Source organism: Kitasatospora sp. NPDC048407 (genome assembly GCF_043200475.1).
In the GTDB taxonomy this organism is placed as follows: Bacteria; Actinomycetota; Actinomycetes; order Streptomycetales; family Streptomycetaceae; genus Kitasatospora.
Window position 1 is genome coordinate 57672 of record NZ_JBICXW010000014.1, and the last position, 111030, is coordinate 168701.

110 protein-coding genes, 2 pseudogenes and 1 riboswitch (2 of these 113 running past the window's edge) are annotated in these 111030 nt (G+C 72.2%); of the genes and pseudogenes, 62 read left to right on the forward strand and 50 right to left on the reverse strand.

The features are described from left to right. From ACGFWJ_RS24225 to ACGFWJ_RS24235, 3 genes are all read right to left on the reverse strand, one after another. Positions 1-1410: the 5' portion of an FAD-dependent monooxygenase gene (locus ACGFWJ_RS24225; protein ID WP_392953043.1), read on the reverse strand. It extends 66 nt beyond the left edge of the window; the window shows 1410 of its 1476 coding nt (coding positions 1-1410); it begins with the start codon at positions 1408-1410; the stop codon falls past the left edge of the window. A gap of 191 nt (positions 1411-1601) precedes the next feature. Further along, positions 1602-3293, reverse strand: a complete 1692-nt coding sequence (gene paaN / locus ACGFWJ_RS24230; protein ID WP_387860247.1) for a phenylacetic acid degradation protein PaaN — start codon at positions 3291-3293, stop codon at positions 1602-1604. A gap of 173 nt (positions 3294-3466) precedes the next feature. Next, positions 3467-4765, reverse strand: a complete 1299-nt coding sequence (locus tag ACGFWJ_RS24235; RefSeq protein ID WP_392953046.1) for a hypothetical protein — start codon at positions 4763-4765, stop codon at positions 3467-3469. 367 nt (positions 4766-5132) lie between these two features. On the opposite strand from ACGFWJ_RS24235, the gene ACGFWJ_RS24240 reads away from it, so the two are divergent. Next, positions 5133-5717, forward strand: coding sequence for a TetR/AcrR family transcriptional regulator (locus tag ACGFWJ_RS24240; protein WP_387860243.1), 585 nt, complete (start codon positions 5133-5135; stop codon positions 5715-5717). 6 nt (positions 5718-5723) lie between these two features. On the opposite strand, the gene ACGFWJ_RS24245 is transcribed toward ACGFWJ_RS24240, so the two are convergent. Next, complete coding sequence (locus ACGFWJ_RS24245; protein ID WP_387909754.1) at positions 5724-6176, reverse strand: Lrp/AsnC family transcriptional regulator; 453 nt, start codon at positions 6174-6176, stop codon at positions 5724-5726. A 162-nt stretch (positions 6177-6338) separates the two neighbouring features. Here ACGFWJ_RS24245 and pdhA point away from each other — a divergent pair, with 162 nt between their 5' ends. From pdhA to ACGFWJ_RS24265, 4 genes are all read left to right on the forward strand, one after another. Next, entirely contained in the window at positions 6339-7490 is a 1152-nt protein-coding gene (gene pdhA / locus ACGFWJ_RS24250) for a pyruvate dehydrogenase (acetyl-transferring) E1 component subunit alpha (RefSeq protein WP_392953050.1), read from the forward strand. Next, the gene (locus tag ACGFWJ_RS24255) at positions 7487-8494 is read left to right on the forward strand and encodes an alpha-ketoacid dehydrogenase subunit beta (RefSeq protein WP_387640150.1); all 1008 of its coding nucleotides are present in this window, start codon (positions 7487-7489) and stop codon (positions 8492-8494) included. Before pdhA ends, ACGFWJ_RS24255 begins: the two co-directional genes overlap by 4 nt. 5 nt (positions 8495-8499) lie before the next feature. Then, entirely contained in the window at positions 8500-9825 is a 1326-nt protein-coding gene (locus ACGFWJ_RS24260) for a dihydrolipoamide acetyltransferase family protein (protein WP_392953307.1), read from the forward strand. 180 nt (positions 9826-10005) lie between these two features. After that, the gene (locus ACGFWJ_RS24265; protein WP_392953054.1) at positions 10006-11388 is read left to right on the forward strand and encodes a globin domain-containing protein; all 1383 of its coding nucleotides are present in this window, start codon (positions 10006-10008) and stop codon (positions 11386-11388) included. A 3-nt stretch (positions 11389-11391) separates the two neighbouring features. Here ACGFWJ_RS24265 and ACGFWJ_RS24270 read toward each other — a convergent pair whose 3' ends face one another. After that, a complete protein-coding gene (locus ACGFWJ_RS24270) occupies positions 11392-11919 on the reverse strand; it encodes an NUDIX domain-containing protein (protein ID WP_392953057.1) in 528 nt (175 codons plus the stop codon). A gap of 386 nt (positions 11920-12305) precedes the next feature. Between ACGFWJ_RS24270 and ACGFWJ_RS24275 the strand changes: the two genes are divergently transcribed. Then, positions 12306-12734 (forward strand): SsgA family sporulation/cell division regulator, encoded by a 429-nt coding sequence (locus ACGFWJ_RS24275; protein ID WP_392953060.1) that lies wholly within the window; start codon positions 12306-12308, stop codon positions 12732-12734. Positions 12735-12877: 143 nt separating this feature from the next. Here ACGFWJ_RS24275 and ACGFWJ_RS24280 read toward each other — a convergent pair whose 3' ends face one another. Then, positions 12878-13255 (reverse strand): phage holin family protein, encoded by a 378-nt coding sequence (locus ACGFWJ_RS24280; RefSeq protein ID WP_387640162.1) that lies wholly within the window; start codon positions 13253-13255, stop codon positions 12878-12880. A gap of 104 nt (positions 13256-13359) precedes the next feature. On the opposite strand from ACGFWJ_RS24280, the gene ACGFWJ_RS24285 reads away from it, so the two are divergent. The 3 genes from ACGFWJ_RS24285 to ACGFWJ_RS24295 all read left to right on the forward strand — a co-directional run bounded on the left by ACGFWJ_RS24285 (position 13360) and on the right by ACGFWJ_RS24295 (position 14761). Further along, positions 13360-13677 carry a cupin domain-containing protein gene (locus tag ACGFWJ_RS24285; RefSeq protein ID WP_387640164.1) on the forward strand — a complete coding sequence of 106 codons (318 nt, stop codon included), beginning with the start codon at positions 13360-13362 and terminating at the stop codon, positions 13675-13677. Between the two features lie 33 nt (positions 13678-13710). Next, positions 13711-14373 (forward strand): thiaminase II, encoded by a 663-nt coding sequence (gene tenA, locus ACGFWJ_RS24290; RefSeq protein WP_387640167.1) that lies wholly within the window; start codon positions 13711-13713, stop codon positions 14371-14373. A gap of 187 nt (positions 14374-14560) precedes the next feature. Further along, complete coding sequence (locus ACGFWJ_RS24295; protein WP_392953065.1) at positions 14561-14761, forward strand: hypothetical protein; 201 nt, start codon at positions 14561-14563, stop codon at positions 14759-14761. Here the strand turns inward: ACGFWJ_RS24295 and ACGFWJ_RS24300 are convergent. The 7 genes from ACGFWJ_RS24300 to ACGFWJ_RS24330 form a co-directional block, all read right to left on the reverse strand. After that, positions 14758-15645, reverse strand: a complete 888-nt coding sequence (locus tag ACGFWJ_RS24300; protein ID WP_392953310.1) for an NAD-dependent epimerase/dehydratase family protein — start codon at positions 15643-15645, stop codon at positions 14758-14760. The two genes, ACGFWJ_RS24295 and ACGFWJ_RS24300, sit on opposite strands and share 4 nt — an antisense overlap. A 28-nt stretch (positions 15646-15673) precedes the next feature. Further along, positions 15674-16735 carry a cytochrome P450 gene (locus ACGFWJ_RS24305; RefSeq protein WP_392953067.1) on the reverse strand — a complete coding sequence of 354 codons (1062 nt, stop codon included), beginning with the start codon at positions 16733-16735 and terminating at the stop codon, positions 15674-15676. A 14-nt stretch (positions 16736-16749) separates the two neighbouring features. Then, entirely contained in the window at positions 16750-18225 is a 1476-nt protein-coding gene (locus tag ACGFWJ_RS24310; protein WP_392953070.1) for a class I adenylate-forming enzyme family protein, read from the reverse strand. Between the two features lie 23 nt (positions 18226-18248). Continuing rightward, positions 18249-18989 carry a glycosyltransferase family A protein gene (locus ACGFWJ_RS24315; RefSeq protein ID WP_392953073.1) on the reverse strand — a complete coding sequence of 247 codons (741 nt, stop codon included), beginning with the start codon at positions 18987-18989 and terminating at the stop codon, positions 18249-18251. Further along, the gene (locus ACGFWJ_RS24320) at positions 18986-19993 is read right to left on the reverse strand and encodes a 3-oxoacyl-ACP synthase III family protein (RefSeq protein ID WP_392953076.1); all 1008 of its coding nucleotides are present in this window, start codon (positions 19991-19993) and stop codon (positions 18986-18988) included. The genes ACGFWJ_RS24315 and ACGFWJ_RS24320 overlap by 4 nt, the downstream gene beginning before the upstream one ends. Before the next feature lie 141 nt (positions 19994-20134). Next, complete coding sequence (locus ACGFWJ_RS24325; RefSeq protein WP_392953079.1) at positions 20135-21631, reverse strand: flotillin family protein; 1497 nt, start codon at positions 21629-21631, stop codon at positions 20135-20137. Between the two features lie 184 nt (positions 21632-21815). Then, positions 21816-22016, reverse strand: a complete 201-nt coding sequence (locus ACGFWJ_RS24330; protein ID WP_387640186.1) for a hypothetical protein — start codon at positions 22014-22016, stop codon at positions 21816-21818. Positions 22017-22164: 148 nt separating this feature from the next. Beyond that, positions 22165-22298, forward strand: a riboswitch (TPP riboswitch). Here ACGFWJ_RS24330 and thiC point away from each other — a divergent pair. Both thiC and ACGFWJ_RS24340 read left to right on the forward strand, forming a co-directional pair. Beyond that, complete coding sequence (thiC, locus tag ACGFWJ_RS24335) at positions 22294-24090, forward strand: phosphomethylpyrimidine synthase ThiC (RefSeq protein WP_392953082.1); 1797 nt, start codon at positions 22294-22296, stop codon at positions 24088-24090. Its footprint overlaps the riboswitch before it by 5 nt. Positions 24091-24411: 321 nt before the next feature. Then, the gene (locus ACGFWJ_RS24340; RefSeq protein WP_392953084.1) at positions 24412-24945 is read left to right on the forward strand and encodes an NUDIX hydrolase; all 534 of its coding nucleotides are present in this window, start codon (positions 24412-24414) and stop codon (positions 24943-24945) included. A 2-nt stretch (positions 24946-24947) separates the two neighbouring features. Here the strand turns inward: ACGFWJ_RS24340 and ACGFWJ_RS24345 are convergent, their stop codons facing one another. Further along, positions 24948-26267: a hypothetical protein gene (locus tag ACGFWJ_RS24345; RefSeq protein WP_392953313.1), complete on the reverse strand. Its 1320-nt coding sequence runs from the start codon at positions 26265-26267 to the stop codon at positions 24948-24950. A gap of 178 nt (positions 26268-26445) precedes the next feature. Here ACGFWJ_RS24345 and ACGFWJ_RS24350 point away from each other — a divergent pair, with 178 nt between their 5' ends. The 8 genes and pseudogenes from ACGFWJ_RS24350 to ACGFWJ_RS24385 all read left to right on the forward strand — a co-directional run bounded on the left by ACGFWJ_RS24350 (position 26446) and on the right by ACGFWJ_RS24385 (position 32518). Then, positions 26446-26931 (forward strand): ATP-binding protein, encoded by a 486-nt coding sequence (locus ACGFWJ_RS24350; RefSeq protein ID WP_392953086.1) that lies wholly within the window; start codon positions 26446-26448, stop codon positions 26929-26931. 84 nt (positions 26932-27015) lie between these two features. After that, entirely contained in the window at positions 27016-27150 is a 135-nt protein-coding gene (locus ACGFWJ_RS24355; RefSeq protein ID WP_350530026.1) for a hypothetical protein, read from the forward strand. 14 nt (positions 27151-27164) lie between these two features. Further along, positions 27165-28354: pseudogene (locus ACGFWJ_RS24360) on the forward strand (cupin domain-containing protein). Next, positions 28351-29256, forward strand: a complete 906-nt coding sequence (locus ACGFWJ_RS24365) for an aldo/keto reductase (RefSeq protein WP_392953088.1) — start codon at positions 28351-28353, stop codon at positions 29254-29256. The pseudogene ACGFWJ_RS24360 and the gene ACGFWJ_RS24365 overlap by 4 nt, the downstream one beginning before the upstream one ends. A 16-nt stretch (positions 29257-29272) precedes the next feature. Beyond that, positions 29273-30088: a hypothetical protein gene (locus ACGFWJ_RS24370; RefSeq protein ID WP_392953091.1), complete on the forward strand. Its 816-nt coding sequence runs from the start codon at positions 29273-29275 to the stop codon at positions 30086-30088. Positions 30089-30360: 272 nt separating this feature from the next. Then, positions 30361-30891 carry an RNA polymerase sigma factor gene (locus ACGFWJ_RS24375; RefSeq protein ID WP_392953094.1) on the forward strand — a complete coding sequence of 177 codons (531 nt, stop codon included), beginning with the start codon at positions 30361-30363 and terminating at the stop codon, positions 30889-30891. Further along, positions 30882-31919 carry a CU044_5270 family protein gene (locus ACGFWJ_RS24380; protein WP_392953096.1) on the forward strand — a complete coding sequence of 346 codons (1038 nt, stop codon included), beginning with the start codon at positions 30882-30884 and terminating at the stop codon, positions 31917-31919. Before ACGFWJ_RS24375 ends, ACGFWJ_RS24380 begins: the two co-directional genes overlap by 10 nt. 80 nt (positions 31920-31999) lie before the next feature. After that, positions 32000-32518, forward strand: coding sequence for a ferredoxin (locus ACGFWJ_RS24385; protein WP_392953099.1), 519 nt, complete (start codon positions 32000-32002; stop codon positions 32516-32518). Between the two features lie 24 nt (positions 32519-32542). Here ACGFWJ_RS24385 and ACGFWJ_RS24390 read toward each other — a convergent pair whose 3' ends face one another. Next, on the reverse strand, positions 32543-32968 hold the full coding sequence (locus tag ACGFWJ_RS24390) for a nuclear transport factor 2 family protein (RefSeq protein ID WP_392953102.1): 426 nt from the start codon (positions 32966-32968) through the stop codon (positions 32543-32545). A gap of 110 nt (positions 32969-33078) precedes the next feature. Between ACGFWJ_RS24390 and ACGFWJ_RS24395 the strand changes: the two genes are divergently transcribed. The 4 genes from ACGFWJ_RS24395 (at position 33079) to ACGFWJ_RS24410 (ending at position 34907) form a co-directional block, all read left to right on the forward strand. Then, positions 33079-33585: a hypothetical protein gene (locus ACGFWJ_RS24395; RefSeq protein ID WP_392953104.1), complete on the forward strand. Its 507-nt coding sequence runs from the start codon at positions 33079-33081 to the stop codon at positions 33583-33585. Positions 33586-33678: 93 nt separating this feature from the next. After that, positions 33679-34224 (forward strand): Uma2 family endonuclease, encoded by a 546-nt coding sequence (locus ACGFWJ_RS24400; protein ID WP_387860193.1) that lies wholly within the window; start codon positions 33679-33681, stop codon positions 34222-34224. Positions 34225-34284: 60 nt separating this feature from the next. After that, positions 34285-34515 carry an antitoxin gene (locus tag ACGFWJ_RS24405; RefSeq protein ID WP_387640210.1) on the forward strand — a complete coding sequence of 77 codons (231 nt, stop codon included), beginning with the start codon at positions 34285-34287 and terminating at the stop codon, positions 34513-34515. Further along, a complete protein-coding gene (locus tag ACGFWJ_RS24410; RefSeq protein WP_392953108.1) occupies positions 34512-34907 on the forward strand; it encodes a type II toxin-antitoxin system VapC family toxin in 396 nt (131 codons plus the stop codon). Before ACGFWJ_RS24405 ends, ACGFWJ_RS24410 begins: the two co-directional genes overlap by 4 nt. Before the next feature lie 8 nt (positions 34908-34915). Here the strand turns inward: ACGFWJ_RS24410 and ACGFWJ_RS24415 are convergent, their stop codons facing one another. Continuing rightward, on the reverse strand, positions 34916-36205 hold the full coding sequence (locus ACGFWJ_RS24415) for an MFS transporter (RefSeq protein WP_392953111.1): 1290 nt from the start codon (positions 36203-36205) through the stop codon (positions 34916-34918). A 122-nt stretch (positions 36206-36327) separates the two neighbouring features. Between ACGFWJ_RS24415 and ACGFWJ_RS24420 the strand changes: the two genes are divergently transcribed. Then, positions 36328-37329, forward strand: coding sequence for a DUF5937 family protein (locus ACGFWJ_RS24420; RefSeq protein WP_392953114.1), 1002 nt, complete (start codon positions 36328-36330; stop codon positions 37327-37329). A 126-nt stretch (positions 37330-37455) separates the two neighbouring features. Here the strand turns inward: ACGFWJ_RS24420 and ACGFWJ_RS24425 are convergent, their stop codons facing one another. From ACGFWJ_RS24425 to ACGFWJ_RS24435, 3 genes are all read right to left on the reverse strand, one after another. Next, on the reverse strand, positions 37456-38679 hold the full coding sequence (locus ACGFWJ_RS24425) for a hypothetical protein (protein ID WP_392953117.1): 1224 nt from the start codon (positions 38677-38679) through the stop codon (positions 37456-37458). A 127-nt stretch (positions 38680-38806) separates the two neighbouring features. Beyond that, on the reverse strand, positions 38807-39940 hold the full coding sequence (locus ACGFWJ_RS24430) for a metallophosphoesterase (protein ID WP_387640223.1): 1134 nt from the start codon (positions 39938-39940) through the stop codon (positions 38807-38809). Positions 39941-40087: 147 nt separating this feature from the next. Continuing rightward, a complete protein-coding gene (locus ACGFWJ_RS24435; protein WP_073818037.1) occupies positions 40088-41245 on the reverse strand; it encodes a LacI family DNA-binding transcriptional regulator in 1158 nt (385 codons plus the stop codon). A gap of 287 nt (positions 41246-41532) precedes the next feature. Here ACGFWJ_RS24435 and hisC point away from each other — a divergent pair, with 287 nt between their 5' ends. From hisC to ACGFWJ_RS24490, 11 genes are all read left to right on the forward strand, one after another. Then, a complete protein-coding gene (gene hisC / locus ACGFWJ_RS24440) occupies positions 41533-42609 on the forward strand; it encodes a histidinol-phosphate transaminase (RefSeq protein WP_387640228.1) in 1077 nt (358 codons plus the stop codon). Between the two features lie 256 nt (positions 42610-42865). Then, positions 42866-44248: an efflux RND transporter periplasmic adaptor subunit gene (locus tag ACGFWJ_RS24445; protein WP_392953122.1), complete on the forward strand. Its 1383-nt coding sequence runs from the start codon at positions 42866-42868 to the stop codon at positions 44246-44248. Then, positions 44245-45018 carry an ABC transporter ATP-binding protein gene (locus ACGFWJ_RS24450; RefSeq protein ID WP_387640234.1) on the forward strand — a complete coding sequence of 258 codons (774 nt, stop codon included), beginning with the start codon at positions 44245-44247 and terminating at the stop codon, positions 45016-45018. The genes ACGFWJ_RS24445 and ACGFWJ_RS24450 overlap by 4 nt, the downstream gene beginning before the upstream one ends. After that, positions 45015-46217, forward strand: coding sequence for an ABC transporter permease (locus ACGFWJ_RS24455; protein ID WP_392953126.1), 1203 nt, complete (start codon positions 45015-45017; stop codon positions 46215-46217). Before ACGFWJ_RS24450 ends, ACGFWJ_RS24455 begins: the two co-directional genes overlap by 4 nt. 13 nt (positions 46218-46230) lie before the next feature. Further along, a complete protein-coding gene (locus tag ACGFWJ_RS24460; RefSeq protein WP_392953129.1) occupies positions 46231-46827 on the forward strand; it encodes a DUF5666 domain-containing protein in 597 nt (198 codons plus the stop codon). A gap of 151 nt (positions 46828-46978) precedes the next feature. Next, a complete protein-coding gene (locus tag ACGFWJ_RS24465) occupies positions 46979-47740 on the forward strand; it encodes a response regulator transcription factor (protein WP_387640242.1) in 762 nt (253 codons plus the stop codon). Position 47741: 1 nt separating this feature from the next. After that, positions 47742-49205 (forward strand): sensor histidine kinase, encoded by a 1464-nt coding sequence (locus ACGFWJ_RS24470; protein WP_392953132.1) that lies wholly within the window; start codon positions 47742-47744, stop codon positions 49203-49205. A 275-nt stretch (positions 49206-49480) separates the two neighbouring features. Then, on the forward strand, positions 49481-51019 hold the full coding sequence (locus ACGFWJ_RS24475) for a cytochrome ubiquinol oxidase subunit I (protein WP_392953134.1): 1539 nt from the start codon (positions 49481-49483) through the stop codon (positions 51017-51019). 11 nt (positions 51020-51030) lie between these two features. Further along, positions 51031-52038: a cytochrome d ubiquinol oxidase subunit II gene (gene cydB, locus ACGFWJ_RS24480; RefSeq protein ID WP_392953137.1), complete on the forward strand. Its 1008-nt coding sequence runs from the start codon at positions 51031-51033 to the stop codon at positions 52036-52038. 32 nt (positions 52039-52070) lie between these two features. Beyond that, complete coding sequence (gene cydD, locus ACGFWJ_RS24485; RefSeq protein ID WP_392953316.1) at positions 52071-55502, forward strand: thiol reductant ABC exporter subunit CydD; 3432 nt, start codon at positions 52071-52073, stop codon at positions 55500-55502. Positions 55503-55537: 35 nt separating this feature from the next. After that, entirely contained in the window at positions 55538-57313 is a 1776-nt protein-coding gene (locus tag ACGFWJ_RS24490; protein WP_392953140.1) for a GAF domain-containing sensor histidine kinase, read from the forward strand. Between the two features lie 19 nt (positions 57314-57332). Here ACGFWJ_RS24490 and ACGFWJ_RS24495 read toward each other — a convergent pair whose 3' ends face one another. From ACGFWJ_RS24495 to ACGFWJ_RS24505, 3 genes are all read right to left on the reverse strand, one after another. After that, entirely contained in the window at positions 57333-58145 is an 813-nt protein-coding gene (locus ACGFWJ_RS24495) for an HAD family hydrolase (protein ID WP_392953142.1), read from the reverse strand. 63 nt (positions 58146-58208) lie between these two features. After that, positions 58209-59123 carry a hypothetical protein gene (locus ACGFWJ_RS24500; protein WP_392953144.1) on the reverse strand — a complete coding sequence of 305 codons (915 nt, stop codon included), beginning with the start codon at positions 59121-59123 and terminating at the stop codon, positions 58209-58211. Positions 59124-59221: 98 nt separating this feature from the next. Beyond that, positions 59222-59635 (reverse strand): DUF6153 family protein, encoded by a 414-nt coding sequence (locus ACGFWJ_RS24505; RefSeq protein WP_392953147.1) that lies wholly within the window; start codon positions 59633-59635, stop codon positions 59222-59224. 362 nt (positions 59636-59997) lie between these two features. On the opposite strand from ACGFWJ_RS24505, the gene ACGFWJ_RS24510 reads away from it, so the two are divergent. Next, positions 59998-60873 (forward strand): LamG domain-containing protein, encoded by an 876-nt coding sequence (locus tag ACGFWJ_RS24510; protein WP_392953149.1) that lies wholly within the window; start codon positions 59998-60000, stop codon positions 60871-60873. Positions 60874-60932: 59 nt separating this feature from the next. On the opposite strand, the gene ACGFWJ_RS24515 is transcribed toward ACGFWJ_RS24510, so the two are convergent. Continuing rightward, the gene (locus tag ACGFWJ_RS24515; RefSeq protein ID WP_392953152.1) at positions 60933-62000 is read right to left on the reverse strand and encodes a ParB-like protein; all 1068 of its coding nucleotides are present in this window, start codon (positions 61998-62000) and stop codon (positions 60933-60935) included. Between the two features lie 332 nt (positions 62001-62332). Then, complete coding sequence (locus tag ACGFWJ_RS24520; protein WP_392953155.1) at positions 62333-62455, reverse strand: hypothetical protein; 123 nt, start codon at positions 62453-62455, stop codon at positions 62333-62335. A gap of 94 nt (positions 62456-62549) precedes the next feature. Between ACGFWJ_RS24520 and ACGFWJ_RS24525 the strand changes: the two genes are divergently transcribed. Continuing rightward, on the forward strand, positions 62550-63017 hold the full coding sequence (locus ACGFWJ_RS24525) for a hypothetical protein (protein ID WP_392953158.1): 468 nt from the start codon (positions 62550-62552) through the stop codon (positions 63015-63017). Positions 63018-63114: 97 nt separating this feature from the next. Here ACGFWJ_RS24525 and ACGFWJ_RS24530 read toward each other — a convergent pair whose 3' ends face one another. Together ACGFWJ_RS24530 and ACGFWJ_RS24535 are read right to left on the reverse strand one after the other, a co-directional pair. Further along, a complete protein-coding gene (locus tag ACGFWJ_RS24530; protein ID WP_392953161.1) occupies positions 63115-63516 on the reverse strand; it encodes a DNA-binding protein in 402 nt (133 codons plus the stop codon). After that, positions 63513-63761, reverse strand: a complete 249-nt coding sequence (locus ACGFWJ_RS24535) for a hypothetical protein (protein WP_392953164.1) — start codon at positions 63759-63761, stop codon at positions 63513-63515. Before ACGFWJ_RS24535 ends, ACGFWJ_RS24530 begins: the two co-directional genes overlap by 4 nt. A gap of 62 nt (positions 63762-63823) precedes the next feature. Here ACGFWJ_RS24535 and ACGFWJ_RS24540 point away from each other — a divergent pair. Next, positions 63824-64060, forward strand: a pseudogene (locus ACGFWJ_RS24540) (LLM class flavin-dependent oxidoreductase); the annotation flags it as partial. A gap of 59 nt (positions 64061-64119) precedes the next feature. Here ACGFWJ_RS24540 and ACGFWJ_RS24545 read toward each other — a convergent pair. The 3 genes from ACGFWJ_RS24545 to ACGFWJ_RS24555 are packed head-to-tail and all read right to left on the reverse strand — an operon-like array spanning position 64120 to position 67425. Then, complete coding sequence (locus ACGFWJ_RS24545; RefSeq protein WP_392953166.1) at positions 64120-65133, reverse strand: hypothetical protein; 1014 nt, start codon at positions 65131-65133, stop codon at positions 64120-64122. 4 nt (positions 65134-65137) lie between these two features. Next, positions 65138-66259, reverse strand: coding sequence for a DUF3696 domain-containing protein (locus tag ACGFWJ_RS24550; protein WP_392953169.1), 1122 nt, complete (start codon positions 66257-66259; stop codon positions 65138-65140). Further along, on the reverse strand, positions 66256-67425 hold the full coding sequence (locus tag ACGFWJ_RS24555; protein ID WP_392953172.1) for a DUF262 domain-containing protein: 1170 nt from the start codon (positions 67423-67425) through the stop codon (positions 66256-66258). Before ACGFWJ_RS24555 ends, ACGFWJ_RS24550 begins: the two co-directional genes overlap by 4 nt. A gap of 396 nt (positions 67426-67821) precedes the next feature. On the opposite strand from ACGFWJ_RS24555, the gene ACGFWJ_RS24560 reads away from it, so the two are divergent. The 11 genes from ACGFWJ_RS24560 to ACGFWJ_RS24610 all read left to right on the forward strand — a co-directional run bounded on the left by ACGFWJ_RS24560 (position 67822) and on the right by ACGFWJ_RS24610 (position 78387). Then, entirely contained in the window at positions 67822-68181 is a 360-nt protein-coding gene (locus tag ACGFWJ_RS24560) for a hypothetical protein (RefSeq protein ID WP_392953175.1), read from the forward strand. 16 nt (positions 68182-68197) lie between these two features. Next, positions 68198-69085: an LLM class flavin-dependent oxidoreductase gene (locus ACGFWJ_RS24565; RefSeq protein ID WP_392953177.1), complete on the forward strand. Its 888-nt coding sequence runs from the start codon at positions 68198-68200 to the stop codon at positions 69083-69085. 123 nt (positions 69086-69208) lie between these two features. Next, complete coding sequence (locus ACGFWJ_RS24570) at positions 69209-70567, forward strand: hypothetical protein (protein ID WP_392953180.1); 1359 nt, start codon at positions 69209-69211, stop codon at positions 70565-70567. Between the two features lie 243 nt (positions 70568-70810). Then, positions 70811-71671, forward strand: coding sequence for a hypothetical protein (locus tag ACGFWJ_RS24575; RefSeq protein WP_392953182.1), 861 nt, complete (start codon positions 70811-70813; stop codon positions 71669-71671). A gap of 34 nt (positions 71672-71705) precedes the next feature. Further along, entirely contained in the window at positions 71706-72680 is a 975-nt protein-coding gene (locus ACGFWJ_RS24580; RefSeq protein WP_392953185.1) for a hypothetical protein, read from the forward strand. After that, positions 72677-73648 carry a hypothetical protein gene (locus ACGFWJ_RS24585; protein ID WP_392953187.1) on the forward strand — a complete coding sequence of 324 codons (972 nt, stop codon included), beginning with the start codon at positions 72677-72679 and terminating at the stop codon, positions 73646-73648. Before ACGFWJ_RS24580 ends, ACGFWJ_RS24585 begins: the two co-directional genes overlap by 4 nt. Further along, positions 73645-74652, forward strand: coding sequence for a hypothetical protein (locus ACGFWJ_RS24590; protein WP_392953190.1), 1008 nt, complete (start codon positions 73645-73647; stop codon positions 74650-74652). Before ACGFWJ_RS24585 ends, ACGFWJ_RS24590 begins: the two co-directional genes overlap by 4 nt. 150 nt (positions 74653-74802) lie before the next feature. Further along, positions 74803-75816, forward strand: a complete 1014-nt coding sequence (locus ACGFWJ_RS24595; RefSeq protein ID WP_387640295.1) for an ABC transporter ATP-binding protein — start codon at positions 74803-74805, stop codon at positions 75814-75816. Next, a complete protein-coding gene (locus ACGFWJ_RS24600) occupies positions 75813-76709 on the forward strand; it encodes an ABC transporter permease (RefSeq protein ID WP_392953193.1) in 897 nt (298 codons plus the stop codon). Before ACGFWJ_RS24595 ends, ACGFWJ_RS24600 begins: the two co-directional genes overlap by 4 nt. Positions 76710-76718: 9 nt before the next feature. Next, positions 76719-77660, forward strand: coding sequence for an ABC transporter ATP-binding protein (locus ACGFWJ_RS24605; RefSeq protein WP_392953196.1), 942 nt, complete (start codon positions 76719-76721; stop codon positions 77658-77660). 10 nt (positions 77661-77670) lie between these two features. After that, positions 77671-78387: an ABC transporter permease gene (locus ACGFWJ_RS24610; RefSeq protein WP_392953199.1), complete on the forward strand. Its 717-nt coding sequence runs from the start codon at positions 77671-77673 to the stop codon at positions 78385-78387. Positions 78388-78457: 70 nt separating this feature from the next. Here the strand turns inward: ACGFWJ_RS24610 and ACGFWJ_RS24615 are convergent, their stop codons facing one another. After that, a complete protein-coding gene (locus tag ACGFWJ_RS24615) occupies positions 78458-79705 on the reverse strand; it encodes a CynX/NimT family MFS transporter (RefSeq protein ID WP_392953201.1) in 1248 nt (415 codons plus the stop codon). A gap of 59 nt (positions 79706-79764) precedes the next feature. After that, positions 79765-80484, reverse strand: a complete 720-nt coding sequence (locus tag ACGFWJ_RS24620) for a FadR/GntR family transcriptional regulator (protein WP_392953203.1) — start codon at positions 80482-80484, stop codon at positions 79765-79767. Between the two features lie 336 nt (positions 80485-80820). On the opposite strand from ACGFWJ_RS24620, the gene ACGFWJ_RS24625 reads away from it, so the two are divergent. Further along, positions 80821-82662 (forward strand): LCP family protein, encoded by a 1842-nt coding sequence (locus ACGFWJ_RS24625; RefSeq protein WP_392953206.1) that lies wholly within the window; start codon positions 80821-80823, stop codon positions 82660-82662. Positions 82663-82737: 75 nt separating this feature from the next. Here the strand turns inward: ACGFWJ_RS24625 and ACGFWJ_RS24630 are convergent, their stop codons facing one another. From ACGFWJ_RS24630 to ACGFWJ_RS24670, 9 genes are all read right to left on the reverse strand, one after another. After that, complete coding sequence (locus tag ACGFWJ_RS24630; protein ID WP_392953208.1) at positions 82738-83556, reverse strand: HAD family hydrolase; 819 nt, start codon at positions 83554-83556, stop codon at positions 82738-82740. Between the two features lie 55 nt (positions 83557-83611). Continuing rightward, positions 83612-84889 carry a serine--tRNA ligase gene (gene serS, locus ACGFWJ_RS24635; protein WP_392953210.1) on the reverse strand — a complete coding sequence of 426 codons (1278 nt, stop codon included), beginning with the start codon at positions 84887-84889 and terminating at the stop codon, positions 83612-83614. 779 nt (positions 84890-85668) lie between these two features. Further along, positions 85669-86604, reverse strand: a complete 936-nt coding sequence (gene pheA / locus ACGFWJ_RS24640; RefSeq protein WP_392953213.1) for a prephenate dehydratase — start codon at positions 86602-86604, stop codon at positions 85669-85671. A 156-nt stretch (positions 86605-86760) separates the two neighbouring features. Beyond that, positions 86761-87966, reverse strand: coding sequence for an iron uptake transporter deferrochelatase/peroxidase subunit (efeB, locus tag ACGFWJ_RS24645; RefSeq protein ID WP_392953319.1), 1206 nt, complete (start codon positions 87964-87966; stop codon positions 86761-86763). Positions 87967-87971: 5 nt separating this feature from the next. Continuing rightward, positions 87972-90350: a FixH family protein gene (locus ACGFWJ_RS24650; protein WP_392953216.1), complete on the reverse strand. Its 2379-nt coding sequence runs from the start codon at positions 90348-90350 to the stop codon at positions 87972-87974. A gap of 10 nt (positions 90351-90360) precedes the next feature. Next, on the reverse strand, positions 90361-90846 hold the full coding sequence (locus tag ACGFWJ_RS24655) for a copper chaperone PCu(A)C (protein ID WP_387640327.1): 486 nt from the start codon (positions 90844-90846) through the stop codon (positions 90361-90363). Continuing rightward, a complete protein-coding gene (locus ACGFWJ_RS24660; RefSeq protein ID WP_387640329.1) occupies positions 90843-91526 on the reverse strand; it encodes an SCO family protein in 684 nt (227 codons plus the stop codon). The genes ACGFWJ_RS24655 and ACGFWJ_RS24660 overlap by 4 nt, the downstream gene beginning before the upstream one ends. Positions 91527-91699: 173 nt before the next feature. Continuing rightward, positions 91700-92422, reverse strand: coding sequence for a YcnI family protein (locus ACGFWJ_RS24665; protein ID WP_392953221.1), 723 nt, complete (start codon positions 92420-92422; stop codon positions 91700-91702). 147 nt (positions 92423-92569) lie between these two features. Continuing rightward, positions 92570-93394: a hypothetical protein gene (locus ACGFWJ_RS24670; RefSeq protein ID WP_392953224.1), complete on the reverse strand. Its 825-nt coding sequence runs from the start codon at positions 93392-93394 to the stop codon at positions 92570-92572. A 230-nt stretch (positions 93395-93624) separates the two neighbouring features. On the opposite strand from ACGFWJ_RS24670, the gene ACGFWJ_RS24675 reads away from it, so the two are divergent. From ACGFWJ_RS24675 to ACGFWJ_RS24685, 3 genes are all read left to right on the forward strand, one after another. Then, the gene (locus tag ACGFWJ_RS24675) at positions 93625-94284 is read left to right on the forward strand and encodes an ATP-binding protein (RefSeq protein ID WP_392953227.1); all 660 of its coding nucleotides are present in this window, start codon (positions 93625-93627) and stop codon (positions 94282-94284) included. Between the two features lie 170 nt (positions 94285-94454). Then, positions 94455-94844: a YciI family protein gene (locus tag ACGFWJ_RS24680; RefSeq protein ID WP_387640727.1), complete on the forward strand. Its 390-nt coding sequence runs from the start codon at positions 94455-94457 to the stop codon at positions 94842-94844. Between the two features lie 49 nt (positions 94845-94893). After that, complete coding sequence (locus tag ACGFWJ_RS24685; protein WP_392953230.1) at positions 94894-95127, forward strand: hypothetical protein; 234 nt, start codon at positions 94894-94896, stop codon at positions 95125-95127. 70 nt (positions 95128-95197) lie between these two features. On the opposite strand, the gene ACGFWJ_RS24690 is transcribed toward ACGFWJ_RS24685, so the two are convergent. Both ACGFWJ_RS24690 and ACGFWJ_RS24695 read right to left on the reverse strand, forming a co-directional pair. Beyond that, a complete protein-coding gene (locus tag ACGFWJ_RS24690; protein ID WP_387640342.1) occupies positions 95198-95440 on the reverse strand; it encodes a DUF5302 domain-containing protein in 243 nt (80 codons plus the stop codon). Between the two features lie 87 nt (positions 95441-95527). Continuing rightward, positions 95528-95662 carry a hypothetical protein gene (locus ACGFWJ_RS24695; protein ID WP_387640344.1) on the reverse strand — a complete coding sequence of 45 codons (135 nt, stop codon included), beginning with the start codon at positions 95660-95662 and terminating at the stop codon, positions 95528-95530. Positions 95663-95798: 136 nt separating this feature from the next. On the opposite strand from ACGFWJ_RS24695, the gene ACGFWJ_RS24700 reads away from it, so the two are divergent. Beyond that, positions 95799-96620 carry an integrase gene (locus ACGFWJ_RS24700; RefSeq protein ID WP_387640347.1) on the forward strand — a complete coding sequence of 274 codons (822 nt, stop codon included), beginning with the start codon at positions 95799-95801 and terminating at the stop codon, positions 96618-96620. A 61-nt stretch (positions 96621-96681) separates the two neighbouring features. Here ACGFWJ_RS24700 and ACGFWJ_RS24705 read toward each other — a convergent pair whose 3' ends face one another. Continuing rightward, positions 96682-97227: a 1,4-alpha-glucan branching protein gene (locus ACGFWJ_RS24705; RefSeq protein WP_392953234.1), complete on the reverse strand. Its 546-nt coding sequence runs from the start codon at positions 97225-97227 to the stop codon at positions 96682-96684. A 238-nt stretch (positions 97228-97465) separates the two neighbouring features. Between ACGFWJ_RS24705 and ACGFWJ_RS24710 the strand changes: the two genes are divergently transcribed. After that, positions 97466-97945 (forward strand): ricin-type beta-trefoil lectin domain protein, encoded by a 480-nt coding sequence (locus ACGFWJ_RS24710; RefSeq protein WP_392953236.1) that lies wholly within the window; start codon positions 97466-97468, stop codon positions 97943-97945. Between the two features lie 147 nt (positions 97946-98092). Here ACGFWJ_RS24710 and ACGFWJ_RS24715 read toward each other — a convergent pair whose 3' ends face one another. Beyond that, entirely contained in the window at positions 98093-99052 is a 960-nt protein-coding gene (locus tag ACGFWJ_RS24715) for a pirin family protein (protein ID WP_392953238.1), read from the reverse strand. Positions 99053-99176: 124 nt separating this feature from the next. Further along, on the reverse strand, positions 99177-99665 hold the full coding sequence (locus ACGFWJ_RS24720) for an SseB family protein (protein WP_387640359.1): 489 nt from the start codon (positions 99663-99665) through the stop codon (positions 99177-99179). 211 nt (positions 99666-99876) lie between these two features. Between ACGFWJ_RS24720 and ACGFWJ_RS24725 the strand changes: the two genes are divergently transcribed. Beyond that, positions 99877-101706: an acyl-CoA dehydrogenase gene (locus tag ACGFWJ_RS24725; protein ID WP_392953240.1), complete on the forward strand. Its 1830-nt coding sequence runs from the start codon at positions 99877-99879 to the stop codon at positions 101704-101706. Between the two features lie 215 nt (positions 101707-101921). Next, entirely contained in the window at positions 101922-103223 is a 1302-nt protein-coding gene (locus tag ACGFWJ_RS24730) for a M18 family aminopeptidase (protein WP_387640365.1), read from the forward strand. A 155-nt stretch (positions 103224-103378) separates the two neighbouring features. Here ACGFWJ_RS24730 and ACGFWJ_RS24735 read toward each other — a convergent pair whose 3' ends face one another. Further along, positions 103379-105199 (reverse strand): NHL domain-containing thioredoxin family protein, encoded by a 1821-nt coding sequence (locus ACGFWJ_RS24735; protein WP_392953243.1) that lies wholly within the window; start codon positions 105197-105199, stop codon positions 103379-103381. An 84-nt stretch (positions 105200-105283) separates the two neighbouring features. Between ACGFWJ_RS24735 and ACGFWJ_RS24740 the strand changes: the two genes are divergently transcribed. Both ACGFWJ_RS24740 and ACGFWJ_RS24745 read left to right on the forward strand, forming a co-directional pair. After that, positions 105284-105562 carry a hypothetical protein gene (locus ACGFWJ_RS24740; RefSeq protein ID WP_392953245.1) on the forward strand — a complete coding sequence of 93 codons (279 nt, stop codon included), beginning with the start codon at positions 105284-105286 and terminating at the stop codon, positions 105560-105562. Next, positions 105559-105948: a twitching motility protein PilT gene (locus ACGFWJ_RS24745; RefSeq protein ID WP_392953248.1), complete on the forward strand. Its 390-nt coding sequence runs from the start codon at positions 105559-105561 to the stop codon at positions 105946-105948. Before ACGFWJ_RS24740 ends, ACGFWJ_RS24745 begins: the two co-directional genes overlap by 4 nt. 59 nt (positions 105949-106007) lie before the next feature. Here the strand turns inward: ACGFWJ_RS24745 and ACGFWJ_RS24750 are convergent, their stop codons facing one another. From ACGFWJ_RS24750 to ACGFWJ_RS24760, 3 genes are all read right to left on the reverse strand, one after another. Further along, entirely contained in the window at positions 106008-106847 is an 840-nt protein-coding gene (locus tag ACGFWJ_RS24750) for a hypothetical protein (RefSeq protein ID WP_392953250.1), read from the reverse strand. A gap of 203 nt (positions 106848-107050) precedes the next feature. Continuing rightward, complete coding sequence (locus ACGFWJ_RS24755) at positions 107051-107890, reverse strand: hypothetical protein (protein WP_392953252.1); 840 nt, start codon at positions 107888-107890, stop codon at positions 107051-107053. A gap of 104 nt (positions 107891-107994) precedes the next feature. Then, entirely contained in the window at positions 107995-108651 is a 657-nt protein-coding gene (locus ACGFWJ_RS24760; RefSeq protein WP_387640377.1) for a phosphotransferase, read from the reverse strand. 134 nt (positions 108652-108785) lie between these two features. Here ACGFWJ_RS24760 and ACGFWJ_RS24765 point away from each other — a divergent pair, with 134 nt between their 5' ends. The 3 genes from ACGFWJ_RS24765 (at position 108786) to ACGFWJ_RS24775 (ending at position 110647) form a co-directional block, all read left to right on the forward strand. Further along, positions 108786-109574 (forward strand): aminoglycoside 3'-phosphotransferase, encoded by a 789-nt coding sequence (locus tag ACGFWJ_RS24765; RefSeq protein ID WP_392953254.1) that lies wholly within the window; start codon positions 108786-108788, stop codon positions 109572-109574. 66 nt (positions 109575-109640) lie between these two features. After that, the gene (locus ACGFWJ_RS24770; protein WP_392953257.1) at positions 109641-110132 is read left to right on the forward strand and encodes an LURP-one-related/scramblase family protein; all 492 of its coding nucleotides are present in this window, start codon (positions 109641-109643) and stop codon (positions 110130-110132) included. Positions 110133-110224: 92 nt separating this feature from the next. Then, positions 110225-110647 carry a DUF350 domain-containing protein gene (locus ACGFWJ_RS24775; protein WP_392953259.1) on the forward strand — a complete coding sequence of 141 codons (423 nt, stop codon included), beginning with the start codon at positions 110225-110227 and terminating at the stop codon, positions 110645-110647. A 7-nt stretch (positions 110648-110654) separates the two neighbouring features. Here the strand turns inward: ACGFWJ_RS24775 and ACGFWJ_RS24780 are convergent, their stop codons facing one another. After that, positions 110655-111030, reverse strand: partial view of a GNAT family N-acetyltransferase gene (locus tag ACGFWJ_RS24780; RefSeq protein WP_387640386.1) — the 3' portion only. Its footprint extends 218 nt past the window's final position; 376 of the gene's 594 nt are visible here — the last part of the coding sequence; the start codon falls outside the window, past its right edge; it ends in the stop codon at positions 110655-110657.

Here is a 111030-nt window from a genome sequence, read left to right on the forward strand (position 1 = left end):
CCAGGCCGCGTAGCCGTCCGGACGGACCAGCAGCACCGTGTCGCGCAGCTTGCCGTGCGGGTCGGCGGGCGCGGCGGTGACCACCCGGTCGGACCACGAATCCGCCACCGACAGCTCGTCGTTGCTGATCAGCACGGCCTTCCCGGCGCGCAGCGCCTCGTGCAGCCGGGACGGGCCGCCGGGCACGTCCACCGCCAGGCGCAGGTCCGGGACGCGGCGGCCGGCCAGCGGGTGGGAGCCCTTCTCGGCGGGGTAGCTGTAGCCGATGCCGGAGATCTGCTTGGCGCCCAGCTCGGCCAGCGGGCCCAGCGCCCCGGCGGCCGCGCCGATCGCCGAGCGCAGCGCCCGGGTGGAGGCGTGCCGGCCGAGCGCCAGCCGCACCAGGGCGCCGGAGCTGCGCAGCACCGCCCGGCCGATCGGGTGCCGCTCGGTCTGGTAGGTGTCGAGCAGCGCGTCGGGGGCCCAGCCGCGGACGGCGGCGACCAGCTTCCAGCTCAGGTTGGCGGCGTCCTGCAGGCCGGTGTTCATGCCCTGGCCGCCGGCCGGGGAGTGGCAGTGCGCGGCGTCCCCCGCCAGGAACACCCGGCCGGAGCGGTAGCTGGTGGCCTGGCGCTCGTCGCTGTGGAAGCGGGAGGTCCAGCGGGGCTCGGACATGCCGAGGTCACGGCCCGTCACCTCGCGCAGCAGGTCGGCGAGTTCGGCGACCACCACCGGCTCGGAGTCGGGCACCTGGTGGTCGCGGTCCCAGCCGATCACCCGGTGCCAGCCGTCGCCGTACGAGGCCAGGAAGACGAAGCCGCGCTCGTCGGCGCCGGCCGTCAGCGGCTCCTCCGGCTCGTGCTCCAGCTGGACGTCGGCCAGCATCACCGAGCGCACCACCGACTCGCCGGGGAACGGGATGCCCAGCAGGTCGCGCACCGCCGAGTGCACGCCGTCCGCGCCGACCGCGTAGCGGGAACGCAACCGCTGCTCGCCCTCGGCGGTGCGGACGGTCAGCGTGACGCCCTGCGCGTCCTGCCGCAGGCCGGTCAGCTCGGCGCCGCGGCGCAGCTCCGCGCCCGCCTTGACGGCCCGCTCGCGCAGCACCCGCTCGGTCCGGGACTGCGGGGTGACCAGGGTGAACGGGAACCGGGTGGGCAGCGTCGAGAAGTCCACCCGGACCTTGCCGAAGGCCTGCAGCGAGGGCAGCGTCCGGCCGGTGGCGATCAGTTCGTCGGCCAGGCCGCGGGCGTCCAGCATCTCCAGGGTCCGGGCGTGCACCGCGAACGCCCTGGTCAGATTGGACTCCTCGGCGCGCTTGTCGACCACGGTCACCCGCAGCCCGGCCGCGGCCAGATCGCCCGCCAGCAGCAGGCCGGTCGGGCCGGCCCCGACCACTACAACATCGGCGGTGAACTCCGTCTCGGACATCCGTCTCTCCCGTCGTCATCCCCCGTCTGCCGGTGCTCAACGGACCGGAGTCCCACGGCTTTCGGGTTCTCAGCGCGCTTTCAGACTGCCATCATCGCGGTCCCGTCCGGGGCTGTGAACCTCCTGACGGCGAACGGGCCCGGACGCCGTCGTGGTGGGACGGCTTCCGGGCCCGCTGCCTCTTGCGACGGTTACTTGCGGATCTCGACGGTGCGGAACCGGTTGGCGACGAACGCGGCGTCGCAGTACGCCGAGTTGGCGGCCGGGTTGGCGCCGGTGCCGTGCAGGTCGGAGAAGGCCGCGGTCTGGTTGACGTACACGCCGCCGGTGAGGTTGAGCGAGAGCGAGACGCCGGCGTCCAGGCAGGCGTCGATCAGGGCGGTCTCGACCTCGGGGTCGGTGGTGTACGCGCCGGCGGTCATCGCGCCGTGCTCGACCGTGGTGCGGTGCAGCAGTTCGACGGCGGCGGCGGTGGACTCCACGGCGACGGCGAACGCGATCGGGCCGAAGCACTCGGTCAGGAAGCGCGACAGGTCGTCCGGCTTGTCGGCGTCGGCCTTCACCAGGGCGGGCGTGCGGATGGTCGCGCCGGGGAACTCCGGCGAGGCCACCACCCGCGGCGCCAGGGCGAGTTCGCCGAGTTCGCCGCCGGCCGCGGCGGCGCTGCGCTGCAGCACCCCGGGGTTGACCACGGCGCCGAGGATGGCGGCGGCGCGGGCGTCGTCGCCGAGCAGGCCGTCGACGGCGGCGGCCAGGTCGGTCACCACCTGCTCGTAGCTGCGCTCGCCGTCCTCGGTGCGGATGCCGGTGCGCGGGATCAGCAGGTTCTGCGGGGTGGTGCACATCTGGCCGCTGTACAGGCTGACGGAGAACGCCAGGTTGTTCAGCATGCCGCGGTAGTCGTCGGTGGAGTCGACGACGACGGTGTTCACGCCGGCCTTCTCGGTGTACACCTGCGCCTGCCGGGCGTTGTTCTCCAGCCAGTCGCCGAAGCCGGTGGAGCCGGTGTAGTCGATCAGCTTCACCTCGGGGCGCACCGCCAGCACCTGGGCGATCGCGGAGCCCTCGTGCTCGGCGGCCAGGCAGACCAGGTTGGGGTCGAAGCCGGCCTCGGCGAGCACCTCGCGGGCGATCCGCACGGTCAGCGCCAGCGGCAGCACGGCCCGCGGGTGCGGCTTGACCAGCACGCCGTTGCCGGTGGCCAGCGAGGCGAACAGGCCCGGGTAGCCGTTCCAGGTGGGGAAGGTGTTGCAGCCGATCAGCAGCGCGGTGCCGCGCGGGACGGCGGTGAACTCCTTGGTCATCACCAGCGGGTCGCGCTTGCCCTGCGGCTTGGTCCACTGCGCGGAGCGCGGCAGCCGGGTCTGCTCGGCGTACGCGTACGCCACCGCCTCGACGCCGCGGTCCTGGGCGTGCGGGCCGCCGGCCTGGAAGGCCATGCCGTAGGCCTGGCCGGTGGTGTGCATCACGGCCTGCGCGAACTCGTGCGAGCGGGCGTTGATCCGGGCCAGGATCTCCAGGCAGACCGCGGCGCGGGCGGCCGGGCCGGCCTTCGCCCAGGCGGGGCGGGCGGCCTCCAGCGCGGCCAGCAGCGCGTCCGGCTCGGCGTGCGGGTAGGCGATGCCCATTTCGATGCCGTACGGGCTCGCCTCGCCGGTCACCGGCTCGCCGCCGTCGGGGTGGCCCGGCAGCTCGAACTCCCGTCCCAGCAGGGCGTCGAAGGCGGCCTTGCCGTCGGCGGCGGCGCTCTCGCCGTACGCCTTGGGGAACTCCGGGTACGGCGACCAGTAGTCGCGGGACCCGGCCGCGGCGACTGCGCGGTCGAGGGTGTCCTGGTGGCGGGCGATCAGTTCGGCGACCGGCAGGGGGGTCGCAGCGGCCATGGTGCGCTCCTCACGGGGGCGGGGCGGGACACATCTCAGCGTAACCGAACGATCGGTCGGTGCAAGGGGTTCTCGGCAGGGTCCGCCGCCCGCGCCGGATCGGGTCGCCGCTCGCGCCGGATCGGGTCGCCGCCCGCGCCGGAGCGGTCCGGTACGGGCGGCGGCTCGATCGGTTACGGAATACCGAGCTGGAAGATGACGTAGCCGGCGAACCAGCCGGAGGACAGCGCGGCGACACCGAGCACGGTGGCCAGGTTGCGCAGCCGGACCCGGGCCAGGGCCACCGCGAGCGGGATCAGCAGCGGGAAGATCGGCAGCACGAAGCGGGACAGCGTGCCGAACATCTGCTGGCTGCCGAGCACCATCACGAGCGTGCCCAGCGTGTAGACCGTCAGCACCAGCGGCGGGCGCCTGGACAGCAGCGACACCAGCAGGATCGGCAGGGCGAGCAGCACCACGACCGCGATCAGGTCCTCGGTCGGGTAGGCGAACAGGTAGTTGGTTTCGCCGCGCAGCACGTTGGTGGCGGCCCGCAGGGTGTAGCGGCCCCAGTCGAAGAAGTGCAGCCAGCCGCCGCGCTGCAGGGTGATGTAGCCGTCCAGGTGACCCATCCGGTAGCCGACCCAGCCCAGGTAGCCCAGACAGCCGATCGGTGGCAGCACGATCGCGGTGAGCGGCCCCACCACGCCGTCGGAGCGCTTCCACAGGGCGATCGCGGCGGCCAGCGCCACACCGGCGATCAGCGGGACGGAACTCGGCCGGGCCAGGCCCGCCATGAACGTCACCACCGCGGCGCTCACCCAGTTGCGGTCGACGGCGAAGTAGCAGGCCCAGGCGGCCAGCGCCACGAACACCGACTCCGAGTAGACCGCCCACTCCACGCCGGAGCCCGGGAACGCCGCCCACAGGCCCGCCGCGATCACGCCCGCCCGGTGGCCGTACAGCCGCGACACCACGGCGAAGATGCCGGCCGCCGCGATGAACGAGGCGACGATCGACACCAGCATGCCGGCGCCGTACAGGCCGAGACCGGTGTTCGACACCAGCCGGATCAGGCCCGGATACAGCGGGAAGAACGCGGCGGAATTCTGCTTGATGGTGAAGAAACCCTGCTCCGGAATCAGCTGCGGGTCGTAACCGAGCTGCGCGACCTTCTGGTACCAGAGGCCGTCCCAGGTGCCGAGCACATCCCACGGGTGGGTGCCGCCGCCGAAACGCGGGTCGGTGGTCCGGTAGTGGCCGCTGGTTTCCAGCAGCCACATGAAAGCGGCGAATCCGGCGAGTTTCACCGCGCCGAACAGGGCGAGCGCGGGCCCGAAACGCTGCGCGGTGCGGCGGAATCCGTAGCCCGCCCCGGGGCCGGCCGCCGGTTCGTCCGCCGTCTCCTCCGGCGCCCGGCCGTCGGCCTCGACCGGGGTCTCGTCCTCGGTCGTGATCCCGCTCTCGGCGGAGGTCGGTGGACGACCCGCCATCCCTTGCCGGACGACACCCACGGGCCGCCTCCATCCTGTGCCATTTCGGGCCGCCGGGGGCGGCGGTGCGGATAGTGTAAGGCTGCGTCAGACCTGGCCACAGGGCCTCGCGGACGGGTGCGTCGCCCCCGGATCGGCGGCGCCCGGGCCGCGGTCGAACCACCCCTGGTGGGGGCCGTACCAGCGCCGATCCGCGGCGTGGGCGACGGCTGCGAATCAATGCGGAGAATTCCCGCGGGAAACCCGGCACGTATTGGCAAATCCGACCGACTTGACCCGCTATTCCTGATCTTTTGGGCCGATATCGGACGGCCGGGAACCGCACCCCGGCTGACGGGACGGTGTGCGCGGCGCGATACTCGTTGCCATGGCCGAAAACCTCACGCGCGCCTCCTACACGGTCGAGTCGCTGCTCGCCGTCACGGTGCGGGTCTTCAACGAGCGCGGTTACGACGGCACCTCGATGGAGGACCTGTCCCGGGCCGCGGGGATCTCCAAGTCCTCGATCTACCACCACGTGCGCGGCAAGGAGGAGCTGCTGCGGCTGGCCGTCGGGCGGGCGCTGGACGCGCTGTTCGGCATCCTGGAGGAGCCGCGGGCGGTCGAGGGGCGGCCGGCCGGCCGGCTGGAGCACGTGGTGCGCCGCACCGCCGAGGTGCTGCTGGCCGAACTGCCGTACGTGACGCTGCTGTTGAGGGTCCGGGGGAACACCGTGACCGAGCAGTGGGCGCTGGAGCGGCGGCGCGACTTCGACCACCGGGTGGCCGAACTGGTCCAGCAGGCCGTCGAGGCGGGCGAGCTGCGGGCCGATGTGGAGCCCCGGCTGGCGACCCGGCTGCTGTTCGGCATGATCAACTCGGTGGTGGAGTGGTACCGCCCCGGCCAGCGCGACTCGGAGGGCCTGCCGGACGCCGTCGTCCAGCTCGCCTTCGACGGGCTGCGGGCCCGCTGAGCCGCCTCAGGGCCCGTCGGTGGGGATGTGGTCGGCCTCCTCGAAGATCAGCATGGTGCGGGTGCTGAGCACCTGCGGGATCGACTGGATGCTGCCCAGCACGAGCTCGCGCAGCTCCCGGTTGTCGGCGGTGTGCACCAGCATCAGCACGTCGTAGTCACCGCCGACCAGCGCGATGTGCGCGACCCCGGGCAGCTGCAGCAGCTGCTCGCGCACGGTGCGCCAGGAGTTCTGGACGATCCGCAGGGTGACGTACGCGGACGCGGTCTGCCCGGCCCGCTCGTGGTCGACCCGGGCGGTGAAGCCGCGAATCACGCCGTCCTCGACCATCCTGGAGATCCGGGCATAGGCGTTCGCCCGGGACACGTGCACCCGCTCGGCGACCGAGCGGATCGAGGCGCGACCGTCCTGCCGCAGCAGCCGCAGGATCGACCGGTCGACACGGTCGAGTCTGGACACCTGTTCAGCCGACATGGCCCCCCACCCCTCGCGATTGGACGTGCTGGCCCCAGCAGACCGCCCTTTCGGCCGACTGTCCACCGTCTTGACGGGGATATGGTCAAGATGAACAGACGACCGAACAATCGGTAGGGAGCCCCCACCACCCCGGAGGTGCCCCACATGACCGTTCTGGACCACAGGGATCAGGCCGACCCGGGCGTCGTGCCCGGCTGGCTGCCCGGCGCCACCGCGCCCCGCACCGACCCCGCCCCGCTGCTGCCCGACGACGAACCGCTGCGCGTTCTCGGCACCCCCGCCGCCGACAAGGCCGACCCGGCCCTGCTGCGCGAGCTGTACCGCCGGCTGGTCGCCGGCCGCCGCTACAACCAGCAGGCCACCACCCTCACCAAGCAGGGCCGGCTCGCCGTCTACCCGGCGTCCACCGGCCAGGAGGCCTGCCAGATAGCCGCCGCGCTCGCCCTGCGCGAGGACGACTGGCTGTTCCCCTCCTACCGCGACACCCTCGCCGTGGTCGCCCGCGGCGTCGACCCGCTGCAGGCGCTCACCCTGCTGCGCGGCAGCGCGCACACCGGCTACGACCCGCGCGCCACCCGCACCGCCCCGCTGTGCACCCCGCTGGCCACCCAGGTCCCGCACGCGGTCGGCCTCGCGCACGCCGCCCGGCTGGCCGGCGACGACACCGTGGCGCTGGCCATGCTCGGCGACGGCGGCACCAGCGAGGGCGACTTCCACGAGGGCCTGAACTTCGCCGCCGTGCTGCACGCCCCCGTGGTGTTCCTGGTGCAGAACAACGGCTACGCCATCTCCGTCCCGCTGACCAGGCAGTCCGCCGCGCCGACCCTCGCCCACAAGGCCGTCGGCTACGGCATGCCCGGCCGGCTGGTGGACGGCAACGACGCCGCCGCCGTCCACCAGGTGCTCACCGAGGCCGTCGACCGGGCCCGCAGCGGCGGCGGCCCGACCCTGGTCGAGGCGCTCACCTACCGCGTCGAGGCGCACACCAACGCCGACGACGCCACCCGCTACCGGCAGTCCGATGAGGTCACCGCCTGGCAGGCGCACGACCCGATCCGGATGCTGGAGGACGCCCTGCGCGAGCGCGGCCTGCTGGACGAGGAACTGGTCACCGAGGCCGGCGAGGAGGCCGAGGCGATGGCCGCCCGGATGCGCGCCGAGTTCCATACCGACCCCGACCTCGACCCGATGTCCCTGTTCGCGCACGTCTACGCCGAACCCACCCAGCAGCTGCGCGAACAGGCCGCGCAACTGGCCGCCGAGCTGGCCGCGGAGGCCGAGGTGCACACCCGATGACCACTGCCACCCGCGAACAGTCCGGACTGCGCACCGGCACCATGGCGCAGGCCCTGAACACCGCACTGCGCGACGCGATGCGCGCCGACGCGTCGGTGCACGTGCTCGGCGAGGACGTCGGCGCCCTCGGCGGCGTCTTCCGGATCACCGACGGCCTGACCGCCGAATTCGGCGCCGACCGCTGCCTGGACACCCCGCTGGCCGAGGCCGGCATCCTCGGTACCGCCGTCGGCATGGCCATGTACGGGCTGCGCCCCGTGGTGGAGATGCAGTTCGACGCCTTCGCCTACCCCGCGATGGAGCAACTGGTCTCGCACGTCGCCAAGATGCGCAACCGCACCGCCGGAAAGCTGCCGCTGCCGATCACCGTCCGCATCCCGTACGGCGGCGGCATCGGCGGCGTCGAGCACCACAGCGACGCCTCCGAGGCGTACTACGCGCACACCCCCGGCCTGCACGTGGTCACTCCCGCCACCGTCGCCGACGCGTACGGGCTGCTGCGGGAGGCGATCGCCTCCGACGACCCCGTGGTGTTCCTGGAGCCCAAGCGGCTGTACTGGGGCAAGGCCGAGTGGGACCCGGCGGCCGGCGTGGAGCCGATCGGCAAGGCCGTGCTGCGCCGGCCTGGGACCTCTGCTGTGCTGGTCACCTACGGTCCGTCGCTGCCGGTCTGCCTGGAGGCCGCCGAGGCGGCGAAGGCCGAGGGCTGGGACCTCGCGGTGCTGGACCTGCGCTCGCTGGTGCCGTTCGACGAGGCCACCGCCTGCGAGGTGGTGCGTTCGCTCGGCCGGGCCGTGGTGGTGCACGAGGCGAGCGGCTTCGGCGGGGCCGGGGCGGAGATCGCCGCCCGGCTGACCGAGAAGTGCTTCCACCACCTGGCGGCGCCGGTGCTGCGGGTCACCGGGTTCGACATCCCGTACCCGCCGCCGATGCTGGAGCACCACCACCTGCCCGGGGTGGACCGGATCCTGGACGCCGTCGCCCGGCTCCAATGGGAGGAGTGATGGCGATGCCGGTGGTCCGCGAGTTCACGCTGCCCGACCTCGGTGAGGGACTCACCGGGGCCGAGGTGGTGCGCTGGATGGTCGAGGTCGGCGAGGTGATCGCCGTCGACCAGCCGGTGGTGGAGGTGGAGACCGCCAAGGCGGTGGTCGAGGTGCCCTGCCCGTACGGCGGGGTGGTCACCGCCCGGTTCGGCGAGGTCGGGCAGGAGGTGCCGGTAGGCGCGCCGCTGGTCACGGTGGCCGTCGCCCCCGGGCACGTGCCCGAGGACGAGGAGCCCGCGCCCGAGGCGGAGCGCCCGCTGGTGGGCTACGGGGTGGCCGAGACCCGCCGGGCCGGCCGCCGCCGGGTCGCGCCGGGCGGCGGCGCCGTCGAGGCGCCCGCGCTGCCGGTCGCGCCGGTTGCCGTGGCCGCGCCCCCCGAGGCGAAGGCCCCCGCCGTGGCGGCGGCTCCCGCTGTGGCGGCGGCTCCCGCCGTGCTGGCGGTGATCTCGCCGCTGGTGCGCCGGATCGCCCGCGAGCACGGGCTCGACCTGACGAAGGTGCCCGGCAGCGGACCGGACGGGCTGATCACCCGGCGGGACGTCGAGCGGGCGATCGACGGGAGCGCGCCGGTTGCCGGGACGGTGGCGGTTCCACCTGGAACGGACGAGGACGAGCTGGTCCCGCTGCGCGGGCTGCGCCGCACCGTCGCCGAGAAGCTGACCCGCAGCCACCGGGAGATCCCGGCGGCGACCTGCTGGGTGGACGCGGACGCGACCGAACTGATGGCACTGCGAAGCCAGTTGAACCAGGTGCCGGGCCCGAAGGTGAGCGTGCTGGCGCTGCTGGCGCGGATCTGCCTGGCCGGTCTGGAACGCTTCCCGGAGCTCAACTCCAGCGTCGAGGGCGAGGCCGTCCGCCGGCACCGCGCCGTCCACCTGGGCTTCGCCGCGCAGGGGCAGCGCGGGCTGGTGGTGCCGGTGGTGCGGGACGCCCAACTGCTGGGCACCGAACGGCTGTCGGTCGAACTCGCCCGGCTCACCGAGGCGGCCCGTGACGGGTCGCTGGGCCCGGCCGAGCTGACCGGCGGGACGTTCACGCTGAACAACTACGGCGTGTTCGGGGTGGACGGCTCCACGCCGATCCTCAACCACCCGGAGGCGGCGATGCTCGGGGTGGGCCGGATCACGCCCAAACCCTGGGTGCACGAAGGCCAGTTGGCGGTCCGTCAGGTCACCCAGCTGTCGTTCACCTTCGACCACCGGGTCTGCGACGGGGGCACCGCGGGCGGGTTCCTGCGGTTCGTCGCGGACTGTGTGGAGCGCCCGGGGATGCTGCTGCGGGGCCTGTGAGCCCGCCCTGGGTGCGGCTGGTTCGTACCGGCCGCACCTGGGGCGCTCCGGCCGGGGGAAGGGTAGCGGGTGGACCCGTCGGATGTCCGGAATTTGCCGGATTCGACGGATCTGGTGCGCGGACGGTGACACTGTGCTGGCGGCGTCAGCAGACCGTCGACCGGAAGCGGAACGATTCCCTTGGCTACTCGTCAGCTCGAACTCGGCAGTAGGCCGCTCACCCCGGTGCCGGCCGTCCCGGCGAAGCCCACCTGGCCGCCGACGGTGCCCGCGCCGGCCGTGCCCGCGCCACCGGCGCCGGCCCGGCCCGCGCCCGTCGAGTCGCTGTTCGCGCCGGCCGCGCCGCTCAACTGGGTGGGCCCGGGCGACCGTTGGACCCGGGCGTGGGGCGTGCCGGCGGCCCGGCCGCAGCCGGTGGTGGCGGTGGAGCGGACGGCCGGGGCGGTCCGTCCGCCGGACCCGGCGGAGCTGGCGCTGGTCCGGGCGGTGCTGGCGGCGGTGCAGCCGGTCGCGGACCGGGCGATGGCGCACTTCCACGCGCTGGTGTTCCTGCGCCACCCGGAGCTGCGGGCGATGTTCCCGGCCGCCATGGACGAGCAGCGCGACCTGCTGTTCCGGGCGCTGCAGCAGTGCGCCCGGGACGCCGACGACCCGGCGGCGCTGCGCGGGTACCTCGTCCCGCTGGGGCGCCGGCACCGCACGTACGGTGCGCTGCCCGGGCATTACGCCGCGGCCGAGGAGTGCCTGGTGCAGGCGCTGGCCCGGTACGGCGGCGATGCCTGGGACGAGCGGGCCGAGGCGGCCTGGAGGCGGCTGCTGGCGCTGGTGTCGCGGCTGCTGGTCGAGGGGCTGGAGGAGCAGGCGCGGTCCGCCCCGCCGTGGTGGCAGGCCGAGGTGGTGGGGCAGCGGCAGGCGGCGGAGGACGTCGCGGTGCTGACGCTCCGGCCGGACCAGCCGTACCCGTTCCGGGCCGGGCAGTACGCGCCGGTGGAGACGCCGTGGTGGCCGCGGGTGTGGCGGCCGTACTCGTTCGGTTCGGTGCCGCGGGCGGACGGGCTGCTGACGCTGCACGTGCGGGCGGTGCCGGCGGGCTGGGTGAGCAACGCGCTGGTGCACCGGGCGCGGCCGGGCGACGTGCTGCGGCTGGGCCCGGCGGAGGGCGGCATGACGGTGGACCACGCCGCGGGGGAGAACCTGCTCTGCGTGGGCGGCGGCACCGGGATCGGGCCGATCGGCGCGCTGGTGGAGGAGGTCGCCGCGCACGGGGCGGCGGGCCGTCGGGTGGAGGTGTTCTACGGGGCGCGCCGGGAGTCCGGGCTGTACCGGCTCGCCGATCTGCGTCAACTCGCGTCGCAGCACAGCTGGTTGACGGTCCGCCCGGTGCTGTCGGAGGGGGACGGGCCGACCCTGCCGGAGGTGGTGGCCCAGCACGCCCCGTGGTCCGGCTACGCGGCGTACCTGAGCGGCCCGGCGGCGATGGTGCGCGGCGGGGCGGCGGCGCTGCGGCGCTGCGGGCTGCCGGCCGGGGCCGTCCGGCACGACCCGGTGGGGGAGCCGGCCTGAGCGTCAGCCGAGGTCGTCGGCGAGCAGGGCGCGGACGCCCTCGATGTTGGCGGCGAGGTAGGCGCGCAGGCTGGGAGGGACCACGTTGACCGAGGTGACGCCCTCGCGGGTGAACGGCACCCGGACGATCTCGTACTCGCCGTTGGGCTGCTCCACCTCGGGGCCGTGCCGGCGGGCCGGGTCGGAGTCGGTGAGCCGGCAGACGAAGAAGTGCTGCACCTTGACGCCGTGCGGGTGGGCGGGGGTGCCGTCGTCGTGGTGGGAGTGCGCGACGGTGTCGACGAAGGCGGGCACCACGTCGGTGATCTTCCCGCCGAGTTCCTCGTCCACCTCGCGGTGCAGGGCGGCGACCACCGTCGGGTCGCCGGGCTCGACGCCGCCGCCGGGGGTGATCCAGTACGGGTGCGGGGAGCCGGGGCGGACCCGGCGGATCAGCACCAGCGAGGCGGGCGCGTGCGGGGCGGCCGGATCGAACTCCAGCAGGATCGCGCGGGCGGTGCGCTTGACGACAGGACGGACCGGGCCCGACATGGCTGTTACCTCCGGGGCACGAGCGTTGTGCGGGAGTCTCCCGCACACCGGTGGCCGCGAAACTCGCAGACGGGACCGAATCGGTGGATTTCGTTCCACCCGGCCCGACCACCTCGCCCGGCACCGGCCCGCCGCGCTCGGCCCGGCCGCCGCCCCCGGCTGCCGCCCGGCCTGGTGGGGGCGAGGTTCCCGGCGTTCGTACGCTGACGGGCCGCCGCGTTGTTCACCATTTGAAAAAGCACGCCTTGTCCGCATCGCCGCCAAACCTGGACGATGAGGTCCGAACGGGGAATTGGGGACAGAGAACCGACAGCGAACCGACAGAAGCCCGACCCCACCGCTCGGCCCTCGGCGTACCGGGCGGGCAGAACGAGAGGTACTGGCGCATGCACAGCACGGTCCAAGCCCACATGGCGATGCGCCTCGTGGTGTCGAGCGAGCTCTCCTTCCGGATCCTGGCCGACCTGGAGTACGACGGCGGCGACCCGTTCGCCGTCCGCTGCACCTTCCACCTGCCCGGCGACGAGCCGGTCACCTGGGTCTTCGCGCGCGAACTGCTGGTCGACGGGCTCAGCCGGGCCAGCGGCGAGGGCGACGTCCACATCCACCCCGTCGGCGAGGACCTCGCCGAGGCCGCCGTGGTGCTGCGCTCCCCCAAAGGCGACGCCCGGATGCGCGCCGATGCCGCGCCCCTGCTGGCCTTCCTCGCCCGCACCGACCTGGTGGTGCCGATCGGCCAGGAGACGGCCGGCGGCGACCTCGACCAGGAGCTCACCAGCATCCTGTCCACCACCGGGCACGAGAACGCGGGCTGAGTGCTCTCAGCGGAGCTGAGACCGCGGCGCAGTAAGGGAGTTGAGCCCGCAGCGCGGTTTGTGATCATGCTTTGAGATGACCGGCCGTCGGACAGCAACGGGGCGCTGTCCGGTGGCCGGTCAGCCGCTCTTCCGCGGCGAGCTCAGTCGTCGTCGCCGAAGGCCAGGTGCAGGCCCCAGGAGACCAGGCTGATGATCAGCGAGCCGAGCAGCGCCGCCCAGAAGCCCTTCACGTGGAAGTCCAGGTGCAGCTGGTCCGACGCCCAGGACGTCAGCCAGAGCATCAGGGCGTTGATCACGAAGGTGACCAGGCCCAGCGTGAGGATGAACAGCGGCAGCGAGAACAGCTTCACCAGCGGCTTGATCGCGAAGTTCACCACACCGAAGATCAGCGCCACCGCGAGCACGGTGACCGTCTTGTGCTGCCAGTCGCCCCCCGCGAGCGTGATCCCGTTGACGATCCAGGCGGCAATCCAGATCGCCACCGCGTTGATGAGCGTTTTGATCACGAAATTCTTCATGCTGCGGATGGTGACAGCCCGCCCGGCCGGGCGGAAGCTCTCCCGAACAACCGTGATGTGGAGTGTTGTTGAATGGGCCCGGACCGAGAGGGGGCCGTGGCCCGATGAAACTGTTCCGGCTGGACGAACTCGACGCCGAACGCGCTGCCAATGACGGCGCGTACCTGCGCTTCCTGAAGCAGCCCACGATGTCCGCCGGGCTGTACGCGCTCTCCCCCGGCGACACCGACCCGCAGACCCCGCACGCCCAGGACGAGATCTACCTGGTGGTCAGCGGCCGGGCCGAGTTGACCGTCGGCCGGGAGACCGCCACCGTCGCCCGCGGCAGCGTGGTGTTCGTCCCCGCCGGGACGGAACACCGCTTCCACCACATCACCGAGGAACTGCGGGTGCTCGTGGTGTTCTCCCCGCCGGAGGACTGACCGTGGCCACCCGCACATCATGAGGAGCAGCCTGTGAAACTCACCGACGAACTGTGGACGGCCATCGAGCCGATCTACGGCCGCATCCTCGACCACCCGTTCCTGGCCGGCCTGACCGACGGCACCCTGCCGCGCGCCGCGTTCCGCCACTTCGTCGTCCAGGACTCGCACTACCTGCGCGACTACGCCCGGGCACTCGCGGTGTGCGCCGCCAAGGCCCCCGGCGAGGACGAGGTGCTGGCCTTCGCCAACGACGCGGTCGGCGCCATCGCCGCCGAACAGGAGATGCACGCCGACTTCCTGCACGCCTTCGGCGAGGACGGCGCCGCCGCTGCCGCCGAACCCGTGCTCCCCACCACCCGCGCCTACACCAGCTACCTGCTCGCCACCGTCTACGGCGGCTCCTTCGCGGAGGCGCTCGGCGCGGTGCTGCCCTGCTACTGGATCTACGCCCGGGTCGGCGAGGAACTGCTGCGCCGCTCCTCCCCCGAACCGCTGTACGCCAAGTGGATCGCCGCCTACGGCGGGGAGGAGTTCCAGGCCGTGGTGCGCCGCGTCCTGGACCTCACCGACCGGATCGGCGAGGACCTCTCAGCGGCCGAACGGCGGCGCGTGGTCGAGCATTTCACCACCACCTCGCGGTACGAGTGGATGTTCTGGGACGCCGCCTGGCAGGGCGAGACCTGGCCGGTGTGACCCACTCGGTCTCCGGGCCCTGAGGGTTCTCCCGGGGCCCGCGTCAGGGGTCGATCTCCGGGTTCTCTCCGGGCCCGGAAGCCTCGTTTCGGCCTTCCGGGCGGCCTACGATCGAAGTGTCGAGATCGAGGGAGCGGGAACGCAGCCGGAACTACCGGCACCGACCCCGAGGGGAGAAGGTACGGACATGGCCGAGTTCTGGAAGTCGCTGCCCTCGTGGGTGCGCAACGTCGTCGTCCCGATCATCCTGCTGGTGATCGCCTGGAAGGTCTTCTGGACCATCGTGGGCACCGTGCTGGGAATCATCGGCTTCGCGGTCAACGTCCTGGTGCTGGTCGGCATCGCCGCGGCAGTGGTGATCCTGATCAAGAAGGCCGCAAGGAACTAGCACTGTCCGCCCAGTAGTTGGGCGAGATGGTGACCGAGGTCCCGGTCCGGGGTGAACCCCTGGAGCCGGGACTTCGTGGTGTCCAGCACCACCGGCCGGGCCAGCTGGTCCAGCGCGTACCCGGTCACGCCTTCGCGCCGGCCGATCGCCAACTGGGCGATGCGGTACGGGACATGGAGCAGCCGGGCGTTCCTGCCGTGGGCCGCCAGCACCCGGCGCAGCGCCTCGTCCCGCCGGTACGGGGCGGCGTCGGTGATGTTGTACGCGCCGGGCGGCCAGCCGAACGCCGCCAGGCAGGCCGCGGCCAGGTTCTCCACCGCCGTCAGGCTGAGCGGCACGTCCTTGCCGGGCAGCGCGAGCACGCCGCCGCGCACCGACGCCAGCAGTCGGGGCACCAGGTGCGGGTCCCCGGGCCCGTACACCGCGCGCGGGCGCAGCACCACCGCGCCTGCGGCGAGGGCGAGTTGGTCCGCCTCGGCCTTCGTCCGGCCGTACGCGTTCAGGTGGCCGCCGGTGGTCGGGTGCTGCTCGGTCACCGACGTCCGGTCCGGGCGCGGGTCGTAGACGCTGGCGCTGCTGACGAACACGAACGGGCGGCCGCCGGCCGCCGCCAGCAGGCGGGCCGTCGCCTCGACGTTGACGGTGCGCTGGAGCCGCTCCTGCGGGGAGCCCGGAGGGTGGTCGCCGACGGCGGCCGCGCAGTGGATCACCGCGTCGGCGCCGGACAGGTCGGGAACGTCGGCGGCGGTGGCGTCCCAGGGCAGGTGGGTGCCGTGCCGGGCCGGACGGCGGCCGAGGGCCAGCACCCGGTGGCCGCGGGCGGTGGCGAGGGCGGCCAGGTGGGCGCCGCAGAAGCCGGTGGCGCCGGTCAGGGCGAGGGTCATCGGGGGCACGGGGCGGCTCCGGGCGGGGTCAGCTGGGTCGGCGGGCCGGGATCGCTCCCAGCAGGCAGCTGCGGTAGGACGGCAGGGCGCTGCGGGAGTGTGCGGTGGTGCGCAGGACGCGGGGGCGGTGCGGAGTCAACACGGCGAGCAGGTCGGCGAGTTGGGCGCGGGCCAGGGTGGCGCCCGGGCAGGCGTGGCGGCCCAGGCCGAACGGGGCCTGGGCGGCGAGCGCGGGGTCGCCGGTGGGGGTGTCGCGGTGGGCTTCGGCGGCATGCCGGGCGACCAGCAGCAGGCGGTCGCCCCGGCGGACGGGGTGGCCGAGGACGGTGGCGTCGGCGGCGGCCGCCCGGGGCAGGACGGGGGAGGCGGCGGTCAGCCGGAGCAGTTCGGCGGCCAGCGCCGGGGCGTCGGCGACGGCCTGCTCCCACCGGTCGGCGCGGGCGCACCAGGCGGCGGCGCGGGGCAGCGCGGCCAGTGTGGTGTTGACGGCGGCGACCGCGAGCATCGCGTCCCGGGGGTCGGGCAGCAGCGCGGTCAGCTGCCCGGCGGCCCGGCGGGCCCGGCGTTCGGCGCCCGGGCGGGGCAGCAGCGTGGGCAGGTGGGTGCGGGCGGTGGTGGCGGCGGCCCGTTCGGCGGCGGCGGCCAGCGCGAGCGGGTCGGCGGTGCTGCCGGTGAGGGCGACGGCGGTGGCGCCGGCCAGCCGGCGGACCACCGGGACCAGGTCGACCGGTCCGGCGGCCAGCTCGGCCTCGAGCCCGGCCAGTACGGTCTGCCAGTGCGGGCGCAGCGCGGCGATCCCGTCGGAGCCCAGCAGGGAGGCCAACTCGCGCCGGGAGCCCCGGTGTTCGGGGCCGCTCTGGTCGAACAGCAGGCCGCCGCCGGTGAGCCGGGCCGCGGTGCCGCCGGTGGTGTGTTCGGCGGTGCGGTCCAGCGGCACCCGGGTGAGGATCTCCCGGTAGGCCTCCGGGTGGTGGACCAGCACCGTCCGGCCCAGCCGCAGCACGGGGCGGCGTCGGGTGGCCGCGAGCAGCGCGAACAGCACGGGGTGGCTGCGCAGGTAGACCGTGCGGTCGGCGGCGCGGGCGGTCAATCGGTGTGGTCGCCTCAACGTGCCCGCCCCGCCCGCCCGTTGGCCAGCCGCGAGGCGCAGTAGCGGGCGGCGGCCGCCCGGTCGGGCTTGCGGGAGCGGCCGGTGAGGGGGACGGCGCCGAGCAGCAGGGCGTCGGGGCGGGCGGAGCCCATCCGGGCCAGGGGGTCGCGCAGGGCGGTGCGCAGGCGGTGCGGGTCGGCGCCGGGGCGGGGCTGGACGAGGGCGATCAGGCGTTCGTCGCCGTCGGGGTCGGGAATGCCGACGAGCACGGCGAGTTCGACGTCCGGGAGGTGCAGCGAGGGCTCGTACAGGCCGGGGTAGATGTTCTCGGCGCGGCGCAGCACCATGTCCTTGAGCCGTCCGGCCAGCACGATTTGGCCGCGCGGATCGAGCGTCGCGCGGTCGCCGGTGCGCACCCACGGGTCGGGGTCCTCGCCGAGGTAGCGGTCGCGGGCGGCGGGGGCGGCGAGCAGCAGTTCGCCGTCGTCGGCGAGCCGGGTGCGGACGCCTGGGAGGGGGTGGCCGAGGAGGTCGCCGGGGCCGTGGTGGGCGCGCTTGTCGCTCTCCTCGACGGCTGCCGCGGGGAAGAGTTCGGTGAGCGCGTACACGCCCCAGGCCTCGGTGGCGCCCGCGTTCTTGGCGCGGCGCAGCAGGGCGGCGTCGGCGGGGGCGGAGCCGGTCCAGATGCGGCCGGTGAGGTGGGTGAGGGGTCGCAGCTGCGGGGGCGTCAGGTAGGTCTCGTCGGGGGCGAGGCGGTCGATCTGGCGTTGCAGAACGCGACTTCGGCGAGCGGGGAGGGCGACGGTGGCGCCCGCGGTGAGGGCGGGGATCAGGACGAAGGTGGTGCCGCCGAGCACGGTGCGGCCGGGGCGGGGGCGGACGAGGGCGTCGACGGCGCGCATCCCGGCGTCGAGTGAGGCCCGGGTGTGGACGACGGCGCGCGGGGCGGAGGTGGTGCCGGAGGTGAACACGATCACCGCGTCGCCGTCCCCGTCGTACGGGGCCGGGGGCGGCCCTGGGTGGTCGCCGAGGGCGCGGGCGCAGCCCGGGTGGCGGGGGCCGACGGTGGCCACGGGGGCGAGGGCGTGCAGCGGCGGCAGCTCCAGCCGGGCGCGGCGGGCCAGCGGCCGGGCCCAGCCGGCGACGGCCTGCGCGGCGGCGTCGGCCAGGATCAGCGCGGGCGGGGCGAGCGCGAGCCGGGATCGCAGTACGTCCGGCCCGGCGCCCGGGTCGAGGACGGCGACCCGCAGTCCGAGGCGGTGCGCGGCGAGCAGCACGGCCAGCCCGCGCGGCCCCGGGCGGACGGCGACTCCGAGGGTGTCGCCCGGCCGCAGTCCGTGCCGGTGGTGCAGGGCGGCGGCCAACTGACCGGTCGCGTCGGCCAGTTCGGTGCCGCGGGCGAGGACGCGCGGGGCGCCGCCGCGGGTCGTGCCGAGCAGGACCGGGCGGGAGCCGGCGTCGCGCAGGGTGCGGTCGAGCTGGTCGAGCATCGGAACTCCTTCGGCGGTGGGGGTCAGCGGACGTCGACCGAGCGGTGTCCGGCGCCGCGTTCGAGGTACCAGCGGGCGGTGCCGCGCAGGCCGTAGGCGCGGATCCGGCGGGTGGAGTTCTGCACCACCATGTCGGGGCGGTGCACGATCGCGGTACTGACCCGGCGGACCTGGTTGATGAAGGCGCGGTCGGTGGGGGACGGGCGCCGGGGCATGCCGCCGGACTCGAGGTAGAGCCCGGCGGTGATGGCCATGTTGTTGCCGGCGTGCATCCGGTACGGCGTCAGGTACCCGTGCCGGCGGCGGTGCGCGGGGCGGATCCGGCCGAAGAGCGCGCCGAGCGCGACCAGGACGCGGAACACGGTGCGCCCCACCGGGCCGTGCTCGTCGCGGCGGGCGGTGACCTTGCCGCAGACCAGGCCGCCGCAGCCGAGCATCCCGGCCCGGGCGGCCGCCGTCCAGCCGGGTTCGGGCAGGCAGTCGGCGTCGGTGCGGGCCAGCAGGGTGGCGCCGTGGTCGATGGCGTACCGGAAGCCGGTGTCGACCGCGTAGCCCACGCCCTTGGCCGGTTCGACCAACAGCCTTACCGGGAACGGGGCTTGATCGGCGAACGCCCGCACCTGCGCGCAGGTGTCGTCGGTGGAGCCGTTGTCGACCACCAGCAGGGTGAAGTCCAGGTCGCGCTGGCCGGCCAGGGCGCGCAGGGTGCCGCCGATCCTGGCCGCCTCCTGGTAGGCGGGGACGAGCACCCAGAGCGCCGTCACGACTTCTCCCAGACCATCGTCATCAGGCTGACCCCGCCGCCCAGGCCGACCATCAGGACCCGCTCACCAGGCTCCAACTCGCTGATTGTCCGGTCGAGTTGGACGCCGATGGTGGCCGAGGCCAGGTTGCCGAGCTCGGGCACGGTGACCACCAGCTTGTCGGCGGGCACCCCCGTCAGCTCCACGAACCGCTCCAGGTACGGCAGCGTGACCTGGTGCACCAGCACCCGGGCGTAGGCGTCCCAGCCGAAGCCGGTGCGGGTCGCCACCCGGGTCAGGATGTCCGCCCCGATCCGCTCGAAAACCCCGCGCAACTCCTTGCCGCCGCCCCGGAAGTAGCTCCACTCGTCGCCGCGCGGGTGCCGCGAGCCGCCGCCCGGGATGCCGCCGACCTCCCAGTGCTCGGACGCCGTCTCGGTCTCGATGTCGAGGATGCCGCCGCGCTCCACCCGCTCCACCACCACGGCCGCCCCGCCGTCGCCGAAGGTGTAGCCCGCGAAGCCGTCGCGGAACTCCGCCAGACCGGACGGGTCGCGGCGCATCGCCCGGCTCGGCGTCTCCCCCGTCACCACCAGCGCCCGGCGGGCCCGGCCGGCCAGGATCATCGCGCGGGCGGTGTCGATGCCGTTCAGGAAGCTGTTGCAGGCGTTGGAGACGTCCAACGCGTGGGCGCGGGAGCCGAGTTCGGCCTGCACCAGGTGCGCGGTGGCGGGCTCGCAGACGTCCCGCGAGGCGGACGCGAACAGCAGCAGGTCGACGTCCCCGGGCCCGATCCCGCGCGCCGCGAGCGCCCGGCGGGCCGCGCCCAGCCCGAGCGTGGAGGCGTACTCGTCGTCGCGCGCGAAGTGCCGGGTGCGGATGCCGGTCGCCTTCTCGAACATGCCGTCGGGCAGCGGCAGCCCGGCGCCGGCGGCCACCTCGCCCTGCAACTGCCGTGAGGTGACGGTCTGTTGGGGCAGGTACGAGCCGGTCGCGGTGATGCCGATACGAGGCAGGAGGTCCATGGCTCGATGCTGGCGCGGGCCCGGCGCGCGGGCGTGAGTACGGGTACTCACCCGGGGCTGAGATGTGTGGAGGGCGGGCATGGGGCCGCCCGGGGAGGTTGTTCCCTCGCCCGGGCGGAACTCAGCTGTCGCTGAGGTGAGTTACTTGCTGTCGGCCTCGATCGGGATGACCTGCGCCGGAGCGGCGGCGGCCGGGGCAGCGGCCTTGGCGGCCTCGCCGTTCTCAGCCGCCGGGGACATCGCCGTGAGCAGCTGGCGGGCCAGGCCGAGGCCGGTCCCGCCCATGGTGAGCGCCTTGGCGAACATCTCGGACATGCCCTCGGCGCCGTTCAGCAGCACCATGTGCTCGACGTTGCCGAACGCGTCCGCGCCGGCCCGGACGATGGCCGGCCAGTTCTCGGCGAGCTGCTGGGCGACCACCGCCTCCTGGTTCTCGGCCAGCGCCGCGGCGCGGGCCTTGATGCCCTCGGCCTCGGCCAGGCCCTGCGCCCGGGTGGCCTCCGCCTCGGCGAGACCCTTCGCCCGGGCCGCCTCCGCCTCGGCCAGACCCTTGGCGGCCTCGGCGGCGGCCTGCGCCTCACCGGTGGCCCGGGTGGCCTCGGCCGCGGCCAGACCGCGGGCCTTGGTGGCCTCGGCCTCGGCCGCGGCGGCGACCTTGACCCGGTTCGCCTCGGCGGCGGTCTTCAGCTCGGTCTCCCGGGACAGCGCCTCGGCGGCGGAGATCCGGGCATCACGGTCGGCCTCGGCCTTGGTGCGGGTCTCGTACGCGCGGGCGTCGGCCGGCTTGCGGACATCCGCCTGCAGCTGCTGCTCCTTGCGGTGCGCCTCCAGCTCGGCGACCTTGGTCTCCTGGACCACGACCTCCTGCCGGGCGGCGGCCTGCGCGAGCGGGCCGGCCTGCAGCGCACGGGCCGCGGCGGTGTCCATCTCGGCCTGGTAACCGGCCTGCTGGATACCGGAGTTGCGGGTTGCCTCGGCCTTGCGGGCGAACGCCTCCTGCTCGGCCTCGGTGGCCCGTCGGTCCGCCTCGGCGGCGGCGATCCGGGCGTCGCGCTGGACGGCCGCGGCGTGCGGCGCGGCCAGGTTGGTGATGTACCCGGTCGGGTCCAGGATCTCCTGGATCTGCAGCGAGTCGATGATCAGACCGAGCTTCTCCATCTCGATGCCCGAGGCGGAGCGGGTCTCACCGGTGAGCCGCTCGCGGTCGCGGATCATGTCCTCGACCGTCAGCCCACCGACGATGGACCGCAGGTGGCCGGCGAACACGTTGTGCACCCGCTGGCCCATCATCTTCTGCTGGTCCAGGAAACGCCGGGCGGCGTTGGCGATCGACACCGGGTCGTCGCCCACCTTGAAGATCACAACGCCCTTGACGTGCACGGGAATTCCCTGCGACGTCACGCACTCCACGTCCAGCGCGGCCTCGTTCAGGTCCAGCGAGAGCCGGCGCACCGCCTGGACGCCCGGCACCACGAAGGTGCCCCGCCCGGTCACCACGCGGAAGCCCAGACCCTCGCCGTGCTTGGAACCCGAGATCACCAGCGCCTCGTTGGGTTCCGCCACGCGCCACATCAGCTTGAAAAGAACGATCAGCAGAACGAGGCCTGCGACGGCGCCGCCTGCGATGCCGACCAACATCGGCAATCCCCCCTTAGGAGCACACCGGTCCCGTGCTGCGCTTGGGTCGTGCAGAACTGGCGCGGAAACCGGTGGCAGCCGCATTCTCCGCCGTTCCGGATCAGGGGGGAAGGGTCTGGACCGTGGGAACTCTCACTGTCTCAAAAGTGTTGCGGCAGGTTTGTGGAGGCCGTCTGACGTGCAATCAAAAGGGCTCCACGTACACCGTGCGTGGTGGCTGATATTCGACCACCACCACCATGGTGCCCGGCTGCAGCGGCTCGCCCGGTGTGGCGCGGTACGCCAGGAACGCCTCGGTGCCCAGCCGTTCGGGCACGTGCACCATCACCTCGCCGACCAGGCCCGCGCCGATCCGCCCTGTCACCCGCCCCGTCAGTCCGATCACCTGCACGATTCTCCCACCTCGTACGGGGCGTGAACAGCTCGGGCCCACGCGGGAGTTGCCCGCCGGGGGAGGCCCGGGCGCGGGAGTGCGCCCTGGACCGGCGCCGTGACGTGCCCTACGGTGAGGAACCGAACGCAGGCGGACGACGCCTGCGCGGAACGGGAGCTCGGAGCACCGGGCTGAGAGGGCGCTGACGGTACGCGGGCCCGCGTACCACCTGCTGCGCCGACCGCAGGAACCTGACCGGGTAATGCCGGCGTAGGGAGTTGAAGGTCCGATGACCGCATTTTCCGAGTACCCGTCTGCCCGCGAGTCGGCCGCCACCGGGTACCCCACCCCCGCCTGGCGCAAGGCCTACCGCCAAGGCAGCCGCCCCGACCTGCGGGTCCCCTACCGCGAGGTCCACCTCACCGACGGTCGCACCGTCCCGCTGTACGACACCTCCGGCCCGTACACCGACCCCGACCTGCCCACCGACGTCCGCCGCGGACTGCCCGCCCTGCGCGACGGATGGATCCGGCAGCGCGGCGACGTCGAGGAGTACCAGGGCCGCGAGGCCCGCCCCGAGGACGACGGCATCAAGCACACCGCGCCGCGCGGCGGCGACCTGCGCAACCTGGACGCCGTCTTCCCCGGCCGCCCACGCCGCCCGCTGCGCGCCAGGGACGGCGAAGCCGTCACTCAACTCGCGTACGCCAAGCGCGGGTTGATCACCCCCGAGATGGAGTTCGTGGCGCTCCGGGAAGGCCTCGAACCGGAGTTCGTCCGCGAGCAGGTGGCCCGCGGACGCGCCGTCATCCCGGTCAACGTGAACCACCCCGAGAGCGAACCGGCCATCATCGGCACCGACTTCCTGGTGAAGATCAACGCCAACATCGGGAACTCCGCCGTCACCTCCTCCATCGAGGAGGAGGTGGAGAAGATGACCTGGGCCACCCGCTGGGGCGCCGACACCGTCATGGACCTCTCCACCGGCCGCAACATCCACACCACCCGCGAGTGGATCCTGCGCAACTCCCCCGTCCCGATCGGCACCGTCCCGCTCTACCAGGCACTGGAGAAGGTCGACGGCCGGGCCGAGGAACTCAGCTGGGAGGTCTACCGGGACACCGTCCTCGAACAGTGCGAGCAGGGCGTCGACTACATGACCGTGCACGCCGGCGTCCTGCTCCGGTACGTGCCGCTCGCCGCCCGCCGCAAGACCGGCATCGTCTCGCGCGGCGGCTCCATCATGGCCGCCTGGTGCCTGGCCCACCACCAGGAGAACTTCCTCTACACGCACTTCGAGGAACTCTGCGACCTGCTGCGCGCCTACGACGTCACCTTCTCGCTCGGTGACGGCCTGCGGCCCGGCTCCATCGCCGACGCCAACGACGAGGCCCAGTTCGCCGAACTCACCACCCTCGGCGAGCTCGGCCGGATCGCCCGCGCCAAGGACGTCCAGGTGATGATCGAAGGCCCCGGACACGTCCCGATGCACAAGATCCGCGAGAACATGGACCTGCAGAAGGAGATCTGCGACGAGGCCCCGTTCTACACGCTCGGCCCGCTCACCACCGACGTCGCACCCGGCTACGACCACATCACCTCCGGCATCGGCGCCGCGATGATCGCCTGGTGGGGCACCGCGATGCTCTGCTACGTCACCCCCAAGGAACACCTCGGCCTGCCCAACCGCGACGACGTCAAGACCGGCGTCATCACCTACAAGATCGCCGCCCACGCCGCCGACCTCGCCAAGGGCCACCCCGGCGCCCAGGCCTGGGACGACGCCCTCTCCGACGCCCGCTTCGAATTCCGCTGGGAGGACCAGTTCAACCTGGCCCTCGACCCCGAGACCGCCCGCGAATTCCACGATGAGACCCTCCCCGCCGAGCCCGCCAAAACCGCGCACTTCTGCTCCATGTGCGGCCCGAAGTTCTGCTCGATGAAGATCAGCAAAACCATCAATGAGAAGTTCGGCGGCGGCGAGGCCTCGCGGGAGTACGACGAGGCCGCCGTCGAGGGCATGAAGGCCATGTCCGAGGAGTTCGCGGCCCAGGGCAACCGGGTCTACCTCCCCCTGGCCGACTGACGGCCGACACAGAACGGCGCCGCGCCGGGAGGCAGGAAGGGGTCTCCCGGCGCGGCGCTTTGCCTGTTGGCGGGACTTCTCAGGCGATGCCGTGCCCGTAGCGGGGGGTGGAGATCACCGGGACAGTCAGTCGGTGAAACATATCGACGTCCCGTCGGATACGGCATCCGATGCGATAGGCAGTGCTGGAGTCGGCGGGTGCACTGACCTTGCGACCGCTTCGAGGTCCATATTCGTCAGTGTGACGCAAACTTTTCGGAACCTACCTGCCCAACCAGCTCCGTCTGACATGCTGAGGGTCCATCGAGAGGGGCCGTCGCGATGCAGTGGAAGATCCACGGGGAACGTCCGATCTACGAGAACCCATGGGTGAACCTGTGGCTGGCTGATGTCGAGCAGCCCGACGGGCACCGGTGGGAACACCACGTGGTCAAGCTGCGGCACCTCGCGGTCGCCGCTTTGGTGAACGCTGAGAAGCAGGTGTTGATGATGTGGCGGCACCGCTTCATCACTGATTCGTGGGCCTGGGAGCTGCCCATGGGCCTGATCGAATCCGACGAGACACCCGCCGAGGCCGCCGCGCGTGAGGTGCTTGAGGAGACCGGCTGGAAGACCGGGGAGATCAAGCCGCTCATCTACGCCCAACCGGCGAACGGCATCACGGACTCCGAGCACTTCGTCTTCCGAGCCGACGCGGTCGAGTACGTGGGGCCGCCGACCGAGCGCAACGAGTCGGACCGCATCGAGTGGATTCCGCTGGCCGACCTGCGCGGCATGATCGACCGCCGCGAGATCGTCAGCAGCGGCACGCTGGTCGGCGTGCTCTACCTGCTGCTGGATGAGGCCGGCCTCTGACGTCACCGAGTCGCCAACGCGCCGATCCTGCGAACCAGCCCCGAGGTAATTGGCGCGCTCTGGTACGGGTGCAGTAGTTCGCTGAATTCCCGGAGGTGGGCGAGCACCCTGGGCGACTCCACAGCCGCCGCGAGATTGAGTGCCTCCGTTGCCGTCGCGCAAGCTAACTCGACTTCATGACGCTGGAGTTGAGTGCGGGCGAGCCAGAATGAGTGGAAGGCGCGCCCCCGGTGGTTGGTTGCTGCCTCCCCCTGTAGGGCCTCGGCGATGAGTGGTTCGGCGGCCTCGGCGTCGCCCAACTGCCCGAGGGCGATGCCGGTGTCAACGGTCAGTTTGGTGCGGTCGAAGTACTGGACCCACGCCGGATCGTCGTCCGTCGGGTCGATCCGCTCGAACTGGCGCAGTGCCTCGTTGATCGCACGGTGCGTTGCCTCCTGGTCGTGCTCGGTGGCGTGGCCGAACGCCTCGCGCATGGACAGCATCGCCATCAACCTGGGAGTGCCACCGGAGAGGCGGGCGCTGTCCTGGGCAGCCCGAGCGAGCGTGATGGCCTCCCTCGCCTGGTCCTGGTAGGTCGCCTGGAGGCTGAGGCAGGCCAGGACGTTGGCGACGAACGGGCGGTCGTCGATCTCGCGCGCCAGGCGGAGTGCCTCGACGAAGTACCCCCGAGCGGTGCTGTACTGCCGTGCGTCGAAGTAGGTCCAGCCGGTCAGTCGTGCGAGTTCGGCTGCGATGCCGTGGAGGCTTCGCCGGAAGTTGGGTTCGGCGGTGTCGTGCAGTATGCCTTTTACGTGCCTGAGTTGGCCGATCACCGCTGGCCGGAGGGCTTCGCCGCCGTGCTCGTCGTCGCGTCGCCAATAGTCCTCGATCGACGCTTGCAGTGAGCGCAGGACGGTGGGCGTGACTCTGGTACCGGCTGCGATGGCGAGGATCTCGTCCAACCCGGTGCTGGGCGGCGGGGATTCCGAGGGTAAGGAGTCTGCTGCCTGCCGGGGGATCGGGGCCGGTTGGCCCGCGGGGGGAGCCGCGGGGAGTTCCCAGCTCCGAGCGGCGAGGCCGAGCAGGTGCCCCGGAATCATCAGGCCGTCTGCGATGCGCTCGATCACGGTGATGTTGGTGATCTTCGGCTTGCCGTTCATGACCTCGCCCACCCTGCTGGGCGTCAGCTCGCATGCCCGCGCGATGCGTGAGGCATGGAACCCGCCTTTGCGCTTGGCGAGTTGGAAGATCAGCGCGAAGTCTCGCGCGGCACAGGCCGCGACCATCTCAGGATCGGCAAGTAGTCGGCTTGGCAGCCCTGGTGACGCCGTGGAGTCGGTCATGTCCGGCACCCCCACCACCGGGTTGATCATCGCTCAGTGTCACGTGGGATAACAGACCGCGAGTCTACCCATGGTGGGTACACACGCTGGCCTTAATCGGGAACGGGCTGCCCGGCAATCCTGTGAGTCCACCGGGAAAGCCCGGGGCACTCGACCAGTAGGAAGGCGGCCCGTGCGCATGAGCCTCACCGACACTGCCGTGTTCCCCACCCCTCAGGGCTGGGATGTCGAGCCCGATCCTGCCGCTGTCCCGCACGCTCGTCACTTGATCAGGAAGATCGCCGAGTCCTGGCAAGTCCCGCTGTCGGACGGCGCGTTGCGGGACGTCGAGCTGTGCGCGGACGAGCTGCTGACGAACGCCATCGAGCACACCAAGGCTCGATGCCGGGTGACCGTCAGGTGGACCGGTGAACGCCTGCGGGTGGAGGTCGAGGATTCGGGCTTGCGTCTCCCCGGCCGAGAGGCCGCCGAGGACACGGTCACCGGTGGCCGTGGGCTCCTCTTGGTTGCGGGGCTCGCGCACTCCTGGGACTGGTACCCGGCCGGGATCGGCAAAGTCGTGTGGTTCGAGGTCGCGGCCGACCAGTTGGTGACGGGGGACAGGCGTCTCGCGGTCCTCGTCAACGCCGCCCAGGTCCGCGCCACGCCGCTCGTCCGAACCTGATCGTTCCGCCCTGGTGGCTGCTGCCACCTCCCAATTCTCCCGCCGGAACCCCGGCGGGACTGTCCCAACAGAGAGGAACACGTCATGGTGCAGGACACCCCGGCGGCCCCGGCCGCTGAGGGCGGCCTCGTGGTCGCCGCTCGGAAGATCACCGCTGCGCGGGCCCGTACCGAGCAGCCGTCCGACGTCAGCAGCGGCCGTTCCGACGGCAACGACTGATAAGGCCGCCCACGATGCGTGACGCTGCTTCGTGGGCGGCGCGTCTGGGCGGGGACACGTTCCTCGCCCAGACGCTCAACCGCTCCTACGCCGTCTTCCCCGGGGAGGCCGCCGACATCGCCGGCCTCCTGTCCTGGGACGACCTGAACAACATCCTCGCCACCCAGCGGTTGGAGCCCCCGCGACTCCGACTGTCCATGGACGGCGAGATGCTGCCCCTGCACCGGTACGCGCTCCCGGTCACCACCCGGCGCTCCGTGACCTGGCACCGCATCCAACCGGCCGAGCTGCACGCCCGGTTGGCCGAAGGCGCCTCGCTCGTCCTCGACTCGATCGAGAAGATCCACCCCCCGATCGGGACCGCCGCCGAGGCCCTGGAACGGTTCCTCGGCACGCTGGTGCAGGTCAACGCCTACGCCTCGTGGACCGAACGGGAAGGCTTCGGTACCCATTGGGACGACCACGACGTGGTGGTGGTCCAGATGTACGGGGCCAAGCGGTGGAAGCTGTACGGGCCGACTCGGACCGCGCCGACCTTCCGGGACGTGGAGTCCCCGGAGCCACCGGAGGGAGATCCGGTCGTTGACCTCGTTCTGCACCCCGGTGACGTCCTCTACCTGCCCCGTGGTTGGTGGCATGCGGTCACGGCAGATCAGGGAACGGCTTCGCTGCACCTCACCTTCGGCTTGGTGACCCATACGGGGGCGGACCTGCTGACCTGGGTGGTGGATCAGCTGCGGTCCCGTCTTGCGCTGCGGCTCGATGTTCCCCGGTTCGCCTCGCCGGGTGAGCAGGCGGCCTTCGTGGACTGCCTGCGCTCGGAGATGCTGGCCGAACTGACCGATCCAGGGCTGGTGAGCCGGTGGGCTGAGTCGGTGGACACCACCCACTACGGTCGCGCGGCCACCTCGTTGCCGTACGTCGAGGGTGTGCCGGACCGCGCCGACGTGATGGTTCGGCTGACGCTCCCCGCGCGAAGCTCACTGAGAACGTCGCCCAGGGCACGGTCACGCTCGCGGCAGCCGGAACCGCGTGGGACTTTGCCGGGCAGGCGGCTCCGATGCTCCGTGCCCTGCTGAGCGGCAAGCCCGCCGCGCTCGGCGTCCTGGCGGAGGCGGCGGGCTTGGAGGTCAAGGACGTGGCTTCGACTCTCTCGGTCCTCATCGAGGGCCAGGCCGCCTCAGTCGTCTGGGCGGCGCTGTGACGGCGGCGCTCGGGCTGGGCACGTACCGGGTTCGCACTGGTCGCCAGGCGGCGCACACTGCCCTCGGGGCCGGAGCGCTGTGGGTCGATACGGCTCCCAACTACGGCCACGGACAGGCCCATCTCGATCTCGCCCCCGTGCTCGCCGAGTACCCGGATGCTCTGGTGGCGACCAAGACCGGGTTCCACAACGGAGCCCAGCGGCGTGCCGCTGTCGAGGCTGGCCAACTGACCGAGGCAACAGCCGTCCACGGACACAGCCTCTTCCCGGCCTTCGTGAGGTGGCAGACGGAGGACTCCCTCCGTACGCTCGGGCGGGCGGACATCGTGTTCGTCCACAATCCGGAGCACGCCGTGCGCCGACTCGGGAAGGGCGCGGCTCTTCGCCAACTGAGGCAGTGTTTCGTCGAGTTGGAGTACATCGCTGACAGCGGGCGCATCGGTGGTTACGGGGTAGCGACCTGGTCGGGGCTGAACGACGGCACGTTCTCGGTCCCTGGGCTGCTGGCGCTCGCCCAGGAAGCGGCCGGATCGCCGCACCACCACTTCAACGCCATCCAACTGCCGGTCAGTCTCGTCATGGCTGACCCGATCGCGGAAGCGCTCGACGGCGCCGGGCCGCTGGCAGAGGCCCACGCGGCCGGGGTGACCACCTTCGGGTCCGCCCCGCTGCACGGCGGGGAACTGCCTGCGCTGATGACCCCCGAACTGGTGAACCTCATCAGGCCGGGCCTGACTGCCCCGGCCGCTGCCGTGCTCGTCGCCGCGTCCTGCCCCGGCCTGGATGTGGTGCTCCTCTCGGCGAGCACAGCTGCGCACTGGGACGATGCGGCCAAGGCGCTGGCAGAGCCGCTGCCCGTTGACCGAGTCAGGAGCGTGATCGATGCACTCGCCACCGGATGAGGAGACCAGAGTCCGGATGGAGGCCGTACACAAGACGGCGGCCAAGTACCTCGGGCTGACCTGTACCGGCGGTCCGGTCTGGGGGTTCCAGGGATGCACGCTCAGCCGGCAGGCCGGAGACCGCTGGCTCCGGGTCTCGGCCACGGCAGCAGCGAACTTCGGGCGGAAGGAGGGGGAGGGCATTGTCGGGGCCTCGGTGCGCGTGCCGGACGACGTGCCGCGACCGAAGCTGCACGACGTGCTCGACTGGACGGAGGGCAGTTACGCATACGCGGCCGACGTCCTCGACTTCATCCCGCACCCGGTGGTCTCGCCCCACCGCCCGGACCTGGACCAGGACCCCGGCCTGTCCGACGAGTGGTGGAGCACTCTGCGTCGTGCTCTCGCGCGACTGGGCCAGGCGACCGGGGTACGGACGACGATCCGGGACAGCTGGATCGAGAAGGCGTTCCCGCAGTTCCTCGGGATTCCCGGTCCGGGGAAGGTGGAGCGGACCACCGGCCACGGTGACCTGCACTGGGGCAACATCACGGCCCCGCTGGTGATCCTCGACTGGGAGCGGTGGGGCCTGGTCCCGGTCGGCTACGACGCCGGTCTCCTGCACGCCAACAGCCTGCTGGTCCCGGACGTGGCTGCCCGGGTCCGAGCCGAGTTTGCCCCGGTGCTCGACACTCCCGTCGGCCGCATCGGCGAACTCGCAGCCCTGGCCGAGATGCTGCAAGCAGTAGCTCGCGGTTGGTACCCCGAACTGGCGCCACACCTCGGGGCCCGAGCCACCGAACTCACGGGCGTGAAGCCCCCGGCGCCCATCACGTCCGAGATCTTGGCCTGAGAGCCAAGCCTGTAGTGCCCCTGCACCCTGCTGGTGCTGGGGCACTCGGCGCTTCCGAGCACCACACCGCCCGCGTGGGGCCGTCCATAGCGGAGTGCGAGACAGGAGCGGCGGGCGGCAACGCGGCGGCGCGCGGCTCCGCGTTCCGGGAGCGCCTCGGCGGCCCGTGCGACCCGTCGGAGCCGGCCACGGGCAAATCTTCCGATCGACCTGTAAGAAGGGCGGGCCGAATCGCACAGACAGGGCATCAAATGCCTAACTGGGGAGCGCGGGTGAGCGGTGATGCGGAGGAGTTCCGTGCGCTGTACACGGCCCACTACGTGGCGGTGCTGCGGTATGCCTGGCGAAGGGTCGGAGCCGAAGCCGCCCCCGACATAGCCGGTGAGGTGTTCGCCGCCGTATGGCAAGGGTTCGACCGAGTGCCCCGGGGCCGGCCGTTGCCCTGGTTGTACGCGATCGCCCGCAACATGGTGGCCGGCCATCACCGCGCCCGGGCGCGCGCCGACCACTTGCACGCCCTGGCCACCGCCGCCGATGACCTGTCGGCGCGTGACGTGGGGGTCCAGGTTTCCGAACAGGACGCGGTCCGCCGGGGTTGGGCCGCGCTCAGCGAGAACGATCGGGAACTGCTGGCGCTGATCGGCTGGGAAGGGCTGTCCATCACCGAGGCGGCAGCCGCCCTCGGGTGCTCCCCCGCCACCTGCTCGGTGCGGCTGCACCGTGCCCGTGCGCGGCTGCGCCGCCGGCTCGCCCAGCAACCCGTTGTGAGCGACCACGACAAGGAGGACATGCCATGCGTGTGACCCGAGAGGTGCGGAGCCTCATGCGGCCGGCAGACCCGGCCGGGACCGAAGTGGACCTGGAGCGGGCCGAACGGGAGCTTCGACGCATCACGGCCCACCCCCCGCTCTTCACGGGTGTGCCCCGCAGGACCGCCCGACGGCCCCGCCGACTGGTGATCACGGCTCCGCTTCTCGCGGCCGCCGTGGTCGCGGCAGTCATCGTCGTCGGCACCGACCCCGACGAGACCGGGCGCGCACCTGTCGTCGCTCTCCACACCGGCACGACCGCCGACGCGATCGGCCTGCTGGACCGGATCTCCTACGCGGCCGCCGAGAAGCCCGACCTGTCGGTCGGGGACGGGAAGTACGTCTACGTCGAGAGCAAGGTCGCCTTCACGAGGACCAGCGGTGGACCGGGCACCGGTTCCCCGTGGGCGTGGTCGATGCAGCAGCCGCACACCCGCCGGGTCTGGTCGTCCGTCGACGGGAGCCGGCCCGGACTGCTCCGTGAGGACGTGCCGAAGAGCCTGTGGGACAAGATGCTCCACGGCGACGGCCGGCACGACCTCGCGCCGAACCCTGCGCCGAGTGTGAACGCGCCCACCTACCGCTACCTCGAATCGCTGCCGACGGATCCGACGGCCCTCCTGCAGCGCATCCACGCGGAGACCGGCGGCATGGGCACAAGCCCTGATCAGGAGGCGTTCACGGCGATCGGCGACCTGGCGAGCGAGTCCCTGCTCCCCCCGAAGCTCGCCGCCGCCCTGTACCGGGCGGCACAGCAGATCCCGGGCGTGGTGCTCGCCACGGACGTGGCGGATGCCCTCGGCCGTCACGGCGTCGCCGTAGCCCGCCTGGACCCGGTGACCGGCAGCCGGACGGAATGGATCTTCGACGAAACCACTCTGGACTTCCTCGGCGAGAGGAGCGTGCAGGTGAACCGGACCGCGGACAGCCCGGAGCCCGGCACCCTGCTGGCCACCACAGCCGTGCAGACCCGCGCCGTGGTCGACCGGGCCGGGACCACCCCGGCGGCCGAGGCCAGCTGAGGGCGAGCGCCGTCCCGTCCAACGCGGGACGGCGCTCGGCCCCGGAGCCGCGCGGTGGCCCAGCGCCCTATGCTCGGCCCGTGACGCTCTACTTCGACCCGGGGCCGCTGCTCGGCGAGGACCGCGAGGTGTTCCGCGGCCGCTGGGAGGACCGCCTCTGGCTGAACGTTCCCGGGCCCTTCTACGGAGGCGAGACCGACACCTGCCGGACGGGCCGGTTCTCCGCGCCCCAGCACGTCCTCTACGGGGGCAAGTACCTGAGCGAGTACGTCTACCGCCAGCCCCGGATCCCGGCGGAGGTCGCCCGGCTGGTCGAAGCCGCCGACTGTGACCCGTTCCTCGGCTACGGCTGCGACGGCGACGCGCACTGGACACCGGAGACGGTCCGGGAGTGGTGGCGCGACCGCGGCCGGATCTCGCAGTACCTCGCCGACCACGACTGGGACGGCATCGACTGGGCCGGGCAGGGAGTGACCGCTGCCGTTCGGGACTACGAGACCTACCTGGCCGGCAGCCTCGCGACGGACCTGCGGATCTACCTCCACTGGCTGGAGGAAGGCAGGTCTCCCGCCCCCGGCGAGCGGCTGCCCGAGCTGTAGCCGACAGCACCCCGAGGCGTGGCGTCACTTCCCGCTGTCGCCGAAGACCATGCGGTGGCCGCGGGCCGTGTCCATGTACTCGCGGACGCGGTGGATCAGGCCGTCGCGGAGTTCGAAGACCAGGCAGTAGTCGTTGGCGTAGTGGTTGCCGTTGGCGAGCGTCGCGGTCATGGTCTCCTCGACGACGACCCGGTCGCCGTCCGCGTGGAACCCGCGGAACGCGACGTCCACGTCCCGGACGAACAGGCGGCCGAAGTCCTCGGCGAGGAACCGGGCGATCGCCGCCCTGCCGATCATGTGGCTGGGGCAGTCGAGTGCGACGGCCGTCGCGTTCCCGGCCGGCGCCAGCCACTCGGCGTCCTCGGTGAAGACGGCGGAGATCTGCTGCGCGTCGTGGCTGGCGAACGCCTTCCACGCGTGCTGAACGATGTCGCGGTTACGTTGAGACATGACCGCGAGGCTAGGCGGCCGCGCGGCGCGCGACCGGCGGATTTCGGACGTGGTCACCCGGCGGGCAGGGCCGGTGTCTCGCTGCCCAACTGCCCTGCCATCATGGGCGGATGCTGCGCACCGAAGCGGACCTGATCGCTCTTCTCCGCCGGCTGGACGCCCCGGAGTCGCCGGAGTTCCCGCCCGGCTACGACCACAGGGCGACCAGGGCGCTCTTCGACCGCCTGGTGGAGCGGCTGGAAGCCGACTTCGCCACCCCGTGCTGGGCCGACCGGCACGTGCAGGACGCCAGTCTGCACGGAAGGGTGGAGATACCGGCGAGTGCGACCAAGCTCGGCGAGCAGATCGTCGTCTCGGTGAGCAACTTCGGATCGATGGCGGTGATCGCTGCCGAGAACCCCGGCGTCCACACCGACACCGCCGAGGCAGTCGAGGAGGGAGCGCTCGCCCCCGCCGACCTGGAAGCGGTCGAACGGGCGCTCACCGAACTCGGTTACGTCGTACTCCCGGAGGAACTGCTCACGCGACCGTACGACGGGGTGAACGAGGGATTCGCTTCGTACTACGGGGACGGTCTCCCCTGTGAGTGGTGGATCCGCTACTTCGACTACCTCTGACCGTGCTCGGCGGCCCGGGGACTCGTCGGCCGTCGCAGGGCCGACCGGCCGGTAGCGTGGTGACGGCTCGCGATGCGCACTCCTGGAGGACAGATGAACCCCGACCATCTCGCCTTGATCGATGAGTTCCGCAGGTCGGCGCCGTCCAACTTCAAGATCGAGTTCTCGGGTGACGTCATCATCATGCAGGCGTCACCCTCTGCGATCCACGAGCGGAACCTCGCCGTCGTCCGCCGCCAGTTCGAGGCACACGCGCCGGTCGGGTACCTCTCCACCGGGAACATGGACCTGGTGTCGCCCCAGGTGACCAAGCTGCGGAACCCGGACCTGACGTACCTTCCGGAGGCCGCCATGGCCACCACGGCGAACCAGGTTCCGGCCGACCTCGCCCTCATCGCGGTGGAGATCGTCTCGCCGTCGAACCCGGAGAACGACTGGGTCGGGAAACTCCGCGACTATCCGCTGATGCAGATTCCGATGTACCTGCTGGTGGACGCCTCACAGAAGACTGTCACCCTCTTCCGCGAACCCGAGGCCGGCCGCTACCGGATGCGGGAGGACGCCGCCTTCGGCGAAACCGTCCACATTCCCACACCCTTCGGTTTCACCCTCGACACCACCGTCCTGCTGCCGTACTGAGGCCCGTTGCACCCCATGGTGTTATCTGCATTCTGCAGACATCCGAACTAGAATGCAGGCATGACAGCCCTCACGATCCGGGATGTCCCGGACGACCAGATCCAGACCCTGAAGGTTCGTGCGGCCCAGGCCGGGAAGTCGCTCCAGGCCTACATGCAGGAGCTGATCGCCCGAGAGGCGTCCAAGCCGACCATGGCCGAGATGATGGAGCGCCTGAACCGGGAGACCACCGCCGACGTCAGCGCCGCGGATGTCCTCGCCGTGATCGATGAGGGGCGGGTCGGGCGTTGATCGTCATTGACTGCTCCGCTCTGGTCGTGGTTCTGACAGCCCACGGCCCCGATGGCGAACTTGTCCGCGGCCGGGTGGCATCAGCTGCGGAGGTATACGCGCCGACCCTGCTGGACTACGAGATCCAGTCGGCCCTGCTCGGCATGCAGCGAGGCGGCAAGCTGACCGAGAGGGAGACGGAGAGGGCTGTTGCCGCGTACCGGATGCTTCCTCTCGTCAAGCGGGAGACGCTGCCCTTCTGGGACCGGGTGAGGAAGCTGCACGCCAACCTCAGCGCCTACGACTCGCAATACGTCGCCCTGGCGGAAGCCCTGGGCGTGCCCTTGATCACCTGTGACGCCAGGATCGGCCGCAGCGGTGCTGCGAAGTGCGAGATCGAGGTCTACGGCTAGGACCATCGTCACCGATGGGTGGCGGCAGGCCCCGGCAGCTCGCGTCGGGTGCGCAGCGGGGAGCGGAAGACCGGGACCCAGACGGTGGCCAGCACCGCCGTCGCGAGCCACAACGCCGTTCGGACGGAGGCGAGTTCGGCCAACAGGCCGGCCAGCGCGGCGCCGAGGGCGAGGGAACCGGTGAGCAGGACGCGCATGGTGGCGTTCATCCGGCCGAGCAGGTGGTCCGGGGTCACGCTCTGACGGAAGCTCACCGTGATCACGTTGTCGATGCCGATCTTGCAGGTGATGACCAGCCAGGCACCGGTCGCGAGCCAGAGCGCGGCGCCCCGTCCGGCCAGCGCCGGCAGCACTCCGCACGGCGCGACCGCCAGGCCCATCAGCCACAGCACCCGTCCCGCCCCGAGGCGGCGGGCCAGCCGGCGGGCCGCGACCGAACCGATGAACACGCCGAGCCCGCCGACCGCGAAGAACAGGCCGACGACACCGGCGGACAGCCCGAGTTCATCGACGAACAGCACCGGCAGCATCGTCTGGTACAGCTGGATCGACAGGTTCGTACCGGCCCCGGCGAGCGCCACGGCCCGCAGGACCGGGTGGCCGAACACGAAACGCAGGCCCTCGCGGATCTCACCGCCGAGCCGCCCGTCGCGCCGCTCCCGGGGGGACGGCTCCGGCCGCCGGATCCGCAGCAGCAGGAGCGCCGAGACCAGGTAGCTCGCCATGTCCACCACGATCACCACCGGGGCGGACAGCGCCGCCACCAGGAAGCCGCCCGCGCTGCGCCCGCCGATCTGGGTGAGGGCGTCCACCGTCACCAGATGGGCGTTGGCCTCGGTGAGCCGGTGGCGGCCGACCAGTTCGGGCAGTTGGCTCAGCGAGGCCACGTCGAAGAACACCGTGGCCGCGCCGGACAGCAGGACCACCGCGTACAGCTGATGGATCGTCAAGCATCCGAACAGCCAGGCGAGCGGTACCGATCCGAGCAGCGCGGCCCTGGCCAGATCGGCGGCGATCATCGTGGGCCGCTTGCGGATCCGGTCCACCCAGGCCCCGGCCGGCAGGCCGATCAGCAGGAACGCGAGGGTGCTCAGCGTCGCCAGCAGCCCGACCTGTCCGGGGGAGCTGTGCAGCGCCAGCAGGGCGGTCAGGGGGATTGCCAGCGAACTCACCGCGGTGCCGAGCTTGCTCGCCACCGCGGCGCCGAGGAGCAGCCGGAAGCCGGGGTTTCGCAGGGCCGACGGATCCGGGTCGGACGGCGGGGCGGTCGGCGCGGGGCCGAGGCGGGAGCTGGTCATGGAGCGAGGTTCCCGGCGGGGCCGGGCGGCGGGCGAGGAATTTAGGCTGCACTGAATCCTGCGGGGCCGACGACCGCGACCACCACCGCAGCCATGACCTGCCACCGCGAAAGGGCGCGCACATGCTGGATGTGACCTTCTCCGTCCGCGACCTGGCCCGTACCCGGTTCGCCCTCTCGCCGCTGTGGGAAGTGGTGGCCGGCGTAAGGGTGTTGAAGCATCCCGCCGAACACCCGTTGCACCGCCCGTGGAGCACCCGGGCGCACCGCCGCCTCGCCGATTCCGGGCTGGACTGGCGCCTGCTCGCCGACCTGGTGCCCGACCCGCCCCGGCTGATCCCGGCCTTCCTCGCGCCGCCGCCCACCACCTCCGTCCCCGACCTGCGGCTCGAGCTCTCCGTCCTGCGTGCCACCCCGCCCGAACTGGTCCACTCGGGCCTCGACGGCCCGCGCGCGCCGCGCTCGGAACGGATCGACCGGCTGCGGGCCGAACCGCGGCGCGGACTGGCCGAACTCGCCGAACTGATCGACGCCTACTGGGAGATCGCCCTCGCGCCGCACTGGCCCCGGATCCGCTCGCTGCTCGAGGGCGACATCCTGCACCGCGCCCGGCTGTTCGCCGAACACGGCGCGGACCGGCTGCTGGGCGACCTCGGGACGGACATCACCTGGGACGAGAACACCCTCTACGTCGGCCACCGTCACACCCGGGGCACCGGCCACCTCGCCGGACGCGGCCTGCTGCTCGTCCCGTCGGTGTTCGTCTGGCCCCGGGTGTTCTCGCTCATCACCCCGAACTGGCAACCGACCCTGCGCTATCCCCCGCGCGCCGTGGCCACCCTCTGGGAGCGCCGCACCGCCCTCCCCGACCCCCTCGCCGCCGTGCTCGGCCCGACCCGCGCCCGCCTCCTCGCCGAACTCGACACCCCGGCCTCCACCACCGCCCTCGCCGACCGCACCGCCCTCACCCCCGGTGCCGTCTCCCAGCACCTCACCGCCCTCCGGAACGCCGGCCTGCTCGCCGCCCACCGCACCGGCCGCTACGTGCTGTACAGCCGCACCGAAGCGGCGGAAATCCTGCTGGCCGCGGCGGCAGGCGGTCCGGGTCGGGGCACTTCCCTTTGACCGGCCCTCGGCGGGCGCGGCATCGCTGTATTCAAGGTTGATGTCGGCCTTGCCGAGGCCCGGGCGATCGCGGCGGTGCTGCTGGGCGAACCGGCCGCCGCCCGCCTCTGATCCCGGCCGCTCCGGTCAGCCCCCGTCCCGCTCGGGGGCCTCGGTCTCGCCGCGGTCGCCCGTCAGACCGCCCGGTCCGGGGCTGGTGAAGTCGGGCGAGGTGTAGCGCGGTCGGCCGTCCGCGTCCGCGAGGCGCTCGGGTCCGGGGCTGGTGAACCGCGGTCCGTCGCCGCGTTTGCGCCCTTGATCGTCCGTCAGGCCCTCCGGTCCGGGGCTGGCGAAGTCGGGGCTGCTGTGGCCCGGCCCGGTGAATCCGGCCGGACGCGGTGCTCCCTGATCGCCCGTCAGGCCGCGCCGTCCGGGGCTGGTGAAGTCGGGCGCGGTGTAGCGCGGGCCGTCGGGGCGCGGCCGGCCGTCGGCGTCGGTGAGCTGCTCGGGTCCGGGGCTGGTGAAGCGCGGTCCGTCGGTGCGCTTGCGCCCCTGGTCGTCGGTGAGGCCCTCCGGGCCGGGGCTGGTGAAGTCGGGGCTGCTGTGCCCAGGGCCCGTGAACCCGGCTGGGCGCGGCCGTCGCTGATCGTCCGTCAGCCCTTCGGGCCCGGGGCTGGTGAAGCCCGGGCTGCCGTACCCGGCCCGGCTGTAGCCGGGGCTGAGCAGGTCGGGCGGCGCGGTCCGGGCGCGCGGGACGCCGGTGTCGGGCGTCGCGAGGTGGTGGGCGAGCAGCCAGGGCAGCAGGGCGCGGTCGCGCAGCGCGGTGTGCCAGGCGGCCCGGGCCGCGGCCAGCTCGGCCTGCTGGTACGGGTCGGCGCCGAGGGCCCGGGTGGCGCCGCGGCGCGCGGTGAGGACCAGCCCGGCGCCGCCGATCAGCAGCGCGGCGGCGGCGATGGCCAGCGCGAGCAGCCCGGCGGTGACGGCGGCGCGTCCGAACGCCAGCCCGGGCGCGGTGACCCGCAGCAGCCAGCCGAGTACCAGCAGGATCAGCCCGGTCGACCCGGCCAGCAGCGGCGTCAGCACCGTCAGCGCGGGGAGCAGCCCGGCGCCGACGATTGGTGGCGCGCTGTCCGGGCGCTGCTCGGCGGCCGCGGCGGCGGCGCGCAGTTCCAGGTAGCGGGCGTACTCGGCGGCGGCGGGCGCGGCGACGGTCTCGGCGTCCGCGAGGGCCCTGGTGTAGAGCTGTTCGGTGTTGAGGTGCACGCCGGGCTCGGCCAGGGCCTGCCGGACGGCGGGGTCGCGCAGCGCTTCGTCGAGCAGCCGGCCGAAGTCGGCGCGGTCCTCGGCGAGCAGGCGCGGCGGGTGGCTCATGGGTACCCCGTTCCGCGAGGTGGACGGAAGGTCACTGGCCTCGATGGTAGGCGTGCGCGGGAGCGCGCCGACAGGCTCTTTCCGGAACTTCGGCGCGCCCAGTTCCCTTGCGCCATCGAGCAGTTGTTCAGTTCAGCGGCAGTTGTGCGACCAGCAGCCGGCCGTCCATGGTGACGCCGCCGTCCATCGCGATGGCCAGTTCGTCGGCGTAGATGTACGGGCCGGGCACGTGCGGCGGGACGCCGTCCTCGGGGTGGTCGCCGGTCAGGTAGGGGATCGGGCTGTGGCCGTGCACCACCCGGTAGCCGCCGTACATGGCGAGCAGTTCCTGCGCGGCCATGGTGCCGGCCTGGCCGCGGAACGCGAACCGCTTGGTGAACTTGCGGAAGGCGTCCCACCATTCGTCGATGCCCTCGTCGGCGAGCAGCGCGTGCACGGCGTCGTTGACGTCGGCGATGGTCTCGCCGTACTCCAGGTACGCGGTGGTGTCGGAGTGCAGCAGCAGGTGGCCGTCCTCCAGCGCCATCGCGGGCAGCCGGGACAGCCAGCTGATGTGGTGCGGCTGCAGGCGCTCCAGGTCGTGCTGCTGGCCGCCGTTGAGCCGCCAGGCGGCGAGGAACGAGGCGGTGCCGGCGGTGGACTGGACGGCCTCGTCGCCGTAGCGGGCGGCGCCCAGGAAGAGCAGTTCGTGATTGCCCATCAGGGCCCGGCAGTAGCCGCCGGCCGCGGCCGCCTCGGCGGCCAGCTGCATCACCAGGTCGATGACGCCGATGCCGTCCGGGCCGCGGTCGGTGAAGTCGCCGAGGAACCAGATCCGGGAGCGCCCGGCCGACCAGTGGCCGTCGGCGTCGATCAGGCCCTGCTGGTGCAGCGCGGCGAGCAGTTCGTCGAGGTAGCCGTGCACGTCGCCGATGACGAACAGCGGGCCGGGGCCCTCGCCGGGTTCGGGCTGCGGGTACGGGAAGTGCACCTCGACGGGGGGCACCGCCTCGATCGGCGGGCCGAGTTCGATGGTCGGCGGGTCCTCGTGCGCGTAGTGCCCGGGTGCCTGCGGGGCGGCTTCGCCGAACTGCCCGGCGGGGGCCCAGTGCTGCTCCAGGTAGTGGGCGCCGCCGTAGGTGCTGTGGGTGTCCTCGTACTGGTAGCCGGCGGGTTCGGCCGGCTCGAACCAGGAGCCTTGGGGGAGCACGTCGAGGTCCTGGCGGGAGCGGATGCCCGAGTGCGGGTGCTCGGGTTCGCGGAAGAGGTCCTCGGGTGTCATTCGCCCATCATAGGAAGCGCACTCTCCCGCCGTCCTCACCTGGTCGGTATCCGTTTTCCCGGTTGACCCGCCGGGCGGCGGGCCGGCCGCCCGGTCTGCCCCGGTCCGGGATGGTCCGGACCGCCGGCCGACGCGGGCGGCGCGCGCTCACACCTCGCCCGGCGGGCGGGGCGGACTCACCGTGGTGCGCGGGCTGCGGCGCTGCGAGGAGGCGCGCACGATCAGCTCGGTGGGCATCAGGGTGCCGGGCGGCGGGCCCGTCCCGGCGGTGCGGTAGCGCGGCGGGAACAGCCGCCCGGGGACGGAGCCCGATCCCGCGTCGACTCCTTCGATCGCGTCGATCAACAGGTTGACCACGGTGGTGCCGATCCGACGGGGCTTCAACGACAGGGTGGTGATCGGCGGTTCGGTGTTGGCGTACACGTCGGACTCCGAGCAGCACACCAGCAGCAGGTCGTCCGGGACCCGCAGTCCGTAGCGGCGGGCGGCGGCCAGCAGGTCGGTGCCGTTCGGGTCGAACAGTCCGTACACCGCGTCCGGGCGGTCCGGGCGGGCCAGCAGCCGGTCGGCGGCGACCGCCCCGGCGGCCGGGTCGTGCGCCGGGTACGCCTCGTACACCGGCTCCTGGCCGACCCGGTCGCACCAGGCGAGGTACGCCTCGGTGGACAGCCGGGTGTAGGTGTCGGTGGACGTGCCGGTGAGCAGGCCGATCCGGCGGGCGCCGGCCTCGCTCAGGTGCTCCAGGATGCCGAGCACCGCCGCCTCGTGGTCGTTGTCCACCCAGGCGGTGACCGGGCAGTTGCCCGGTTTGCCGTCGGAGACCACCGGCACGCCGGACCGGTAGAGCTCGGTGACCAGCGGGTCCTGGTCGGGCGGATCGATCACCACCGTCCCGTCGAGCGCGATGTTGCTCCACACGTCGTGCCGGGACGACGCGGGCAGCACCACCAGGGCGTAGCCGCGGCCCAGCGCGGCGCTGGTGGCGGCCCGCGCCATCTCCGCGAAGTAGGCGAACTCGGTGAAGGTGAACGGCTCTTCGCCGTACGTGGTGACGGTCAGTCCGATCAGGCCGGACCGGCCGGTGCGCAAGGTCCGGGCGGCGGCGGACGGCCGGTAGCCCAGGCGCTCGGCGACCTCGCGGACCCGGCTGCGGGTCTCGTCGGGGAGCCGGCCCTTCCCGTTGAGGGCGTCCGAGACCGTGGTGATGGAGACTCCGGCGGCCGCCGCGACGTCCCGGATGCCTGCCCGTTCCAGGCGCCGTGAGGCGGTGGCTCGGCGACCGTTCTGATTGGCTGCTGCTGTCATGGCGGACCGATCGTATGGCGCGTCACGGCGTTCTGTGACCGGATCACTACCCGGCGTCAAAGAACCGTTTCTCCATGGCCGGATCCGGGGTGCACCCTTCGACAGCTGCGGTTTTCCGCCTCCAATACCTCTGACATGTGCCAAAGGAACCCGGCAGAATGGCTGATCTGCACCCGTAACCCGGACGAGCATCTCACCCGCACGGGTGAGGGGCGGTCGGTATCGTTCACGGCACCCGACCGGGGAGTGATCGGCGCCGCCGCCGACGAAGAGAAACGGAGAACCCCGTGGTTCAGCGTGAGCACGGCCCCCGGCTGCGGCCGAGCCTGGACAGCATCCCCAGCTACAAGCCCGGGAAGCCCGCCGGCGCGGACTCCTACAAGCTCTCCTCCAACGAGAACCCCTACCCGCCGCTGCCCGGCGTGCTGGAGGCCGCGGTCGCCGCCGCCGCCGACTTCAACCGCTACCCGGACATGGGAGTCGGCGCGCTCACCGCCGAACTCGCCCAGCGCTTCGGCGTCCCCGCCGAGCACATCGCCACCGGCACCGGCTCGGTCGGCGTCGCCCAGTCCCTGGTGCTCGCCACCGCCGGCGAGGGCGACGAAGTCATGTTCGCCTGGCGCTCGTTCGAGGCCTACCCGATCATCACCCGGATCGCCGGCGCCACCCCGGTGCCCGTCCCGCTCACCGCCGACGAGGCCCACGACCTCGACGCGATGCTCGCCGCGATCACCGACCGGACCCGGCTGATCTTCGTCTGCAACCCCAACAACCCGACCGGCGCCGCCCTGCACCGCGAGGAACTGGTCCGCTTCCTGGACGCCGTCCCCGCGCACATCCTGATCGTCCTCGACGAGGCCTACCGCGAGTTCATCCGCGACGAGGACGTCCCGGACGGCATCGAGCTCTACCGCGACCGCCCCAACGTCTGCGTGCTGCGCACCTTCTCCAAGGCGTACGGCCTGGCCGGCCTGCGGGTCGGCTTCGCCGTCGGCCACGAGCAGGTCGCCGGCGCGCTGCGCAAGACCGCCGTCCCGTTCGGCGTCAGCCAGCTCGCCCAGGACGCCGCCGTCGCCTCGCTGCGCGCCGAGGACGCCCTGCTGGAGCGCGTGGAGGCGCTGGTCGCCGAGCGCGTCCGGGTCACCGCCGCGCTGCGCGGGCAGGGCTGGACGGTGGTCCCCTCCGAGGCCAACTTCGTCTGGCTGCGGCTCGGCGAGCGCACCCTCGACTTCGCCGCCGCCTGCGCCGAGGCCGGCGTGGTGGTCCGCCCGTTCCCCGGCGAGGGCGTCCGGGTCTCGATCGGCGAGACCGAGGGCAACGACCTGTTCCTGGGCGCCGCGGAGGCGTTCCGCAAGGAGCTCTGACGAAGCCGCAACGGGCGGGGCGGGCAACGCGGTTGCCCGCCCCGTCGGCATGACCGGCCGGCGCCCGGCGCGGGTGAACCGGGGACGGGACTTTGCTGGGAGGTTCCCGGGAGTCCGGTCAAGAGCTGGTGGTCCGCCGGGCAACCGACGGGCAACCGGCGGGTGATGTGCGCCGACTTGTCCGGATCGCCGGTCCCAGCGGGCGTCCAGGAACCGCACAGGGCGGCGAAAGAGCGCGGGGCGATGCTTCTGCGCCATGAAGGTGCTTCCGCGACGGCGTGGTGCCGTCCTCGTCAACTCCGCGCTCGGCGTGGCCCTGCTGGGCGGGGCCGCACTGGCGTACACCACCCTGGACAGCGGGACCAGCAAGGCCGCCGCCGGCTCCAAGGTCCGGACCGCGACGGTCGCCAAGGGCGCGGTCCAGGCCACCGTGTCCGGATCGGGCACGCTGTTCTCGCCCTCCGACGCCGGTCAGGACTTCACCACCGGCGGCCGGTTGACGGCGGTGAAGGTCGCGGTCGGCGACACGGTGAAGAAGGGCCAGGTGCTCGCCACCGTCGACACCACCACCGCCCAGCAGCAGGTCGACCAGGCGCAGTCCGCGCTGACCGCGGCGCAGGCCAACCTGACCAAGGCCGAGGCCGGCGAGACGGTCACCACCACCGTCCCCGGCACCGGCTCGTCGGGCGCCAGTAACGGCGGCAACGGCGGCAACGGCGGCTCGTCCGGCCGCGGCGGCTCGGGCTCCGCGGCGGCCACTCCGCAGCCGCAGCCGAGCACCACGACCACCGTGAAGGTCGACCAGGCGCAGGTCGCGCAGGCCCAGCAGCAGGTCGACAACGCGCAGAACACCCTGACCAACGCGCAGACCGCGCTGGCCGGCACCACGCTGACCGCCACCACCGACGGCACCGTCGCCGCGGTCACCGGCAAGGTCGGCGACACCGTCTCCGGCGCCGGATCGTCGGGCTCCGGGAGCTCGTCCACCGCCAAGTCCGGTGCCGGCAGCGCCAGTTCCAGCACCACCCCGACCGGATTCATCGTGCTCACCAACCCCTCCGGGATGGAGGTCACCGCGAACTTCTCCGAGCTGGACTCGCTGAAGCTGAAGAAGGGCCAGACGGCGACCGTCACCCTGAACGCGCAGTCCGACACCAAGCTCGCCGCCACCGTGCTGTCGGTCAGCTCGCTGCCCTCCAGCTCCACCAACGGCGCCGTGCAGTACGGCGCGACGCTCCAGATCACCGGCGACACCGCCGCGCTGCGCACCGGGCTGAGCGCCACCATCTCGGTGGTCACCGGCTCCGCCGACAACGCCCTGTCGGTGCCCACCGCGGCCCTCCAGGGCACCGGCTCCACCCGCACCGCGACCGTGCTGCACGACGACGGCTCCACCGAGCGCGTGCAGGTGACGGTCGGCATCGAGGGCGACAGCACCGTGCAGGTCACCGAGGGCCTCACCGAGGGCGAGAAGGTCGAGCTGACCGCCACCACCGCGGGCACCGGCAACGGCTTCCCGTCCGGCAGCTTCCCCGGCCTGAACGGCGGCTTCGGCGGTGGCGGCTACGGCGGCGGGGGCGGCGGTTCCCGAGGCGGCAACGGCGCCGGCGGCAACGGCGGCGGGGGTTCGCGCGGATGAGCCCCGGCAAGCCCCCGGTGATCCAGATCCGCCGGGTCCTCAAGTCCTACGGCCACGGCGACGCCGTCGTGCACGCCCTGCGCGGCCCGCTCGGCCCGGACGGCGAACCCCTCGGCGTCGACCTGGACATCGCCGAGGGCGACTACGTGGCGGTGATGGGTTCCTCCGGCTCCGGCAAGTCCACCCTGATGAACATCCTCGGCTGCCTGGACGTCCCCACCGCCGGCCGCTACCTGCTCGACGGCACCGACGTCGGCCACCTCGACGAGGGCCAGCTCGCGCTGGTGCGCAACCGCAAGATCGGCTTCGTGTTCCAGTCGTTCAACCTGGTGCCGCGCACCACCGCCCTCGCCCAGGTCGAACTGCCGCTCGCCTACGCGGGCGTGCGGGCCGCCGAGCGGCGCCGCCGGGCGCTGGCCGCGCTCACCCTGGTCGGCCTGGCCGAGCGGGCCGGCCACAAGCCCAACCAGCTGTCCGGCGGCCAGCAGCAGCGCGTCGCGGTGGCCCGCGCCCTGGTCACCGCGCCCGCCATGCTGCTCGCCGACGAGCCCACCGGCAACCTCGACAGCCGCTCCACCGAGGAGGTGCTGGGCATCATCGACGGCCTCAACGCGCGCGGCCGCACCGTGGTGGTGATCACCCACGAGGACGAGGTGGCCCGGCACGCCAAGCGGGTGGTCCGCCTGGTCGACGGCGCGATCGTCTCCGACGTCCGGCAGGCCCCGGTCGACGGCCCGCCGCCGGCCCTGGCCGCGGAGGTGGTCGCGTGATCGCCTGGCAGATGATCCGCTTCGCGGTCGGCGGCCTGGCCGCCAACAAGGTCCGCTCCGCACTGACCATGCTCGGCGTGCTGATCGGCGTGGCCTCGGTGATCCTGCTGCTCGCGGTCGGCAACGGCTCCTCGGTCGCGGTGAAGGAGTCCATCACCTCGCTGGGCACCAACTCGCTGACCGTCTCCACCGCGGCCTCCCGCGGCTCCGCCACCGCCGCGAAGAAACTCACCGTGGAGGACGCCAAGGCCCTCGCCTCGGCCACCGACACCCCGGCCATCAAGTCGGTCGCCCCGGTGGTCACCACCAGCGGCACCGCGCTGTACGGGAACATCTCCTACCAGCCCGGCCAGGTCGTCGGCAGCTACCCGGCGTACTTCGAGACCGCCAACCAGAAGATCGCCGAGGGCGACTACTTCTCCGCCGACGACGTGCTGAACTCCCGCAAGGTCGCGGTGCTCGGCTCCACCACCGCCAAGGAGCTGTTCGCCACCGAGGACCCGATCGGCAAGAAGATCACCATCGGCGGCACCCCGTTCACCGTCACCGGCGTGCTCGCCACCAAGGGCTCCACCGGCTTCAACGACCCCGACGACGTGGTGATCGCCCCGCTGCCGACCGTGCAGAACGCGTTCACCGGCTTCGGCTCGGTCAACCAGATCCTGGTGCAGGCGTCCTCCGCCGACACCACCACCGAGGCACAGGCCGACATCACCCGGATCCTGATGGGCACCCACGCCATCAAGGACCCCACCAAGGCCGACTTCCGGATCAGCAACCAGACCTCGCTGCTGAGCGCCCGCGAATCCACCACCAAGACCTTCACGGTGCTGCTCGGCGCCGTCGCCGCGATCTCGCTACTGGTCGGCGGCATCGGCATCACCAACATCATGCTGGTCACCGTCACCGAGCGGACCAGGGAGATCGGCATCCGCAAGGCGCTCGGCGCGCCCCGCGCGGTCATCCTCGGCCAGTTCCTCGCCGAATCCACCCTGCTGTCGGTGATCGGCGCCGGCCTCGGCGTGCTCGCCGGGATCGTCGGCTCGCACTTCTCGGTGGTCGGCATCAAGCCGGTGGTGATCCCCGAATCGGTGCTCGGCGCGTTCGCCATCGCCGTCGCCATCGGCCTGTTCTTCGGCAGCTACCCCGCCAACCGGGCCGCCTCGCTGCGCCCCATCGACGCCCTCCGGCACGAGTAGAAGGAGCCCTTTCATGTCGGACGAGCAGGAGCTGCTGGCCACCGCGCCGGACGCCCGCGACATCACCGCCGAGCTGGCCGCGCCGCCGCGCCGCAGGCTCCCCTGGCCCACCCTGGCGCTGGCCGGCGGCCTGATCGCCGTGCTGTCCTTCGCCGGCGGCGTCTGGTACCAGAAGGACGACAACACCGGCGGCAACGGCACCGCCCGCGCCTCCGGAGGCCAGAACCCGGGACAGCAGAACGGTGGCCGCCGCGGCGGTCAGAACGGCCCGGGCGGTCAGAACGGCCCGGGCGGCGGCGGCTTCACCCGCGGCACCGTCAAGTCGGTCGACGGCACCACCGTCTACCTGACCGACGCCAACGGGAACACCGTGAAGATCACCACCGGCGACTCCACCAAGGTCACCACCACCAAGGAGGGCAAGGTCGGCGACCTGCAACCCGGCCAGAACGTCACCGTGATGGGCAGCAAGGACGCCGACGGCTCCTACAGCGCCACCCAGCTCACCGAGGGCGGCGCGGGCGGCTTCGGCGGCTTCGGCGGCCGGGGCGGCGGCGGTGGTGGCCAGGGTGGTGGAACGGCCGGTACCGGTTCGAGCACAACCGGCTGACCATCCCGTTCTTCGTCCATTTGGCGTAGCCTGCCCGGGCTAGGGTCTGTCTGACGATGCTCGGTCGGGTGCACCCGGCGGACCTCGTCCGACCGTCCCGGAAACAGCCCGGGCCGGCCATTTCGTCCCGGCCCGGGAGGCGGAGCAGATCTTGTCAGGCGCATTGCAGTCGAGCCAGCCCGGGGCGACTCCGGCGGGCGGTGAACCGTTCCTGCTGGTGGTGGACGACGAGCCCAACATCCGCGAGCTGCTGTCGGCCAGCCTGCGCTTCTCCGGCTTCCGGGTGGCCTCCGCCGCCACCGGCCAGGAGGCGCTGGACGCGATCGCCGCCGAGCGCCCCGACCTGGTGGTGCTCGACGTGATGCTGCCCGACCTGGACGGCTTCACCGTCGTCCAGCGGCTGCGCGACCAGACCCAGCGGCCGGGCAGCCCCGAGCACGTCCCGGTGCTGTTCCTGACCGCGAAGGACGGCACCGGCGACAAGGTCCAGGGCCTGGCCGTCGGCGCCGACGACTACGTCACCAAGCCGTTCAGCCTGGAGGAGCTGATCGCCCGGATCCGGGCGATCCTGCGCCGGGCCGGCGGCCCCGCCGACGACGGCCGCCTGATGGTGGCCGACCTCGTCCTGGACCCGACCGCGCACGAGGTCACCCGCGGCGGCGTCCCGGTCTCGCTCTCCCCCACCGAGTTCAAGCTGCTGCACTACCTGATGGCCAACGTCGGCCGGGTGGTCTCCAAGGCGCAGATCCTCGACCACGTGTGGGCGTACGACTTCGGCGGCGACCTGTCCATCGTCGAGTCGTACATCTCCTACCTGCGCCGCAAGCTCGACTCCGGCCCGGCGCACGGCCCCAAGCTGATCCACACGGTGCGCGGCATCGGCTACGCGCTGCGCCGCCCGCCGAACAGCTGAGATGGCCCGCTTCTCGCTGCGGGTCCGGCTGCTGGTGCTTGCGGTGCTGCTGGTCACCACGGGCCTGGTGGTCAGCGACGCCTGGGTGCTCGGCACCGTCCGCGGCCAGCTGGTGGAGCGCACCGACCAGCAGCTGGAGCGGTACGCCGAGCCGCTGGCGCGGCGCGCGCCGACCCGCCAGCAGACCCCGATGTCGGTGTTCAGCCCGCAGGCGCTGAGCCGCCGCACCGGCCAGGCGCTGCCCAGCGAGTACGTGGTGCGCTACCTGGCCGGGGACGGCACCGTGCTGTCGGTGCTGCGCCAGCCGCTGACCGACTCCGAGCCGGCCCCGCAGCTGCCCGCGCTGACCGCCGCCGCGCTGGCGCGCCGGGAGGCCGAGCCGTTCACCGAGAAGGTGCCGCGCGGCGGCGAGTGGCGCTCGATGGTGCTGCCGCTGCAGCGCACCACCGCGGGCGACTTCGGCTCGCCGCGGTACGTGCAGGTCGCGGTGCCGCTGGACGACGTGCAGTCCACCATCAGTCACCTGCGCACCACCTTCTTCACCATCGGCGGCGCCGTCCTGGTGGGCCTGGCCGGCCTGGGCGCGGTCGCGGTGCGGGCCGGGCTGCGGCCGCTGCGCCAGCTGGAGGCGGGCGCGCAGCGGATAGCCGACGGAGACCTGTCGCACCGGATGCCGGAGCTGCCGGCCCGCACCGAGGTGGGCCGGCTGTCGGCGGCGCTGAACCGGATGCTGACCGACATCGAGACGGCGTTCGCCGACCGCGCCGCCTCCGAGCGCCGGATGCGCCGCTTCGTCGCCGACGCCTCGCACGAGCTGCGCACCCCGCTGGCGGGCATCCGCGGCTTCGCCGAGCTGCACCGGATGGGCGCGCTGGACGACGTCGACCGGGCGATGGACCGGATCGAGTCGGAGGCGGTGCGCCTCGGCGCCCTGGTCGAGGACCTGCTGATGCTGGCCAGGCTGGACGAGGAACGCCCGCTGAACCTGGCCCCGATGGACCTGCGCACGCTGGCCGCCGACGCCCTGCACGACCTGACCGCGCTGGACCCGGGCCGCCCGGTGGCCCTGACCGGCCCGCACGGCGAGGGCGCCCCGCAGCCCGCGCCGGTGCTCGGCGACGAGGCCCGGCTGCGCCAGGTGGTGAGCAACCTGGTGGGCAACGCGGTCAAGCACACCCCGCCGGGCACCGCGGTGCGGATCGGGGTGGGCCGGGTGGACGACAGCTGCCTGCTCGAAGTCGCGGACCGGGGGCCGGGGTTGGCGGAGGAGCAGGCGGCGCTGGTGTTCGAGCGCTTCTACCGGGCGGACGCGTCCCGGGTCCGCCGGGCCGGCGAGGCCGGGGGAGCGGGCCTGGGTCTGGCGATCGCCTCCGCGCTGGTGTCCGCGCACGGCGGCGAGCTGGCCCTGCGCACCGCGCCGGGCGCCGGCGCGGCCTTCAGGGTGGTCCTGCCGCACCAGGGCTGAACCGGGCTGAGGTAACGTCAGTGAGGTCGGTGTCAAGCGCCGTTCGGTACAGCGTCGGCGCCCCGCTCCGGCTTGTGGGCGGCCGAACCGGCGGCAGATCATTTGAGTTGTCGGAGAACACCCCCCCCCGTGCGAACGCACTGATAAGCATCATGGATACTGCTCTTGTGAACGTGTTCACGTTCACAAGCGGACAAGCTTGGGCAGGTTCGGCGCGTTACCGTGCTAGATGTGCCTTTTTTGTTCGGTTTGCACATCCTGTGAGAGAGGGCGCAGTGGACCTAGCAGTCGCTCACGAGACCATCTCGCGATGGCAGTTCGGCATCACCACCGTCTATCACTTCCTCTTCGTCCCGCTGACGATCAGCCTGGCCTCGATCGTGGCCGGACTGCAGACCGCATGGGTGCGCACGGGCAAGGAGAAGTACTTCCACGCCACCAAGTTCTGGGGCAAGCTCTTCCTGATCAACATCGCCATGGGCGTGGTCACCGGCATCGTCCAGGAGTTCCAGTTCGGCATGAACTGGTCCGACTACTCCCGCTTCGTCGGCGACGTGTTCGGCGCCCCGCTGGCGATGGAAGCGCTGATCGCGTTCTTCTTCGAGTCCACCTTCATCGGACTGTGGATCTTCGGCTGGGACAAGCTGCCGAAGAAGATCCACCTCGCCTGCATCTGGATGGTCGCGATCGGCACCGCGCTGTCCGCGTACTTCATCCTGGCCGCCAACTCCTGGATGCAGCACCCGGTCGGCTACCGGATCGACCCCGTCACCGGCAAGGCCCAACTCACCGACATCGTCCGGGTGCTGACCCAGAACACCACCCTGGTCCAGGTCTTCCACACCCTCACCGCAGCCTTCCTCACCGGCGCCGCCTTCGTGGTCGGCATCGCCAGCTACCACCTGTGGCGCGCCAAGCGGGGCAAGGAGACCGACAAGCGCAAGACCGCCTCGATGCGCACCTCGCTGCGCGTCGGCCTGGTGCTCGCCGCGGTGGCCGGCCTCGGCACCGCGATCAGCGGCGACACCCTCGGCAAGGTGATGTTCGAGCAGCAGCCGATGAAGATGGCCGCCGCCGAAGCGCTCTGGGACACCCAGGCCCCCGCCCCGTTCTCGGTGTTCGCCGTCGGCGACGTCTCCAAGGGCCACAACTCGGTCGCCCTGGAGATCCCCGGAATACTGTCCTTCCTCGCCCACAACGACTTCTCGTCCGAAGTCCCCGGCATCAACGACACCGCCGCCGCCGAAGCCGCCCAGCACGGTGGGAACCCGACCGACTACATCCCCAACATCTTCGTCACCTACTGGGGATTCCGGCTGATGATCGGCTTCGGCATGACGTCCTTCGTCGCCGCGCTGATCGGCCTGTGGACCACCCGCCGCAAGTTCTGGCTGGCCCCCGAGCACCGCACCGGCGAGGACGAGCCGCCGAAGCTGATGCTCACCAAGAACCGGGAGATGAACGTCTTCTTCACCCGGTGGAGCTGGCGGATCGGCATCCTCACCATGGGCTTCCCGCTGATCGCCAACAGCTTCGGCTGGATCTTCACCGAGATGGGCCGCCAGCCCTGGGTGGTGTTCGGCCTGATGTTCACCCGCGACGCGGTCTCCCCCAACGTCAGCGTCGGCACCCAGGTGCTCGGCCTCACCACGCTGACCGTGCTGTACGCGATCCTCGCCGTGATCGAGGTCAAGCTGCTCGCCAAGTACGCCGCCGCCGGCCCCAACACGGACGAGAAGCCGCCCGCCAAGGACCCGACCCTGCGCGGCCCCTCGGACGAGGACTCCGACCAGCCGCTCGCCTTCGCGTACTGAGGACGGATCACATGCACCTGCACGACTTCTGGTTCATCCTGATCGCCGTCCTGTGGATCGGCTACTTCTTCCTCGAAGGGTTCGACTTCGGCATCGGCATCCTCACCCGGCTGCTGGCCCGCAACACCGCCGAACGCCGCGTCCTGATCAACACCATCGGCCCGGTCTGGGACGGCAACGAGGTGTGGCTGCTCACCGCCGGCGGCGCCACCTTCGCGGCCTTCCCCGACTGGTACGCCACCCTGTTCAGCGGCTTCTTCATCCCGCTGCTGATCATCCTGGTCTGCCTGATCGTCCGCGGCGTCTCCTTCGAGTACCGGCACCAGCGCGAGAGCGAACGCTGGCAGCGCAACTGGGAACTCGCCATCTTCTGGACCTCCCTGCTGCCCGCCTTCCTGTGGGGCGTCGCCTTCGCCAACATCGTCCGCGGCGTCGCCATCGACCAGGACAAGAACTACGTCGGCACCTTCTGGGACCTGCTCAACCCGTACGCGCTGCTCGGCGGCCTCACCACCCTGGTGCTGTTCACCTTCCACGGCGCGGTGTTCGCCGCGCTGAAGACCGCCGGCGACATCCGGCACCGGGCCCGCGTCCAGGCCACCGTGCTCGGGCTGATCACCGCGGTGCTCGCGGCGGTCTTCCTGATCTGGACCCAGGTCCACACCGGCAACGGCTGGAGCCTGGCCGCGCTGATCGTCGCCGTCCTCGCCCTGCTCGGCGCGCTCGGCGCCAACCAGGCGGGCCGCGAGGGCTGGGCCTTCGGCTTCAGCGGCGTGACCATCGCCGCCGCCGTCGGCATGCTGTTCCTGGCGCTCTTCCCCGACGTGATGCCGTCCACCCTGAACGAGGCCTGGTCGCTGACCGTCACCAACTCCTCGTCCTCGCCCTACACGCTCAAGGTGATGACCGTCGTCGCGGTGATCTTCACCCCGCTCGTGCTGCTCTACCAGGGCTGGACGTACTGGGTGTTCCGCCGCCGGATCGGCGTCCAGCACATCCCCGCCGCCGCCCACCACTGAGGAGCACACCCCTGATGGAACGCCAGCAGCGGATGCGTCCGATCGACCCCCGGCTGCTGGCGTACGCCCGCACCACCCGCGCCTTCCTCGCCGGCTCCGTACTGCTCGGCGGGGTGGGCGCGGCCCTGCTGGTCGCCCAGGCCGCGCTGATCGCCGACCTGGTGGTCCGCTCCTTCCAGCACGGCCAGTCCCCGCTGTGGGGGCCGCTGCTCGGCCTCGCCGCCGTCACCCTCGGCCGGGCACTGGTCGCCTGGCTGACCGAACTCACCGCCCACCGCTCCGTCGCCACCGTCAAGTCCACCCTGCGCCGCCGCCTGCTCGACCACGCCACCGCACTCGGCCCCGGCTACCTGACCGGACGCCGCACCGGCGACCTCGCCACCCTCGCCACCCGCGGCGTCGACGCCCTCGACGACTACTTCGCCCGCTACCTGCCGCAACTGGCCCTCGCCGTGGTCGTCCCACTGGTCGTCCTGACCCGGATCCTCGGCGCCGACTGGGAATCCGCCGCGATCATCTGCGTCACACTGCCGCTGATCCCGCTCTTCATGATCCTCATCGGCTACGCCACCCAGGCCCGCACCGACCGCCAGTTCGCCGGCCTGTCCCGGCTCTCCCACCACTTCCTCGACGTGGTCGCCGGACTCCCCACCCTCAAGGTCTTCGGCCGGGCCAAGGCCCAGGCCACCGCGATCGGCCGGATCACCGAGGACTACCGCCGCGCCACCCTGCGCACCCTGCGCCTCGCCTTCGTCTCCTCCTTCGCGCTGGAACTGCTCTCCACCCTCTCCGTCGCCCTGGTCGCCGTCTCCATCGGCTTCCGGCTCGTCAACGGCACCCTCGACCTGGAGACCGGCCTGCTGGTGCTGGTCCTCGCCCCCGAGGTCTACCTGCCGCTGCGCCAGGTCGGCGCGCTCTACCACTCCAGCGCCGAGGGCCTGGCCGCCGCCGGGAAGATCTTCGAGGTGCTGGAGACCCCGCTGCCCCAGCCCGGCCGCCGCCCCGCCCCCCAGGTCGCCGGCGCCGACATCCGGATCGAAGGACTCACCGTCCGGCACGACGGCCGCACCCAGGACGCCCTGCACGAGGTCTCGCTGGTGGTACCGGCCGGACGCACCACAGTGCTCACCGGGCCCAGCGGCGCCGGCAAGACCACCCTGGTGGGCGCCCTGCTCGGCTTCGTCCGCCCGGACGCCGGACGGATCCTGATCGGCGACCAGCCGCTCGCCGACACCGACCTGGCGAGCTGGCACGCCCAACTCGCCTGGGTCCCGCAGCACCCCCACCTGTTCGCCGGCACCGTCGCCGAGAACGTCCGCCTCGCCCGCCCCGACGCCACCGAGCCGCAGCTGCGCGCCGCGCTCGCCGCCGCCCGGGTCGACTTCGCCGACCCCGACACCCCGCTCGCCGAGAACGGCCACGGCCTCTCCGCCGGCCAGCGCCAACGCCTCGCCCTGGCCCGCGCGCTGCTCGCCGACCGGCCGCTGCTGGTGCTCGACGAACCCACCGCCCACCTCGACCCCGTCACCGAGGCCGCGCTGCTGGAGACCCTCGGCTCGCTCCGCCGCACGGTGCTGCTGATCACCCACCGGCCCGCGCTGATCGCGCTCGCCGACCACCACGTGCGGCTGCCGGGCGCTCCCGTTCCGGTCGCTGCTCCGGTCGTTGCCGAGCCCGCCGTCGAGGTCGCGCCCCGGCCCGCGTACCGGGACGAGGCGGTGGACACCGCCGAACCGTCCTCCCGGGTCCCCGGGCTGTGGCCCGCCGTGCTGCTGGGCTCGCTCGCCCTCGGCTGCGCCGTCGCGCTGATGGGCACCTCCGGCTGGCTGATCTCCCGCGCCTCGCAGATGCCGCCCGTGCTGTACCTGATGGTCGCCGTCACCTCGGTCCGGGCGTTCGGCATCGGCCGCAGCGTGTTCCGCTACGCCGAGCGGCTGGTCTCGCACGACGCCGTGCTGAAGGCCCTCGGCGGCATCCGCACCGCCGTCTACCGGCGCCTGGAGCAGCTCGCCCCCGCCGGGCTCCCGCAGTTCCGGCGCGGCGACCTGCTGTCCCGGCTGGTCGCCGACGTGGACGCGGTACAGGACCACCACCTGCGCTGGCGGCTGCCCGCCGCGATCGCCGTCGTGGTGTCGCTGGGCGCCTCCGCCGCACTCGCCGCCTTCCTGCCGCTGGCCGGCCTGGTGCTCGCCCTCGGCCTGCTGCTCGCCGGGGCCGCCGTCCCCGCGCTGGAGCGCCGGATCTCCGGCCGCACCGAACGCCGGCACGCCCCCGCCAAGGGCGAGTTGGCGACCGCCGTGCTGGACACCCTGACCGGCACCGCCGAACTGACCGTCGCCGGCGCCCTCCCGGACCGGCTGCGCGCCACCCGCGGCGCCGACGCCGCGCTGACCCGGCTGGCCGGGCGCTCCGCCGCCTCCGGGGCGCTCTCCGCGGGCCTGGTGGCGCTGGTGTCCGGACTGACGGTGGTGGCCGCCGCCGCGGTCGGCGTGCGCGGCGTCGCCTCCGGCGCGCTGCCCGGCGTCTGCCTGGCCGTCGTGGTGCTGACGCCGCTCGCCGCGTTCGAGGCCGTCGCCGGGATGCCCACCGCGGTGCGGTTCCGCGAGCGCGCCCGGGCCTCCCGGGAACGCCTCGCCGAGGTGCTGGCCTCGCCCCCGCCGGTCACCGAACCCGCCGCGCCGAAGCCCCTGCCCGCCGAACAACTGCCCATCCGCGTCAGCGACTTGACCGCCCGGTGGCCCGGCGCCCCGCGCGACGCGCTGTGCGGCGTCGACCTGGAACTGCGGCCCGGCCGCCGGGTCGTGGTGGTCGGCCCGTCCGGCTCCGGCAAGACCACGCTCGCGCACGTGCTGCTGCGGTTCGTCGAACCGTCCGGCGGCTCCGTCCGATTCGCCGACACCGTGGACACCCGCGAACTGACCGGCGAGGACGTCCGCCGGGTGATCGGCCTGTGCGCGCAGGACGCGCACGTCTTCGACAGCTCGGTGCGGGAGAACCTGCGCCTCGCCCGCCCCGACGCCGACGAGACGCAGCTGCGCGCCGCACTCGCCCGGGCCCGCCTGCTGGACTGGGTGGACGGCCTGCCCGACGGCCTCGACACCATGGTCGGCGAACACGGCGCCCGGCTCTCCGGCGGCCAGCGCCAGCGCCTCGCCCTGGCCCGCGCGCTGCTCGCCGACTTCCCCGTGCTGATCCTCGACGAGCCCGCCGAACACCTCGACGTGGCGACCGCCGACGCGCTCACCGCCGACCTGCTCGCCGCCACCGCGGGCCGCACCACCCTGCTGATCACCCACCGGCTCGCCGGCCTCGACGACGACACCGTGGACGAGGTGCTGGTGCTGGACGACGGCCGGGTGGTGGAACGCGGCCGCTGGTCGGCGCTGGCGGACCGTCCCGACGGGCGGCTGGCCGCGATGCTGGCCCGCGAACGGGACGGCGAGGCGCGCCGAGTGGCCGTCTGATCCGTCCCGCTTCGCCCGGAATGCACACTGGTGGCATGGATCAGCCGGCCGCCGAGAACGGCCCACCGCGCATTCCCGAGATCTCCTCGCTCGGGCTGGACGCCCTGGTCACCGAGGTCTCGGAACGGCTCCAGTCCGCCGCCGCCGTGGCCGACCGGATGCAGCGCCTGCTGGAGGCCGTGGTCTCGGTCGGGGCCAACCTCGACCCGCACACCACCCTGCAACGGATCGCCTCCGGCGCCGCCGAACTCGTCGACGCCCGGTACGCCGCGCTCGGCGTGGTCAACCCGCACGGCGGCGGCCTGCTGGACTTCATCCACGTCGGCGTCGACGACGAAACCGGCCGGCGGATCGGCCGGCTGCCCGCCGGACGCGGCATCCTCGGCGCCCTGATCGACGACCCCCGGCCGCTGCGGCTGACCGACCTGACCACCGACCCGCGCTCGGTGGGCTTCCCGCCCGAGCACCCGCCGATGGTGTCCTTCCTGGGCGTGCCGATCCGGGTCCGCGGCGAAGTGTTCGGCAACCTCTACCTGACCGAGAAGCAGGGCGGCGGCTCGTTCACCCCCGAGGACGAGCAGGTGGTGCTGGCACTGGCCGCCGCCGCGGGCGTCGCGATCGAGAACTCCCGGCTCTACGAGGAAGGGCGGCGCCGCGAACGCTGGATCACCGCCGCGGCGGCCGTCACCACCTCACTGCTGTCCACCGACGAGGCCCGGATCGCGCTGACCGTCGCCGCCGAACAGGTCCGCGAACTCGCCGAAGGCGCGCTCGGCATGGTCCTGCTGCCCGCCGGCGAGGGCCGGATGCGGGTCGCGTACGCCTCCGGGGAACGGGCCGACTACCTGGCCGGCGAACTGCTCCCCGAGCACGGCCTGACCCCCCGCCTGCTGTCCGGCGAAGCCGTCCACCTGGACGACCCGACAGTCGCTCCCGAGGTCGCTTCGGACAGTCAGTTCGACAGGCTGGCAAGGGAGTTCGGCCCCTCCATGGCGGTGCCGATGGTGTCCTCCCGGCGGGTCCTGGGCGCGCTCTGCGTGTGGCGCGGAGCCGGCGCGGCGCCGTTCACCCGCACCGAACGGAAACTCGCGCAGACCTTCGCCTCGCAGGCCGCGCTGGCCCTGCGGCTCGCCGAGTACCAGCTCAACCAGCAGCGCCTGGCCGTGTTCCAGGACCGCGACCGGATCGCCCGCGACCTGCACGACCTCGTCATCCAACGGCTGTTCGCCACCGGCATGATGCTGGAGACCGCCGCCCGCCGGGCCGTCGTCCCCGAGGTCCAGGAACGCATCGGAAAGGCCGTCGACGAACTCGACGCCACCATCCAGGAAGTCCGCACCACCATCTACGCCCTCCAGCACGGCGACACCGACGACGAACCCGACACCCTGCGCACCCGCGTCCTGCGCGAGGGCAGCCAGGCCGCGGCGGCACTCGGCTTCCGGCCCAGCATCACCTTCACCGGCCCCGTGGAGAGCCTGGTCGGCGAACAGGCCTCCCGCCAACTCCTCGCCGCCCTGCGGGAGATGCTCTCCAACACCGCCCGCCACGCCCGCGCCTCCCGGGTCGCTGTCGAACTCGACGCCACCGTCCACCTCGGCCCCGACGGCCGCCCCGTCGCCCCCGACAGCCCCGGCCTCCCCGGCATCCTCCTCACCGTCACCGACGACGGCGTCGGCATCCCCGACGGCGGCCGCCGCTCCGGCCTCCGCAACCTCACCCGCCGGGCCGAGGCCCTCGGCGGCGACGCCTGGCACGAACCCGGCCCCCACACCAAGGGCACCCGAGTCCGCTGGACGGCCCGGCTCTGAACCCGGTGGTGACGTGGCGTCAGAGCAGGGTTTCGATGACTGCGGCGACGCCGTCCTGGTCGTTGCTCACGGTGTGGCGGGTGACGGAGGCGAGGACCAGGGGGTGGGCGTTGGCGACGGCGTAGGACTGGCCGGCCCAGGCGAGCATTTCGAGGTCGTTGGGCATGTCGCCGAAGGCGATGACCTCGGCGGCGTCGATGTCGTGCTGGGCGCACCAGCGGGCGAGGCTGCTGGCCTTGGTGACGCCGGGGGCGCTGATTTCGATCAGCGGGATGGGGCTGGAGCGGGTGACCTCGGCGAGCGGGCCGACGATGGTGCGGGCGCGGTCGAGGAACTCGTCGGGGGAGAGGTCGGGGTGCTTGCCGAGCAGCTTGAACAGGCCGTCGACGCGGCCGGAGGCGAGGAGTTCGGCGGCCGGGCCGACCGGGTGGTCGTTGTCGGACTCGCCGAAGAAGACGGTGTACTCGGCCTCCCGGGCGAAGCCGTCCGGGAACTCGAACGCGAAGGCGGTGCCGGGGAGTTCGGCGCGCAGCCGGTCGACGACGGTGAGCGTGTCGGCGCGGTTCAGCGGGCAGGTCTCCAGCAGTTCGCCGCGCCGGACGTCGACCACCGCGCCGCCGTTGGAGCAGATCGCCACGCCGTGGCCGCCGATGTGCGGGCCGAGGTGGCGCATCCAGCGCGGCGGGCGGCCGGTGACGAACACCACCTGCACGCCGGCGGCCTCGGCGGCGGCCAGCGCGGCCGCCGTCCGGGCGGAGACCGTTCCGCCGGGGCACAGCAGGGTGCCGTCGAGGTCGGTGGCGATCAGGCGGGGGCGCGGGGAGGCGGTCATCCGTCCATCTTCGCGCACTTGTGCGGGAAGCGGACCCGCCCCGGCGGGGCGGGTCCGGGGCGGTCAGGCGGCGACGTTCAGGGTGAGCGCCGCGGTGTGCAGGGTGCCGCCGGTCTGGAACTGCAGGAACAGCCGCCAGTCGCCGGGCTTCGGCAGCTCGGCGTGGAAGGACAGGGCCGGGCCGCCGCCCTGGGCCGTGACCTTGGTCTCCGGGTGGAGGTGCGCGAACGCCTGGTCGCCGGCGTGGAAGGCGGTCAGGTGCGCGTACGTCTCCAGGTAGGGCTCCAGGTCGGTGACGGGCTGGCCGTCCCTGGCGACGGTGACGGTCAACTCCCCGGCCGCGCCGGCCTTCGGGGCGCCGGCCACGGTGACGGTGTAGCCGTCGACGGTGCTGGTCGTGGCGGCGGCGGGCAGCGGTTCCGGGGTGGACTGCCCGGCGACGGCCGCGGTGCGGCTGAGCACCAGCCCGGCGCCCTTGCCGCTGCCCGCGCCGGGGACGAACGAGGCGTACATCCGCCAGTCGCCGGGCTGCAGGGCGGCCAGCGGGGCGGTCCAGGTGCCGTCGGCGGAGCGCGTCGGGTGCAGGTGCTGGAAGCCGGACAGGTCGGAGCGGATCGCGTAGAAGTGCATCTCCTTGGTCTGCTCCGGCTCGTACGCGGTCAGCACCTTGCCGTCCGGGCCGGTCACGGTGAACCGGTACTCGTTGCCGGCGAGGGTGCCGTCGAGGCGGTAGCCGCCCTGCTCGGAGGCCAGCCCGTCGGTGCTGTGGGCCATGCCGGGCATGCCCGCCATGCCGTCCGGGCCGTGGCTCATGCCGGGCATGTCGCCCGACATCTCGTGCCCGGTGGCGGAGGGCGCGGCGCCGTGGTCCATGCCGGACATCGCGTCGCTGCCGCAGGCGGTGAGGGTCAGCGCGAGGGCGGCGGCGGCCGCGGCGGTGAGCAGGGTGCGGCGGGTGGTCGTCGTGGTTCGGGTCATCGGAGTTCGCTCCAGGGTGCGCGCGCAGCGGTGGTGCGCGGTCGCGGACAGGACGCGGCGCCCGGCGGCCCCATCTCGGGTACGGCCGGGTGGCGCCCTCACCTGCGGGCGACGCAGACCCGGATCAGCAGTTCCCGCCCACTGTCGGGCGGTGCCCGGCCGCCCTCGGCGCCGCCGGCGCGCAGCGGTCCGGCCGCGGACGGCTGCGGGTGGGTCCACGGCACGGTGGCGGACGGGCCGGCCGGCGGCAGCTGGTCGCGGGCCGGGGTGGAGACGCAGTCGACCATCGCCCCCTCGTGCGCGCCCGGCGCACGGACGGCCACCCGGCCGCCCCCGTCCGTGACGTGCGCCCCCATGTGCGGGGCCGCCGCGGTCGCCGTCTCCCGGTGGCACCCGGCGGCGCTCGCCGGGCTTCCGTGCATCAGGAACAGCCCGAGCAGCAGGGCGCACAGCACCGCCCACCGGGCGACCGTCCGCCCGGCCGGGTCCGTCGCCCGCCCGGTCCGCTCCATCCGCACCACGATACCCCCTCCCCGTATACCTGCAGGGTAAGTGCGCGAGCGACCGCACCCCGCTGCTGATCGGCGGTACCACCCCGGTGCTGCTCGGCGCCGGCGCGGTCATGTTCTCCGCCCGCTCACCGCGCCTGATCGGCCGCAGGTCAACTCCCTTCGCCCCGGCGTCGATTCCGGTGTTCGGGGCGGAGGGACGACCGGCGTTCCGGTTCGCGTGTTCGAACCGGGCGGCCTAGAGTTCCGGCGGACAGGCAAGCGGACGGATCGGGGAGAACGTGGCGGGCAGGCGGGCGACGGGCAGTGCGGGCGCGACCAGAGAACCGGCGGCCGGGGGAGCCGAAGCGGCGTACTGGCGGGCGATGGCGGAGGCCGACGAACGGGAGGCCAGCCGCAAGCGGACCGTCCGCATCACCGCGCTGGCCACCGGCCTGGTGGCGGTCGGCGCGATGGTCGCCGTCGCCGTGATCGTCACCGATCGCGCCGACGATCCGTCAACTCCCAAGACCGCCAAGGCCGGTGTCGTCGCCTCCCCCGAAGCCAAGCAGTCCGCGAAGGCCCCCGCCGGCCAGGGCGGCTCCGGCCAGGGCGGCTCCGCCTCGGACACCGCCGGTTCGGTGCCCGGGCTGAAGCTCGGCAGCGCCGCGAAGGTCGGCGCCGCCGACGGCCGCGACGGCAAGGCGCTGCAACTCACCGGCACCGGCGACGCCTACGCCGAGGCCGCCGACGCCACCGTGGACACCAGCAAGGACTTCACCGTCTCCGCCGTGGTCCGCAACGACGCCGCCAGCGCGTCGAAGGCGGCGCTGTCGCAGAACGGCGAGCAGTTCTTCTCCTTCTACCTGGGCCGCGAGGACGCCGGGGCCAACAAGAACCGCTGGGTCTTCAAGGTGCAGACCGCCAACGAGACCGGCAAGAGCGCGCTGGCGGTGTCCACCGCGACCGCCACCACCGGCCACTGGACCACCCTGACCGGCGTCTACAACGCCAAGGCCAAGAGCATCTCGCTGTACGTGGACGGCGTCCTCGCCCAGACCACCGCGGCCCCGTCGATCGTGGCCGGCACCGGCCCGCTGGAGCTCGGCCGGGCCCGCTACAAGTCGCAGTGGTCGGACGCCTGGAACGGCTCGGTCACCGGCGTCCAGGTCTGGAAGAAGGCGCTGACGGCCGACCAGGTCGCCAAGGCCGCCACCGGCAAGTCCACCGAGACCCCGGCGGCGAACCTGCTCGGCTCCTGACCGCCTTCTGACACGGAGAGGGGGCCGGCGGACATCCGCCGGCCCCCTCTCTTCGTCGCTCAGCCCAGACCGTTGACCTTCTTGTACTCGAGCGCGTACGCCAGCTTGCCCGGCTTGGCGTCCGAGTACGGCTTGCTCAGCTTGTCGAACTCGCCCTTGTTGGCGGCCTTTCCGGCGTTCCACTGGGCCAGCGCGCCCAGGTCGGCGGCGGTGAAGCCGCTGTCGACCACGCTGCTCTTCGGTAGCGCGGCCATCGTCTGGGTGGTGCTCTTCACGGCGGCCAGGTAGCTGGTCAGGTCCGAGCGGTTCCAGCCGGACAGGTCGACCGGCTTGGTGTCGCGGAGCCAGCTGCCCCAGTAGAACTCCTGGAACGGCACCGAGTTCTGGGTGTAGCCGATGTCGCGGCCGAAGTAGAGCAGGCTGCGGTAGGTGTCGTCCTGGAAGTTGGCCAGCCCGACCGAGGCCGGCAGCTTGTTGATCTTCACCGGGTTGCCCTGCGGGTCGTTCAGGTACACCCACTTGTTGGCCTGCATCTGCGCCCAGAAGTCCTTCTGGGGCAGCGTGGACAGGTTCGCCAGCACCTTCAGCCGCACGTGCAGGTTCGCGCCGCCGTCCGGGGTCTCGTAGAAGGACGTCAGCGTGTGGTGACCGTCCGTCAGGAACGGCTCGCCGCCCGGGCCGATCACCACGGTCTTCATCGCGGCCTCGCTGTCCGCGGTCTCCCCGCCCACCGGCAGCGTGCAGGTGAACGAGGACGGGTCGTCCAGCCGGGCGTTCGGCTTCGCGGCGACCGCCTCGATGCGGCCGTCCGCCTCGCACCAGTCGCTGAACTTCTTGTTGATCGCGTCCTTGCCGAGCGTGTACCGGCCGAGCTTGTAGTACACCTCGTCGTAGCCGAGCGACGGCTGGGTCGGGTGGACGTCCCCGATCCGCACGTCCAACAGCTCCCCGGGCTTCGCGCACAGGTAACCGGCGAACGGCGTGTGCCGGTTGTCGTGCCCGCAGAACGACGGACGCTGCCCCGGCGCGCCGGGCGCGGCCACCGCGCTCGGCGCCGTCGCGGCACCACTGACCAGGGCCGCACCGACCGCCAACAGCGGTACCGCGGAAGGAACTCGGAATCGCATGACACTCCCTGCGCGCATGACTGGATGTGGCCGTGAGCGTCCCAGCGGCGGGCCAACACCCGGCAACCCCGCCGTGGCTTCCCGGAGAACGCGGATGAACGATCCCCGGCTCAGCCGCCGGGGCGGACCCGCCGCCGGAACCGGGCCGCGGCCGGCCGCGTCGACCCCGTTGCCCAGTACAGGTGGAACAGAGCATCGACGCCGAGCAGACCGGCCGCGGGCAGTGCCGGTTCGTCGCTGTGCTGTGCGGTTCACGGGGCTCCGCCGGTTCGAGCTGGCGAACTGTCAACGGGAAGAGGACGCAGGCGCGTTGGACGTTTCATGTGACCGCGTCACATCTGCCTGGCGGGGTGTGATCGGCCGAAGATCCTGGCGTGCGCCTCGGCGAGTTCCACGTCGGTGAACGGCCCGTGCTCGATCACCGGGGCGGGGTCCCGGTATGCATGTGCGACCACTTGAGCCGGCGGAGCCTCCGGCCGGGCCTCCCCCTGTCACCATGCGAGGAGTGGGCAGGACAGGATGAGTGAAGCTGGGAGCGGTGCGCCAACCATGTCGGAGCGAACAACGGATGGGGGCGACCCCAGGCTTGCCGCGGTCGATGCCGCGCTCGACCGGGACGACCCCGATGTCGGCACCGAGGTGATCAAGCTGGTCTTCGCGAGCGACGAGTTCGAGGCCGTCGCGGCGAGGGTCGAGCGCGCCCTTGGGGCCACCCGGTTCAAGGTCCGGCAGCTGGCCTGCGTGGCCGCCGGAGACTTTGCGAGGACCTCAGGTCGACTCACTCCGGGGATCTACGCGGCGCTGCGGGCCGAAGGGCTGGGAGGTGTGGCGGACACGGCGATCAGGGACGCACTGACCTTCATCCCGTTCCGGCAACTGTCCTGGTGGTTCCGGTGGACCTGGATCCGGCTGACCGTACTGGAGGGGATCGAAGGCCGATGGCTGCGCGCTGTCGAAGCAGTACGTGACGCCTGGCAAACCAGGTCCGGGCCCCCCAGGCCGCCGGACCGTCGGTGACCCTGCGGGCCGGCGTTGAAGCCGGCCCGCAGAAGGGTGGGCTCTCCGCGGCGCGCGGAGGTCAGCTGTGCGGGTCCCGCTTCGGGCCCGCTTCGGCTCAGATCGCGATCAGCCGGACCTGGGAGCCGCAGAGCTTCGCCATGTCGTCGATGTCCGAGGTGAGCACGGCCACCGGCCCCGGCTTGCGGAGCGCCATCTCGGCAACGGTGGCATCAATGGCGTACTTGTGGCCGTGCAGACCTGCCTGCTTGAGCAATGCCGCAGAGGCTCTGGCAGCGTGCCCGGTCACGGGCTCGATCCTGACCTGCGAAAGCACCCAGTTCAGTCGCGCAGTGTTCATCCTGGCGTGTGAGACCTCCACGACGGTGTTGGCACCGATCACCAGTTCGGCGGCCATCGCGTGGAACGACCGGATCACCGCCAGCACGTCACGGTCCTGTGAAAGCCAGGCAGACATACCTTGGGAGTCCAGCACGACGGTCTCGATGCGCTCGCTCACGCGGCGGCCGGCCCGCTGCCGGGCTCGGACGAACCGAAGGTCCTCGCGTGTGCGGCAGCGAGTTCTTCCTCGGTGAACGCTCCGTGCGCCTCCTCGTACTGGCGAAGTTCCTCGCCGAGCAACTGGTGCCTGATCTGTCGGGCTACCGCTTCGGCGACGTAGGCGGAGACGTTGTCCGTGAGCTTCTTCAGTTCGGCCACCTGTTCAGTGGGCAGGGTGACCGTGATGCGTGTGGTAGCCGCCATGAGGCAAGCATGCTGCCGGTATGCGCCACTCTGTCGAGCCTTCGCCGCGTAGGGTCGGTGGTATGCGACTGAGCACGGTGATCCTCCCCATCCACCGGTGGAGCGAGGGGCAGAAGGTGTGGCGGCGGGCCGAGGAGCTCGGGTTCCACGCGGCCTACACGTACGACCACCTGAGCTGGCGGAGCTTCCGGGAGGAGCCCTGGTTCGGGTCGGTGCCGACGTTGACGGCGGCGGCGTGTGCGACCGAGCGGATCAGGCTCGGGACGTTGGTGACGTTGGTCAATCCTCGTTCACCTATCGCAGCCTGATTTGGTCCCCCCATACGGCAAAGGTCGACAGCACGGCCGAGTCAGCCGGTTCAGGTCGCCAGATGCTCCACGAAGATCCCGATGAGGATGCGGTCCTCGTACGCGGCAATGGGGAGAGAGAAGTGCACCCTGTCGCGGTCCCACAGCCGCTTGCCGTGCCACTCGCAGCGGTAGGTACCGCCGTCGTAGTCGACGTTGCGTTGCTCCCACGCCTTCGCATTCTTCTTCGTGTTTGGGCTCTCGGGTGAGATGTCCAGGCCCAACGCGCTGAACCTGCGGACGACCTGTGTCTGGTCACCGCCGCACTCGGCCAGTATCCGGGCGAAGTGATCGTCGAGCGCGCCGAGCAGATCCACCAGCCAGGGCAGGACATCGGTGTAGGTGCCCTTGAAGTGGTGCAGGCGCAGGGTTTCGGCGAAAAGCAGCCGGGGGAAGGCGTCATCGACAAAGGCGAAGAAGCGTTCGGCTGGGACGTTTTCGTGGATGAGGAGACCGCGCCAGAAACCGGGCGAGTCACCGGGGAGCCGCAGGACGTGAATCGTCACGTCGTCCAGGCCGGCCTCCGCCGCCCGCGTGACGGTGAGCCATCCGGCTGGCCAGTCAGGTTCAGCGGCATACGGCATCAGGAGACACGACATGGCCCGACCCGCCGCTGCCCGGGACAAGGCGTGGGCTGTTCCCCAGGATGGTTCCCGCCAAAGGCCACCGGCCAAGCGGACCGGCTGGGGCACATCAGCCTCTGTCGGTTCCACACGCCGACACTTGCCCAGCAGTTGCTGCAGAAGGGCCCGCTTGTCACGGGGTAGCCCCCCGTCCGGCGAGTACAGAGCATCGACAAGCGTGACAGATGGCCGGCACTCGACGTCGTAGGCAGGTTCCATGAACGCTGCCGTACGGCCGTCGGCTAACGGCTGGAGCACTTCCGCAAGCGCATCGAGAGCTTCGTGTAGGACTGAGTCCGGCATCTCCCGCCAGTCGAAGCACTCTTCCGCAACGACGACGCGGTAGTTGTCGGCTTCCCCGGTGCTGGCAGGGCCCGTCGTGTCCTGTGCGCTGATGTTCATGCTCCTACCTGCTGCGGTGGGCACGAGCCAGCCTCCCGAGGTCGGTCTCGATCTGATCGAAGAAGCCGATTGGCCAGTGGCTGAGCTCGCCCTTGTCGTTGATGTCGATAGGCAGGGTTCGGTCATGGTCGAAGTAGTGCGTGATCATGTCTTCCGCCCGGAGCGAGCGGTCACGTGCGACGGCGAGCCGGGCCCCATTGAGAACGTGGTCGCTGTGTGTCTCCACCAGAACCTGCACCCCGCTGCCCGCGACCCGCGCAAGGAACTGTCCCAGTCGGGACTGTCCCGCCGGGTGCAGGTGCGCCTCGGGATTCTCCACGATCAGCAGGTCGGCGGGTTCGGTGAGCAGGCCCGCAACAATGACGGGCAGGGCGTAGGAGATGCCGAACCCGGTGTTGACGGGGCGGATTTCCTCGCCGCTCAGTCCGATCTCGCCGAATCGGATTGTGCTTGCCATGATTCCCACGGCCACCCGCGCGGTGATGCGCAGCGGGCGGATGATCTCCGAGGCCCATGCCTCGGCCTGGACCCGCATCTGGGGTCCGGCGGCCTTCGCGTGATGCAGTTGCTCCCGGACCACCTTGCGGGTGCCGACTGCGCGTGCTTCCCGAAGCGCCAACACCTGTGCGGTGAACTCACCCCGGACTCCGACTCCGATCTGGTCGGGGTCCTCAGCAGACACCGACAGCGTGTCGCGGGGGCCGAGCCGCTCGGCGCAAAGATAGGTGAAGGCGGGGGCCGACACGCTCGGCCCAATGCCGGGCACATGCGCGACCGGTATCCGTTGCACGTCGAGGTGTAGCGCCCGCTCTGCGTCGGGCAGCCCGAATCCGAAAACCCATGATCGTCCGTCAGGTCCGCCCAGCCGTACCGTGATCTCCCGTGCTTCGGTGGTCCAGTTGAGTACGTCCCGGGCCTCGCCCAGCGCAAGGCCGAAGGGCCCGTTCAGTCGGACTGCGCCGCCTTTTGCGGTGGCCGACGTGGCTGCGAGCCTCGCCAACAGCAAGGACTGGATCACTGTGCTCTTGCCGCCGCCGTTGACACCGGTCAGGACGGTGAGCGGACGGAGCGCGAACGTCTCCGACTCGAAGCGCTTGAAGCCCCGGATCTCCAGCGAGGTGATCACAGGCCGGCCGCCGCGTCCGCCTTGGCGGCCTCGAAGCGATAGGACACCCGGACCCGGTCGGCGGTGGAGGAAGTGATGGCGTTGAGATAGGTGAAGTCCGTGGTCATCCGTGTGCGGGCCGCCTGAACGATGGACGCGCTGCGCTTGCTCAGGTCTGCGGCCGTGTACTTGGGGTCGGCCAGCGCCATCGACCAGCTCTCGAACATGGCGCGGTTGATCGGGCTGCGGTAGTCGTCGTGCATCTGCCACTTACGGAATGCGTGCTTGCCGAAGACGAGGTACGCGTGGGTCATCGCCCGCTCGAAGGCTGCTTCCAGCGCAGCCACTTGCTCGTCCGGCACCTGCTTCGGATCGTCCAGCATTTCGGTGGCGTCCATCAGAAACAGCTCCATGATGGGGCGTTCCTGGTAAGCCTCGACCCCTTTCAGCCAGAACGCGGCGAATCGCAGGGCCATCTCCCGGTCGTTCATCCGGATGTGGTCGGTGAGACGGCCCCCAGTAGCCGTGGCGAAAGCGCTCGTGTGGGTCATCCGGTGCAGGATGCCCCGACTGCGCGGGCTGCTCATACAATGCCGGATCTCCTGGGCGTTGAGCGGAGTCCCACCGGTGTTGATCCGCTTGAAGATCTCGTACGTCACTCCGCGCGGTGTCGTCGGGTCAATCACGTTGACGATCAACTGGGTGTTGTTGATCCGCCGTTGGAACGGCACGGGAAGATCATCGAACCGCATGTTCTTCAGATCGTTCAGGTGTTCCAGCTTCCCGAGGGCGAAACGACTCTCGCCGCCTCGAACGAATGCGTGCAGGGTGGACAGCCGCTGAAGGCCGTCGACGACCCTGAACGAACCGTCCGCATCCTCGGCGAAGTAGAACGCTGGCAACGGAATCTGCAGCAGCAGGGACTCGACCAGCAGGGACTTCTGGTCGGTCCGCCAGACCTGCAGCCGTTGGAAGTCAGGGGCGAGCTCGATGGAACCCTCGTCGATCTGGTCGAGAATGTTCCGAAGTGAGAACTGGCTGGTGTTGACTCGGATCTGGTCCGGATTCCACGGACGCTGAATCCGGGTGTTCTCCTCGCCGGGGTCCTCGACCTCAATACCTGTGGCGTGTCCGTCGAACACGTCCTCCACCACGTCCGGAGCTGTCTGCGTGCCGTCCATAGCCATGTGGGCCATCCTAGGTGCCCGTGGCTCAGGCAAAGGGGGCGTTTGTCGACAGTGGACCGTGACACTGTTGCCAAAGGTCGACGGTGCCATCCGTGAGTCAACGGTCGACGAGGAGGCCACGACACTCAGCGCGGCGTAGGGCACTCTTCAACTCGTTCTGGCTCTACGGAGTTGGTGATGGCAGTGCTGGCCACCACCGTGGTACCGCTCGATGTTCGGTCCTACAGGTGATCGGGCTGACGCGGTACCCGCCCTGCCCCGCTGTGCTTCCGACGTCGGCTGTCGGCGGAGAGTTCGCCGAGGCGCTCGCTGATCACGGAAACTCCTGGGCGAGGCTCCTGGGCGTAGTACCAGGGCTTGCGTCGGTGTAGCAGTTCCTCGCCGTGCTGGGCCCAGGTGAATTCGGGACTCGGCGCCGCCCGGAGCAGGGGTCGGCATTGGCAGATCCAGGATCTCGATCCGCTGGCGATCGGCGCCGCGAGAGCACAAGGCGACGATCCGGCCGTCCTGGCCGAGGCCGACGCCGCGCACGATCACCTCGATCCCGAGAACGGTCGCGCTGAACGGCACCGCGAGGTTCTCCTCGATCACGGTGAACAGGCCGGTCAGCTGCTCGTCCTCGGTGTAGGCATCGACAGTGGCCTCATCGACCAAGGCCCCAAGCTCGGCCCCGCCCAGAACACTCATGGCGCCACGCTGGCGGCCACGGAAGTGACGTCGCCGCGGGTTGCCCGAACCTCACCCGCCGGAGCGTAAGCGTAGGGTCAGTGGCATGCGCTTGAGCACGGTGATCCTCCCCATCCACCGGTGGAGCGAGGGGCAGAAGGTCTGGCGGCGGGCCGAGGAGCTCGGGTTCCACGCGGCCTACACGTACGACCACCTGAGCTGGCGGAGCTTCCGGGAGGAGCCCTGGTTCGGGTCGGTGCCGACGTTGACGGCGGCGGCGTGTGCGACCGAGCGGATCAGGCTCGGGACGCTGGTGACCTCGCCGAACTTCCGGCACCCGGTGACGCTGGCGAAGGAACTGATCACGCTGGACGACGTGTCCGGTGGGCGGGTGACGCTCGGGGTGGGGGCCGGGGGGTCGGGGTTCGATGCGACGGCGCTCGGGCAGGAGGCGTGGTCGCCGAAGGAGCGGGCCGACCGGCTGGGTGAATTCCTGCCGCTGCTGGACGAGTTGCTGAGGGAGGACGCCACGACGCGGGAGGGCGCGTACTACTCGGCGGTGGAGGCCCGGAACATCCCCGGCTGCGTACAGACGCCCCGGGTGCCGTTCTACGTGGCGGCGACGGGGCCGCGCGGCCTGCGGCTGGCGGCCGAGTACGGCCAGGGCTGGGTGACGTACGGGGACGCGAAGGCACCGGCCGACGTGCCGGCGGAGCAGGCGCCCGCGGTGATCGCCCGGCAGATCGCGAAGCTGACCGAAGCGTGCGAGCAACGCGGCCGGGACGTCGGCGAGTTGGAGAAGCTGCTGCTCCAGGGATCGACCGCCGAGCAGCCGTTGCAGTCGGTGGACGCCTTCGTCGACTGGGCGGGAACGTACCGGGAACTGGGGATCACCGAACTCGTGGTGCACTGGCCCGTCCCGGACTCGATCTTCGCGAACGATCCCGACGTCTTCGAGCGGATCGCCACCGACGGACTGCGGCAACTGGGTTGAGTGAACGTCAGTAGGAAGGGGGCAGGACCGGTCAGGGGCCGCCGCAGGGGTGGTCGGAGGGGAGTCCTAGGCTCGTCGCAGCCCGGCGCACGTCCGGGGCGGTGGCCTCTGAAGGGGGTACGGATGAGCGGGGACAACAGAGGTCCCGGGCAGCAGCCCGGCGGGCAGTGGGGACAGGGACAGCCCTCCGGCCAGGGGCAGTGGCCGGGGTACGGGCAGCCCGGTGCGCCCGGCGGCGGCTGGGGGCAGGGCCCCTGGGGGGCCGTGCCGCTCGCGCCCCAGCCGGGCGTCATCCCGCTGCGCCCGCTGTCGTTCGGCGAGATGTTCAGCGCGGTGTTCGACACCGTCCGCCGCTACTTCAAGGCGCTCTACCTGCCGTTGCTCGCACTGGTCGGTATCGGCGCGGTGCCGGTGACGGTGGTCGCGCTGTTCTTCGTGGGCGACCTGCGCGACGCGATCGAGCGCCTGCCCGACGACGGGAGCGCGCCGACCTGGCAGCAGCTGTGGGACCTGGTGAGCCCGGTGGTGCTGCTGATCCTGGTGCTCGGACTGGTGCTGTTCGCCCTCAACGTCGTGGTCGCCCCGCTGGCCACCGTGGTGCTGCGGGCGGCGACGCTCGGCCGTCCGATGACGGCCGGTCAGGCCTGGAAGGAGGCGCTGCCCAAGCTGTGGCCGGCCGTGCTGTCCCAGGCCGCGGTGCTCGTGCCGATGTTCCTGCTGGAGGTCCTGGCGTTCGGCGGCCCGGTGGCCCTCACGGTGCTGAACGACAACCCGCTGCCGGTGCTGCTCCTGCTCGTGCTCCTTCCGGCCGTCTCGATCGGCAGCGTGTTCGTCACCGTCCGGCTGACGCTGCAGGTGCCGGTGCTGGTGCTGGAGGAGACCACGCCGATCGGCGCGATCCGCCGGGCCTGGCGCCTCAACGCGGGCAACTGGTGGCGCAGCCTGCTGCTGGGCTTCATCGTGGCGTTCGCCGGACGGGTCGCGGCGAACATCGTGACGGCTCCGCTCGGGATCGTCCTCGGGGCCATCATGCCGACCAGCACCGTCGGCGCCTCGTCGCAGGAGCCCGTGCTCCCCAGCAGCGGTGTGCTGACCACGCTGGTGGTGCTGGGCGCGCTGACCATGCTGCTGATCGCGGCGATGACGGCGCCGCTGACGCCGCTCGCCAACGGCGTGATGTACATCGACCGCCGGATCCGCACGGAGCGCCTCGACATCGCCCTGGCCGAGGCCGCCGGCATCCGACTGACCGACCCGGCGGCGCCGTCCGCTCCGCCCGCGCCGTCCGCTCCGCCCGCGCAGCCGGGCCCGCAGTCGACCCCGCAGCCGGGCTCGCAGCCCGCTCCGACAGCCCCGGCGGCCCCTGCGGAACCGCCCGCGCGGCCCGCGTCGACCGCGTCGGAGGAGCGGTCCGAACCGTCCTCCGATGCCCCTGCGGGGCAGCCTTCTCCGTCCACGAAGGATGACTCGGGCGCGAGCTGATTCGGACGGGGGTTGCGGTTCGGTCACGGCCTGTCCGATTGGCTCGGGATTGCGGCAAATCGGCCTGGCAACCGTGTTGTTGACGACTGCACAGGGCTCTCATAATTCGTGCACCGCACGGTGACACCTGTGTTCGGGCCGACCGGGGGGACAGCCCGTGGGGGCCGTGCGGTCGTCCACGCGCACCCTGGGGGGAGACCCTTGTCCGTTTCCGAACCGACTTCTGGTCAGGAGCCGGCCGCCGTGCCTGCCGACCGGCCGGCGGCCACCGAGCCCAACCCCGTCACCCCGGCCCCGGCCGAACCCGAGTTGGCCGCCGAGCCCGCCACCGAACAGCCCGGCCCCGAGCAGCCCACCGCAGCCCGCGGGCTGCCCCGGGCGGCCGGCGTGGCCCTCGCGGTGGCCGGCCTGCTGGCCGTGACCGCGACCAGCGCGGCCGTCACCGTCGCGGTCGGCAAGCCCGACCCGGCCACCCGGGTGGCCGCAGCCCCAGCCGCCACCGCGAGCGCCTCGGCCAGTGCGAGCGCGAGTGCCTCGCCCAGCCCCTCGCCCACCCCGACCGCCTCGCCGAGTGCGGCGCCGCGCCCGTCCAGCACGCTGCAGGGCAGCGTCTCCGGCGGCAAGCACTCCGGCGACCTGCGCTACTTCCTGCTGCCGGTGCCGGACAACGCCGACCCGTACGGTTCGGTGGACGGCGCGATGCTGAGCATGGACGACCTCCAGGCGCAGTACAAGGACAGCGTCGACATCAAGGAGGTGCTGGACTCCTGGGGCTTCAAGGACGCCGCCGGCCGCACCTACCGCCTCCGGGACGGCAAGACCGAGGTGCGTTCGGAACTCAAGCGCTTCGGCCGCACCGACCGCGCGCAGGGCTTCGCCGACCACTCGGGCTACGGCGACAACTCCTTCGACATCGACGGGGTGTCCAACGCCAAGGGCTACGTCTTCAAGCCCAAGGAGCAGGCGTACACCGGTGCGCTGATCGGTATCGGCGTGGTCGGCGACGTGGTCTACGAGATCACTGTCGAGGTGCAGGGCGACCCCGACAAGGCGCTGCTCTTCGACGCCATGAAGCGCGAGCGCGACCGCCTCACCAACGGCTGACGGCCGTCCCGAACTCTCTTTCCAGGAGCACCAGTTGAGCACCGAGTCCACGGGCGCCGCGGAGCCCGGGGCGGCCGCCGCCGGGCCGTCCGAACCCCCGACGGCCACCCCGTCCACTACCGCCTCCGCCGACGCACCCGTCTCCGCCGACGCACCCGCCTCCGTCGACGCGCCCGACGCGCCCGACGCACCCGCCTCTGCCGAGGCGTCCGACGCACCCGACGCCCCGTCCGACGCGCCCGACGCCCCGTCCGACGCGCCGACCACCGAGGGCTTCGAGCACGTCGAGGTGCTCGCCGTGGGTGAGGAACCCGCGCGCAGGAAGCGGAAGTTCGGCGTGGGCGCGATGTTCCTGACCGCCGTGGTGGCCGGGCCGGTGATCGGTGGGGTCATCGGTTACGGCATCCAGGCCTCCCGTCCGGCGACGCCGCTGCCCGAGCTCGCCGCGGTGAAGCTCAGCTACCCGGCCGAGCGGATCGACGCCAAGGCGCTGGCCGCGGCCGGCCCGCAGCCGCTGAACATCGACGGTGACCTGCGCGAGCTGCTGATCAAGCGTCCGGACGGCACCGAGGACGACAGCATGGGCAGCAACGGCTGGATGTCCGCCGCGGACGTGGCGAGGACCTTCGGCAACAGCGCCGAGCAGTTCTCCACGCTGCTGTCCGGTGGGTTCCGCCGGCAGGCGAACGTCAGCTGGATCTCCGGTGACGTCAAGTACCGGGTGAGCCTGCGGCAGTACCGGCCGGAGTCGGTGCACGAGGTGATGTCCGGCATGAGCCCGCGCCGCTCCGATCTGAGCCTCTCGAAGTTCGCAGGCAACGACGAGAGCATGGTCATGGTCTCCACGAAGCCCTACAAGTACGCCCGCAGCAGCGAGGAGTACTACTGGGGCGGGGCCGTGGCCCGGAAGGGCACCGTGCTGATGAGCATCGAGGTCTTCGCCAAGAACCCGGTCGACCGGAGCCAGCTGGAGGACATCGCCAAGCGACAGTGGGAGCGTCTCGCGTGACCGACATCGAATCCCCCGAGCCGGCCGCCCCCGCGCAGCCGCCCACCGCCACCCCGCCGGTCGACGCCACGTCCGCCGACACCACGGTCACCGAACCGGCTGCCGCCGCAGTCGAGTTCACCAAGCCGGACGCAACGCAGGACGCAACGCAGGACGCCTTGCAGGACGCCGCGCTGGACGCCGAGCCCGCGACCGCCCCGGCCGCGACCGCCCCGGCCGCGACCGCCCCGGCCGCGAAGCCGCGCCGGATCGCGCTCAAGGCGGCCGCCGCCGTGGTCGCGGCGGCGCTGGTCGGCGTCGGCATCGGCGAGGCGATCATCAAGGTCCACTACAAGGACACCCCGGCCGCGCCCACCGCGGCGGCCCCCGCCCCCTCGGCGAGCCCGGCCCAGGAGTGGGGCGCGAAGTCCAACGGCAACCACTTCGGCAGCCTGCGCGACCTGCTGCTGCCGATGCCGTCCAGCTACCACCTGGGCCCGGACTTCGGCTCGATCGGCAACGACAACGAGCTGCGTGACGCGGACCTGGACAGGGCGCTGAAGGAGACCATCGCCGACGTCCCGGAGAAGTACCGGAAGGACGCCGAGAACGCGCTGTCCTCGCTGCACATCCAGGGCATCGGCGCGCGCAGCCTGGTCACCATGGACAACCAGACCTCGGTGATGCTGGTGCTCAGCCAGTTCAACCAGCAGGCCGTGGAGGCGGAGAACAACTCGTACGGCAAGTGGTTCACCGACAACGAGCTGTACCGGCAGGGCCCGGGCGTGGCCGGCCACTCGGAGGCGCACTGCGCGCTGCCGACGCTGAAGGCTGGTGAGCAGCTCGACTTCCTGCAGTGCTACGCCGGCGTGGGCGACCTGCTGGTGCAGATGAGGGTCTCAGGGGTCGCGCCCCTCGACCAGAACAAGGTCGTCGACCTGTTCCGTCAGCAACTCGACCGACTGGCCATCCCGGGAGCCACCGCATGAGCACCGACATCACCCCGAACCCCGGTCCGGCCGAACCGTTCGAACCGATCGTGCCGGTCACCCCCGACGTCACCTCCGACGTCACCCCCGCCGCCACCGCCGGGAACGGCGAGGCGCCCGGCGCCCTGGACGCCTTCGTCCCGGCCGGCCAGGGCGAGTCGCCCGAGCAGCCGAAGCGTGACCGCAAGCGGCTGTGGCAGGTCGGCGGGGCGCTGCTGCTGACGGTGGTGACCGGCGCGGCCACCGCCGTCGCGGTGACCCTGCCGGACCGCACCGACCTGCCGGGTCTGGCCACGCCGAACGACGGCCGTTACGTGTTCCCGCAGTTGACGATGCCTCCGCTGCCGGTGGGCGCCTCGGCCCCGTCCGACTACAAGATCAAGACGCACGCCGCGGACCTGCGGGCGCTGCTGCTGCCGCTGCCCAACGGCGCCGTCGGCACCGGCCCGTCGGCCGCCCCGAGCGGGTCCGCGTCCGCCTCCCCGAGCGTGAGCGCGAGCGCGTCCGCGAGCGCCTCCGCGTCGGCCAGTGCTTCCGCGAGTGCGCCCGCGAGCCTGCCGCCGGTGGCGGGCCGCTGGGTGCCGTGCGACCGGGACATGATGCTGGCCAACGACGACCAGTACGCGCAGCGGCTGGTCAGCGACGCCTGCCGCGGCGCGGCCGCGCAGGGCTGGACCACCAAGGACGGCACCCGCACCGAACTGCGGCTGATCCGGTTCGGCTCGGCGGACGAGGCGACCAACTTCTTCTCGTTCGCGAACCAGCTGGACGCCACCAAGGACATCCGCTCCACCTCCCTGGATGTCGCCCACACCTACAAGGTGGCGCTCGGCAGCGTGAACGTCCGGCTCTCGGACGCGAAGGCCGGCGACGTGCCCACCGGCCGGCTCGGCTGGCTGCAGTGCGGCGACGTGGTCGCGCTGGTCCAGATGACCAATCCGAACGGCGTCCCGGACCAGGCGTTCCGGCAGATCCTGCTGCTGCAGAGCAGCCTGATGGTCTGAAAAACCCGCACGGACAGGTGAGTTGACGAAGCGACGATTCCCGGCCCGCCCCCGCGACCCCTAGGGGGCGGGCCCGGAGTGTCATCCCGTGGGCGGACGGAAGCTCAGCTTGTCAGCGCATTCCGCGCCGGGGGTGACGGCACTACGTTGATGACCGTGTCCACAGTCATCAAGACGGACGGCCTCACCAAGAGGTTCCCCCGGGTCACCGCCCTCGACCGGCTCACCGTGGAGGTGCAGCCCGGCGTGGTCGGACTGGTCGGAGCGAACGGTGCGGGCAAGTCCACCCTCATCAAGATCCTGCTCGGCCTGTCCCCCGCCACCGAAGGCACCGGACAGGTACTCGGGCTGGACATCGCCACCCAAGGCGCGGAGATCCGCGAACGGGTCGGCTACATGCCCGAACACGACTGCCTGCCGCCGGACGTGTCCGCCACCGAGTTCGTCGTCCACATGGCCCGGATGTCCGGCCTGCCGGCCGCCGCCGCCCGCGAACGCACCGCCGACACGCTGCGCCACGTCGGCCTGTACGAGGAGCGCTACCGCCCGATGGGCGGCTACTCGACCGGCATGAAGCAGCGCGTGAAGCTCGCCCAGGCACTCGTCCACGACCCGCAGTTGGTGCTGCTGGACGAGCCGACCAACGGCCTCGACCCGGTCGGCCGGGACGAGATGCTCGGCCTGATCCGTCGCATCCACACCGACTTCGGCATCTCGGTGCTGGTCACCACCCACCTGCTGGGCGAGCTGGAACGCACCTGCGACCACCTGGTGGTGATCGACGGCGGCAAGCTGCTGCGGTCCTCCTCCACCGCCTCGTTCACCGAGGCCACCCAGCTGCTCGCGGTCGAGGTCACCGACCACCCCACCGACCACACCTTCGACGCCGAACAGGTGCTGCGCGAACGCCTCACCGCCGCCGGACTGACGGTGCGCGCCGACAGCGGCCGCATCCTGCTGGTGGAACTCGCCGGCGACGAGACCTACGACACCGTCCGCGACACCGTGGACGACCTCGGCCTCGGCCTGATCCGGCTCGAGCAGCGCCGCCACCGGGTCGCCGAGATCTTCAGCAGCAACTCCGACGGCGACCAGCAGCCCGCCCGGTCCGAGACGCATGACGAGCAGGCCGCGGCCGTGCCGGCAGGAGGCGAGCAGGCATGACCACCCCCGCCAACACCCACAGCGGCGTCATCCACGACATCGGCTACCGCCCCTACACCGGTCCCCGGCTGGGACGCGGCTACGCCACCCGCTCGCTGTACGTGCAGAGCCTGCGCGCCGCGTTCGGCCTCGGCCGCTCCGGCAAGTCCAAGGTGCTGCCGTTCCTGCTCCTCGGCGGCCTGGTCGCCCCGGCGCTCGCGATGCTCGCCATCGCCACCTTCGCCGGCCTGAAGCAGATGCCGCTGGACTACGCCCCGTACCTCGCCAACTTCGGGGTACTGACCCAGATCTTCCTGGCCGCGCAGGCCCCCGTGCTGATGTCCCGCGACCTGCGCCACCACGTCGTACCGCTGTACTTCTCCCGCCCGGCCAGCCGCACCGACTACGTGGCAGCGAAGTTCGCCGCCATGTTCAGCGCCCTGCTGATCATCCTGACGCTGCCGCTGCTGGTGCTGTTCATCGGCTCGATGCTCGCCAAGTTCCCGTTCGGCGACAACCTGGTCCACCTGCTGTACGGCCTGTTCGCCGCCGTCCTGTACGCGCTGCTGTACGCCGCGCTCGGCCTGCTGATCGCCGCCCTCACCCCGCGCCGCGGCTTCGGCGTCGCCGCCATCATGGGCACCCTGATGATCACCAGCGCGATCTCGGCGATCGTCCGCGGCCTGACCGGCGGCTACGACCCCGTCCCCAAGGAGTCCGCGGCCTGGGCCGAGCTGATCTCGCCCAGCGCCACCGTCCAGGGCCTGGTCAACAAGGTGTTCAACCTCGGCGGCGACGGCCCCGAGCGACTGGCCGCCCCCGGCTCCTTCGGCGTGCTGGTGTTCGCCACGGTCATCGTCCTCCTCACGGCCGGCAGCTACGCGCTGACGCTGCGCCGCTACCGGAACGTCTGAGAGGCAGCCATGGCCGTCATCACCATCGACAAGGTCTCCCGCTGGTTCGGCAACGTGGTCGCCGTCAACGACGTCACCATGAACATCGGACCCGGCATCACCGGCCTCCTCGGCCCCAACGGCGCCGGAAAGTCCACCCTCATCCACATGATGAGCGGCTTCCTCGCCCCCTCCTCCGGCGCGGTCACCCTGGACGGCGCCCCGATCTGGCGCAACCAGCAGGTCTACCGGCAGATCGGCCTGGTCCCCGAGAAGGAGTCGATGTACGACTACCTGACGGGCTGGGAATTCGTCCTCGCCAACGCCGAACTGCACGGCCTCGCCAACCCCGGCGCCGCCGCCAAGCGGGCCCTCGCGCTGGTCGAGATGGAATACGCCCAGGAACGCCAGACCGGCACCTACTCCAAGGGCATGAAGCAGCGCGTCAAAATGGCCTCCGCCCTGGTCCACGACCCGGCGGTACTGCTGCTCGACGAGCCGTTCAACGGCATGGACCCGCGCCAGCGCCTCCAGCTGATGGAACTGCTGCGCCGCTTCGGCGCCGACGGGCGCACCGTGCTGTTCTCCTCGCACATCCTCGAAGAGGTCGAGCAACTCGCCCGCCACATCGAGGTGGTGGTGGCCGGACGGCACGCCGCGTCCGGCGACTTCCGCGAGATCCGCCGCCTGATGACCGACCGCCCGCACCAGTACCTGGTGCGCTCCAGCGACGACCGCCGCCTGGCCGCCGCGCTGATCGCGGACGGCTCCACGGCCGCCATCGAACTCGACGCCACCGCCCTGCCCCACAGCGGCTCCGCCGCAGGGGCCCTGCGCATCCAGGCGATCAACTTCCAGGGCTTCACCACCCTGCTGCCCAAGGTCGCCCGCGAGGCCGGCATCCGGCTGTACACCGTCTCCCCGGCCGACGAGTCGCTGGAAAGCGTCTTCTCGTACCTGGTCTCGTCCTGAAGGGCCCCCGATGAACACCACCGTCGCCAGGCTCACCGCGCGCGGGCTGTTCGGCCGCCGGCGCATCCTGATCCTGCTGGCCGTCCCGGTCCTGCTGCTGGTCATCGCGGTGATCGCCCGCAACAGCACCCTCGACAGGCTGGAACTCGCGCACAGCATCCTGGGCAACCTCGCCCTCGGCACCCTGGTCCCGATCACCGGACTGATCACCGGCACCGGCGTCATCGCCACCGAGATCGAGGACGGCTCGATCGTCTACCTGCTCGCCAAGCCGCTGCCGCGCTGGAAGATCGTCACCACCAAGCTGGCCGTCGCGATCGGCAGCACCTGGCTGCTCGCGACCGTCCCGACCTACCTGGCCGGGCTGATCCTCTACGGCGGCGCCGACAACGTCGCCCTCGGCTACGCCGTCGGCACCCTGGTGTCCGGCGCCGCCTACAGCGCGCTGTTCCTGCTGCTCGGCGTGGTCACCCGGCACGCCGTGATCGCCGGCCTCGCCTACGCGCTGATCTGGGAGAGCCTGATCGGCAACTACGTCGAGGGCGCCCGCACCCTGTCCGTCCAGCAGTGGGGCCTGTCGCTGACCAAGGCGATCGCCGCCGACGGCACCGTCACCGCCCCGGTCGCACTGACCACCGCGGTGTGGCTGCTGATCATCGCCGCCGTCGGCGCCACCGCGCTGGCCTCGGTCAAGCTGGCCGGCCTCACCCTCAACGGCGAGGAGTAGGCCGGAAGAACGCGAAACGGCGGGGACGGCACGCAGCCGTCCCCGCCGTTCGTCGTTCCCGAGGCAGTCGTCAGATCGTCCGGTCGCGGCCCGCGCCCCAGCCGGCCACCGCCGCCACCGCGGCCAGCGCCAGCATCACGATCAGCGTCGCGTCCCAGCTGCCGGTCAGCTGCTTCAGCGCACCGCCGCCGACCGGACCGGCCGCCGCCACCAGGTAGCCCACCGCCTGGCTCATCCCGCCGAGCCGGGCCGCACCCAGCGCGTTCTCGGTCCGCAGCACGATGAACGCCAGACCCAGGCCCAGCGAACCGCCCTGCGCCAGACCCAGCACCGCCGCCGAGAACCACGCGCCCGACACCGGCGCCAGCAGCAGCCACGCGATGCCCGCCGCGTTCAGCCCGGCCATCGCCAGCGCCAGCCCGCGCTGCCGGGTCATCCGGCCCGCCGCCAGCGGCACCAGGAACGCGCTGACCACCTGCACCAGGTTGCTGAACGCGAACACCAGACCGGCCTCGCCGCGCGCCATCCCGTGGTCCGACAGGATCGTCGGCATCCACGCCACCAGGGTGTACACCAGCAGCGAGGAGATCCCCATGAACGCGCTGATCTGCCACGCCAGCGGGGACTTCCACGGGCTGACGGTGACGCGCTGCTCCGCCGTCGCCGGGGCCACCCGCAGCGGCACGGTCGGCTCGCGGCGGGCCTTCAGCACCTGCGGCAGCCAGGCCAGCCCGGCGACCAGCGCCAGCACCGACCAGGCGCCCAGCGAGGCCTGCCAGCCACCGCCGAGGGCGTGCTCCAGCGGCACCGACAGCGCGGCCGCCATGGTCGCGCCGACCAGCATGGTGGTCGAGTAGACGCCGGTCATCATGGCCGCCCGGTGCGGGAACTCCCGCTTCACCAGGCCCGGCATCGACACGTTCAGCACCGCGATCGCCACACCGATCACCATGCAGCCCGCGTACAGCGTCCACACCGACGGCAGCACCCGCAGCAGCACACCCGCGCCCAGCGCCAGCACCGCGCCCAGCACCACCCGCTCGGTGCCGAACCGGCGGGTCAGCCGCGGCGTCAGCGGCGCGCCCACACCCTGGAACAGCACCGGCACCGTGGTGATCATGCCGCTCGCCGCCGCCGACAGGCCGAAGGTGCGCTGGATCTCCGCCACCATCGGCGAGACCGCCGCCAGGCAGGCCCGCATGTTCAGGGCCACCAGCACGATGCCCACCAGCAGCAGGGCGGGGTGCGCGAACTTGGCGGTTCGGGTACCGACCTTCGGATCGAGGACGGGCTGCACGGCACGGGTGACCGACGACATGGCGGGGCTGACTCTCTGTGCGGGTGGAAGAAGAAGGAGAGCGGACGGGCGGCGCGGCGCTACTTGCGCGCGGCGATCTCGGCGAGCAGCTGCTCCACCGCCGCCGTCGGCTCCGCCAGCAGGGCCCGACAGGCCGCCTCGGCCCGCTCCGGGTCACGGCTCTCGATCGCGTCGACCAGCGCCGCGTGGGTGCCGATCGCCACCTCGGGCATGTCGTGGTCGCCGAACGCCGCGCGCATCGACTCCCGCACCGAGGCCCCGAAGTACCGGTACACCTCGGTCAGCGCCGGGTTGTGCGCCGCCTCCACCACCGCCGTGTGGAACTCCAGGTCGTGCTCGACGGTGGCCTCCCGGCCGGCCCGCTCCGGGTGCGCGGCCATCACTTCGGCCTCCCGGGCCAGCGCGGCCCGCATCCGGGCCAGGTCGTCCGGGGTGTGCCGCTCGGCGGCCAGCCGGGCCGCCTCGGTCTCCAGCGCGGCCCGCACCTCCAGTACGTCCCGCACCCCCGACCGCTGCACTCCGCGCAGCACCGACGCCGGATCGCTGGTCGAGCGGACGAACGTCCCCTCGCCCTGCCGGGAGACCAGCATCCCCGCGTGCACCAGCACCCGGATCGCCTCCCGCACGGTGTTGCGACCCACCCGCAGCCGCTCGGCGAGCTCGTGCTCGGTCGGGATCCGCGACCCCACCGGCCACGCCCCGCCCGCCAGCTGCTCGCGCAGCTGCTCGATCGCCTCGTCCACCAGTGAACGCCGCCCGGCCGCCTGAAGTCCCTCCACGCCGGGCTCCCTTCTCGCTCACTGTCGGATGTCGGTCATCCTACAACTCCTTGCCCGGTCATCCTACAACCGCCCTGGCGTGCGAAAACGCTGCCCGCCCGGGCAGTCGCGAAGGGCTCTTGCGGAGGCTGTCGGGGCGCTGAAGTCACCTGTCTCACACGGGAGAACGGGAACCCCTGGTGTGGACACGTCGTTCGAGTGCTCGGAGTGGAGACCCAGGCCGTGACTTTCGAAATGATCCCTTTATATGCTCCGCTCTCTAGCTTCATCCGTCGGCCCAGCGGACGGACTGGTTGCTGAGGCGCCCGACGGCCGCCTCCGGTGAAGGGTGTACGTATGGCAGGCCAGAGGGCGGGGGCGTCCGACGCGGATGCCGGCTGGTGGGAGAACGATCCGCCGCAAGGTGGCACCTACCAGCAGGACGCGCCCCGTCGCGACGACGCGCCGTCCACCGGAGTCCCGCGCCGCCGCGCGGCGAGCCACGACGACGCGCCGGCCGCCGGCGGCCGCGCCGCGTCCCGCCGAGCCCAGGGCCGCGGCTCCGCCGCCACCCCGCAGCGCTCCGGCCGCCGCGCCGCCCCCGCCGAGCCCGAGCCCGAGACCGAATCGGCGGGCGGCTTCGGCCACGGCGGCCGGGCCGGCTCCCGCCGGGCGGCGGCCGCCCAGGGGCGCCGCAAGCCCCGCCGCACCAAGAAGATCATCATCTGGTCGCTGGTCGGCACCAGCCTCGTCGTGGTCGGCACCGGCGGCTACTTCTACTGGCGCCTGAACGGCAACATCTCCGCCTTCGACCGCGAGGGCATCGCCAAGGACCGCCCCGCGGCCGCCGAGCCCGACTCCCAGGGCCGCCGGCCGATGAACATCCTGCTGATCGGCTCCGACTCGCGCGACGGCGCCAACAAGGACCTCGGCGGCGGCCAGGACGGCGGCGCCCGCTCCGACACCACGATCCTGCTGCACGTCTACGCGGACCACAAGCACGCCGTCGGCGTCTCGATCCCCCGCGACGCCGTGGTCGACATCCCCAAGTGCCTGCTGCCGAACAAGAACTGGACCAAGCCGCAGACCAACGTCAGGTTCAACGGCGCCTTCTCGGTCGGCGGCACCGAGCAGGGCAACCCGGCCTGCACCCAGAACACCGTCGAAGCCCTGACCGGCCTGCGCGTCGACCACACCATGGTGGTCAACTTCGAGGGCTTCGCCGCGATGACCAAGGCCGTCGGCGGCGTCGAGGTCTGCCTGCCCAACGCCATCCACGACTACGACCTCAACCCCAACCTGCCCAAGAAGGGCGGCAAGGAGATCTACCCCAAGGGCATACAGAAGGTCGAGGGCCAGGCCGCCCTCGACTACGTCCGCCTGCGCCACGGCATCGGCGACAACTCCGACGTCGGCCGGATGAAACGCCAGCAGGCCTTCCTGTCCCAGCTCATCAAGTCGGTCAAGACCAAGGGCATGAGCCCGACCAACCTGCTGCCGCTGGCCGACGCCGCCACCAAGTCGCTCACCGTCGACCCCGACCTGGCCGGCGTCGACAAACTGCTCGACCTGGGGATGTCCCTCAAGGACATCGACCTGCACGACATCAAGTTCATCACCACCCCCTGGCACTACCAGGGGGAGAAGATCGGCCTCAACCACCCCGAGGTCGACCAGCTGTGGGCCGCCCTCAAGGCCGACCGCACCCTCGACGGCCAGGACGCCAGTGCCGGCGGCGAGAGCCCCGCCCCGAGCGAGTCCGCCGCCCCGTCCACCAGCGCCCCGGCCGCCCCGCCCGCCAACGGCGCCGGCATCAAGGTCGCCGTCCTCAACGGCAGCGGCGCCTCCGGCCTCGGCAACAAGGCCGCGACCGCCCTGAAGGCCGCGAACTTCACCGTCACCAGCACCGGCAACGCCACCAGCCAGAACCACGCCACCACCGTGGTCCAGTACGGCAGCGCGAGCCAGAAGGCCAACGCGCAGGCCGTCGCCTCGCAGTTCCCCGGCGCCACCGTCGAAGCCGGCTCCGGCGCGGGCATCACGGTGACCCTCGGCAAGGACTACGCCGCGAGCGCCGGCGGCGACGGCGCCCAGGGTGGCGGCAACACTCCCGCCCCCGGCCCGCTGCCGACCAGCGTCACCAACGACGCCCGCTCCGCCGACGACGACCCCTGCGCCAACGTCAACTACGGCGGCTGACCGGCCCACCGGGCCCCGCGGCACACGAAAGCGCCACCGGCACCAGGCCGGTGGCGCTTTCGCCGTCCCCGAGGGTCAGCCGTTGAGGCCGAACACCCGGTCCAGCACCACGGCGACGCCGTCCTCGTCGTTGGAGACGGTCACCTCGTCGGCCACCGCCAGCAACTGCTCGTGCGCGTTGCCCATCGCCACCCCGTGCGCGGCCCACCGGAACATCGGTATGTCATTGGGCATGTCACCGAACGCGATGGTCTCGGCCGCCGTGACACCCAGCCGCCGCGCGGCCAGCGACAGACCGGTCGCCTTCGTCAGACCCAGCGGAAGCAGCTCGACGATGCCGTCGCCCGCCATCACCACACCCACCAACTGACCCGCCACCGACCATGCAGCCTCGGCGAGTTGATCGTCCGTCAGCTCCGGGTGCTGGATGTACAGCTTGCTCACCGGCGCGGCCAGCAGCTCCTCCGGCGCGACCTGCCGCACCGGCAGCCCGGTGGCGATCCGCAGCCGGTAACCCGGCCCCGCCACCACCTCGCCGTCCAGCCCGTCCTGATTGGCGGCGACCGCCAGCGGACCCACCTCGGCCTCGATCTTGGCCAGCGCCAGCGCCGCCAGCTGCCGGTCCAGCGTGACCGAGGTGAGCAGCTTGTGCGCACCCGCGTCGTAGACCTGCGCGCCCTGCCCGCAGACCGCTATCCCGGTGTACCCGATCTCGTCCAGCACCGGCTTCGTCCAGCCCGCCGAGCGGCCCGTCACGATGATGTGCTGCGCCCCGAGCGCCGTCACGGCGCCCAGCGCCTCACGGGTGCGGGCGGAGACGTTCTCGGCGCCGGTGAGCAGCGTCCCGTCGAGATCGGTGGCGACCAGCCGGTAGGGCAGGGCGTCGGTGCTCATGCGCGAAGTGCTCCAGGTGCTCCGGGACGACGGGACGGACGGGACGGGCAGGCGGTTACCTGGCCGCGGGCTCCAGGACGGCCTTCCCGCCGAGGAACGGCCGCAGCGCCTCGGGCAGCACCACCGAGCCGTCGGCCTGCTGGTGGTTCTCCAGCAGCGCGACGATCACCCGGGGGACGGCCACCAGCGTGCCGTTGAGGGTGGCGAGCGGACGGACGCCGTCCTTGTCGCGCATCCGGATGGAGAGCCGGCGGGCCTGGTACTCGGTGGTGTTGGAGGTCGAGGTGACCTCGCGGTACTTGCCCTGGGTGGGGATCCACGCCTCGATGTCGAACTTGCGGGCGGCGGACGCGCCGAGGTCGCCGGAGGCGACGTCGATCACCCGGTAGGGCAGCTCCAGCGCGTTCAGGAAGTCCTTCTCCCACTGGAGCAGGCGGCGGTGCTCGGCCTCGGCGTCCTCGGGGGTGGTGAAGACGAACATCTCCACCTTCTCGAACTGGTGGACCCGGATGATGCCGCGGGTGTCCTTGCCGTAGGTGCCGGCCTCGCGGCGGAAGCAGGACGAGAAGCCGGCGTAGCGCAGCGGCAGCTTGTCGCCGTCCAGGATCTCGTCCATGTGGTAGGCGGCCAGCGGGACTTCACTGGTGCCGACCAGGTACCGGTCGTCGTCCTCGAGGTAGTAGACGTTCTCGGCGGCCTGGCCGAGGAAGCCGGTGCCGTCCATCGCGGCGGGGCGGACCAGCGCCGGGGTGATCATCGGGGTGAAGCCGGCCGCGGAGGCCTGCGCCATCGCCATGTTGACCAGGGCCAGTTCGAGCAGCGCGCCCGGACCGGTCAGGTAGTACGAGCGGGCACCGGCCACCTTCGCGCCGCGCTCGGTGTCGATCGCGCCGAGCAGCTGGCCGAGTTCGACGTGGTCGCGGGGCTCGAAGCCCTCGGCGGCGAAGTCGCGGGGGGTGCCGATCTCCTCCAGGGTGACGAAGTCCTCCTCGCCACCGACCGGAGCGGCCGGGTCGATCAGGTTCGCCAGCGAGCGCTGCAGCCGCTCGGCCTCGTCCTTCGCCTCGCTCTGCGCGGCGTCGGCGGCCTTCACCTCGGCGGCCAGCTCCTTGGTTCGGGCCAGCAGGGCGGCCTTCTCCTCGCCCTTGGCGGCGGCGACCTGCTTGCCCAGCTGCTTCTGCTCGCTGCGCAGTTCGTCGAATCGGGTGCCGGCGGCGCGGCGGCGTTCGTCGGCGGAGAGCAGGGCGTCGACCAGGTCGACGTCCTCTCCACGGGAGCGCTGCGAGGTACGTACGCGGTCCGGGTCGTCACGGAGCAGGCGAAGGTCGATCACGGATCAAGCCTACCGGTGGCCGGTGGTCCGGTTCCGGCCATCGCGAGGCTTGGGCGGGTATGTCGCACTCTGTCCGGAAATCTGGCATCCTGTGCCCGGCCATCGGCGCGGGGGGTGTGGGCAAGCGCTCCGGGGGCTGGGGATAACTCTCGCCAACCTGTGGATAACCCCGGTGGACAACTCTTTCGTGGGCCGGTTATCCACAGGTGTGCGCCTGAGCCTGTGGACAGGGGAAAACCCATGGTCCGTGGGCCATCGAACCAGCATTTCCAGGTTTCAAACCTCGATACGGCTTCCCGAGTGAGGGAATTCGCTCGCTCGCACAGGTGATTTGTCGGCGCAGGGGTGACTCTGGTCCGATTAGTCCTCCCTATGCCCCTAGCTGATGATCTGACCGGGCCTGAGGGTGTCTTTACCGGTTTGTCGACTCCGGCCCGTCCTGTGGATAACTTCACAGCAGCTGGGGACAACCGCCCCTGTGGATGCCGGCCACCGCCCTGTGGATGAACCACCCCGCCCCGCACCCCGCACCGACGGCCCCCGGAGCACCGTCGGTGAACACCCGTCGGCCGGGCAGGTGACGTTCGGGCGTGTCGAAAATGAACGGAACGGGGCCCGGTGCGGCCCCGCCCCGGCCGAAATCGCGTTCTTGCGGTGCGGCGTGGTGTTGGGCGTCGGAGTCCGCCCGCCGGGCGTCGGAGTCCGCCCGCCGGGCGTCGGAGTCCGCCCGCCGGGCGTCGGAGTCCGCCCGCCGGGCGTCGGAGTCCGCCCGTCGGGCGTCAGAGTTCGCCGCGGCCGTCCAGGCAGCGGGACAGCCAGTCCGCGGCGTTCGCGAAATCCAGGTCCGAGGTGCCCCGCCGGAGCGGGGTAGCGGTGCCCCGGTCGGCGCGCGGGTACGAGCCGAGAAAACGCACCTGCGGGCACATCCGCTTCAGACCCATCAGCGCCTCGCTGACCCGCCGCTCGCTCAGGTGCCCCTCGCAGTCGATCAGGAAGCAGTAGCTGCCCATGCCCTCGCCGGTCGGCCGGGACTCGATCCGCATCAGGTTGATCCCGCGCACCGCGAACTCCTGCAGCAGCTCCAGCAGCGCACCCGGGTGGTCCTCCGGCAGCCAGACCACCATCGACGTCTTGTCCCAGCCGGTCGCCGAGGACACCCGCCCCGGCCGGCCCACCAGCACGAACCGGGTGGTCGGCGCCGCCGCGTCCTGGATTTCGTCGGACAGCACCCGCAGCCCGTACAGCTCCGCGGCGAACGCCCCCGCCACCGCCGCGTCGTACCGGCCGTCCTGCACCAGCCGGGCACCCTCGGCGTTCGACGCCGCCGACTCCCACTGCGCGTCCGGCAGGTTCGCCGCCAGCCAGTGCCGCACCTGCGGCTGCGCCACCGGGTGCCCGGTGACGGTCTTCACGTCGGCCAGCGCGGTGCCCGGGCGGACCAGCAGCCCGAACGAGATCGGCAGCAGCACCTCGCGGTAGATCATCAGCGCGCTGCCGTTGATCAGCTCGTCGCTGGTGGTGGTGACCGCGCCGTCCACCGAGTTCTCGATCGCCACCATGGCGCCCGCGGCCTCGCCCGCCCGCACCGCGTCCAGTGCCGCCGCCACCGACGCCACCGGCGTCAGCTCCCGCGTCCCCGCCTCCGGCAGGGTGCGCAGCGCGGCCTCCGTGAAGGTGCCCGCGGGCCCGAGATAGGTGTAACGGGTCGCCGACATGACCGCCTCCGAACGAACAGCGTGATGCGAACTGCGAGATGCGAACTTCCACGGGCCCACAGGGCTCGGTCTGCCACCTTAGCCACTTCCGCGGCCCCGCCGTGCCGCCGTCCGACGGCCGGGCAGCCGGGCCGAACGGCCGTGCGACGGTGCGCGTCAGCCCTCCAGCAGCGGCTGCCCCACGTACCCGCCCTCCGGCGCGCCCGGCGGCACCGCGAACAGCGCGCCCGCCTCGTGCCGCAGGAACCGCGACAGGCCGTCGCCGCGCGCCAGCCGCTGCTGCACCGGGACGAAGCCGCGCGCCGGATCGGCCTGGAACGCGGCGAACAGCAGACCCGCGTCGGGCGAGCCGTCGGCCAGCAGACCGTCGTAAAACGAGAACCCGCGGCGCAGCATCGCCGCCCCGCCGTTGGAGTCGGGCGCCGCCACCCGGACGTGCGCGTCCGGGGCGATCGCCAGGGTGCCGTCCGGGGCGGTCGCCGCCAGGTCGACGGGGGTGCGCTCGCCGGCGTCCGGGCCGCCCGACAGCGGGGCGCCGTCGCTCTTGCGGCGTCCCACCAGGCGTTCCTGACGGTCCGCCGGCAGCGACTCCCAGTCGTCCAGCAGCATCCGGATCCGGCGCAGCACCACGTAGCTGCCGCCGGCCATCCAGTCGGGGCCGGTGGCGAACACCTTCGCGGCGAAGTCGGCGTCCTGCGGGCGCGGGTTGTTGGTGCCGTCGACCTGGCCCATCAGGTTGCGGCCGGTCATCGGGCGCGCGGTCGCACCCGGCGTGCGGCCGAAGCCCGACATCTGCCAGCGCGGCACGGCCACCCCCGTGGCCAGCCGGCGCAGCACCCGCAGCGCGTGCACCGCGACCAGCGCGTCGTCCGCGCCGATCTGCACCCACAGGTCGCCGTCGGAGCGTGCCGGGTCGAGTGCGTCGCCGGGGAACGCGGGCAGCGCGGCCAGCGCGGGTGGGCGACGGTCGGCCAGGCCCAGCTTGTCGAACAGGCTCGCGCCGAAGCCGAAGGTGACGGTCAGCGCGTTCGGGCCCGCGTCCAGCGCGATCCCGCTTCCGCCGTCCCCGCCCGGCTCGCCGACGGCCATCCGGGCCGCGGCCGCCGACCAGTCCCGCAGCAGGCCCGCCGCCCGGTCCCGCCCGGCCCCGGCCGTCAGGTCGAACGCCACCCACTCCACCCGGGCCTGCCCGGGCTCCACGATGCCGCCCTGCCTGGGGCCGTGGAACGCCACCCGGGCGCTCCCCGGCAGCGTCTTCTTCTCCCGCGCCGACGCCCGCCCGCCCCACGCCCCGCCGACGGCGCCCACGGCCAGCCCCGCCCCGGCACCACCGAGCACGGCCCGCCGGGAGAGTCCCGCTATCTCCGTCACTGGCCCACCTTCAGCTGCTGGGTGGCCGTCACCTGGTCGATGTCGGACGACCGGACGGTCACCGAAACCACCCACTGCCCGGCCAGCGGCAACTGCGCGGTCCCGCTCCACGCACCCGTGCCCTCGGCCTGGAGCGTGACGGGCAGCGGACCGAGGTCACGGTCGGGAAGCGTGAACGCCAACTGCAACTCGGGAACCTCGACCGGCTTTCCCGCGCTGTCGGTCAGCTTGAGCGTGACCGCATTCGGCCCCGTCCCGACCGGGTTGACGGTGATGGTGGCCGTGCCCTTGGCGTTCGGAGTGCGGCCGCCGGTGTCGTACGGCAGCTTCAACTCCTGCGTCTTGCCGGGCACCGCGGACGCCCCCGCCACCGGAGCGCCCCCACCCGCCCCGGGCTGCGCGGCAATCGCCTGCGCGACCCGCCCGGGCGGCGAGTTGGTGAGCATCGTGGTGACCACCAGAACCAGCGCGGCGACGCTCGTCTCGACCACCACACTGCGCCGCAGCCCCGCCCGCACCGGCGAACCCTCGGCCGCACGCCGCCGGTGCGCCTTCGCCAGCACCGCCTGCTGGCGGGCGAGCTGCGCGGCGCGCTCGGCGTCGGTGTCGTCGGTGGCGGCCTGCGTCTCTCCGGGGGTGGGGGCTCCGGCGGTCGTGTTCGGGGCTGCGTGGTTCGTGTCCGGGGCTGCGTGGGGCGAGATGGTCTGCGCGGAGATAGTCTCTGCAGGGATGAACTCGGGCGCCTGATCGCTTGTGATCGCGCCCGAATCAACTTCGGTCACGGCCGAGATGGTCTGCGCGGAGATAGTCTCCGCAGGGATGAATTCGGAGCCCTGATCACTTGTGATCACATCGGACACGATCTGCGCGGAGACAGCCTCCGCAGGCGCGGTCTCGCCGCCGGCTGCACCCGACGCCGCAGCCCTCTCGTCCGCACCGCGCAGCCGCGCCGTCCAGGAACGCGAGATCCAGGCGACGCCGAGCATCGACGCCACGCAGCCGACCTTGATCAGCAGCAGCCGCCCGTACTCGGTGTCCACCAGCGCGCCCCAGCTGCCCAGGCCGCGCCAGGACTGGTAGACGCCGGTGCCGGCCAGTACCGCGACCAGCCAGAACGCCAGCTTGGAGAAGCGTTCGACGGCGGTGGCGGGCAGGCCGTGGCGCAGGCCGGTGACGAGTACGGCGAGGCCGCCGAGCCAGCCGGCCATGGCGAGCAGGTGCAGCGAGGCGAGCGGCAGGGCCAGCGGGACCTGGATGCCGACCGAGGAGTGGTCGGCGCCGACCCAGGTCGCCGACAGCGCGATGGCCAGGGCGAGCCCGGCCAGTCCCAGCGCGAGCCGGGTGTCGCGTTGCGGGCGCTCGGAGGCGGCCCGCTCCAGCTGGCGCAGCTCCGCCTCCTCCGCGTCATCGTCCTCGTTCGGCGCGGAGCCCGTTACGGAGCCCGTTACGGAGCCCGGCGTGGAGCCCGTTACGGCGCCCGGCGTGGAGTCCGGCAGGGATCCCGGCGCGGGCGCGGGCGCGGGCGCAGGGGGCTTCGGCTGGAGGCCGAGTTGGCCGACCAGCAGCGAGAGGAAGACACCGGCGGCGGCGAGCAGCAGCAGGCGGGCGGCGAGTGCGGTGCCGATCCGCTCGTCCAGGGTGGCGCGGACCAGCGACAGGTCGAAGGCCTGGCCGAGGCCGGTGCCGCGTTCGTAGGGGCCGCGCAGCATCAGCACGGCGACGGTGGACAGCAGCAGCGCGACCCAGCCGCTCATCAGCAGCCGCTGCACGCCGCGCACGGCCGCGCCGGCGGGCCAGATCAGGATCACGAACGCGGCGGCGCCGGCCAGCAGTGCGAACGCGCCGTAGGCGACGGTGCGGGCGGTGCCGTAGGCGAAGCCCACCGCGCCGTCGGCCTTGGCGCCCTGGACGGCGGCGGCGTTCACGGTGGTGTCGGAGGCCGCGCCGATGGAGAAAGTGAACGCACCGCCGATCGGGTGGGAGTCCTCCGAGACGGCCCGCCACGCCACCGTGTAGGTGCCGTTGCCGAGCCCCTGGCGGAGCGTCACCCGGGCGGTGGCGGCCTTGCCGTCCACATGGTCGGGCTTGCCGTCGTCGACGGCGGTGCCCTTCGGGTCGAGCACCCGCACCGAGTCCGCGGACAGCGACACGCCTTCGCTGAAGCGCAGCGTGACCGCGGCGGGCGCGGTCGGGACCACCGAGCCCTGCGCCGGGTCGGTGCTCTCCAGGGTGGCGTGCGCGGACGCCGTCGTCGCCCCGCCGAGCACCAGGGCGAGTGCCGCCACCAGCACCGCCAGCAGGGCGCCCAGCCGCCGCCGTTTCGCCGCCGTGATCACCTGTGCGCCTCTTCTCGTCACCGTGCCGTCTGCTGCCATCGCCGGGACCCTAACTTCCCGGACGGTACGTCAGTGGCTTCACCGGAATCTTGACCACCACGGTGCCCGCCTTGGCGAACTCCAGGTCCAGTTCCAGTTCGTCGCCGAGGGCCGGCTGCTTCGCCCAGTCCATGATCATCAGGTGGGTGCCGCCGCGGGCCAGGTCCAGGGTGCCGTGCGCGGGCACCGTCAGCTCGCCGACCTCCTCCATGGTCTTCTCGGTGGAGCGGTGCATGGTCACCGATCCGGCGCTCGGGCTGGTCACCTTCACCAGCCGGTCCGCACCGCCGTCGTTGCGCACCGTCAGGTAGCCCGCGCCCATCCCGCCGGGGGTGGCCGGCAGCGGTATGTACGGGTCGGCCACCGACAGCTGCGGTGGCGCGGCGGAGGCGCCGTCGGAGCCCGAGGACTGGCAGGCCACCACCACGGTGCCCGCGGCCAGGGCGGTCGCCAGGCCGGCCCCGATCAGCGCGGTGCGGCGGAACGCGCGGCTCACACCGCCACCCCCTTGGCGAGCAGCTCCAGGTCGTGCCGGTAGGTGTCCACCGAGGTGCCGGCCATGTACAGCAGGTGCGCCTTGTCGTCGGTCGGCAGGAACGCCAGCACCTGCGCGCCGTGCGTGGAGGTCACCGAGCCGTTCGCAGCGACCACCGGGTCCTCGACCATGATGCCGAGCGGCTTGGCGGCGGCCTTCACCTGCGCCAGGTCGCCGGTCAGCCCGATGAAGTCCTTGCCCATCGAGTCCAGCCAGGTCCGCAGCACCTGCGGGGTGTCGCGCTGCGGGTCGGTGGAGACGAACACGATGTCGATCTTCTGCCGCTCCTCCGGCGTCAGCTTGGACATCGCCACCCCGATGTCGCCCATGGTGGTCGGGCAGACGTCCGGGCAGCTGGTGTAGCCGAAGAACAGCAGCACGGTCCGCCCGGCGGTGCGCGCCTTCAGGTCGTACGGCTGCCCGGAGGTGTCGTTCAGCACCAGGTCGGGCTTGTCGAAGTGCTTGCTGAGCGCGGTGCCCTGGTACTGGCTGGTCGAGGCCTGCTTGCTGACCTTCGCCACCCCGTTGCCCTCCCCGCCGCCCGAGGAGGACGAGGAACAGGCGGACAGCGCGAGCGAGGCGCCGAGGACGAGGGCGGCGGCCGTCAGAAGCCGGGGGCGGGTGCTGCGGAGGGGTGCCAAGGGACTTTCCGTTCCGTGCAGGTGGGCCGTGCAGGTAGGCGGTGCGGGAGAGCGGTGCAGGTAGGCGGTGCGGGAGAGCGGTGCGGGAGAGCGGTGCGGGAAGGCGTGCAAGAGGCGGTGCGGAAGGGCGAGTACCGGGCGGGGCCGCGGGGTGCGGCCCCGCCCGGCGGGGGTCAGTTCGCGGAGCGGCGGCGCAGCCCGGCCACGCCGAGCGCCGCGCCGATCACGCCGACCACGATGCCGACCACGCCCAGGGTGCGGGCGGTGGAGTCGGAGGACTTCGCGGCGGGGGCGGCGTCCTGCTTCGTGGTGGTGTCCGTCGAGTGGTGGTCGCCGGCCGCGGCGGCCTTGGTCAGGCTGAGCACGGGGGCGGGCTTGGCCGGCTCCGGCTGCCCGTCCTTGCTGTCCTCGATCCAGCGGACCACGTCGCCGTTGTCGTAGGTCTGGAGCGCCTTGAAGGTCAGCTTGTCGGTGTCGGTGGGCAGCGCGCCCAGCGAGACGTTGAACTCCTGGTACTGCCCGGGGGCGATCTTGGTGCCCGCGTCGGCGGTCCAGGTGATCTTGGAGACCGCCTCGGTGATCTGCTGGCCGTGCGAGTCCAGCGGCTTGTCGAGCTTCGACTTCTCCAGGCTGGCCGTCCACCCCGGCAGCGGCTGGGTGCGCACCGACGCCATCGGGTGGTCCAGCGGCAGGTTGATCTCCAGCTTCACGGTGGAAGCGGTGTCGCTCTCGTTCGGCACCCGGAACGCCACGGCCGTGTACCCGCCCTGCTGGGCGCTGCCCGGCTGGACGGACACGTGCGCGGAGGCGGGAACGGCGGACGCCAGCAGGGCACCGGCCGCCACCACGAGCGCGCCGACGGAACGACGGGCGGTACGGGCGGAAAGCGAACGCATCAGGGGACTCCTGGGGAGGAAGAGGCCACGCGACAACGCGCGGGCCACGTGGGGACAACGGGAAGAGGGGACCCGACCGCCCCGCTCACGAAGCGGGCACGGCGGCAGGCAGCGATGCGCGCCCGAACCCCGGCCTCCCGGCCCGGCTCAGCGCGCGAACGCCACCGCGGGCGGTCCCCTGCGCAGCACGCAGTGCCGCAGTGCCGCCGCCACCGGCAGCCGCCAGTCCTCCGGCCGTCCACTCCGCCGCGCCCGCACCGGGCGCGGCCCGTCCACCAGCAGCGCCACCAGCAGCGCCACCGCCGTCCGCAGCGGCGCCGCCCACTCGCGGGCGGTCAGCGCCACCGTCCGCACCAGCCGCCACAGCGCGGCCTCGCCGCGCCGCAGCCACCAGCCCGCGACCACCGCCGCTGCCAGGTGGGCCAGCACCATGCCGGGTGTCAGCCCCAGCCAGCCCGCCGCGTGCGGCATCGCCGTCGCGTACGCCTGCGGGTCAAGGCCCGCGGCGCTCACCACCTGGTCCGCCGTGGTGGTCGCCGGGACGACCGTCAGGCCGTCGCCGGGGGTGTCGTTGCACAGCAGCCGGCCCGCCACGGACGCCAGGGCGTCGGGCCCGCCGTTTCCGGCCATCGACGCGTGCGGCATCGCCATGCCGCCGCCCAGGCCGTCGCCGAACCGGTGGAACAGCAGGTGCAGACCCAGTTGTCCGGCGCCCAGCGCCGCCGCGATCGCCCCCAGCGAGCGCTCCCGCCCGCCGAGCAGCGCCGCCGCCGCGCACACCGCGGCGAAGCCCGCCGCCAGCGTGTCCGGCGCCACCGCACCGCCCGCCCGGGCGTGCCCGAAGGCCGCGACCAGCGTGCACACCAGCGCGAACGGCACCGCGCGCAGCACCCGCAGATCCCAGGCAGCCGTTGAGACCCGTGCCGCGGGCAGGGCGGAGCCCCGGCGGGCGGCGGCGGTCGGGTCAGTCATGGCCGAGCCATCATCTCACCGCCTACAGCCGCTCCCGGGGCAGGCCCCGGAACCCGCCGGGAATGGCGCGAACCCGACCGGCGCACGCACCCGCCCACGCGCCGATCGGCACACCCGGCAGGGGCAGTCCATCCGCCGAACGGGCGGTACCGGCGAGTGCGGACGGTTCGCCGCGCGCCGTCGAGGAGATAGCTAGTTGTATGTGGAGCCGCAGCCAGGAGGGATCTCCCGTGGACATCTGGTGGACTCTGCACCTCAAGCGCGACCCGGCCAGCGTGCCGCTCGCCCGCCGCATCCTGCTCGGCGCCATGGACTCCGCCGGAGTCGACCCGCAGGACGCCTTCGACCTCGGCCTCGCCCTCACCGAGGCCTGTGCCAACGCGGTCGAACACGCCGGGCCCGGCCACTTCGGGGACACCTTCCAGGTCACCGCCGCGCTCAGCGGCGACCGCCTGCGGATCGAGGTCGCCAACACCGGCCAGTCCCCGGTCGCACCCACCGCCTCCCGCCCGGGCCCGCGCCGCCGTCCCGCCGCCGAACGCTCGTCCACCGAACGCTCGTCCACCGAACGGCCCGCCGACCGCCCCGCGCCGCGCTGCCGCACCCGCCGGGGCCGCGCCTCCGTCCCCGCCCGGGTACTGGCCACCCGCAGCCCCGCCGCCGACCGGCCCGCCGCCCCCTACGACACCCACGTGCTGCCCGCGCTGCGCCCCGCCCTGCCGGCCACCGACCCCGGCGTGCTGCCCGACCTGACCGCCGAGTCCGGCCGCGGCCTGTTCCTCATCCACGCCCTCGCGGACCACGTCCAGCTCCGCACCCACCCGCAGCGCGGCGCCACCGTCAGCTTCGACAAGATTCTCAGCGCCCCGCTGCTGCGCACCGCTTCCTGACGGCCCACCGGCCGTTCTCCTCACCCTCTTCGCCCTCTTCGCCCGAAACCCGCCGGTCAGCGGCTCGGGCGCTCCCTGGGACGCAATGTCGAGAACCGGGCCGCGGCTCCGTCTCCGGGACGATGGGACGAGACCGCCCGCACCGAGAGGAGCCGTCCGCCGTGACGCACATGCTGCAGATGCACTTCAGCCAGTCGGACACCGACGTTCCGCCGATCCCCTCCTGGGATCCGGCGGCGACCGCCGCCCACATCGCCTTCATGCGCCGCTCGGTCGCCGAGCTCACCGCCAGCGGCGAACTCGTCGAGGCCCAGGGCCTGGCGATGCCCGACACCGCGCGGATCGTCCGGGCCGGCGACGGCGGGCCGTCCGTCGCCGAGGGGCCGTTCCCGGCGGACAAGGAGTTCCTGTTCGGCTGGTGGATCGTCGACTGCGCGAGCGACGCGCGGGTGCTGGAGATCGCCGCCGCGCTGTCTGCCGCGCCGGGCCACGACGGCAAGCCGATGAACATGCCGATCGAGGTCCGCGAGGTGTTCTCGGAGCCCCCGGCGCAGCCCTGACCGGTCGCGCGAATTGCCGGGTATGTCCGGTCGGCGGACGATGGTGATCATGATGCATCAGATGCGCGCCGAGACCGGCACCGGCGGCGCCACGGACTCCGTGGTCAGCTGGCACATCGTCCGCAACGCGGACGTCACCGCCCTGTGCGGCAAGACGCTCGACACCGCCGCCCCCGTCCAGGACGCCACCCGCTGGACCCTCGACCCCGACCACAACTGCCACACCTGCGGGGCGCTGTTCCTCCGCGAGACGCCGTACTTTCCGGACGAACACACCGACTGATCTGCCGGGAGACGCCGAACGGCCGGCCCCGGGTGCGGGCCGGCCGTTCCTACTGGGGTCCGAGGGACGCTCAGCCGCCGCTCTTGCGGCGGAAGGTGCGCTTGCCGCCGGCCGCGCCGGTAGTGCCGTGGATCTTGGAGTCGCCGCCGGGGCCGCCGCCGGCGCCCCGGCTGTTGCCGCCCTTGCGCTGCAGCGCGGCCAGGAACTTGGCCTTCTGGTCGTCCTGGACGGGTGCCTCGGCGGCGGTGTCGGCGGTGGCGTCGGTGGTGGCCTCCGGCGCGGGCTCGGCTGCCGGGGCGGTGTCGCTGCTCATTTCGGGACCTCCTGGACGGGAGTGGGGTGTGCTGCAGCACACCCTCCCATGCCGACCGGGGCCGCTGTCGGCCGACACCGGGGTCGGTCAGTCCCGGTGTGCCCTGCCGAGGTGGTGGGGCTGCCGCTCGTCGCGGTACTGCAGGCCGCCCATCATGAACAGCAGGGCGAGGGTCGGGAAGCCGAACGAGGCGATCACCAGTACGAAGAACTGCCAGACCATGGGACTCTCCTGTCGCGAAGCCTCGGCGAGTTGCCATATTTCACCCAATTATGTCCGAATCGCCGTGCGGGAGGCCGAACGGAAGGGTCGAACAGCCCCTGTTCGAACGACGGGTGGCCGACGCAGACTGAGAAGCATGCGGGTACAGCTGGCAGTCGACGCGCGCCGCCCGGACCGGGCCTGCGAGGACTTCGTGGTGGCCACCCCGGAGGTTCTGGTGCTGCTGGACGGCTCCAGCGCCCCGGACACCCTGGACTCCGGCTGCGGCCACGGCATCCCCTGGTACGTGCGCCGCCTCGGCGCGCACCTGGTCGCCCGGCTCACCGGCCACCCCGACCGGGACATCGCCGACTGCCTGTCCGACGCCATCGCCGACACCGCCGCCCTGCACGGCGACAGCTGCGACCTGGCCAACCCCAACACGCCCGCCGCGATGGTGGTCGCCGCCCGGCTGCGCGGCGACGCGCTGGAGTACCTGGCGCTCGGCGACTCCCTGCTGGTGCTGCACCCCAAGGCGGGCCCGCCCCGGGTGATCGGCGACAACCAGCGCTTCCACGGCGGCGAGGAACTGCGCCGCCAGGTCTGGTCGACCGTCCCCGGCACCGCCGAACGCGCCGAGCTCTACCTGCGGTACGCGATCGCCGTCCGCGCCGCGCGCAACAGCGGCCACGGGCCGTGGATCGCCGCCGCCACCCCGCAGGCCGCCCAGCACGCCGAGACCGGCGTGGTCGGCCGCGCCGACCTGCACGGGGTGGCCGCCCTGTCGGACGGCGCCGCCCGCTTCACCGAGCGCCTGGGGCTGGGCAGTTGGGCCGACGCCGTCCGACTGCTCGCCGAGGCCGGCCCCGCCGAACTGATCGCCCAGGTCCGCACCGCGGAGCGCACCGACGCCGACTGCGTCCGCTGGCCCCGCGGCAAGGCCCACGACGACGCGGCCGCGCTCTACGCCCGGCTCTGACGTCCGGGGCCCGTCGGGTCGGTCTCGCCGGGCGCGCCGAGACCGACCGGACAGACCCGGGTCAGCGACCGGCCGTCAGGTACACCGCGCGGGCCGCCGACCCGTCCGGCGCGGTGTATCCGGCGACCACCTCGCCCGGCGCGGGCTCTCCGGTGGGCCGCAGTTCCCGGCGCAGCGTCACCGCCACCTCGCCGTCGACGGCCGCCACCGTCACCGTGTCGTCCACCGCGTCGCTCTCGCTCTGCTTCTGCGGTACCGCCCGTCCGTGCAGCAGTTCGGTCAACTGGGCGCGGACCACCGGGTCCTGCTCGCCGTCGTAGAACCAGCGGGTGCCGAGTACGCCGTGTTCGGCGGTCCCGATCAGCGCGCCCTCGGGCGCCCCGTCCAGCGGCGCGCCCCGGTAGGCCATCGGCACCAGGTAGGAGGCCTGACCGTCCGTCACCACCATCAGCTCGATGCCGACCTCGCCCGCCGGGTCGTCCAGCCGGAATCCGCCGGCCCGCTCCAGCGGGCCACCGCCGGGGCGGTACCAGTCCTGCTTCGGCAGCCAGTCGGCCAGCAGGTCCAACTTGCCCGGGTTCATGGTGGTCTGATGGATCGTCGCCATTGCCGTTCCTCCCTCTCGCGCGGTGTCCTTGCGGGGCCCAGCCTACGAATCGCGCCCCGTGGGCAGTGAATTCGCCGGACTGCTCCGGTGCTGCCCGTTCGGATGAATGCGGCGCGCACTGCCGCTGGTTCGTGGTCGCCCGGTGCTAGGAATTGCCCTGCGCTCGGGACTGGGCCGAGAAAGCACCTCATGGCCTCAGGGGAATCGTGCGGCCTTGCGCACAGAACGGAAACGCCTCATGGCCCTCGCTTTCCGCAAGACGCTCGCCATTGCCACGATGGGGCTGGCCGCCGCCCTCCTGCCGACCGGCGGCGCCGGAGCGGCCGACACCAGCCACGCGACCACGCGCACCCCCGGCACCTACTGCCTCGCCAACGCGTGGAACACCCCGAACGTCGGCACCAAGCCGTGCGACGGCAACGACCAGGGCCAGCACTGGACCGTCACGGGCGAACAGATCTCCCTCACCAATGCGCGCGCCTACTGTCTCGCCAACAAGTGGGGCGCCCCGGACATCTCCACCAAGCCGTGCGCCTCGGGCGACCCGGGCCAGTACTGGACCATCGCGGGCCAGCAGATCTCGCTCACCCTCGCCCCCGGCTACTGCCTCGCCAACGCCTGGGGAACCCCGAACATCTCCACCAAGCCGTGCGACGTCAACGACAAGGGCCAGCACTGGGTGGTCTTCGGCGACCAGATCAGCCTCGCTCTCGCCTGACCTTCCGGCACAGCTTTCCGGACAGACCCAACACGCCGTCCCGCCGGGGCAGTTGCCCGGGCGGGACGGCGGAAAACCCGCGTGCCCCGTCCGAGGACGGGGCACGCGGGTTTTCGGGCTTGTGGGTGCTTCAGGGGTGAGGAGTTGTCAGTTCTCGTCGGCGGGGATGGTGCCGAGGCGGCCGGCCTGGAAGTCCTCCATGGCCTGCTGGAGTTCGCGGTGGCTGTTCATCACGAACGGGCCGTAGTGGGCGACGGGCTCGCGGATCGGCAGGCCGCCGAGGAGGACGACCTCGAAGTTGTTGTCGCGGGAGTCCTGCTTCTCGTCGGCGCGCAGGGTGATCGAGTCGCCGTCGCCGAAGACGACGGCCTGGCCCCGGTGGAAGGGGCGGTGCTCGGTGCCGGCCGAGCCGTTGCCGGCGAGGCCGTAGGCGAGGGCGTTGAAGTCGGCGCGCCAGGGCAGGGTGATCTGGGCACCGGGGCTGATCGAGGCGTGGATCATGGTGATCGGGGTGAAGGTGGTGCCCGGGCCGGTGTGGCCGTCCAGCTCACCGGCGATGACGCGCAGGAGCGCGCCGCCGTCCTCGGTGCTGAGCAGCTTGACGCTGCCGCCGCGGATGTCCTGGTACTTCGGGGTGATCATCTTGTCCGAGGCGGGCAGGTTCACCCAGAGCTGGAGGCCGTGGAAGAGGCCGCCGGACTTCACCAGGGACTCCGGCGGGGTCTCGATGTGCAGGAGACCGGAGCCGGCGGTCATCCACTGGGTGTCGCCGTCGGTGATGGTGCCGCCGCCGCCGTGCGAGTCCCGGTGGATGAACGTTCCGTCGATGATGTAGGTGACCGTCTCGAAGCCGCGGTGCGGGTGCCAGGGGGTTCCCTTCGGCTCACCGGCCGCGTAGTCCACCTCGCCCATCTGGTCCATCATGATGAACGGGTCGAGGAACTTGGTGTTGATCTTGGCGAAGGCGCGGCGGACGGGGAAGCCCTCGCCCTCGTAGCCCTCGGGGGCGGTTGCCACGGTGAGGACCGGCCGGGCGGTGCTGTGCAGCGGGTCGGGCGTGGTCACGCGCGGCAGGGTCAGCGGGTTCTCGACGGTCACGGCGGGCATGTCGGCCTCCTTCGGCGGGTCTGTGGCCTACGTCCACCACAGTAGTTCAACTCTCAACCACTCGCAAGGTTGAACGTTGAACTATGTGCCCCTATTCCGGCCCGGAGAGGGACGGGAGGAGGGGTCAGCCGTACATCCGGCGCATGGTGAAGTCGACCATCTGCTCGACCGCGCGGGCGTCGAACACCATCCGGTGCTCGCCCTCCATGTCCAGGGCGAAGCCGTAGCCGGTAGGCAGCAGGTCGAGCACCTCGGCGCCGGTCACCGAGAAGTACTTGGAGTCCTTGCCGGCGTACCGCTTCAGCTCCTTGAGCGAGCTGAACATCGGGATCACCGGCGTCGGGGTGTTGTGCAGCGCCAGGAAGCCGGGGCGGTCGCCGCGCGGGCAGTACACCTTCGAGGTGATGAAGATGGCCTGGAAGTCCTCCACCGGCATCGCCCCCGTGGTGAAGGCGCGCACCGCGTCCGCCAGCGAGGGCGGCGAGGGCTCGGGGTAGAGCGACTGCTGGGCGGCCTGCGGGTCGCCGTATCCGGCGCCCGGCATGCCGGACATCCCCTGCTGCATCTGCTGCTGGTAGGGGTCCTGGTAGGCGTTCTGCTCGTAGCCGTACACGGGGCAAGGCTATCGGGCCGGGCCCCGCTTGGGGGCGGGTGATCCGCACAATCCGGTGGTGGGCCGCATTGTGGGACGTGACCACGTTCATAGGTGCTTCACGGTGGAGGGGTTGAACAAGTTACCGCTGGGTAGCATCATGGGGCGTACTGGTGGGTAAGCGGTGCGCCGTAAGCGGCTCGCCCGTGGAAGACGAACCGGAGATACGGTCATGGGTCACTACAAGTCCAACCTGCGGGACGTGGAGTTCAACCTCTTCGAGGTGTTCGGCCGCGACCAGGTGTACGGCACCGGTCCGTTCGCCGACATGGACGTCGACACCGCGAAGAACATCCTCAGCGAGATCTCCCGGCTGGCCGAGAACGACCTCGCCGCCTCCTTCACCGACACCGACCGCAACCCGCCGGTGTTCGACCCGGAGACCAACACCGCTCCGATCCCCGAGACCTTCAAGAAGAGCTACCAGGCCTTCATGGACGCCGAGTGGTGGCGCCTGGGCATCCCGGAGGGCATCGGCGGCCAGGTCACCCCGAGCTCCCTGGTCTGGGCGTACGCGGAGCAGGTCCTCGGTTCCAACCCCGCGATCTGGATGTACTCCTCCGGCCCGGCCTTCGCCGGCGTCGTCTACGACGAGGGCACCGAGGAGCAGCAGAAGGTCGCCCAGCGCATGGTCGAGCGCCTGTGGGGCGCCACCATGGTGCTGACCGAGCCCGACGCGGGCTCCGACGTGGGCGCCGGCCGCACCAAGGCGATCAAGCAGGAGGACGGCTCCTGGCACATCGAGGGCGTCAAGCGCTTCATCACCTCGGGCGAGCACGACATGTCCGAGAACATCATCCACCTGGTGCTGGCCCGCCCCGAGGGCGGCAAGCCGGGCACCAAGGGCCTCGGCCTGTACATCGTGCCGAAGTACGACTTCGACTGGGAGACCGGCGAGCTCGGCGAGCGCAACGGTGCCTACGCGACCAACGTCGAGCACAAGATGGGCCTCAAGGCGTCCAACACCTGCGAGATGACCTTCGGCGCCAAGCACCCGGCCAAGGGCTGGCTGCTCGGCGAGACCGTCGACGGCATCCGCCAGATGTTCAAGATCATCGAGTTCGCCCGGATGATGGTCGGCACGAAGGCCATCGCCACCCTGTCCACCGGCTACCTGAACGCGCTGGAGTACGCCAAGGAGCGCGTGCAGGGCGCCGACATCTCGCAGTTCATGGACAAGACCGCGCCGCGCGTCACCATCACCAACCACCCGGACGTGCGCCGCTCGCTGCTCACCCAGAAGGCGTACGCCGAGGGCATGCGCGCCCTGGTCCTTTTCACCGCCTCGGTGCAGGACGACATGCTGGCAGCCCGCCTGCGCGGCGAGCACGACGCCGCCGCCGAGCGCCTGAACGACCTGCTGCTGCCGATCGTCAAGGGCTACGGCTCGGAGAAGTCCTACGAGCAGCTCGCCCAGTCCCTGCAGACCTTCGGTGGCTCCGGCTACCTGCAGGAGTACCCGATCGAGCAGTACATCCGGGACGCCAAGATCGACACCCTGTACGAGGGCACCACCGCCATCCAGGGCCAGGACTTCTTCTTCCGGAAGATCGTCAAGGACGGCGGCCAGGCGCTGACCGCGGTCAACGAGCAGATCCAGAAGTTCCTCGCCTCGAACGAGGGCGGCGCCGACCTGGCCGCCGAGCGCGACCTGCTCGCCAAGTCCGCCGGCGACCTGGAGGCCATCGTCGGCAAGCTGATCGCCGACCTGACGGCCGTCGAGCAGGACGTCAAGAACATGTACAAGGTGGGCCAGAACACCACCCGCCTGCTGATGGTCTCCGGCGACGTCGTGGTCGGCTGGCTGCTGCTGCGTCAGGCCGCCGTCGCGCTCGCCAAGCTGGAGGCCGGCGCTTCCGAGAAGGACGTCCCCTTCTACCAGGGCAAGATCGCCGCGGCGAAGCACTTCGCCCGCACCGTGCTGCCGACCACCGCCGCGCAGCGCCAGATTGCCGAGGCCATCGACAACGAGCTGATGGACCTCGCCGAAGAGGCGTTCTGATCGAGCGTCGGCCGGCCGCTCACCCGACCGCCTGACCCACCCTCACGCCGCGGGGCCCGGTTCACCACCGGGCCCCGCGGTGTTGTGTCGCGCCATGCTCACTGTTGTGTCACCGTTGCGGACTTCACACGGTCCTGTCCGTGTACGGGCATATGCTCAGGGGGCGGGCCTGTTAACCCCCATCAGGCCCGGCCCGCCCTCAACCCAGGAGCAACATGTCGACCGCCGCCCGCACGGCCCACTTCGACCGGAAGCACACGGACGACCTGATCGCCTTCCTCGCCGCCTCCCCCTCCCCGTACCACGCGGTGCAGAGCGCGGTCGAGCGGCTGGAGCGGGTCGGCTTCCGCGAGGTCCGTGAGACGGACGCGTGGGACGGCGACAGCGGCGGCCGCTACCTGGTGCGCGGCGGCGCCCTCATCGCCTGGTACGTGCCCGAAGGGGCCGGCCCCGCCACCCCCTACCGGGTGGTCGGCACCCACACCGACTCGCCGAACCTGCGGGTCAAGCCCATCCCCGACACCGGCTCGGCCGGCTGGCGGCAGATCGCCGTCGAGATCTACGGCGGCGTCCCCCTCAACACCTGGCTCGACCGCGACCTCGGCCTCTCCGGCCGGCTCGTCCTGCGCGACGGCACCACCCGCCTGGTCCACCTCGACGAGCCGCTGCTGCGCGTCCCGCAGCTCGCCATCCACCTCGACCGCGGCGTCAACGACGGCCTCAAGCTCGACCGCCAGCGCCACCTGACGCCGATCTGGGGACTCGGCGACACCACCGAGGGCGCGCTGCTCGAGTACGTCGCCGAGAAGGCCGGCCTCGACGCCGCCGACATCACCGGCTGGGACCTGATGGCCCACGACGTCCAGCCGCCGTCCTACCTCGGCCGCGACCGCGAACTGCTGGCCGGCCCGCGCCTCGACAACCAGCTATCCGTGCACGCCGCCACCGCCGCGCTCGCCGCCGTCGCCGCGTCCGGCGCCGACCTGCCCTGCATCCCGGTGCTCGCCGCGTTCGACCACGAGGAGACCGGCAGCGAGTCCGACACCGGCGCGCAGAGCCCGCTGCTCGGCAACGTGCTGGAGCGCTCCTGCTACGCCCGCGGCGGCACCGCCGAGGACCGCGCCCGCGCGCTGGCCGGCACCATCTGCCTGTCCTCCGACATGGGGCACGCCGTCCACCCCAACTACAGCGAGCGCCACGAGCCCGGCCACCACCCGCTGCCCAACGGCGGCCCCATCCTCAAGGTCAACGTCAACAACCGGTACGCCACCGACGGCGTCGGCCGGGCCGTGTTCGCCGCCGCCTGCGAGAAGGCCGGCGTCCCGTGGCAGACCTTCGTCTCCAACAACGCGATGCCCTGCGGCACCACCATCGGCCCGATCACCGCTGCGCGGCTCGGCATCACGACGGTCGACTGCGGCATCGCGGCGCTGTCCATGCACTCCGCGCGCGAGCTGTGCGGCGCGGAGGACCCGCACTACCTGGCCGGGGCCATCAAGGCGTTCCTCGAGGGCTGAGCCAGCGCGCGAGGGACGCACAACAGGGGCGCGTGGGGGCACCTCCCAGCCCCCCTTGGGGCTGGGGGAGAACTGCGCGAGGCGGAAGACGACCAGCTGATCGTCTCTCAATCTCGCGCAGCCCCACCTGCGGTGGCCGTACCGGACGGGTGCGCTCAGTCCATGCCCGCCAGAACGAGCGGCAGCCGCGTCGCGCCGCCCGGCACCACCTTCACCGGCACGCCCCAGTCCTGCTGGTGGACGTGGCAGGCCGGGTACTCGATCGACGGGTCGTCGTCGCAGGACGCGGCCATCGCGGAGACGTGCAGCACGCCCTCCGTCACGCCCTCCGCGAGCACCAGCTCGCGGGAGAGCGCGCTGTCCGCGCCCGCGCCGGTGGCGAGCAGCCCGGGCGGGGTGGAGCTGACCAGCAGCCGGGTGGACGGGCCGTAGCGCTCGTCCAGCTTCTGGCCGGTGGGCGCGGAGAACACCACGTCCAGCCGGAGCGTGCCCGGCGCGACCTCGGTGGCGGCGCGCTGCGTGCGGTGCGCGACGGCCTCCACCCGGACGGCCTCCTCGGGCAGCCGCAGCCTGGTCAGCCGGTGCCGGGCGGACTCCACCACCACGATGTCGCCGTCCACCACCACCGCGCCGGACGGCTCCCGCAGATCGGTGGCCAGCGTGGAGACCTCACCGCTCGCCGGGTCGTAGCGGCGCAGCGCGTGGTTGTACGTGTCGCTGACCGCGACCGAGCCGTCCGGGAGCACCGTGACGCCCAACGGGTGCTGGAACAGGGCCTGTTCGGCCGCCCCGTCACGGTGACCGAAGTCGAACAGGCCGGTGCCGACGGCGGTGTGCACCTCGTGCGTGCCGCGGGCGACCCAGCGCAGCGCGGAGGTCTCCGAGTCGGCGACCCACATCCGCTCGCCGTCCGCAGAGACCGCCAGGCCGGACGGCTGGGCGAACCAGGACTGCTCGGCGGGGCCGTCGACCAGGCCCTCGTTGGTGGTGCCGGCCGCGACCGCGACCGTCCCCGCCACCGGGTCGAACGACCACAGCTGGTGCACGCCGGCCATCGCGATCCACACCCGGCCGTCGAAGAACGCGACGTCCCACGGCGAGGACAGGTCGACGGCGGTGGCCTCGCCGGAGGTCGGCGAGCCCTGCCACCACTGCTTGCCGGTGCCGGCCAGGGTGGTCACCGAGCCGTCGGCGAGCCGCACGCCGCGCAGCGCGTGGTTGACGGTGTCCGCCACCACCACGTCGTAGCCGAGACCGAGACCCTCCGGGACCAGCGCCAGGCCCTGCGGCTCGCTGAACCGCGGCGCGGCGCCGTCCACCAGTCCGCGCACCCCGTCGCCGATCCGCCGCACCACCCGCTCGCCGTCCTCGGCGAGCTCCACCAGCGCGTGGTGGCCGGAGTCCGCGACCAGGTAGTGCCCGTTCGGCAGCCGCACCGCCTTCCCCGGAAACCGCAGGTCACCCGCCTGCGGCTCGGGCGCCACGTACGGCCCGTCGCCGCGCCGCAGCGTGCCCTTCGCGGCGTGCTCCGCCTCCAACTCCTCGACCAGCCGGGCGATCGCGTGCGCGTGCCCCTCACCCGCGTGCTGCGCGACGACGTACCCCTCCGGGTCGATCACCACCAGCGTCGGCCAGGCCCGCACCGCGTACTGCTTCCACGTCACCAGCTCCGGATCGTCCAGCACCGGATGGTGCACCTCGTACCGCGCCACCGCGTCCACCACCGCCCGGTGGTCCGCCTCATGCACGAACTTCGGCGAATGCACCCCGACGATCACCACCGTGTCGCGGTGCTTCTCCTCCAACTCCCGGAGTTCGTCGAGGACATGGAGACAGTTGATGCAGCAGAAGGTCCAGAAGTCCGCGATCACGATCTTGCCGCGGAAGTCCGCCAGCGACAGATCCTTGCCACCTGTGTTGAGCCATCCACCGGCGCCGACCAGCTCGGGGGCGCGTACACGTGCACGAGAAGCCATGGCCACATCCAACCCCACGATCCGGGGTCGGCATTCCGGGTGAATCCGGTGGACCGGCGGACGGGTGCGTATTACGGTTGGAATATGAGCGAGAAGGCCAAGCTGAGCATCAGCCTCGAAGAGGAGCTCGGGGCGAGACTCCGGGCCCTCGCCGCGCAACGTCAGGAGCAGATCTCCACCGTGGTTTCGCACGCCCTGGTGGACTACTTCGCCAACGAGGAGCGTCGGCTCGACGGCCTGGCCGCCATGGCCGAGTACCAGCACGAGCACGGGGCCTTCACGGCCGAGGAACGCCGGGCTGCTTCGGAGCGGGTCGACGAGATCATGGGCTGGGCCGCGGGGCCGGAACGGCAGACCGCGTGAGCGCTGTTGTCTACGACTCCGGGGCGTTGATCGCCGCGGAGAAGAACGACCGGGCTTTCGTGGCCCAGCACGGGACGTTTCTCTCCGCGCGGGTCCGGCCGCTGGTGCCGGCCGGGGTGCTGGCGCAGGTGTGGAACGTGCGGCCGTCCTCGGCGGTCCTGCACCGGGTGTTGCGCGGCTGTGAAGTCCTGGCGCTGACGGAGGAACGGGCCAAGGCGGCGGCCGAGCTCTGTCGGCGGGCGGGCAGCTGGGACGTCGTCGATGCGAGCGTTGTGCTGGCCGCTGTCGAGCATCTCGATGCGCCGATCCTGACCGACGACCCGGGAGACATCGGGCAGTTGGTCGAGGCCTCGGGGCATCAGCGCATCAAGGTGGCTCGCCCGTAGCCGACGCCGGGAGGTTCGGACGACGGGGTCACCGGTTCCGCGCCGCCGTCAGCGGGCGGTTAGCCCTTGCCCCAGGTGCCGGTGGGCCACAGGGCCGAACCGTTGCTGTACAGCACGAAGTTGGCGTCGTCCTGGACGGTTCCGTAGACGTCGGACGTGCCCTTGGGCGTGGCGGACCAGGTGGTCTGGCCGCTGCTGTCCCGCATCCGCAGCGCGGGGTCGTTCTGCGAGTTGCTGACGACCAGGCTCGACTGCGAGCGGTTCGCGGTGTTGCTGGCCCAGATCGCGGCGCCGTCCCGCTTGCGGTAGAGCACCAGGTTGCCGTCGGCCTGGTTGACCAGCCAGACCGAGTTCGACTGGATCCACTGGCCGGCTTCGACGTTCCGGCCACTGGTGATGGAGGCCTCCGGGGTGGCGCCCCCGAAACCGACGGCGGGCGCGAGCCCGGTACGGCTGTCCCACGGCGCGTTGCCGCCGCGCGCCGGCCACACCGTGATGTCACCCCAGTTGAGCGTCATGTGACCGCCCGGGTTGCTCCACGTCCTGCTGCTCCACAGGGCGTCGGAGCCGGCGGTGCTGCCCTGGCGGTAGACGACCAGGTTGCCGTCCTCCTGCATGTACGCGTACGCGCCCGGGTTGCCGTAGGTCCCGGTGCTCCACATCGCCGTCGACACGCGGGTACCGGTGGAGCTCTCCAAGTAGAGCACCAGGTTGCCGTCGGTCTGCATGACCAGGACGGATTCGCCGCTCTTCATGCTCTGACCCGACAGCAGCTTGTCGCCGCTGCGCAGGTCGGCGACGTCGGTCGCCGCCGAGGCGCCGGTGGCGGGCGCCATCAGGGCGATGGCGGCGGCGCCGACCAGGGCCGCGGTGGTACGTCTGAACACGTTCTTCCGCATCGGGTGGAACTCCCCCTCATTCGTGGGCCCACGGTGTGTGGGCCCACTACTTGTACACCGCGGTCGTGACGGCCGTGGCGCGAGGGTCAGTTGTTGCTCAAGTGCCGGTGCCCCACGGCGAGGTGACGTTGCCGTGGATCACGAATTGCCGTCGTCCCGGACGGCTCCGTGGCTGCCGGGCCGGTGGTTCGAAGGGGCGCTCGTCAGGCCCTGCCCCAGGTGCCGGTGGACCACACGGCGGTGCCGCCGTCGGCGTAGAGCACGAAGTTGCCGTCGTTCTGGACGATCCCGTAGTCGCCGTTCGTGCCCTTGACCGGGACGGACCAGGTCCGGGTGCCGTTGTCGACGCGGTAGAGGCCCAGCGCGGACCACACCGGCGATTGCGAGAGGAGCAGGCTCGACTTCGGACGGCCCCAGGTCCCGCTGGACCAGATCGGGGTGCCGTCCTGCCGGCGGTAGAGGACCAGGTTGCCGTCGGGCTGGTTGACCAGCCGGACGGTGTCCGACTGGATCCAGTGGCCGGGGTCGAGGCCCTGGGTCGAGGTGATGGCCGCCTTCGGATCGCCGTGCGGGAAGTTGAAGACGGCCGGACCCGGCCCGGTGTCGGTCCGCCAGAACGGGCCGCTCGCGGTGGGGATCGACAGGCTGCCCTCCCACAGCATCACGATCGCGCCCGGGTTGCCCCAGGTCCCGCTGCTCCACAGGGCGTCGGACGGTTGGCTGCCGCCCTGGCGGTAGACGACGAAGTTGCCGTCCGGCTGCATGTACGCGTACGCGCCCGGGTGCCCCCAGGTGCCGCTGCTCCAGATCGCCGCGCCGTGCCCGCCGACGGACTTCTCCAGGTAGAGGACGAGGTTGCCGTCGGTCTGCATCTCCAGGATGGCGCCGATGGCCGGCTCGTAGCCCCCCGTCAGGTACTGCCCCGGCAGGAGCTTGGCGCCGCTCGGCAGATGGGGCGGTGGTATGGCGGCGGCGGTGGTGGCGGGAGCCGTCAGGGCGATGGCGGCGGCGCCGAGCAGGGCGGCGGTGGCGCGTCTGAACACGTTTCTCGGCATGCGGCGGGACCCCCCGTTGTGTGCCTGCGGTGTGCAGTCCATACGACTTATACACCGGGCTCGAACGGTCGGGAAGCCGTTCGACGGGGTGCTCAACTCCCCTTTGCACAAGCGGAGATGAGGGCGACAGCGGCATCGAGCACGGCGATCTCCGCGGCGCTCAGGGTCGGGTTGGCGGCGCGGAGGGCGCGGGCCTCGGCGAGGTGGCGCTCGGCGATCGGGGGCAGGCCGCGGAGCAGCGGGACCAGGAGGGTGCGGGCCGTGTCGGGCCGGTCGTGGAGGGCCTGGGCGAGGATGACGGCGCTCATCGCGTCGTCCAGGCCCGGTTCGCCCTCGGCGGCGGTGGACCAGTCGATGACCACCGGGCCGTGCGGGGTGAGCAGGACGTTGTCGGGGTGCAGGTCGAGGTGGAGCACCCGGTCGCCGGGCCGGGCGGCGGCGCGCGGCGGGATCTGGTGCAGCCGGCGCAGCAGTTCGGCGAGCAGTTCGCCGGCCGCGCCCGGGCTGATCGTCCCGGCGAGGAGCGAGTCCAGCATGGTGGGGCCGCCGAGGCGTTCCATGATCAGGTCCTCGGGCCGTTCGGCGGCCCACACCGCGGGCACGGGGTAGCCGTGTTCGGCGAGGTGCGCCATCATCTCGGCCTCGCCGTCGGCGGTCAGTCCGTCCCGGTAGCGGCGCAGGACCCGCCCGTCGTTCAGTGCCCAGACGTCCGCGGTGCGGCCACTCGCGATCAGTTCGCCGATTTCCATGCGAGCAGAAGCTAGCGTCCCGGGCCCGGCACGGGGAGGGGGAGCGGTGGATCGTTGCGCGTCCGCGTCCTTGATCGGACCGGGCGGCGGAAAACCGGGGGACCGGTGGTCGGCCGGTGCGCGACACTGGCCGGATGAGCGCCTGCGCACCCGAGGAAGACGTCGCCGTCCCGCCCGCCGTCGCCGAACTGGCCGGTGGCGTACCGCCGGTGGCGGTGTGGCGCAACGAGCTCGGCGGGCTGACGTTCCGGCTGGGCGACGGCCCGGGGCGGCGGTTCGCGAAGTGGGCGCCGGCCGGTAGCGGCGCGGACCTCGGCGCGGAGGCCGAACGGCTGCGCTGGGCCCGCGCGTTCACCACCGTCCCCGAGGTGCTGGACGTCGGCGGCGACGACACCGGCCGCTGGCTGCTGACGGCCGGCCTGCCCGGCCGGTCCGCCGTCGACCCGGAGCTGAAGAAGCGGCCGGCGATCGCCGTCCGCGCGATCGGCGAGGGCCTGCGCGCCTTCCACGAGGCGCTGCCGGTGGCCGACTGCCCCTACCGGTGGTCCCTCCGTGACCGGATCGACCAGGCCGTCGCCCTGCGCCGCGAACCGGCCGACTGGCACCCGGACCTGCGCCACTACGGCACCGTGGAGCGGGCGTTGGCGGTCCTCGCCGACCCGCCGCCGCCGGACGCCGAGGTGGTCTGCCACGGCGACGCCTGCGCCCCCAACACCCTCGTCGGCGACGACGGCCGCCCCACCGGCCACGTCGACCTGGGCACCCTCGGCGTGGCCGACCGCTGGGCCGACCTCGCGGTGGCGTCCTGGAGCACGGTCTGGAACTACGGCCCCGGCTGGGAACGTCCCCTGCTGGAGGCCTACGGCGTCGAACCCGACGAACAACGCCTCGCGTACTACCGCCTGTTGTGGGACCTCACGTAGCCACTGACTGGCAGCATGTCGAGGGCCGCCCGACGGCGGGCCGGCAAGCAGACGAGGAGTCGGGTCATGGGTCGGAAGTTCGTGGTCAAGGAGCGCCTGTTCGCGTTCGGCGACGACTACTGGGTCGAGGACGAGCACGGCGAGAAGTGCTTCCTGGTGGACGGCAAGGTGATGCGCGTCCGCGACACCTTCGAGCTGCAGGACGCCGAGGGCAACACGGTCGCCACCATCCGGGAGAAGGTGCTGACCGTCCGCGACGCGATGAAGATCGAGAACGCCGACGGGGACGTGGTCGCCACGGTCCGCAAGAAGCTGTTCACCCCGTTCCACGACAAGTACCACGTGGAGCTGGAGAACGGCGGCGAGTGGGAGATCCACGGCGACCTGATCGACAAGGAGTACACCGTCAAGAACGACGGGCACCGGATCGGCGAGGTCTCCCGCAAGTGGTTCAGCGTCCGTGACGCGTACGGCGTGGAGATCGAGGACGGCACCGACATCCCGCTGGTGATCGCCGTCGCGGTCTGCCTGGACCGCCTGGTCGAGCACAACGACTGAGTCACGCCCCGGCGGCGCCGCCGGCCCCGTGCGCTATGTTGTGCCGGTCCTCGGCACGGGGTCGGCAGGCGGACAGCAGGGGGCGGAACCGGATGAGCGACATCCTTCATCAGCTGGGGTACGCGGCGGCGTACGGCGGCGTCGGGCTGGTCCTGTTGCTGCTCGGCGTCTTCCTGGTGGACGTGCTGACGCCCGGTGAGCTGCGCCGGCAGATCTGGATCGAGCGCAACCGCAACGCCGCCGTGGTGCTCAGTTCCGCGCTGCTGTCGGTCGGCGCGATCGTCTTCACCGCCGTGATCTCCACCTACCAGGAGTTCGGCAAGGGCCTGGCCGCCGCCGCCGTCTTCGGCCTGTTCGGCCTGCTGCTGATGGCGGTCTCGTTCTGGGTGCTCGACCTGGTCACGCCCGGCAGGCTCGGCGAGCTGCTGGTCGACGAGGAGCCGCACCCGGCGGTCTGGGTGACCGCCTCCACCAACCTGGCGGTCGCCGCGATCGTCTCCGCCGCCATCTACTGACGCGGCGCTACCCGGCGGCCAGCCGCTCGGTCAGCCGGGCCTTCGCGGCCGGCCACTCGTCGGCCAGCATCGAGAAGAACACGGTGTCCCGCCAACTGCCGTCCACGCGCTGCTTGTTGCGCCGGAACGTGCCCTCGTAGGAGGCGCCGAGCCGCCGGATCGCGTTCTGCGAGCGCTCGTTGCGGATGTCGGTGCGCCAGCTGACCCGGCCCATGCCGAGGTCCTCGAAGGCGTGCGTGAGCAGCAGCAGCTTCGCCTCGGTGTTCACCGCCGTCCGCCACGCGGAGCGCGCGTACCAGGTGCCGCCGATCTCCACCTGCTCCTCGGCCGCGCTCGCGTCGTAGTAGCAGCTCACGCCGATCGCCCGCCCGTCGGTGAGCGAG

Excerpts from the sequence above, each read along its gene's own strand:
- paaN (WP_387860247.1), bottom strand. The coding sequence starts at position 3,293 with ATGGCCGCTGCGACCCCCCTGCCGGTCGCCGAACTGATCGCCCGCCAC.
- ACGFWJ_RS24235 (WP_392953046.1), bottom strand. The coding sequence starts at position 4,765 with ATGGCGGGTCGTCCACCGACCTCCGCCGAGAGCGGGATCACGACCGAG.
- ACGFWJ_RS24240 (WP_387860243.1), top strand. The coding sequence starts at position 5,133 with ATGGCCGAAAACCTCACGCGCGCCTCCTACACGGTCGAGTCGCTGCTC.
- pdhA (WP_392953050.1), top strand. The coding sequence starts at position 6,339 with ATGACCGTTCTGGACCACAGGGATCAGGCCGACCCGGGCGTCGTGCCC.
- ACGFWJ_RS24255 (WP_387640150.1), top strand. The coding sequence starts at position 7,487 with ATGACCACTGCCACCCGCGAACAGTCCGGACTGCGCACCGGCACCATG.
- ACGFWJ_RS24260 (WP_392953307.1), top strand. The coding sequence starts at position 8,500 with ATGCCGGTGGTCCGCGAGTTCACGCTGCCCGACCTCGGTGAGGGACTC.
- ACGFWJ_RS24270 (WP_392953057.1), bottom strand. The coding sequence starts at position 11,919 with ATGTCGGGCCCGGTCCGTCCTGTCGTCAAGCGCACCGCCCGCGCGATC.
- ACGFWJ_RS24275 (WP_392953060.1), top strand. The coding sequence starts at position 12,306 with ATGCACAGCACGGTCCAAGCCCACATGGCGATGCGCCTCGTGGTGTCG.
- ACGFWJ_RS24280 (WP_387640162.1), bottom strand. The coding sequence starts at position 13,255 with ATGAAGAATTTCGTGATCAAAACGCTCATCAACGCGGTGGCGATCTGG.
- ACGFWJ_RS24285 (WP_387640164.1), top strand. The coding sequence starts at position 13,360 with ATGAAACTGTTCCGGCTGGACGAACTCGACGCCGAACGCGCTGCCAAT.
- ACGFWJ_RS24295 (WP_392953065.1), top strand. The coding sequence starts at position 14,561 with ATGGCCGAGTTCTGGAAGTCGCTGCCCTCGTGGGTGCGCAACGTCGTC.
- ACGFWJ_RS24300 (WP_392953310.1), bottom strand. The coding sequence starts at position 15,645 with ATGACCCTCGCCCTGACCGGCGCCACCGGCTTCTGCGGCGCCCACCTG.
- ACGFWJ_RS24310 (WP_392953070.1), bottom strand. The coding sequence starts at position 18,225 with ATGCTCGACCAGCTCGACCGCACCCTGCGCGACGCCGGCTCCCGCCCG.
- ACGFWJ_RS24320 (WP_392953076.1), bottom strand. The coding sequence starts at position 19,993 with ATGGACCTCCTGCCTCGTATCGGCATCACCGCGACCGGCTCGTACCTG.
- ACGFWJ_RS24325 (WP_392953079.1), bottom strand. The coding sequence starts at position 21,631 with ATGTTGGTCGGCATCGCAGGCGGCGCCGTCGCAGGCCTCGTTCTGCTG.
- thiC (WP_392953082.1), top strand. The coding sequence starts at position 22,294 with ATGACCGCATTTTCCGAGTACCCGTCTGCCCGCGAGTCGGCCGCCACC.
- ACGFWJ_RS24340 (WP_392953084.1), top strand. The coding sequence starts at position 24,412 with ATGCAGTGGAAGATCCACGGGGAACGTCCGATCTACGAGAACCCATGG.
- ACGFWJ_RS24345 (WP_392953313.1), bottom strand. The coding sequence starts at position 26,267 with ATGACCGACTCCACGGCGTCACCAGGGCTGCCAAGCCGACTACTTGCC.
- ACGFWJ_RS24350 (WP_392953086.1), top strand. The coding sequence starts at position 26,446 with ATGAGCCTCACCGACACTGCCGTGTTCCCCACCCCTCAGGGCTGGGAT.
- ACGFWJ_RS24355 (WP_350530026.1), top strand. The coding sequence starts at position 27,016 with ATGGTGCAGGACACCCCGGCGGCCCCGGCCGCTGAGGGCGGCCTCGTG.
- ACGFWJ_RS24370 (WP_392953091.1), top strand. The coding sequence starts at position 29,273 with ATGGAGGCCGTACACAAGACGGCGGCCAAGTACCTCGGGCTGACCTGT.
- ACGFWJ_RS24380 (WP_392953096.1), top strand. The coding sequence starts at position 30,882 with ATGCGTGTGACCCGAGAGGTGCGGAGCCTCATGCGGCCGGCAGACCCG.
- ACGFWJ_RS24390 (WP_392953102.1), bottom strand. The coding sequence starts at position 32,968 with ATGTCTCAACGTAACCGCGACATCGTTCAGCACGCGTGGAAGGCGTTC.
- ACGFWJ_RS24395 (WP_392953104.1), top strand. The coding sequence starts at position 33,079 with ATGCTGCGCACCGAAGCGGACCTGATCGCTCTTCTCCGCCGGCTGGAC.
- ACGFWJ_RS24400 (WP_387860193.1), top strand. The coding sequence starts at position 33,679 with ATGAACCCCGACCATCTCGCCTTGATCGATGAGTTCCGCAGGTCGGCG.
- ACGFWJ_RS24405 (WP_387640210.1), top strand. The coding sequence starts at position 34,285 with ATGACAGCCCTCACGATCCGGGATGTCCCGGACGACCAGATCCAGACC.
- ACGFWJ_RS24415 (WP_392953111.1), bottom strand. The coding sequence starts at position 36,205 with ATGACCAGCTCCCGCCTCGGCCCCGCGCCGACCGCCCCGCCGTCCGAC.
- ACGFWJ_RS24420 (WP_392953114.1), top strand. The coding sequence starts at position 36,328 with ATGCTGGATGTGACCTTCTCCGTCCGCGACCTGGCCCGTACCCGGTTC.
- ACGFWJ_RS24425 (WP_392953117.1), bottom strand. The coding sequence starts at position 38,679 with ATGAGCCACCCGCCGCGCCTGCTCGCCGAGGACCGCGCCGACTTCGGC.
- ACGFWJ_RS24430 (WP_387640223.1), bottom strand. The coding sequence starts at position 39,940 with ATGACACCCGAGGACCTCTTCCGCGAACCCGAGCACCCGCACTCGGGC.
- ACGFWJ_RS24435 (WP_073818037.1), bottom strand. The coding sequence starts at position 41,245 with ATGACAGCAGCAGCCAATCAGAACGGTCGCCGAGCCACCGCCTCACGG.
- ACGFWJ_RS24445 (WP_392953122.1), top strand. The coding sequence starts at position 42,866 with ATGAAGGTGCTTCCGCGACGGCGTGGTGCCGTCCTCGTCAACTCCGCG.
- ACGFWJ_RS24450 (WP_387640234.1), top strand. The coding sequence starts at position 44,245 with ATGAGCCCCGGCAAGCCCCCGGTGATCCAGATCCGCCGGGTCCTCAAG.
- ACGFWJ_RS24460 (WP_392953129.1), top strand. The coding sequence starts at position 46,231 with ATGTCGGACGAGCAGGAGCTGCTGGCCACCGCGCCGGACGCCCGCGAC.
- ACGFWJ_RS24470 (WP_392953132.1), top strand. The coding sequence starts at position 47,742 with ATGGCCCGCTTCTCGCTGCGGGTCCGGCTGCTGGTGCTTGCGGTGCTG.
- cydB (WP_392953137.1), top strand. The coding sequence starts at position 51,031 with ATGCACCTGCACGACTTCTGGTTCATCCTGATCGCCGTCCTGTGGATC.
- cydD (WP_392953316.1), top strand. The coding sequence starts at position 52,071 with ATGCGTCCGATCGACCCCCGGCTGCTGGCGTACGCCCGCACCACCCGC.
- ACGFWJ_RS24490 (WP_392953140.1), top strand. The coding sequence starts at position 55,538 with ATGGATCAGCCGGCCGCCGAGAACGGCCCACCGCGCATTCCCGAGATC.
- ACGFWJ_RS24495 (WP_392953142.1), bottom strand. The coding sequence starts at position 58,145 with ATGACCGCCTCCCCGCGCCCCCGCCTGATCGCCACCGACCTCGACGGC.
- ACGFWJ_RS24500 (WP_392953144.1), bottom strand. The coding sequence starts at position 59,123 with ATGACCCGAACCACGACGACCACCCGCCGCACCCTGCTCACCGCCGCG.
- ACGFWJ_RS24505 (WP_392953147.1), bottom strand. The coding sequence starts at position 59,635 with ATGGAGCGGACCGGGCGGGCGACGGACCCGGCCGGGCGGACGGTCGCC.
- ACGFWJ_RS24510 (WP_392953149.1), top strand. The coding sequence starts at position 59,998 with ATGGCGGAGGCCGACGAACGGGAGGCCAGCCGCAAGCGGACCGTCCGC.
- ACGFWJ_RS24515 (WP_392953152.1), bottom strand. The coding sequence starts at position 62,000 with ATGCGATTCCGAGTTCCTTCCGCGGTACCGCTGTTGGCGGTCGGTGCG.
- ACGFWJ_RS24525 (WP_392953158.1), top strand. The coding sequence starts at position 62,550 with ATGTCGGAGCGAACAACGGATGGGGGCGACCCCAGGCTTGCCGCGGTC.
- ACGFWJ_RS24535 (WP_392953164.1), bottom strand. The coding sequence starts at position 63,761 with ATGGCGGCTACCACACGCATCACGGTCACCCTGCCCACTGAACAGGTG.
- ACGFWJ_RS24545 (WP_392953166.1), bottom strand. The coding sequence starts at position 65,133 with ATGAACATCAGCGCACAGGACACGACGGGCCCTGCCAGCACCGGGGAA.
- ACGFWJ_RS24555 (WP_392953172.1), bottom strand. The coding sequence starts at position 67,425 with ATGGCTATGGACGGCACGCAGACAGCTCCGGACGTGGTGGAGGACGTG.
- ACGFWJ_RS24565 (WP_392953177.1), top strand. The coding sequence starts at position 68,198 with ATGCGCTTGAGCACGGTGATCCTCCCCATCCACCGGTGGAGCGAGGGG.
- ACGFWJ_RS24570 (WP_392953180.1), top strand. The coding sequence starts at position 69,209 with ATGAGCGGGGACAACAGAGGTCCCGGGCAGCAGCCCGGCGGGCAGTGG.
- ACGFWJ_RS24590 (WP_392953190.1), top strand. The coding sequence starts at position 73,645 with ATGAGCACCGACATCACCCCGAACCCCGGTCCGGCCGAACCGTTCGAA.
- ACGFWJ_RS24595 (WP_387640295.1), top strand. The coding sequence starts at position 74,803 with ATGACCGTGTCCACAGTCATCAAGACGGACGGCCTCACCAAGAGGTTC.
- ACGFWJ_RS24600 (WP_392953193.1), top strand. The coding sequence starts at position 75,813 with ATGACCACCCCCGCCAACACCCACAGCGGCGTCATCCACGACATCGGC.
- ACGFWJ_RS24605 (WP_392953196.1), top strand. The coding sequence starts at position 76,719 with ATGGCCGTCATCACCATCGACAAGGTCTCCCGCTGGTTCGGCAACGTG.
- ACGFWJ_RS24610 (WP_392953199.1), top strand. The coding sequence starts at position 77,671 with ATGAACACCACCGTCGCCAGGCTCACCGCGCGCGGGCTGTTCGGCCGC.
- ACGFWJ_RS24615 (WP_392953201.1), bottom strand. The coding sequence starts at position 79,705 with ATGTCGTCGGTCACCCGTGCCGTGCAGCCCGTCCTCGATCCGAAGGTC.
- ACGFWJ_RS24625 (WP_392953206.1), top strand. The coding sequence starts at position 80,821 with ATGGCAGGCCAGAGGGCGGGGGCGTCCGACGCGGATGCCGGCTGGTGG.
- ACGFWJ_RS24630 (WP_392953208.1), bottom strand. The coding sequence starts at position 83,556 with ATGAGCACCGACGCCCTGCCCTACCGGCTGGTCGCCACCGATCTCGAC.
- pheA (WP_392953213.1), bottom strand. The coding sequence starts at position 86,604 with ATGTCGGCGACCCGTTACACCTATCTCGGGCCCGCGGGCACCTTCACG.
- ACGFWJ_RS24650 (WP_392953216.1), bottom strand. The coding sequence starts at position 90,350 with ATGGCAGCAGACGGCACGGTGACGAGAAGAGGCGCACAGGTGATCACG.
- ACGFWJ_RS24665 (WP_392953221.1), bottom strand. The coding sequence starts at position 92,422 with ATGCGTTCGCTTTCCGCCCGTACCGCCCGTCGTTCCGTCGGCGCGCTC.
- ACGFWJ_RS24670 (WP_392953224.1), bottom strand. The coding sequence starts at position 93,394 with ATGACTGACCCGACCGCCGCCGCCCGCCGGGGCTCCGCCCTGCCCGCG.
- ACGFWJ_RS24680 (WP_387640727.1), top strand. The coding sequence starts at position 94,455 with ATGCTGCAGATGCACTTCAGCCAGTCGGACACCGACGTTCCGCCGATC.
- ACGFWJ_RS24685 (WP_392953230.1), top strand. The coding sequence starts at position 94,894 with ATGATGCATCAGATGCGCGCCGAGACCGGCACCGGCGGCGCCACGGAC.
- ACGFWJ_RS24690 (WP_387640342.1), bottom strand. The coding sequence starts at position 95,440 with ATGAGCAGCGACACCGCCCCGGCAGCCGAGCCCGCGCCGGAGGCCACC.
- ACGFWJ_RS24695 (WP_387640344.1), bottom strand. The coding sequence starts at position 95,662 with ATGGTCTGGCAGTTCTTCGTACTGGTGATCGCCTCGTTCGGCTTCCCG.
- ACGFWJ_RS24700 (WP_387640347.1), top strand. The coding sequence starts at position 95,799 with ATGCGGGTACAGCTGGCAGTCGACGCGCGCCGCCCGGACCGGGCCTGC.
- ACGFWJ_RS24705 (WP_392953234.1), bottom strand. The coding sequence starts at position 97,227 with ATGGCGACGATCCATCAGACCACCATGAACCCGGGCAAGTTGGACCTG.
- ACGFWJ_RS24710 (WP_392953236.1), top strand. The coding sequence starts at position 97,466 with ATGGCCCTCGCTTTCCGCAAGACGCTCGCCATTGCCACGATGGGGCTG.
- ACGFWJ_RS24715 (WP_392953238.1), bottom strand. The coding sequence starts at position 99,052 with ATGCCCGCCGTGACCGTCGAGAACCCGCTGACCCTGCCGCGCGTGACC.
- ACGFWJ_RS24725 (WP_392953240.1), top strand. The coding sequence starts at position 99,877 with ATGGGTCACTACAAGTCCAACCTGCGGGACGTGGAGTTCAACCTCTTC.
- ACGFWJ_RS24730 (WP_387640365.1), top strand. The coding sequence starts at position 101,922 with ATGTCGACCGCCGCCCGCACGGCCCACTTCGACCGGAAGCACACGGAC.
- ACGFWJ_RS24735 (WP_392953243.1), bottom strand. The coding sequence starts at position 105,199 with ATGGCTTCTCGTGCACGTGTACGCGCCCCCGAGCTGGTCGGCGCCGGT.
- ACGFWJ_RS24740 (WP_392953245.1), top strand. The coding sequence starts at position 105,284 with ATGAGCGAGAAGGCCAAGCTGAGCATCAGCCTCGAAGAGGAGCTCGGG.
- ACGFWJ_RS24750 (WP_392953250.1), bottom strand. The coding sequence starts at position 106,847 with ATGCGGAAGAACGTGTTCAGACGTACCACCGCGGCCCTGGTCGGCGCC.
- ACGFWJ_RS24760 (WP_387640377.1), bottom strand. The coding sequence starts at position 108,651 with ATGGAAATCGGCGAACTGATCGCGAGTGGCCGCACCGCGGACGTCTGG.
- ACGFWJ_RS24765 (WP_392953254.1), top strand. The coding sequence starts at position 108,786 with ATGAGCGCCTGCGCACCCGAGGAAGACGTCGCCGTCCCGCCCGCCGTC.
- ACGFWJ_RS24770 (WP_392953257.1), top strand. The coding sequence starts at position 109,641 with ATGGGTCGGAAGTTCGTGGTCAAGGAGCGCCTGTTCGCGTTCGGCGAC.
- ACGFWJ_RS24775 (WP_392953259.1), top strand. The coding sequence starts at position 110,225 with ATGAGCGACATCCTTCATCAGCTGGGGTACGCGGCGGCGTACGGCGGC.